Source organism: Enterobacter cloacae complex sp. HYC074_NIDB (assembly GCF_056673345.1).
On sequence record NZ_CP114214.1, the window covers coordinates 919,222 to 1,034,564 of the forward strand.

The following is a 115,343-nucleotide window of genomic DNA, read 5'->3' on the forward strand; positions in this document are numbered from 1 at the left end:
CTGCTGACGGCGTGATCATCACTAAAATCGACGGCAACTACGGCATCATTCTGGAAGTTAACTGCCAGACTGACTTCGTTGCTAAAGATGCTGGTTTCCAGGCATTTGCTAACAAAGTTCTGGACGCAGCGGTTGCAGGCAAAATCACTGACGTTGAAGTTCTGAAAGCACAGTTCGAAGAAGAGCGTGTTGCGCTGGTTGCTAAAATCGGTGAGAACATCAACATCCGTCGCGTTGCTTCCCTGGAAGGTGACGTTCTGGGCTCTTACCAGCACGGCGCGCGTATCGGTGTTCTGGTTGCGGCTAAAGGCGCTGACGAAGAGCTGGTTAAACAGCTGGCAATGCACATCGCTGCAAGCAAACCAGAATTCGTTAAGCCAGAAGACGTGTCTGCTGAAGTGGTAGAGAAAGAGTACCAGGTTCAGCTGGACATCGCGATGCAGTCTGGTAAGCCAAAAGAAATCGCAGAGAAAATGGTTGAAGGCCGCATGAAGAAATTCACCGGCGAAGTTTCTCTGACTGGCCAGCCTTTCGTAATGGATCCAAGCAAGTCTGTTGCTCAGCTGCTGAAAGAGCACAACGCTGATGTAACTGGCTTCATCCGCTTCGAAGTGGGCGAAGGCATCGAGAAAGTTGAGACTGACTTCGCAGCAGAAGTTGCTGCAATGTCCAAGCAGTCTTAATGATTGAAAAGGAGCCGCCTGAGGGCGGCTTCTTTTTGTCACCCGTCTCACGAAATCAGACAGGCTCCAGTATCGCTGTGCTGATTTGCGACATATCATGTCGCCAGAATTAACCCCATCTTAATCGTTGACAGTCTCAGGAAAGAAACATGGCTACCAATGCAAAACCCGTGTACAAACGCATTCTGCTTAAGCTGAGTGGCGAAGCGCTGCAAGGATCGGAAGGCTTCGGTATTGACGCAAGCATCCTTGATCGCATGGCACAGGAAATCAAAGAACTGGTCGAACTGGGTATTCAGGTTGGCGTGGTCATTGGCGGTGGCAACCTTTTCCGTGGTGCTGGTCTGGCGAAAGCGGGGATGAACCGCGTAGTGGGCGACCACATGGGTATGCTGGCAACCGTGATGAATGGCCTGGCGATGCGTGATGCGCTTCATCGCGCCTATGTGAACGCTCGCCTGATGTCCGCTATTCCTTTGAATGGCGTATGCGATAACTACAGCTGGGCAGAGGCCATCAGCCTGCTGCGCAACAACCGCGTGGTGATCCTCTCCGCCGGTACGGGTAACCCGTTCTTTACCACCGATTCCGCAGCCTGCCTGCGCGGTATCGAAATCGAAGCCGATGTGGTGCTGAAAGCGACCAAAGTAGATGGCGTGTTTACTGCCGACCCGGCAAAAGATCCTTCAGCGACCATGTACGATCAGCTGAGCTACAGCGAAGTGCTGGAAAAAGAGCTAAAAGTGATGGATCTTGCCGCCTTTACGCTGGCTCGTGACCACAAACTGCCGATCCGTGTCTTCAATATGAACAAGCCTGGCGCGCTGCGTCGCGTTGTTATGGGCGAAAAAGAAGGCACTTTGATCACGGAATAATTTCCGTCGGCGATAAATACAGGTAAGATTCCGCTTTATTTCGACGTGGTATCTTACCCGGGCGCGCCTTTGGCGTTGTCATGAATTAAACGCGACTATACTTAGCACACCTGTAGCGCTGTGCTGGCGGATAGTCTGCCTGAGACAAGTTTTCAAGGATCCGTAACGTGATTAACGACATCAGAAAAGATGCTGAAGTACGCATGGACAAATGCGTAGAAGCGTTCAAAAACCAAATCAGCAAAATCCGTACTGGCCGAGCTTCCCCAAGCCTGCTGGATGGCATCATCGTAGAATACTACGGTACGCCTACGCCACTGCGTCAGCTGGCGAGCGTGACGGTAGAAGATACCCGTACCCTGAAAATCAACGTGTTCGATCGCTCAATGAGCCCGGCCGTTGAAAAAGCGATCATGGCATCTGACCTGGGTCTGAACCCAAGCTCAGCGGGCGCGGATATTCGCGTACCACTGCCTCCGCTGACGGAAGAGCGTCGTAAAGACCTGATCAAAGTGGTTCGCGGTGAAGCTGAGCAGGGTCGCGTTTCCGTACGTAACGTGCGTCGCGATGCGAACGATAAAGTGAAAGCCCTGCTGAAAGAAAAAGAGATCAGCGAAGACGACGATCGTCGTTCTCAGGACGACATTCAGAAAATGACCGACGCGGCGATCAAGAAAATTGATGCGGCGCTGGCAGAAAAAGAAGCGGAACTGATGCAGTTCTGATTTTCGCTGTACACTGATAAACGCCGTTCAGAAGGACATTGAGTCTTGCTGGCGGCGTTTTGCTTTTATCTGGTCTAACTTTTGGGCATCTCATGAAGCATCTCACTCTCCTCGGCTCGACCGGCTCTATCGGTTGCAGCACTCTCGACGTTGTACGTCATAATCCTGACAGCTACACCGTAGCCGCGCTTGTGGCCGGAAAAAACGTGCAGCGAATGGTCGAACAGTGCCTGGAGTTTACCCCCCGTTTTGCGGTGATGGATGATGAAGAGAGCGCCCGCCAGGTAAAAGCGCTGTTGCAGGAGAAGGGCTGCCGTACCGAGGTGCTCAGCGGGCAACAGGCGGCGTGCGATATGGCCGCGCTTGATGAAGTCGATCAGGTTATGGCGGCAATCGTCGGGGCGGCGGGTCTTCTGCCGACGCTTGCCGCGATCGATGCGGGAAAAGATGTCCTGCTTGCGAACAAAGAGTCGCTGGTCACCTGCGGACGTCTCTTTATGGAGGCGGTAAAACAGCGTGGGGCACGTCTTTTGCCGGTCGATAGCGAGCACAACGCCATTTTTCAGAGTTTACCCCAACCTTTTCAACAAAACCTGGGGTACGCTGACCTGGAGCAGAATGGCGTTGTGTCGATTCTGCTTACCGGGTCTGGTGGCCCGTTCCGTGAAACGCCACTGTCTGAATTGAGCGCAATGACGCCGGATCAGGCATGTCGTCATCCGAACTGGTCAATGGGGCGTAAGATCTCCGTCGATTCGGCCACCATGATGAACAAAGGTCTGGAATACATTGAAGCTCGCTGGCTGTTCAATGCGTCGGCGAAACAGATGGAAGTGCTGATCCACCCGCAGTCGGTGATTCACTCGATGGTGCGCTATCAGGACGGCAGCGTGCTGGCCCAGCTGGGCGAACCGGATATGCGTACGCCAATTGCTCATACAATGGCGTGGCCAAACCGCGTAAAATCGGGCGTTAAGCCTCTCGATTTTTGCAAGCTGAGTTCACTGACGTTTAGCGAGCCTGATTACGACCGTTATCCCTGTCTGAAACTGGCGATGACGGCCTTCGATCAGGGGCAGGCGGCGACAACGGCGCTTAATGCAGCCAATGAAGTGACCGTTGAAGCATTCCTGAATCAGCAGATCCGCTTCACTGATATCGCCGCGTTGAATTTATCCGTGCTGGAGATGATGGATTTGCGTGAGCCGCAGAGCGTGGAAGAGGTGCTGGCCGTGGATGAACAGGCACGCATTGTTGCGCGTAAACAGGTGACACGTCTCGCAAGCTGGTGATAAAGCAAGCACTAGTCGTCGTGCTATTTGTTAGCGTTGGGCTTCAGTGATATAGTCTGCGCCACCTGATCGCAGGTATTTGGCTTTAAGTGGTCAGGTAAGCCGTGGTTTGACACGGCTTTTTTATGTATAGGCTTCAGTATTCCTGTGTACCGTTAAATCCTTTCAGGGACTAAAAACGCGTTATGTTGTCTGCGAATCAACCAATAAGCGAAAACTTGCCAGCACATGGCTGTCGCCATGTTGCAATCATCATGGATGGCAATGGCCGCTGGGCGAAAAGACAAGGGAAGATACGAGCCTTTGGGCATAAAGCTGGGGCGAAATCTGTTCGCCGCGCCGTTTCTTTTGCCGCCAATAACGGCATTGATGCGTTAACGCTCTATGCTTTTAGCAGTGAGAACTGGAATCGACCTGCGCAGGAAGTGACTGCGTTGATGGAACTGTTCGTGTGGGCGCTCGATAGCGAAGTAAAAAGCCTGCACCGCCACAACGTCCGCTTGCGTATTATTGGCGAAACCAGTCGTTTTAACTCACGTTTGCAGGAACGGATTCGCAAAGCAGAAGCGCTGACGGAAAATAATACCGGCCTGACGCTCAATATCGCGGCGAATTACGGCGGACGCTGGGATATTATCCAGGGGGTTCGGCATCTGGCTGAGCAGGTTCAGGAAGGGCTGTTAAGACCCGACCAGATTGATGAAGAGGCGCTGAGTCAGCAAATCTGCATGAATGAACTGGCACCCGTGGATTTGGTTATAAGGACAGGGGGGGAGCATCGCATTAGTAACTTTTTGCTGTGGCAAATTGCCTACGCCGAACTTTACTTTACGGATGTTCTTTGGCCAGATTTTGATGAACAAGACTTTGAAGGTGCGCTGCATGCCTTTGCCAATCGAGAGCGTCGTTTCGGCGGCACCGAGCCTGGTGGCGATAACGCCTGATGGGGGTAGCTTTTGCTGAAGTATCGCCTGATTTCCGCTTTTGTATTAATACCCGTCGTCATCGCAGCGCTGTTTTTACTGCCTCCGGTGGGATTCGCTATTGTTACGCTGGTGGTGTGTATGCTCGCCGCGTGGGAATGGGGGCAGCTTAGCGGCTTTACCTCGCGCACTCAGCGGGTATGGCTGGCGGTACTCTGTGGTTTTTTACTGGCCCTGATGCTGTATACCTTGCCTGAATATCATCACGATGTTCACCAGCCGCTGGTTGCCGGATCCTTATGGATATCGCTGGCCTGGTGGATTGCTGCGCTTGTTTTAGTGCTTTTCTATCCGGGCTCTGCGGCGATCTGGCGTAACTCTAAAGTGTTGCGCCTTATTTTTGGTCTGCTCACGATTGTTCCCTTTTTCTGGGGGATGGTTGCGCTGCGCGCCTGGCACTATGACGAAAACCACTACAGCGGCGCGATATGGCTGCTTTATGTGATGATTCTCGTCTGGGGGGCTGACTCCGGGGCCTATATGTTTGGTAAACTATTCGGCAAACATAAACTGGCGCCAAAGGTTTCTCCGGGCAAAACCTGGCAAGGCTTCATTGGCGGCCTGTTTACGGCAGCGATTATCTCCTGGGGCTATGGCGTCTGGGCGAATCTTGAGGTTGCCCCCTCCACGCTGCTGGTATGTTCGATTTTCGCGGCGCTGGCATCGGTGCTGGGTGATTTAACCGAGAGTATGTTTAAGCGTGAAGCAGGGATTAAGGACAGTGGTCACCTGATTCCAGGACATGGCGGAATACTGGATCGCATTGACAGCCTTACCGCGGCTGTTCCTGTATTTGCTTGCCTGCTTTTACTGGTGTTTGGGACGATATAACGGAAGGTTTTATGCTGAGCATTCTCTGGAATCTGGCGGCGTTCATTGTTGCACTGGGTGTACTGATTACCGTGCATGAATTTGGCCATTTCTGGGTTGCCCGGCGCTGTGGTGTGCGGGTGGAGCGATTCTCGATTGGCTTTGGCAAATCGCTCTGGAAGCGTACCGATAAGCATGGCACCGAGTTTGTCATTGCTCTGATTCCCCTGGGCGGCTATGTCAAAATGCTCGACGAACGCGTTGAGCCTGTCGCCCCGGAACTTCGCCATCGCGCGTTTAACAATAAAACTGTTGGACAACGTGCTGCCATCATCGCTGCCGGCCCGGTAGCCAATTTCATCTTCGCTATCTTCGCCTACTGGCTGGTGTTTATCATCGGCGTGCCTGGCGTGCGCCCGGTCGTGGGCGAAATCACCACGGGTTCTATTGCGGCAACGGCGCAAATTACACCGGGAATGGAACTTAAAGCGATTGATGGTATCGAAACCCCTGATTGGGATGCCGTGAGGTTACAACTGGTTGCCAAAATCGGTGATGAGCAGACAACCGTCAGCGTATCGCCATTTGGTTCCGACCAGCGGCAGGAAAAAGTGCTGGATTTACGCCACTGGCGCTTTGAGCCAGACAAAGAGGACCCTGTCGCCGCACTCGGGATTCGACCGCGCGGCGCGCAGATCGAGCCGGTATTAGCCGAAGTACAGGCCAAATCGGCAGCGAGTAAAGCAGGTTTACAAGCGGGTGACAGGATCGTTAAAGTCGATGGTCAGCCATTAACACAATGGATGACCTTTGTTACTCTGGTGCGCGATAATCCAGGCAAGCCGCTCGCGCTGGAAGTGGAAAGGCAGGGGAGTTCGCTCTCACTGACTCTCACCCCGGATACCAAATCGGGCGGCGGTAAGGCGGAAGGGTTTGCCGGCGTTGTGCCGAAAGTGATCCCACTGCCAGATGAGTACAAGACAATACGCCAGTATGGGCCGTTTAGCGCCATCGTTGAGGCCACGGATAAAACATGGCAGCTGATGAAGCTTACGGTCAACATGTTGGGGAAATTGATAACCGGTGATGTGAAACTGAACAACCTCAGTGGGCCAATTTCGATTGCTCAGGGGGCTGGGATGTCAGCGGAGTTCGGGGTGATTTACTATCTCATGTTCCTTGCGCTGATTAGCGTGAACCTGGGGATAATCAACCTGTTCCCGCTTCCCGTACTAGATGGGGGCCATTTGCTGTTTTTAGCGATTGAAAAGCTAAAAGGCGGACCGGTATCCGAGCGAGTTCAAGACTTTAGTTATCGCATTGGCTCGATTTTGCTGGTGCTGTTAATGGGGCTTGCACTTTTCAATGATTTCTCTCGGTTGTAAGAGAGTTAGTTAGGAAGAACGCATAATAACGATGGCGATGAAAAAGTTGCTCATAGCGTCGCTGCTGTTTAGCAGCGCGACCGTATACGGTGCTGACGGGTTCGTAGTGAAAGATATTCATTTCGAAGGCCTTCAGCGTGTCGCCGTTGGTGCGGCCCTCCTCAGTATGCCTGTGCGCCCCGGCGATACGGTTAATGATGAAGATATCAGTAACACCATCCGTGCTCTGTTTGCCACTGGCAACTTTGAGGACGTCCGTGTCCTGCGCGATGGTGATACGCTGGTGGTTCAGGTAAAAGAACGTCCAACGATTGCCAGCATCACTTTCTCCGGCAACAAGTCGGTGAAAGATGACATGCTCAAGCAGAACCTTGAGGCATCGGGTGTTCGTGTGGGGGAATCTCTGGACCGCACAACCCTTGCAGACATTGAAAAAGGTCTGGAAGATTTCTATTACAGCGTCGGTAAATACAGCGCGAGCGTTAAAGCGGTTGTTACACCGCTGCCACGTAACCGTGTCGACCTGAAACTGGTCTTCCAGGAAGGTGTTTCTGCGAAGATCCAGCAGATCAACATCGTGGGTAACCACGCGTTCAGCACCGACGAACTGATCTCCAACTTCCAGCTGCGTGACGAAGTGCCGTGGTGGAACGTGGTGGGCGATCGTAAATACCAGAAACAGAAACTGGCGGGTGACCTTGAAACCCTGCGCAGCTACTATCTGGATCGCGGTTACGCCCGTTTCAACATCGATTCAACTCAGGTGAGTCTGACTCCGGACAAGAAAGGTATCTACATTACCGTTAACATCACTGAAGGCGATAAGTACACGCTTTCAGGTGTTGAAGTCAGCGGCAACCTGGCAGGACATTCAGCTGAAATTGAATCTCTGACCAAAATTCAGCCGGGCGATCTGTACAGCGGATCTAAAGTCACCAAAATGGAAGACAGCATTAAGAAGCTGCTCGGCCGTTATGGTTATGCGTATCCGCGTGTGCAAACGCAGCCGGAAATTAACGACACGGATAAAACCGTTAAGCTGCACGTTAACGTTGATGCGGGCAACCGTTTCTATGTGCGTAAGATCCGCTTCGAAGGTAACGATACCTCTAAAGACTCCGTTCTGCGCCGTGAAATGCGCCAGATGGAAGGGGCATGGCTGGGAAGCGATCTGGTAGACCAGGGTAAAGAGCGTCTGAACCGTCTGGGCTATTTCGAAACGGTCGATACCGATACTCAGCGTGTACCAGGTCGTCCGGATCAGGTTGATGTTGTTTATAAAGTTAAAGAACGTAATACCGGTAGCTTCAACTTTGGTATTGGTTACGGTACTGAAAGTGGCGTGAGCTTCCAGGTCGGTGTTCAGCAGGATAACTGGCTGGGTACGGGCTACTCTGTCGGTATCAACGGGACGAAAAACGACTACCAGACCTACTCTGAGTTCTCTGTTACCAACCCATACTTCACCGTTGACGGTGTAAGCCTGGGCGGTCGTATCTTCTATAACGACTTTAAAGCGGATGACGCGGACCTCTCCTCGTATACCAACAAGAGTTACGGTCTGGATGGTACGCTCGGCTTCCCGGTTAACGAATACAACACCCTGCGCGCAGGTTTAGGGTACGTGCATAACGACCTGTCCAACATGCAACCGCAGGTGGCGATGTGGCGTTACCTGGACTCCATCGGTCAGTCGGCGAGTACGTCCAGCGATGACAACGGTTTCGCCGCGGATGACTTCACCTTCAACTACGGTTGGACCTACAACCGTCTTGACCGTGGCTACTTCCCGACGGAAGGTTCACGTGTCAACCTGAACGGTAAAGTGACTATCCCGGGCTCGGATAACGAGTTCTACAAGGTCACGCTGGATACGGCGTCCTACTTCCCAATTGATGAAGATCACAAGTGGGTTGTTCTGGGTCGTACCCGTTGGGGTTATGGTGACGGTATTGGAAGCAAAGAACTGCCGTTCTATGAAAACTTCTACGCCGGTGGTTCAAGCACCGTGCGTGGCTTCCAGTCCAATAACATTGGTCCGAAAGCGGTTTATTACGGCGGTAATGACGAAGATAACTGCGCAAGCCGTGATCCTAAGCAAGTATGTAGCTCTGATGACGCAGTAGGTGGTAACGCTATGGCCGTGGCGAGCCTCGAGTTCATCACGCCTACGCCGTTTATCAGCGACAAGTACGCAAACTCTGTCCGCACCTCCTTCTTTATGGATGCAGGTACAGTGTGGGACACCAACTGGGAGAACACCGCCCAGATGCGTGCGGCGGGGGTCCCGGACTACAGCGATCCGAGCAACATTCGCATGTCCGCAGGTATCGCATTACAATGGATGTCACCGCTGGGGCCGTTGGTCTTCTCTTACGCCCAGCCGTTTAAGAAATACGATGGAGACAAAGCGGAGCAGTTCCAGTTTAACATTGGTAAAACCTGGTAATAATCCGCTGCAATGGAATGCGTTGGCAGTGTAGCGCTGACAACCGGCGATCGGTAAAACGATCGCCTTGCCACGCAAAGAACGGTACCCCTCGGGTGCCAATGGGATGGTAAGGAGTTAATTGTGAAAAAGTGGTTATTAGCTGCAGGTCTCGGTTTAGCGATGGCAACTTCTGCTCAGGCAGCGGATAAAATTGCAATCGTCAACATGGGTAATTTGTTCCAGCAGGTTGCACAGAAAACCGGTGTTTCTGCAACGCTGGAAAACGAATTCAAAGGCCGTGCGAGCGAACTGCAACGTATGGAAGGTGATCTTCAGTCCAAGATGCAGCGTCTTCAGCGTGATGGTTCTACCATGAAAGCGAGCGAGCGCAGCAAACTGGAAAAAGACGTCATGTCTCAGCGCCAGACCTTCTCTCAGAAAGCGCAGGCTTTCGAGCAGGATCGTCAGCGTCGTTCTAACGAAGAGCGTGGCAAACTGGTGACGCGTATTCAGTCTGCCGTTAAAGCAGTCGCAGCCGATCAGAGCATCGATCTGGTTGTTGATTCGAACGCCGTTGCATTCAACAGCAGCGATGTTAAAGACATCACCGCTGATGTTCTGAAACAGGTTAAATAAGTAATGCCTTCAATTCGACTGGCTGATTTAGCTCAGCAGTTGGATGCAGAATTACACGGTGATGGCGATATCGTCATCACCGCTGTTGCGTCCATGCAATCTGCTAAAGCAGGCACTATTACCTTCATGGTAAGCCCTAAGTACCGTGAACACCTGGCCCAGTGCCAGGCGTCTGCCGTTGTTCTGACGCAGGACGATCTTCCGTTTGCCACTAGCGCTGCACTGGTAGTGAAAAATCCCTACCTGACCTATGCGCGCATGGCCCAAATTCTTGATACCACGCCGCAGCCGGCACAGAACATTGCAGCCAGTGCTGCGATTGATCCGACGGCTCAGCTGGGTAACAACGTATCAGTCGGCGCAAACGCCGTTATCGAATCCGGCGTCGTGCTGGGTGATAACGTGGTGATTGGCCCAGGCTGCTTTGTTGGAAAAAATACGAAAATTGGCGCAGGGACTCGTCTGTGGGCCAATGTCTCTGTCTACCATGAGGTTGAGATTGGCGAGAATTGTCTCGTACAGTCCAGCACGGTGATTGGTTCTGACGGATTTGGTTACGCTAACGATCGGGGTAACTGGGTTAAGATCCCTCAGCTGGGTCGCGTGATTATCGGCGATCGTGTGGAGATCGGTGCTTGCACCACCATCGACCGCGGTGCGCTTGACGACACCATTATTGGTAACGGTGTTATCATAGACAACCAGTGCCAGATTGCACATAACGTTGTGATTGGCGACAATACCGCAGTTGCGGGTGGTGTTATCATGGCAGGCAGCCTGAAAATTGGCCGTTACTGCATGATTGGCGGTGCCAGCGTGATCAATGGCCATATGGAAATATGCGACAAAGTCACGGTGACGGGGATGGGCATGGTGATGCGTCCAATCACTGAGCCTGGCGTTTATTCCTCCGGTATTCCACTGCAACCGAACAAGGTCTGGCGTAAAACAGCTGCACTGGTGATGAATATTGATGATATGAGCAAGCGACTCAAAGCGATTGAGCGCAAAATCGATCAACAAGACTAAGCGTTCATCCGTTTAACGCTAAATTTCCCGGCCTGTCGGCTTTGTTTATAAACCGGCAGGCCGTGTTATTATTGCTACTTAGTACATTTGACAGGAAGAGTATTTTGACTACTGACACTCATACTCTGCATATTGAAGAGATTTTAGAACTTCTGCCGCACCGCTATCCGTTTTTACTGGTAGACCGTGTGCTGGATTTTGAAGAAGGTCGTTTTCTGCGCGCAGTGAAAAATGTCTCCGTTAACGAGCCGTTCTTCCAGGGGCACTTCCCTGGTAAGCCTATCTTCCCGGGGGTATTGATCCTGGAAGCGATGGCACAGGCTACCGGTATTCTGGCGTTTAAAAGCGTAGGTAAACTGGAACCGGGTGAACTCTATTACTTCGCGGGTATCGATGAAGCGCGCTTCAAGCGTCCGGTCGTGCCTGGTGATCAAATGATCATGGAAGTCACTTTTGAAAAAACGCGTCGCGGCCTGACTCGCTTCAAAGGCGTAGCTATGGTTGACGGCAAAGTTGTTTGCGAAGCGACAATGATGTGTGCGCGTAGCCGGGAGGCCTGATACGTGATTGATAAATCCGCCTTTATTCATCCTACCGCCATTGTGGAAACGGGTGCCATCATTGGTGCCAATGTCCACATCGGCCCGTTTTGTATTGTTGGACCCCATGTCGAAATTGGTGAGGGTACAGTACTGAAATCTCACGTTGTCGTGAATGGTCATACCACCATTGGCTGCAACAATGAGATCTATCAGTTCGCCTCCATCGGCGAAGTTAACCAGGATCTCAAGTATGCTGGCGAACCGACCCGCGTGGAAATCGGCGATCGTAACCGCATTCGCGAAAGCGTCACCATTCATCGTGGTACAACGCAAGGCGGTGGATTGACGAAGGTGGGCAGCGACAACCTGTTTATGGTTAATGCGCACATTGCGCACGACTGTACCGTGGGGAGCCGCTGTATTCTCGCCAACAACGCAACGCTGGCGGGACACGTATCGGTCGATGATTTCGCCATTATTGGCGGCATGACCGCAGTCCATCAGTTCTGCATCATTGGTGCACACGTGATGGTCGGCGGATGCTCCGGTGTGGCGCAGGACGTCCCACCGTTTGTGATTGCGCAGGGCAACCATGCCACGCCGTTTGGCGTGAACATTGAAGGTCTCAAGCGTCGTGGCTTCAGCCGCGAAGCGATTACCGCGATCCGCAACGCGTACAAATTGCTGTACCGTAGCGGTAAAACGCTGGAAGAGGCTAAGCCGGAAATTGCCGAGCTGGCGAATAAGCACCCTGAAGTGAAAACGTTCATGGAATTCTTTGAACGTTCAACCCGTGGTCTGATTCGTTAATGGTCGACAGTCGTCCGCTTACCATCGCCCTGGTCGCCGGAGAAACCTCCGGCGATATTCTTGGTGCAGGTCTTATCCGCGCGCTTAAAGCCCGTGTACCCAATGCCCGCTTTGTGGGCGTGGCTGGGCCGCTAATGCAGGCCGAAGGCTGCGAAGCCTGGTATGAAATGGAAGAGCTGGCTGTGATGGGCATCGTCGAGGTGCTGGGCCGCTTGCGTCGCCTGCTGCATATCCGCGCCGACCTTACCCGCCGCTTTACCGACCTCAAGCCCGATGTATTTGTCGGCATTGATGCGCCTGATTTCAATATTACCCTTGAAGGGAACCTGAAAAAGCAGGGGATCAAAACGATCCATTACGTCAGCCCATCCGTGTGGGCGTGGCGACAGAAACGCGTTTTCAAAATCGGACGGTCCACCAATCTGGTGCTGGCTTTTCTGCCTTTCGAAAAAGCGTTTTACGACAGATTTAATGTCCCGTGCCGTTTTATCGGTCATACCATGGCGGATGCCATGCCACTGGATCCGGATAAAAACGCGGCGCGTGACGAACTGGGCATCCCGCATGATGTGCATTGTCTGGCGCTGCTGCCAGGAAGCCGGGGTGCGGAAGTTGAAATGCTCAGTGCCGATTTCCTGAAAACGGCGCAAATTCTTCGCAAGACTTACCCCGATCTTGAAGTGGTCGTGCCGCTGGTGAATGCCAAACGCCGGGAGCAGTTTGAGCGTATCAAAGCCGACGTCGCCCCGGATCTTCACGTCCGCTTGCTGGACGGAAAAGGGCGGCAAGCCATGTTTGCGAGCGATGCCGCACTGCTGGCTTCCGGCACGGCTGCGCTGGAGTGTATGCTGGCAAAATGCCCAATGGTGGTCGGTTATCGCATGAAGCCGTTTACCTTCTGGCTGGCAAAACGTCTGGTAAAAACAGATTACGTATCTCTGCCAAACCTGCTTGCGGGTCGCGAGCTGGTGAAAGAGCTCTTGCAGGATGAATGCCAGCCGCAGGCGCTGGCAGATGCGCTGCTGCCGCTGCTGGCCAACGGTAAAACCAGCCACCAGATGCACGATACGTTCCGTGAACTGCATCAACTGATCCGCTGTAATGCTGATGAGCAGGCGGCCGATGCGGTGCTGGAGTTAGCACAATGATGGAATTTATTTATCCCCATACCCACCTCGTTGCCGGTGTGGATGAAGTCGGTCGTGGCCCGTTAGTGGGTGCCGTTGTGACCGCGGCGGTGATCCTCGATCCAGCCCGCCCGATCGTTGGCCTGAACGACTCGAAAAAACTGAGCGAAAAGCGTCGTTTAGCGCTGTTCGATGAAATTAAAGAGAAAGCGCTGGCCTGGAGTCTCGGGCGCGCAGAACCGCATGAGATTGACGATCTAAACATTCTGCACGCTACCATGCTGGCGATGCAGCGTGCCGTTGCGGGCCTGAAGATTGTGCCTGAGTATGTACTGATCGACGGTAACCGTTGCCCGGCGTTGCCGATGCCTTCCATGGCTGTTGTTAAAGGCGATAGCCGCGTCGCAGAAATCAGTGCGGCGTCAATCATTGCCAAAGTGACGCGCGATGCTGAAATGGCCGCGCTGGACCTCACTTATCCCGCGTATGGTTTCGCCCAGCACAAGGGATATCCAACGGCTTTCCATCTGGAAAAGCTGGCTGAACATGGCGCAACTGAACATCATCGGCGCAGCTTTGGCCCGGTGAAACGCGCGCTGGGACTGGTGTCCTGAATCAAGACGCAAGCAATTAAGTAACGCGGGATTTGAAGATGGCTGAACCACGTTTCGTACACCTGCGGGTGCATAGCGACTACTCCATGATCGATGGGCTGGCAAAGACCGGGCCGCTGGTAAAAAAGGCGGCCTCGCTTGGCATGCCTGCGCTGGCGATCACCGATTTTACCAACCTGTGTGGCCTGGTGAAGTTCTACGGAACGGCGCATGGCGCAGGATTAAAGCCCATCGTCGGTGCGGATTTTCATGTGCAGAGCGACCTGCTCGGCGATGAGATGACGCAAATTTCCGTGTTAGCCATGAATAACACGGGCTATCAGAACCTCACTCTGCTGATCTCAAAAGCCTACCAGCGCGGCTACGGCGCACTGGGCCCATGGATTGACCGCGACTGGCTGGCAGAGCTGAACGAAGGTTTGCTGCTGATCTCCGGTGGTCGTATGGGGGATGTCGGAAAATGTCTGCTGCGCGGTAACAACGCGCTGGTGGATCAGTGCGTCTCGTTCTACGAAGAGTATTTCCCGGATCGCTATTACCTGGAGCTGATCCGTACCGGGCGTGCGGACGAAGAGAGCTATCTGCATGCGGCCGTCGCCCTGGCGGAAGCGCGTGGCCTGCCTGTAGTGGCCACCAACGATGTGCGCTTCCTTGAGGCGGGCGATTTTGACGCGCATGAAATTCGCGTCGCTATCCACGACGGCTTCACCCTCGACGATCCGAAACGCCCGCGCAACTACTCATCGCAGCAGTACATGCGCAGCGAAGAGGAGATGTGTGAGCTTTTCTCGGACATCCCGGAAGCGCTGGAAAACAGCGTAGAGATTGCCAAGCGCTGTAACGTCACCGTGCGTCTCGGCGAATACTTCCTGCCGCAGTTCCCGACGGGCGACATGACCACCGAAGATTTCCTGGTCATGAAATCGAAAGAGGGTCTGGAAGAGCGTCTGGAATTCCTTTTCCCGGATGAAGCGGTCCGTAAAGAGAAGCGTCCTGAATATGACGAGCGCCTGGATATTGAACTCCAGGTGATCAACCAGATGGGGTTCCCTGGCTACTTCCTGATCGTGATGGAGTTCATCCAGTGGTCGAAGGATAACGGCGTGCCGGTAGGCCCGGGCCGTGGTTCCGGTGCCGGCTCGCTGGTGGCGTACGCACTGAAAATCACCGACCTCGATCCGTTGGAATTCGACCTGCTGTTCGAACGTTTCCTCAACCCGGAACGTGTCTCCATGCCCGACTTTGACGTCGACTTCTGCATGGAAAAACGCGACCAGGTGATTGAGCACGTGGCCGATATGTACGGTCGTGATGCGGTTTCACAGATCATTACCTTCGGGACGATGGCGGCGAAAGCGGTTATCCGCGACGTGGGCCGCGTTCTGGGCCACCCGTACGGTTTTGTCGATCGTATCTCTAAGCTGGTCCCGCCCGATCCGGGCATGACCCTGGCGAAAGCCTTTGAAGCCGAACCTCAGCTGCCGGAAATCTACGAAGCCGACGAAGAGGTGAAAGCGCTGATCGACATGGCGCGCAAGCTGGAAGGCGTCACGCGTAACGCCGGTAAGCATGCGGGGGGCGTGGTTATCGCCCCGACCAAAATCACCGACTTCGCGCCGCTGTACTGCGATGAAGCGGGCCAGCATCCGGTCACCCAGTTCGACAAGAACGACGTGGAATACGCCGGGCTGGTGAAGTTTGACTTCCTCGGCCTGCGTACGCTCACCATCATCAACTGGGCGCTGGAGATGATCAACGCCCGTCGCGAGAAGAACGGCGAACCGCCGCTGGATATCGCGGCTATCCCGCTTGATGACAAGAAAAGTTTCGACATGCTGCAACGCTCGGAGACGACAGCCGTCTTCCAGCTTGAATCCCGCGGCATGAAAGATTTGATTAAGCGTCTGCAACCCGACTGCTTCGAAGATATGATCGCGCTGGTGGCCCTGTTCCGTCCGGGGCCGTTGCAGTCGGGGATGGTGGATAACTTTATCGACCGTAAGCACGGGCGCGAAGAAATTTCCTACCCGGACGTTCAGTGGCAGCATGAAAGCCTGAAACCGGTACTGGAGCCAACCTATGGCATCATCCTGTATCAGGAACAGGTGATGCAGATCGCCCAGGTACTTTCGGGTTATACCCTTGGCGGCGCAGACATGCTGCGTCGTGCGATGGGTAAGAAAAAGCCGGAAGAGATGGCCAAGCAGCGCTCCATCTTTGAAGATGGAGCGAAGAAAAACGGCATCGATGGCGAACTGGCGATGAAAATCTTCGACCTGGTGGAGAAATTCGCCGGGTACGGATTTAACAAATCTCACTCCGCCGCCTATGCTTTGGTTTCGTATCAGACGCTGTGGCTGAAAGCTCACTATCCCGCTGAGTTTATGGCAGCGGTAATGACTGCCGATATGGACAACACCGAGAAGGTGGTTGGCCTGGTGGACGAGTGCTGGCGCATGGGGCTGAAGATCCTGCCGCCGGATATTAACTCGGGCCTGTATCATTTTCACGTTAACGATGACGGGGAAATCGTCTATGGGATCGGCGCGATCAAGGGCGTGGGTGAGGGGCCGATCGAGGCGATCATTGAAGCGCGTAACAACGGCGGCTACTTCCGTGAGCTGTTCGATCTGTGCGCCCGTACCGATACCAAAAAACTGAACCGCCGCGTGCTGGAAAAACTGATCATGTCCGGCGCGTTTGACCGTCTGGGGCCACACCGCGCCGCGCTGATGAACTCGCTCGGCGATGCGCTGAAGGCGGCCGATCAGCATGCGAAAGCGGAAGCCATTGGCCAGGCGGATATGTTCGGCGTGCTGGCGGAAGAGCCAGAGCAGATCGAGCAGTCCTATTCCAACTGCCAGCCGTGGCCAGAACAGGTAGTGCTGGATGGAGAGCGGGAAACGTTAGGTCTGTACCTGACGGGACACCCGATCAACCAGTATCTTAAAGAAATTGAGCGCTATGTCGGCGGCCACAGGCTTAAAGACATGCATCCGACAGAACGTGGTAAAATCACCACGGCTGCGGGGCTCGTGATTGCTGCAAGGGTAATGGTCACCAAGCGCGGCAATCGTATCGGCATCTGTACCCTGGATGACCGTTCCGGGCGTCTGGAGGTGATGTTGTTCACCGACGCGCTGGATAAATACCAGCAATTGCTGGAAAAAGACCGCATACTTATCGTCAGCGGACAGGTCAGCTTTGATGACTTCAGCGGGGGGCTTAAAATGACCGCCCGCGAAGTGATGGACATTGACGAAGCCCGGGAAAAATATGCTCGCGGGCTTGCTATCTCGCTGACGGACAGGCAAATTGATGACCAGCTTTTAAACCGACTCCGTCAGTCTCTGGAACCCCACCGCTCGGGGACCATTCCAGTACATCTCTACTATCAGAGGGCGGATGCACGCGCGCGGTTGCGCTTTGGTGCAACGTGGCGTGTCTCTCCGAGCGATCGTTTACTGAACGATCTCCGTGGCCTCATTGGTTCGGAGCAGGTGGAACTGGAGTTTGACTAATACAGGAATACTATGAGTCTGAATTTCCTTGATTTCGAACAGCCGATTGCAGAGCTGGAAGCGAAAATCGATTCTCTGACAGCCGTGAGCCGTCAGGATGAAAAACTGGATATTAACATCGACGAAGAAGTGCATCGTCTGCGCGAAAAAAGCGTAGAACTGACGCGCAAAATCTTTGCCGATCTCGGCGCATGGCAGATCGCCCAGCTGGCGCGACATCCACAGCGTCCGTACACCCTGGATTATGTCCGCCTGGCGTTTGACGAATTTGACGAACTGGCAGGCGACCGCGCATACGCTGACGATAAAGCTATCGTCGGCGGTATCGCGCGTCTGGATGGACGTCCGGTGATGATCATTGGTCATCAGAAAGGCCGTGAAACCAAAGAGAAAATCCGTCGTAACTTCGGTATGCCAGCTCCAGAAGGCTACCGTAAGGCCCTGCGTCTGATGGAGATGGCTGAGCGTTTCAATATGCCAATCATCACCTTCATCGACACGCCGGGTGCTTACCCGGGGGTTGGCGCCGAAGAGCGTGGTCAGTCTGAAGCCATCGCACGCAACCTGCGTGAGATGTCTCGCCTGAAAGTGCCGGTCATCTGTACCGTTATCGGTGAAGGTGGGTCCGGCGGTGCGCTGGCAATTGGCGTGGGCGATAAAGTGAATATGCTACAGTACAGTACCTATTCCGTTATCTCTCCGGAAGGCTGTGCCTCCATCCTGTGGAAAAGTGCCGATAAAGCGCCGCTGGCTGCTGAAGCGATGGGCATCATTGCCCCACGTCTGAAAGAGCTGAAGCTGATCGACACCGTTATCCCTGAACCGCTGGGTGGCGCGCATCGTAAGCCGGAAGTGATGGCTGCTTCCCTGAAAGCGCAGCTGCTGGCAGACCTGGCGGACCTGGACGTGCTGAGCACAGAAGATCTGCTCAACCGTCGTTATCAGCGTCTGATGACCTACGGTTACGCGTAAGCCTCACAATTATCCTAAAAGCCGCACATTGTTGCGGCTTTTTTTATACCTGCCGTTTACCTTAACTATGCTTATCTGATGTTTTTCAAGGAGGTAAACCATGAACATCATTGCCATCATGGGGCCACACGGCGTCTTTTATAAAGACGAACCCATCAAGGAGCTGGAGCAAGCCCTTAAAGCACGCGGATATCAGCTGATCTGGCCGCAAAACAGCGCCGACCTGCTGAAATTTATCGAACACAATCCGCGCATCTGTGGCGTGATATTCGACTGGGACGAATACGACATGGAGTTGTGCAGCGATATCAATAAGCTCAACGAATATCTTCCGCTGTACGCCTTTATCAACACTCACTCGACCATGGACGTGAGTGCGCACGATATGCGTATGGCGCTGTGGTTCTTCGAATATTCACTCGGCGTTGCAGAGGACATTGCGACCCGCATTCAGCAGTACACCGGTGAATACCTCGATAACATCACACCGCCGTTTACGCGCGCATTGTTCACCTATGTGAAAGAAGGGAAGTACACCTTCTGTACGCCAGGCCATATGGCGGGAACGGCCTATCAAAAAAGCCCGGTGGGATGCCTGTTCTACGATTTCTTCGGCGGTAACACGCTGAAGGCGGACGTGTCGATTTCGGTCACCGAGTTAGGCTCTCTGCTGGATCATACCGGCCCGCATCTGGAAGCTGAAGAGTACATCGCCCGGACCTTTGGCGCCGAGCAAAGCTACATGGTGACCAACGGTACCTCAACCTCGAACAAAATCGTCGGGATGTACGCCGCGCCTGCCGGCAGTACGCTGCTGATTGACCGAAACTGCCATAAATCACTGGCGCATTTGCTGATGATGAGCGACGTGGTGCCGCTCTGGCTGTCGCCTACGCGTAATGCGCTGGGTATTCTCGGCGGCATTCCTCGCCGCGAGTTCGCGCATGAAGCCATTGAAAATAAGATCGCGGCTATCCCCGAGGCAAGCTGGCCTGTGCATGCGGTGATCACCAACTCCACCTATGACGGGCTGCTTTACAACACGAACTGGATCAAGCAGACGCTGGACGTGCCGTCGATTCACTTTGACTCCGCGTGGGTGCCTTACACTAATTTCCACCCGATTTACTCGGGTAAAAGTGGGATGAGCGGCGAGCGGGTGCCGGGCAAGGTGTTCTTCGAAACGCAGTCGACGCACAAAATGCTGGCCGCGTTTTCCCAGGCGTCTCTCATTCACATCAAGGGTGAGTACGACGAGGACACCTTCAACGAAGCTTTCATGATGCACACGACCACGTCGCCAAGCTACCCGCTGGTGGCGTCCATCGAAACGGCGGCGGCGATGCTGCGCGGTAATCCGGGTAAACGCCTGATCAATCGTTCGGTGGAGCGGGCGTTGCATTTCCGAAAAGAGGTTCAGCGACTTAAAGATGAAGCGGACTGCTGGTTCTTTGATATCTGGCAGCCGGAAGAGATTGATGAGGCAGAATGCTGGCCCGTCGCGCCGGGGGAGAGCTGGCACGGTTTTCGGGATGCTGATGCGGACCACATGTTCCTCGATCCGGTTAAGGTGACAATCCTGACGCCGGGCATGGATGAGCAGGGTGTGATGGGTGAGGAAGGGATCCCGGCAGCGCTGGTGGCGAAGTTCCTTGATGAGCGCGGCGTGGTGGTGGAGAAAACCGGCCCCTATAATCTGCTGTTCCTGTTCAGCATCGGGATCGATAAAACCCGCGCGATGGGGCTGCTCAGGGGACTGATGGAGTTTAAGCGCGCATACGATCTGAACCTGCGGGTGAAGAACATGCTGCCGGATCTCTACGCGGAAGATCCTGACTTCTACCGCAATATGCGTATTCAGGATTTGGCCCAGGGGATTCACAGGCTGATCCGCCAGCACGATCTGCCGCGCCTGATGTTGCAGGCATTTGATGTTCTGCCTGAAATGAAGCTGACGCCGCACAGGGCGTGGCAGCGCCAGGTGAAAGGGGAGGTTGAAACCGTTGAGCTGGAGAACCTGGTCGGGCGGGTATCGGCCAACATGATCCTGCCTTATCCGCCGGGCGTGCCGCTGCTGATGCCGGGTGAAATGATCACTGAGGAGAGCCGGGCGGTGCTCGATTTCCTGCTGATGCTCTGTTCGGTGGGGCGCCACTATCCCGGCTTTGAAACGGATATTCATGGCGCGAAACGCGACGATAACGGCGTGTACTGGGTGAGAGTCCTAAAATAAAAGGGGCCGCTTGCCAGGGGCGGGTTGTCGGTTGTAACGTTCAGGGCATCATAAAAAGGAGAAACTATGCTGGGTTTAAAAGCGGTTCATCATATTGCGATCATTGCCACCGATTATGCGAAAAGTAAGGCATTCTACTGCGACGTTCTCGGCTTTACGCTGTTGAGCGAGGCCTACCGTGAGGAGCGCGACTCCTGGAAAGGCGATCTGGCGTTAAACGGTCAATATGTGATTGAGCTGTTCTCTTTTCCTTTCCCGCCAGCGCGTCCTTCACGCCCGGAAGCCTGCGGCCTGCGCCACCTGGCCTTCAGCGTCGATGACCTGGACAGCGCGGTAAAACATCTGGAAGCCCACGGCGTGGCCTGCGAAGCGATTCGTGTCGATCCCTTTACCGATAAACGTTTCACTTTTTTCAACGATCCGGACGGCCTGCCGCTGGAGCTTTATCAGCAGTAATCGCCGTCATGTGTGATAATGCCCGTTCAGTTCGGGCATTTTTTATGTGTAATTTCCTATGACCTTACCCGCTATCGCGCACGCCGTTTCACCCTACCGCCAGCTGCTGGTGGGGTTCAGCGGTGGCCTGGATTCCACCGTTTTGCTGCACCGCCTTAAGCTCTGGCGCGACCGTGAGCCTGACGTCCAGCTGCGGGCGATGCATATCCATCACGGCTTAAGCCCCCATGCCGACGACTGGGTGGCGCACTGCGAAGCGGTGTGCTCAGGGTGGGAGATCCCGCTGATCGTTGAACGCTTCACGCTTGAGGATGAGGGGCTGGGTATTGAGGCGCAGGCGCGGAAAGCCCGCTACGCCGCGTTTTCTGGCGCATTACAGCCTGGAGAAGCGTTGGTCACCGCGCAGCATCTGGACGACCAGTGCGAGACGTTTTTACTGGCGCTCAAGCGGGGCAGCGGGCCTGCGGGTTTATCCGCCATGCCTGAGCGCGCTGATTTTGCTGAAACAGAGCTCATCCGCCCGCTACTGGGTGAGACGCGCGCATCACTGGAAGCCTGGGCGCAGCAGCATCATCTGTGCTGGATTGAAGACGACAGCAATCAGGACGACAGTTACGACCGTAACTTCCTGCGCCTGCGCGTCTTACCGCTGCTGAGTGAGCGCTGGGCGCATTTTTCCGAAGCGGCGGCCAGAAGCGCCATGCTGTGTGCTGAACAGGAAAGCTTGCTGGATGAGTTGCTGAGCGGGGAGCTGAATACACTGATTACCGCTGACGGTGCCCTGAACGTTGCGCCGTTGAAGGTGATGAGCCCCGTGCGTCGGGCTGCTCTGATTCGCCGCTGGCTGGCTTACCACCGTGCGGTTATGCCGTCCCGGGCGATGCTCAACCGTATCTGGGAGGAAGTTGCACAGGCGAGGGAAGATGCCGCACCGTGTATACACCTGAATGGTTATGACGTCAGGCGTTATAAAGGGCAACTCTGGTGGGTAAAATCTGTGCCGTCGCTGGCTGACGTTGTGCTCGACTGGCCGTCGCCGGAAAAAGCATTAACGCTACCGATGAATGCCGGTGTCGTTGCGTTAAGTCATTCGGGCAATGTGCGTCTACCTGAGCCGGACGAGAACGTTACCATACGCTTCAGGGCCAGCGGCATGCTGCATATCGTCGGTCGTAACGGCGGGCGTAAGCTGAAGAAAATCTGGCAGGAACAGAACGTTCCGCCCTGGCGACGTGATACCACGCCGCTTCTGTTTTACGGCGACACGCTCATCGCGGCGGCAGGGGTGTTCATCACTGAAGAGGGGTGGGCTGAAGCGGGTGTTAATTTTGAATGGAAAGCGTAACGGGCAGCCTGGCTGCCCGTTGGTTATCAGGATTCGCTCACCACGACGGTGCCGATTTCCGGATGGCTGAAACTGGCAATTTTGTCGAGGCGTAGCTCACGCGTTGCACCTGCATCTTCCACAACCAGGTATTCCACATTTTTACGGGAAACCAGATCGCTGGCCTTTGCCTTTAGCACTTCGCCATCTTTTAGCTCCAGCGTCAGTATTAAATGATGCTGGCAGGCGAGTTCGAGGTTGTCATAGTCATCACAATTGATGGGTTGATAAGTATCATTCATCGACATAATCGCTCACCAGTAAATTCGCCGCAGCATACGCTGCTTTTTCCCTGACCGATTCAGAAAGGTTCTCATCAGAGGCCACTTCATTTAGCACGTTCAATACACAGCCCAACGCATCCGGAATGTACCCCAGATCTCCGCTGGCGATCTCAGCATACCGTCTGCGAATCAACTCACAATAATTATTCACATCACCTCCTGCCAGCGTACTGACTTACTGTGAGATATCATTAAGCCTACGAAGTTAAACTCGGTTTAGCAAGGTGACTATACCATACTCATTTAAGCAATATCAGCGCCTTGATAAGAGTGAGCCACCACCTCGTAACAGCCTTTTGCCGCGGTTTTCGCTACAATGTACGCCTGATTCGAAAGGAGTTCTCTCATGGCGCTGAAAGCGACTATTTATAAAGCTGTGGTCAATGTGGCGGATCTTGACCGTAACCAGTTTCTGGATGCGTCATTGACGCTGGCGCGTCACCCTTCTGAAACCCAGGAGCGCATGATGCTGCGCCTGCTGGCGTGGATTAAGTATGCCGACGAGCGTCTGCAATTTACCCGTGGTTTAAGCGCGGAGGATGAACCGGAAGCCTGGCTGCGCAACGATCATCTGGGTATCGATTTATGGATTGAGCTTGGCCTGCCGGATGAACGCCGGATCAAAAAGGCCTGCACCCAGTCTGCTGAAGTGGCGTTGTTTGCCTACAACCAGCGCGCGGCGGAGATCTGGTGGCAACAAAATAAAAATAAATGTGCGCAGTTCAAAAATCTTACCGTCTGGTATCTGGATGATGAACAGCTGGCGCAGCTGAGTGCGTTCGCCAGCCGTACGATGGCGCTACAGGCAACAATTCAGGACGGTGCCATCTGGCTTTCCGATTCTCAGAATAATCTGGAAATTCATCTCACGGCCTGGCAGCCCGCATCATGATTGTATTGTCCCGAAATGTCAGCATCCCTGATAACGAGCTGGAGATCACCGCTATCCGGGCCCAGGGCGCAGGGGGGCAGCACGTTAACAAGGCCTCAACGGCTATCCATTTGCGCTTTGACATTCGGGCCTCCAGCCTGCCAGAGTATTATAAAGAAAGCCTGCTTGCCGCCAGCCATCACCTGATCACCAGCGAGGGTGTGATAGTGATTAAAGCGCAGGAGTTTCGCAGCCAGGAGCTTAACCGGGAAGCGGCAATTGCCCGGCTGGTCGCGGTCATCAAAGAGCTGACGGCTGTACAAAAAAGTCGCCGGGCAACACGTCCAACGCGGGCATCGAAAGAACGTCGGTTGTCATCGAAGGCGCAGAAATCCACCGTAAAATCACTGCGTGGCAAAGTCCGTCACCCATAATGTGACGAAAGGGATACCCTTTTCATAAGGAAAGTATTGTGAAAAAAGCATTATTATCAGCGCTGGCCGTGACAAGCCTGTTTGCGCTTTTTGGCTGTAATAACCGTTCGGAAACGCAGGTACTACAGCCAACGCAAAATGAAGAATTAAAGCCGATGCAGCAAAGCTGGCGCGGCGTATTACCGTGTGCAGATTGCGAGGGCATCGAAACCTCTCTGTTCCTGCAAAAAGATGGCACCTGGGTCATGAACCAGCGTTACCAGGGGGCGAAAGAACCGTCTTCTTTTGCATCTTACGGAACATGGGCGCGTACGGCTGAGAAGCTGGTATTGACGGATACCACGGGCGATAAAACCTTCTTCCGCGCCAAAGGCGAGGGGATGGAGATGCTCGATCGCGAAGGCAATCCGATTGAATCCCAGTTCAACTACACGTTGGCCCCGGTGAAAGCGACCCTGCCAGCCACCCCAATGGCGATGCGAGGAATGTATTTCTACATGGCGGATGCGGCGATCTTCACTGACTGTGCAACCGGGAAGAAAGTCAGCGTGGCGAACAATGCCCAGCTGGAGCGAGACTATGCCGTTGCGCGCGGCAACGACAGTAAGCCAGTGTTGCTGACGGTTGAAGGGCATTTTACGCTGGAGCCAAACCCGGATAGCGGCGAGCTGGTAAAAACGCTGGTGGCAGATAAAGACGCGAAGTTTGCTGCGGGGAAAGACTGCGAAAGCAAATAAGATATAGCCATTAAAAAACCCCGCACTGGCGGGGTTTTTTGTTTCTTAACCTTTGATGGCTTTCACCAGGTAATCAAGAATATCTCCCGTCTTGATCATCTGTTTTTCGCCGTTGCGACGGTATTTGTATTCAATCTCGTCGCTGTCGAGGTTACGGTCGCCAATGACGATGGTATGTGGAATACCGATCAGTTCCATGTCAGCAAACATCACGCCAGGACGCTCTTTACGGTCATCCATCAGCACGTCGATACCTTTCGCGCTCAGCTCAGCGTAGAGTTTCTCAGCCAGCTCCTGCACGCGGTAAGACTTGTGCATGTTCATTGGCAGGATCGCTACCTGGAACGGCGCGATGTTATCCGGCCAGACGATTCCGCGTTCGTCATAGTTCTGCTCGATAGCGGCAGCAACAACGCGCGTTACGCCAATGCCGTAGCAGCCCATGGTCAGAACCTGGTTACGACCATCTTCGCCCTGAACGGCAGCGTTCATTGCGCGTGAGTACTTATCGCCCAGCTGGAAGATGTGGCCTACTTCGATACCGCGTTTGATCATCAGGGTACCCTTGCCGTCCGGGCTTGGATCGCCTGCGACCACGTTACGGATGTCAGCCACTTCCGGCGTCGCCACGTCCCGATCCCAGTTGATGCCGAAGTAGTGTTTACCGTCGATGTTTGCGCCCGCAGCGAAGTCGCTCATCGCCGCAACGGTGCGGTCAATGACCACCGGAACAGGCATGTTCACCGGGCCCAGAGAACCAGGACCTGCATTCACCACGGCGCGGATCTCCGCTTCCGTTGCGAAGGTCAGCGGGCTGGCAACCTGCGGCAGCTTCTCGGCTTTCACTTCGTTCAGCTCGTGATCGCCTCGTACCAGCAGGGCAACCAGTGGATAAGCGCTACCTTCAGCCGATTTCACCAGCAGGGTTTTCACGGTTTTTTCGATCGGCAGAGTAAACTGCTCAACCAGCTCGGCGATGGTTTTCGCGTTTGGCGTATCAACCAGCGTCATCTCTTGCGTTGCCGCGCCGCGTGGTTCTTTTGGTGCCAGCGCTTCTGCAAATTCGATGTTCGCGGCGTAATCAGAGGAGTCAGAGAAGATCACATCGTCTTCGCCGCTCTGCGCCAGAACCTGGAATTCATGGGAGGCGCTACCGCCGATTGAACCGGTATCAGCCTGTACAGCACGGAAATCCAGCCCCATGCGGGAGAAGATTTTACTGTAGGCCGCGTACATTTTGTCGTAGGTCTCTTGCAGCGATTCCTGAGAAGTATGGAAAGAGTAAGCATCTTTCATCAGGAACTCGCGAGAACGCATGACGCCAAAGCGTGGACGCACTTCGTCACGGAACTTGGTCTGGATCTGGAAGAAGTTCAGCGGCAGCTGTTTGTAAGAGCTCAGCTCGTTACGGATCAGATCGGTGATCACTTCTTCATGCGTTGGGCCGAGGACGAATGGACGATCGCCACGATCGGCAATACGCAGCAGTTCAGGACCGTACTGCTCCCAGCGACCGCTCTCCTGCCACAGTTCAGAGGGCTGAACGACCGGCATTAACACCTCGATAGCACCGGCGTTGTTCATCTCTTCACGCACGATGTTTTCGACTTTTTTCAGGACGCGCACGCCGGTCGGCAGCCAGGTGTATAACCCGGAGGCCAGCTTGCGGATCATCCCGGCGCGCAGCATCAGCTGGTGGCTGATCACCTCGGCGTCGGCAGGTGTCTCCTTCAGAGTGGAGAGCAGATATTGGCTAGTACGCATGTTGTTACGGTTCCATTTCGACGATTGGAACAGGCTGAAACACCAGCCTGACACAAAAAAAGTGGTTTAGTTTACCAGTGTGGCAAAGATGCCAAAAGAGAGGAGAACAAAATTACCTGGGTTCCAGGGCAAACACTTCAAAACCCGCCGCAGTCACGCGCCAGCGCACGTTAAAGTCCAGCAGCCAGACGGCGTACGTTTTCCCGGCTTCCTCTTCTTTACGGTAGGCGGGACGGGGGTCCTGCGCCAGCACTTCAACGATAAAGTCACGCAGACGTGGATAACGCTTTTCCAGCTCGCTGATTTGCGTCGTTATTTCAGACGTGAAGTGAACCGGCATATCTGCCTGCGGTGCGTCCTGAGCATAGCTTGCCCGAGCATCCGGCAGCGCTTCGGCGAAGGGCAGGTAAGGCTTAATATCTATGACCGGTGTGCCATCAACCAGGTCAAGGCTACCTAACTCCAGGATCACCTGATCTTTCTGACAACGTATGCCTTTCAGCTCGACCAGCGACATTCCGATGGGGTTGGGACGAAAGGTTGAGCGGGTGGCAAAGACACCCATTCTGGCATTTCCGCCCAGACGAGGAGGACGCACAGTGGGACGCCAGCCGCCTTCCATGGTCTGGTGAAACACAAAGACCACCCATAAATGGCTGAACGCCTCAAGCCCGCGCACTGCATCGGCCTGGTTATACGGCGCGACAAGATGAAGCTCGCCGCCGCCGTGAATGACCAGACCCGGCTGACGCGGCACGGCGAACTTTTCTTTATAAGGGGAGCGGATAACGCCTATCTGCTCGAAGTGAAATGAACTCATTTCGCCGTAATGTTAAGCGCAGAACCGATACATACCGCCTGACGATAGCAACCTGGTGTGCCGCTGGTGACTTCACAGCTGTGCAGCAACACCGCGTTGGCTTTCATTTTCGACGCGTTGATTTGCATACGCTTGCGGGCTGTCGGAATATTGGGTGGAGAGTCCTGATTCGTTGCCTGGCAGGATTCGCCGCTCACTTCGCCCAGTTCACGGAATGGCTTACCGACCAGCTCGTCGGCTTTGGTAATAATACGTACCGGCGCAGCGCGAGGCGCTTTCGGTTTTGCTGGCTCCGCTTTTGGCGGGGTTGCAGTGCTTTGAACAGGTTCAACAGGAGATCTGCTTAGCATAGAACAGCCGCTCAGCATCAGTGCTAAAAGACAGATCGGTAAAGCACGCATAATAATTCCTCAGTGGATAATCAAAACGTCAGATATTGAAGCAGTTGACCGCACAAATGACAAGACGGGCAAATGCCCGTCTTGATGATATTACACTGCCGGGAGATTACCAGCCTTTAACCGCGCCGCCGTTAAACACCTTATTGGCTTCCTGGTACACTTCTTCAGACTGATATGCCTGTATGAATTTCTTCACATTCTCCGCGTCTTTGTTGTCTTCGCGAGTCACGATCAGGTTGACGTACGGGGAATCTTTATCTTCAACGAAGATGCCATCTTTCGCTGGGGTCAGGCCGATCTGGCTGGCGTAAGTGGTGTTGATCACGGCCAGGGCGATCTGCGCATCGTCCAGAGAACGTGGCAGCTGTGGTGCTTCCAGCTCAACAATTTTCAGATTTTTCGGGTTTTCGGTTACGTCCAGAACGGTCGGTAACAGGCCAACGCCTTCTTTCAGTTTAATCAGGCCCACTTTCTGTAGCAGAAGCAGGGAACGGCCAAGGTTGGTTGGGTCGTTAGGGACGGCAACCTGTGAACCCGGCTGGAGTTCATCCAGAGATTTAATTTTCTTGGAGTAGCCGGCAATCGGGTAAACGAAGGTGTTACCGACAGCAACCAGTTTGTAGCCGCGATCTTTGATCTGCTGATCCAGGTACGGTTTATGCTGGAAGGCGTTAGCGTCAATGTCGCCTTTGCTCAGCGCTTCGTTCGGCAGAACGTAATCGTTGAAGGTCACCAGTTCAACGTCCAGGCCATATTTCTCTTTAGCGATTTTCTGCGCGGCCTCAGCAACCTGCTGTTCTGCACCGACGATAACGCCTACTTTGATGTGGTTTGGATCTTTTTCGTCCTGACCGCAACCCACCAGTGCCAGCGAGCCAATCAGTGCGCCTACTGCTGCGAAGGTCTTAAATTTAAACGCCATGTTATATCCTTAACTCGTCGAGTTTGTGTTGTTTGTAACGTTATTTATGCGTAACAGCCCGGACGATACGATCGCCAGAGAATTGAATTAAGTAAACCAGCACAACCAGCAATACCAGAACGGTATTCATTACGGTAGCGTTATAGCCAATATAGCCGTACTGATATCCAATCTGGCCTAAACCGCCAGCACCTACGGCGCCGCCCATTGCGGAATAACCGACCAGGGTGATAAGCGTGATGGTTGCTGCGTTCACCAGCCCAGGCAGCGCCTCTGGCAGCAGTACTTTGCGAACGATCTGCATTGGTGTTGCACCCATCGCGCGGGAAGCTTCAATCAGGCCTGTTGGGATTTCCAGCAGGGCGTTTTCCACCATACGGGCGATAAACGGTGCCGCGCCTACTGTCAGCGGGACAATTGCCGCCTGCAAACCAATCGACGTCCCGACGATCACGCGAGTAAACGGAATCATCCACACCAGCAGAATAATGAACGGAATAGACCGGAAAATGTTCACCAGCGCAGAGAGCGTGCGATACAGCTTCGCGTTTTCAATAATTTGACCCGGGCGCGTGACGTACAGCAACACGCCGACCGGCAGCCCAATCACAAAACCAAAGAAGCCCGATACGAAGGTCATTGCCAGCGTTTCCCAAACGCCGCGAACCAGTAGCCACATCATCGGCTCAGACATAACCCAGTACCTCTACTTTTACGTGATGTTCTTGCAGCCAGGCAATTGCCGCCTGGGTTTCTTCCTGTGTGCCGTGCATTTCCGTCAGCATAATGCCGAACTTCACGCCACCGGCGTAGTCCATCTGCGCGCTAATAATGTTGTTATTCACGTTAAAGCGACGCGCGGTTTCGGACAGCAGCGGTGCGTCAACGGACTGGCCCGTGAACTCCATGCGCAGCATCGGGACGCTGTCAGGCGTTGCGTCTGTTTTTAAACGTTCCAGATAATCTTCCGGAATATCAAGATGCAGTGTGGACTGAATGAACTGCTGAGCCAGCGGCGTTTTCGGGTGCGAGAAGACTTCGCTCACCGTGTCCTGCTCAATCAGCTCACCGTTGCTGATGACTGCTACACAGTCGCAGATACGTTTCACTACATCCATTTCATGCGTAATAAGGAGGATAGTCAGGCCCAGACGACGGTTAATGTCTTTTAACAGTTCCAGAATAGAGCGCGTGGTAGCCGGATCTAATGCGCTGGTGGCTTCATCGCACAGCAGCACTTTTGGGTTGCTTGCCAGCGCGCGAGCGATTGCTACTCGCTGTTTTTGCCCGCCGGACAGATTTGCCGGGTAGCTGTCATGTTTATCACCCAGACCAACCAGATCGAGCAGTTCGGTGACGCGACGCGTAATTTCTTCTTTTGGTGTGTTATCAAGCTCCAGGGGTAACGCAACGTTACCGAAAACGGTGCGTGAGGCCAGCAGGTTAAAGTGCTGGAAAATCATGCCAATCTGGCGACGCGCTTTGGTGAGTTCTTTTTCTGAGAGAGCGGTAAGCTCCTGGCCGCCAACTTCTACGCTGCCCTGGGTTGGGCGCTCAAGCAGGTTAACACAACGGATCAGCGTACTTTTACCTGCACCCGATGCGCCAATGACGCCATAAATCTGACCAGCAGGCACATGCAGGCTGACGTTGTTCAGCGCCTGAATGGTTCGGTTCCCCTGCTGGAACACTTTGGTGATATTGGAAAGTTTAATCATTAGATTATTTTTATCGTAAGTAAGTTAGCCGTGGCATTTTCTTCTGCCAGATACGGGGAATGACCGTAAACAAAATGGATGTTAAGGCATCCAGACGTCTAAATCAATCCACCTCTTTGCGATGAGCACTTTATTGCGCTGCGATTCATGAGATACTAGCCGAACAAGCCTTTTTCAGGAGCAAACCGGTGGCAAAATCTGTACCCGCAATTTTTCTCGATCGTGACGGCACTATTAATGTGGATCACGGTTACGTCCATGAGATTGATGAGTTCGAATTTATCGAGGGCGTAATAGATGCCATGCGCCAGTTGAAAGAGATGGGCTATGCGCTGGTGGTGGTAACTAACCAGTCCGGTATCGCCCGGGGTAAATTTACCGAAGCGCAGTTCGAGACGCTGACGGAATGGATGGACTGGTCTCTGGCCGATCGCGGCGTCGATCTTGATGGCATCTATTATTGTCCGCATCACCCGCAGGGAAGTGTAGAGGCGTATCGTCAGACCTGCGATTGCCGTAAGCCACACCCGGGCATGTTTATCTCTGCACAGGAATTCCTGCACATTGATATGGCCGCATCTTATATGGTGGGCGATAAACTGGAAGATATGCAGGCAGCAACGGCGGCAGGTGTAGGTACCAAAGTATTAGTGCGTACCGGTAAACCGGTCACCCCAGAAGCAGAAAATGCAGCCGACTGGGTGATAACTAGTCTGGCAGAACTGCCAAAAGAGATTAAAAAGCACCAAAAATAGGCGTTTTGGCGAAAAGGTGAGCGGTTGAAATAAAAATGCATTTTTCCGCTTGTCATTCCTCGGCGGCTCCCTATAATGCGCCTCCATCGACACGGCGGATGTGAATCACTTCACAGATAACCCGGTCGGTTGAAGAGAAAAAATCCTGAAAATCAGGGTTGACTCTGAAAGAGGAAAGCGTAATATACGCCACCTCGCGACAGAGCGCTGAAGCGCGTCGCAACTGCTCTTTAACAATTTATCAGACAATCTGTGTGGGCACTCAAAGTGACATGGATTCTTAACGTCCTCGGACGAAAAATGAATACCAAGTCTCTGAGTGAACACGTAATTCATTACGAAGTTTAATTCAAGAGCATCAAACTTAAATTGAAGAGTTTGATCATGGCTCAGATTGAACGCTGGCGGCAGGCCTAACACATGCAAGTCGAACGGTAACAGGAAGCAGCTTGCTGCTTCGCTGACGAGTGGCGGACGGGTGAGTAATGTCTGGGAAACTGCCTGATGGAGGGGGATAACTACTGGAAACGGTAGCTAATACCGCATAACGTCGCAAGACCAAAGAGGGGGACCTTCGGGCCTCTTGCCATCGGATGTGCCCAGATGGGATTAGCTAGTAGGTGGGGTAACGGCTCACCTAGGCGACGATCCCTAGCTGGTCTGAGAGGATGACCAGCCACACTGGAACTGAGACACGGTCCAGACTCCTACGGGAGGCAGCAGTGGGGAATATTGCACAATGGGCGCAAGCCTGATGCAGCCATGCCGCGTGTATGAAGAAGGCCTTCGGGTTGTAAAGTACTTTCAGCGGGGAGGAAGGTGTTGAGGTTAATAACCTCAGCAATTGACGTTACCCGCAGAAGAAGCACCGGCTAACTCCGTGCCAGCAGCCGCGGTAATACGGAGGGTGCAAGCGTTAATCGGAATTACTGGGCGTAAAGCGCACGCAGGCGGTCTGTCAAGTCGGATGTGAAATCCCCGGGCTCAACCTGGGAACTGCATTCGAAACTGGCAGGCTAGAGTCTTGTAGAGGGGGGTAGAATTCCAGGTGTAGCGGTGAAATGCGTAGAGATCTGGAGGAATACCGGTGGCGAAGGCGGCCCCCTGGACAAAGACTGACGCTCAGGTGCGAAAGCGTGGGGAGCAAACAGGATTAGATACCCTGGTAGTCCACGCCGTAAACGATGTCGACTTGGAGGTTGTGCCCTTGAGGCGTGGCTTCCGGAGCTAACGCGTTAAGTCGACCGCCTGGGGAGTACGGCCGCAAGGTTAAAACTCAAATGAATTGACGGGGGCCCGCACAAGCGGTGGAGCATGTGGTTTAATTCGATGCAACGCGAAGAACCTTACCTACTCTTGACATCCAGAGAACTTAGCAGAGATGCTTTGGTGCCTTCGGGAACTCTGAGACAGGTGCTGCATGGCTGTCGTCAGCTCGTGTTGTGAAATGTTGGGTTAAGTCCCGCAACGAGCGCAACCCTTATCCTTTGTTGCCAGCGGTCCGGCCGGGAACTCAAAGGAGACTGCCAGTGATAAACTGGAGGAAGGTGGGGATGACGTCAAGTCATCATGGCCCTTACGAGTAGGGCTACACACGTGCTACAATGGCGCATACAAAGAGAAGCGACCTCGCGAGAGCAAGCGGACCTCATAAAGTGCGTCGTAGTCCGGATTGGAGTCTGCAACTCGACTCCATGAAGTCGGAATCGCTAGTAATCGTGGATCAGAATGCCACGGTGAATACGTTCCCGGGCCTTGTACACACCGCCCGTCACACCATGGGAGTGGGTTGCAAAAGAAGTAGGTAGCTTAACCTTCGGGAGGGCGCTTACCACTTTGTGATTCATGACTGGGGTGAAGTCGTAACAAGGTAACCGTAGGGGAACCTGCGGTTGGATCACCTCCTTACCTTAAAGAACCTGCCTTTGTAGTGTCCACACAGATTGTCTGATGAAAAACAGCAGTAAAAAACCTCTACAGGCTTGTAGCTCAGGTGGTTAGAGCGCACCCCTGATAAGGGTGAGGTCGGTGGTTCAAGTCCACTCAGGCCTACCAAATTTTTGCTGATGCTGCGTTGCGGCGACACTCACATACCTGAGTATGCTTCGTGTCACCACGCCTTGCTTCAACAAAAATTACCGGTACAGAGGTGACTACGATGGGGCTATAGCTCAGCTGGGAGAGCGCCTGCCTTGCACGCAGGAGGTCTGCGGTTCGATCCCGCATAGCTCCACCATCTTTTACTGCGAATACAAGAAAACTTCAGAGTGAACCTGAAAAGGTGCACTGCGAAGTTTTGCTCTTTAAAAATCTGGATCAAGCTGAAAATTGAAACGACACACAGCTCATGTGTGTTCGAGTCTCTCAAATTTTCGCAATCAGAAGTGAAACATCTTCGGGTTGTGAGGTTAAGCGACTAAGCGTACACGGTGGATGCCCTGGCAGTCAGAGGCGATGAAGGACGTGCTAATCTGCGAAAAGCGCCGGCGAGGTGATATGAACCTTTGACCCGGCGATGTCCGAATGGGGAAACCCAGTGTGTTCCGACACACTATCGTTAACTGAATACATAGGTTAACGAGGCGAACCGGGGGAACTGAAACATCTAAGTACCCCGAGGAAAAGAAATCAACCGAGATTCCCCCAGTAGCGGCGAGCGAACGGGGAGCAGCCCGGAGTCTGAATCAGCTTGTGTGTTAGTGGAACGGTCTGGAAAGTCCGACGGTACAGGGTGATAGTCCCGTACACGAAAACACACTTGCTGTGAACTCGAAGAGTAGGGCGGGACACGTGGTATCCTGTCTGAATATGGGGGGACCATCCTCCAAGGCTAAATACTCCTGACTGACCGATAGTGAACCAGTACCGTGAGGGAAAGGCGAAAAGAACCCCGGCGAGGGGAGTGAAAAAGAACCTGAAACCGTGTACGTACAAGCAGTGGGAGCACCTTCGGGTGTGACTGCGTACCTTTTGTATAATGGGTCAGCGACTTATATTCTGTAGCAAGGTTAACCGTATAGGGGAGCCGAAGGGAAACCGAGTCTTAACTGGGCGTTAAGTTGCAGGGTATAGACCCGAAACCCGGTGATCTAGCCATGGGCAGGTTGAAGGTTGGGTAACACTAACTGGAGGACCGAACCGACTAATGTTGAAAAATTAGCGGATGACCTGTGGCTGGGGGTGAAAGGCCAATCAAACCGGGAGATAGCTGGTTCTCCCCGAAAGCTATTTAGGTAGCGCCTCGTGAACTCATCTTCGGGGGTAGAGCACTGTTTCGGCTAGGGGGCCATCCCGGCTTACCAACCCGATGCAAACTACGAATACCGAAGAATGTTATCACGGGAGACACACGGCGGGTGCTAACGTCCGTCGTGAAGAGGGAAACAACCCAGACCGCCAGCTAAGGTCCCAAAGTCATGGTTAAGTGGGAAACGATGTGGGAAGGCACAGACAGCCAGGATGTTGGCTTAGAAGCAGCCATCATTTAAAGAAAGCGTAATAGCTCACTGGTCGAGTCGGCCTGCGCGGAAGATGTAACGGGGCTAAACCATGCACCGAAGCTGCGGCAGCGACACTATGTGTTGTTGGGTAGGGGAGCGTTCTGTAAGCCGTTGAAGGTGTGCTGTGAGGCATGCTGGAGGTATCAGAAGTGCGAATGCTGACATAAGTAACGATAAAGCGGGTGAAAAGCCCGCTCGCCGGAAGACCAAGGGTTCCTGTCCAACGTTAATCGGGGCAGGGTGAGTCGACCCCTAAGGCGAGGCCGAAAGGCGTAGTCGATGGGAAACAGGTTAATATTCCTGTACTTGGTGTTACTGCGAAGGGGGGACGGAGAAGGCTATGTCAGCCGGGCGACGGTTGTCCCGGTTTAAGCATGTAGGCGGAGGTTCCAGGTAAATCCGGTACCTTATTAACGCTGAGGTGTGATGACGAGGCACTACGGTGCTGAAGTGATAAATGCCCTGCTTCCAGGAAAAGCCTCTAAGCATCAGGTAACACGAAATCGTACCCCAAACCGACACAGGTGGTCAGGTAGAGAATACCAAGGCGCTTGAGAGAACTCGGGTGAAGGAACTAGGCAAAATGGTGCCGTAACTTCGGGAGAAGGCACGCTGATAGGTAGGTGAAGCCCCTGCGGGCGGAGCTGAAATCAGTCGAAGATACCAGCTGGCTGCAACTGTTTATTAAAAACACAGCACTGTGCAAACACGAAAGTGGACGTATACGGTGTGACGCCTGCCCGGTGCCGGAAGGTTAATTGATGGGGTTAGCGGCAACGCGAAGCTCTTGATCGAAGCCCCGGTAAACGGCGGCCGTAACTATAACGGTCCTAAGGTAGCGAAATTCCTTGTCGGGTAAGTTCCGACCTGCACGAATGGCGTAATGATGGCCAGGCTGTCTCCACCCGAGACTCAGTGAAATTGAACTCGCTGTGAAGATGCAGTGTACCCGCGGCAAGACGGAAAGACCCCGTGAACCTTTACTATAGCTTGACACTGAACACTGGTCCTTGATGTGTAGGATAGGTGGGAGGCTTTGAAGCGTGGACGCCAGTCTGCGTGGAGCCATCCTTGAAATACCACCCTTTAATGGCTGGTGTTCTAACGTAGACCCGTGATCCGGGTTGCGGACAGTGTCTGGTGGGTAGTTTGACTGGGGCGGTCTCCTCCCAAAGAGTAACGGAGGAGCACGAAGGTTGGCTAATCCTGGTCGGACATCAGGAGGTTAGTGCAATGGCATAAGCCAGCTTGACTGCGAGCGTGACGGCGCGAGCAGGTGCGAAAGCAGGTCATAGTGATCCGGTGGTTCTGAATGGAAGGGCCATCGCTCAACGGATAAAAGGTACTCCGGGGATAACAGGCTGATACCGCCCAAGAGTTCATATCGACGGCGGTGTTTGGCACCTCGATGTCGGCTCATCACATCCTGGGGCTGAAGTAGGTCCCAAGGGTATGGCTGTTCGCCATTTAAAGTGGTACGCGAGCTGGGTTTAGAACGTCGTGAGACAGTTCGGTCCCTATCTGCCGTGGGCGCTGGAGAATTGAGGGGGGCTGCTCCTAGTACGAGAGGACCGGAGTGGACGCATCACTGGTGTTCGGGTTGTCATGCCAATGGCACTGCCCGGTAGCTAAATGCGGAAGAGATAAGTGCTGAAAGCATCTAAGCACGAAACTTGCCCCGAGATGAGTTCTCCCTGAGACTTTAAGTCTCCTGAAGGAACGTTGAAGACGACGACGTTGATAGGTCGGGTGTGTAAGCGCAGCGATGCGTTGAGCTAACCGATACTAATGAACCGTGAGGCTTAACCTTACAACGCCGAAGGTGTTTTGGCGAAGAGACAGAATTTTCAGCTTAGATTCAGAGTCCGAAGGATTTTGCGCTGAGACAAGGCGGCAAACGAAGGAAAGGAAGGAGCATACTGAGGTATGTGACTGACTTTACGAGAGCAGCCAACGCAGTATCAGTGCGAAAGACACAGGACAGAGCACAAGAATTTGCCTGGCGGCTGTAGCGCGGTGGTCCCACCTGACCCCATGCCGAACTCAGAAGTGAAACGCCGTAGCGCCGATGGTAGTGTGGGGTCTCCCCATGTGAGAGTAGGGAACTGCCAGGCATCAAATTAAGTAGTAAGCCGGTGCATTAACCCGGTGGTTACAGAAGTATTCGGTGGAGCGGTAGTTCAGTCGGTTAGAATACCTGCCTGTCACGCAGGGGGTCGCGGGTTCGAGTCCCGTCCGTTCCGCCACTTATTAAAAGCCCTGAGCTAACGCTCAGGGCTTTTTTCTTATCTGTCGTTTGATTGTTGCGAAATTAGCAAAAATCCTCTGCGTTTTACGATCTTTTTCGTCATAACAACTACAGCGATAATCTTCCTCAGTTTACGAACATAACGATTGAGGAATCATATGACTATCCCTGCACTGGGTCTGGGCACTTTTCGCCTGAAAGACGATGTTGTTATTGCATCTGTTAAAACCGCACTCGAGTTGGGCTATCGTGCTATTGATACGGCGCAGATTTATGATAACGAAGCTGCCGTAGGCCAGGCCATCGAAGAGAGTGGCGTACCGCGCGACGAACTTTTCGTCACCACTAAAATCTGGATTGAGAATCTCAGCAAAGACAAGCTGATCCCAAGCCTGAAGGAAAGTCTGAAAAAGCTGCGTACTGACTATGTTGATCTGACGCTGATCCACTGGCCATCTCCTGATGATGCCGTCTCTGTGGAAGAGTTTATGCAGGCGCTGCTGGAAGCAAAAGAGCAAGGCTTAACGCGTGAAATTGGCATCTCTAACTTCACCATCCCGTTGATGGAAAGGGCCATCGCCGCAGTGGGTAAAGAGAATATTGCTACTAACCAGATTGAACTCTCTCCTTACCTGCAAAACCGCAAAGTCGTGGACTGGGCGAAACAGCATAGTATTCACATCACCTCGTACATGACGCTGGCATATGGTAAGGCGCTGAAAGATGAAGTGATTGCGCGCATCGCTGAGAAACACAATGCGACAGCCGCACAGGTGATCCTGGCATGGGCGATGGGTGAGGGCTATGCCGTGATCCCGTCTTCAACCAAACGTGAAAACCTGGCAAGTAACCTGTTAGCGCGGGATCTCCAGCTTGATGATGAAGATAAAAACGCGATCGCTGCACTGGAATGCAACGATCGTCTTGTCAGCCCGGAAGGGTTAGCACCAGACTGGGATTAATAAAAACCCTCCCTCTGTACCTTTAAACCCTCACACAGCTCCTCCGGGAGCTGTTTTTATATGTTCGCTAAGGAAGTCGATAAAAGCGCGTATGCGCGTACTTACCGCTCTGTCACTGTAATACACTGCGCTAAAAGGCATCTCTACAGGTAAGCGTTTGTCAGCCATCAGTTCTACAAGCTGACCCGCAGCTATTTCCTTATCAATCATATAGTCTGATAAACAGGCGATCCCATTTCCTTCAAGACAAAGCTGTTTCAGCGTTTCTCCGCTATTAGACGAAAGTCCGCAGGTGATCTCATGAAGTTGTCCGTCATGACAGGCTACGGGCCAGGTGTTCAGCGAGACAGGTTCCGTAAAGCCCAGGCACAGGTGCTGCTTCAGCTCCTCAACGGTCTCCGGTTTGCCATGCTCTGCAATATATTGCGGTGACGCGATCATTTTGCGATAGCTGGTGAACAGAGGGCGAGCGCGTAAGCTTGAATCCGTCAGGGTTCCGGCGCGGATCGCCACATCCACTTTACGCTCAATAAGATTGATAAACGTTTCCGAGGAGACCAGAGACAGGGTCATCTCCGGGTAGCGCTCACGAAAGGGCTTAATCAGCGGCATCAAAAAATGAAGCACGACCGGCGTAGCCGCATCGATGCGCAGCAATCCGCGCGGGGTGCTGCGCGATTCCATTATTTCCGTTTCTGCCGCCGCCATCTCCTGCAAAACGGACTGCACGCGTCGAAAATAACGTTCACCTTCTTCCGTCAGGCTGAGCTGCCGCGTTGTCCTATTAAGCAGACTCACCCCGAGCTTCATCTCCAGCTTTTTCACCGAGCGGCTAATGGCGGAGTTCGCCTGCCCGAGCTGTTCGGCCGCACGGCTGAAGCTGCCGCTTTCAACAACGGCAACAAAGATAGTCAGTTCTTCCGATGTGGCTTTCATTATTGCATAATCCGCAAAATTCTATTGAGATTCTAACCATTTTTGTTATTTAAACACTGGCGCATACTGCCTGTCATCTTAATCCTGAAGAGACGGAGTATTTATGCCACTGGCGCTTCTTGCCCTGACGATCAGTGCCTTCGCAATTGGCACGACCGAATTTGTTATTGTAGGACTTGTTCCCACCATTGCTGAACAACTCGCCATTTCGCTGCCTTCTGCCGGGCTGCTGGTATCTATTTACGCTTTAGGCGTCGCTGTTGGGGCGCCTGTGCTGACCGCATTGACTGGGCGCTTTGCGCGTAAAAAACTGTTAGTTGCCCTGATGGTGCTCTTCACCGCCGGCAATATTCTGGCGTGGCAGGCTCCGGACTACACCACGCTGGTCATTGCCCGTTTGCTGACTGGCCTCGCGCACGGTGTCTTCTTCTCCATCGGTTCCACGATTGCAACCAGCCTGGTGCCAAAAGAGAAAGCGGCGTCAGCCATTGCGATTATGTTTGGCGGCTTAACCGTTGCGCTGGTCACCGGCGTGCCGTTAGGAACGTTTATTGGGCAACATTTTGGCTGGCGAGAAACCTTCCTCGCGGTATCGCTGTTGGGCGTGATTGCTATGGTAGCCAGCCTGCTGCTGGTACCCTCCAGTATTCCGGGGCGCGCGAGCGCCAGCCTGAGCGATCAGGTTAAGGTTCTCACACACCCGCGCCTGCTGCTGATCTATGCCGTTACGGCTCTGGGTTATGGAGGTGTGTTCACTGCGTTCACCTTCCTTGCACCGATGATGCAGGAGCTGGCTGGTTTTTCTCCGGGCGCAGTGAGCTGGATTTTACTGGGCTACGGTATCTCCGTCGCAATCGGCAATATCTGGGGCGGCAAACTTGCGGATAAGCATGGTGCGGTACCGGCGCTGAAATTCATTTTCGCCGCGCTGGTTGTCCTGCTGATGATTTTCCAGTTCACCGCGTCGATACAATACGCCGCGCTGGTAACCGTGTTGGTTATGGGAATATTCGCGTTTGGTAACGTACCGGGATTGCAGGTCTATGTTGTACAGAAAGCCGAACGCTATACGCCCAATGCGGTGGATGTCGCATCCGGCCTGAATATCGCCGCATTCAATATCGGCATCGCACTCGGATCGGTTATCGGCGGGCAGACGGTTGAACACGTTGGATTAACCCAAACGCCATGGATTGGTGCGGTAATTGTGCTTGTCGCTTTCCTCCTTATTGGTCTGAGTGGACGGCTTGATAAACCCGCTCGTGTCGCGCTTGGGTAAGTATCAGTAAGTGCTTGCTTACAAAACTGGAAAGCGGTTTCTCAGTAATTGCGTTGAAAGTGTGACCTAAAATCCCTATAACATTAGAACCAGTCCGTTTTCCGGGCTGGTTCATGTTACAGAGGCCGTTTCCAAAAGTGCGAAAAAATACCTATGCCATGCGTTATGTTGCCGGAATGCCCGCGGAGAGGATCTTGCCTCCGGGGTCGTTTGCGAGCCTGGGTCAGGCATTACCAGCGGGTACGCCATTAAGCAGTGACGAAAAAATTCGCGTACTGGTGTGGAACATCTTTAAACAACAGCGTGCGGAGTGGTTATCCGTACTTCAAAATTTTGGTAAAGATGCGCATCTGGTTCTGTTACAGGAGGCGCAAACCACGCCTGAGCTGGTCAGGTTTGCAACGACAAACTATCTTGCAGCCGATCAGGTGCCTGCCTTTGTTCTGCCACAGCATCCTTCTGGGGTGATGACCCTTTCAGCCGCACATCCGGTCTATTGCTGCCCGCTGCGTGAACGTGAGCCGATCCTGCGTCTGGCAAAATCGGCGCTGGTCACAGTCTATCCGTTGCCCGACACCCGTCTGCTGATGGTGGTAAACATTCATGCGGTGAACTTCAGCCTCGGTGTTGATGTGTACAGTAAGCAGTTACTTCCCATTGGCGATCAGATTGCTCATCACAGTGGGCCGATCATTATGGCAGGGGACTTCAATGCCTGGAGCCGTCCGCGTATGAACGCGTTGTACCGCTTCGCGCGTGAAATGTCGCTGCGTGAAGTTCGTTTTAACGATGACCAGCGCAAGAAAGCGTTTGGTCGTCCTCTCGATTTTGTCTTCTATCGGGGTTTAAGCGTGCACGACGCCTCCGTTCTGGTGACGCGCGCCTCCGATCATAATCCTCTACTAGTTGAATTCAGTCCCGGCAAACCTGATAAATAATGGTGCGTCAGGTCTGCCGTGGGGCAGGCCTGTGCGGGTGCTGCCCTTTATTTTTTAACCCATAAAAGGACAGCAACATGACAACAACACACTCCCATCATGACAACGTCGAAAAACAGTTTGGTTCGCAGGCAAGTGCCTACCTGAGCAGCGCCGTGCACGCCTCTGGCCGCGACCTGGTGCGTCTCGGCGAGCGGCTCGCCGCGTTTCCTGACGCGCACGTGCTGGACTTAGGCTGCGGGGCAGGGCATGCCAGTTTTACCGCCGCAGAGCAGGTTGCTCAGGTGACGGCGTATGACTTATCGAGCCAGATGCTCGATGTGGTCGCTGAAGCGGCGAAAGCGAAAGGACTGAATAACGTCACGACGCGCCAGGGCTACGCTGAATCATTACCCTTTGAGGATGCATCGTTTGAGGTTGTGATTAGCCGTTACTCTGCACACCACTGGCATGATGTGGGGCAGGCATTACGGGAAGTGAAACGCGTACTCAAACCGGGCGGAATCTTCATCATCATGGACGTGATGTCTCCCGGACATCCGGTACGAAATATCTGGCTCCAGACGGTTGAAGCGCTGCGTGATACCTCGCACGTGCAAAACTACTCCAGTGGAGAGTGGCTTACGTTTATCACCGAAGCCGGCTTGATTTCACGCTCATTGATAACCGACCGTTTGCCGCTGGAATTTGCGTCATGGATTGCGCGGATGCGCACCCCCGAGGCATTAACTCAGGCGATCCGATTGTACCAGGAGAGCGCCTCTGCTGATGTGAAGGCGTACTTTGAGCTGCATGACGATGGTTCGTTTACTAGCGACACCATTATGGCTGAAGCGCAAAAAGCAGGATAAACAAAAAAGGCACCGAGGGGAATCGGTGCCTTTTTAACAAGCGAACGTACTATCAGGAATCTGGCGTAGCGCTGTTTTTCACAAACAACGTCAGCTGGTCGCCAGGTTGCAGGTTGTCAGTATCGTTGTTCCAGCGCATCACATCTTTGATGTTTACGCCGTGACGCTTAGCAATACTGGACAGCGAGTCGCCTTTACGTACGCGATAGGTAATGCTATCGCTGTTTTTAGCGAGACGCTGTGCGCTGCTACCTGCACCTACGTTCAGCGTTTGACCCACTTTCAGACCAGATCCGCGCAGATTATTCCACTGCTGGAGATCTTTCGCATTCACGCCAAGACGTGATGCAATACCTGAAAGCGTATCACCTGAACGCACCTTATAGCTGCGGCTGCTTACAGGCGACGTATCAGCGATCAGCGTGGACTGAACGGCTGCGATTTCACCCGAAGCTAAAGACTCTCGTAACTGTTCCGCATGTTTCTGCGGAACCATCACATAGCGTGGGCCGCTAGCACCCAGCGTGGAGCCTTTAACACCTGCATTAAAGGTTTTAAGCTTACTTACCGACATACCCGTCATATCGGCAACCTGTTGAATATCAACCGGGCTGCTGAGGCGGACACGCGCCAGTGCACGACTTTCGTCTGGTGTTGGCAGTTGTACACCGTAACGTTTGCTGTTCTTGAGAATGTCACTCAGTGCCAGCATTTTCGGTACGTAAATCTTTGTTTCCTGTGGCAGTGAGAGCGACCAGAAGTCTGTGGATTTTCCACGCGCTTTATTCGCTTTCATTGCCTTCAGTACACGACCTTCACCACTGTTATACGCCGCGACAGTCAATAACCAGTCGCCGTCAAACATCTTGTTCAGACGTTGCATCATGTCGAGAGCGGCTGTCGTTGAAGCGACAACATCACGACGCGCATCGTAGTTGCGGGTCTGCTTTAAACCATAATTTCGCCCTGTGCTCGGAATGATCTGCCAGATGCCTGCTGCATTGGCGCCAGACGTCGCGTGCGGGTCAAAAGCGCTCTCCACTATGGGTAGTAGTACCAGTTCCATAGGCATGTTACGTTTCTTAACTTGCCCGGCTATCCAGTACATATACGGCTCTGCCCGTAATGTTACATCGTGGAGATAGCTCTTATTTCTCAAATACTTCTGTTTCTGTTCGCGAATCCGGCTGTTTTCCGGAATTCCCATCTTTAGCTCGTCGCCAATAGAGGCCCACAAGTCTTGTTCCTGCGCGAAGGATGTCCCATCGTCCAACCATCGCGCCTGACTCGTAAACTTCCCTGCTTCCCCTTGACCAGCCGCAGAAAGGCTCTGTGCGTGCTGTTGTACGTTGCTGCCGTTTTGTGACTGGCAACCTACAAGCAGGACAGAGGCGAGTAATATCGCTTTTGCCTTCATGTGTGTGTCAATAGTTGCTTAAAAGACGAGCGATGATAACGGCGAAATTTTGAAAAGGCAACCCGCAATTATCTGAAGTTATCTTTCTTTGACCTTAACCATGCAAATCGCGCTTCAGGTTGTAACAAATTTGTTTCTTGATTAATTTTATTAATTAAATCAACATCATCAGTTCTTAAAAATAAATTAATTTGTCGTTCATTTTTCAGAATTACGGGGAGTGTTTTTTGGTTTTTTGCACGTAACTCCTTCACTTTCAGGTAATAATCCTGAATCGCCCGATCCTCAGGCAGCACGCTTGCAGCAAACTTCATATTCCCTAATGTATACTCATGTGCGCAACAAATTACGGTGTCGGCTGGAAGCGCATTAATTTTTTGTAAAGATTGATACATCTGTTCTGGCGTGCCTTCAAACAGCCTTCCACAGCCGCCAGAAAACAGCGTGTCGCCACAAAAAAGATAAGGTTTGCTGTAGAAACAGAGATGACCGGAAGTGTGACCTGGCGTAGCAAATACGGAAAACTCCCACCCGAGGATGAGGATACTTTCGCCTTCTTCGACAACTTGCGTCGTACCCTTATCCTGTGTCTCTGCCGGTCCGTAGACGGGAAGATGAGGATAGCGCGCAAGGAGATCGGGAACACCGCCGACATGATCGTGATGGTGATGGGTAAGTAGGATCGCTTCAGGCTGCCAGCCGTTTTCTTTTATCGCGTGCAGGATCGGTGCGGATTCGCCTGGATCAACAATGATGCATCTGCGATCGTCGTCGACTAAAACCCAGATGTAATTGTCCTGAAAGGCGGAAATACTGATAAGATTCATGCATTACCTCTTATAGCGTGGCGGGTGTTTTGATGAAACCGGCAAGGATACCTCAGACTGTCGCACCACCGGAACGTTGGGCAGAGTTGCCCTGGGGTGAATATTATCGCGAGGCCTTAGAACTTCAGCTTAAACCCTGGCTCGCGAAAATGTATGGTTTTCACCTGCTTAAGATTGGCAATCTGAGCGCAGAAATCAATACCGAAAGCTGCGCTATCTCGCATCAGGTTAGCGTATCGCTTAATGGCTCCCCGGTTCAGGTGAAAGCGGATCCGCTGCATTTGCCGTTTGCGGAAAAATCCATTGATGCCTGTCTGCTCGCCCATACGCTGCCCTGGTGCAGCGATCCCCATCGTCTGCTGCGGGAAGCCGACCGCGTTTTGATTGATGACGGCTGGCTGATCCTGAGCGGTTTTAATCCGCTGAGTCTGATGGGGCTACGTAAACTGACGCCCGTTCTGCGCCGCACGCCGCCCTATAACAGCAGGATGTTTACCATGATGCGCCAGCTGGACTGGCTTTCACTGTTAAATTTCGAAGTGCTGAGCTATGGGGGTTTTCAGGTCATCCCCTGGACGCGTAAAGGCGGGGTTTTATTAAGCACCCATTTACCCGCGCTGGGCTGCATGCAATTTATTGTCGCGCGTAAGAGGACGATCCCCCTTACGCTCAACCCAATGAAGCAAAGCAAATCAAAAACGCGGATCCGCCAGACCGTGGGGGCCACGCGGCAGTACAAAAAACCGTGATCAGGATTCAGGTTGATAACCTGCATCCTCATGGGTTGGGTTGGATGCCGCCGCGCGAGCCAGCTCGTCACAGCGTTCGTTTTCAGGATGACCGGCGTGCCCCTTTACCCACTCCCATTTGATTTCGTGCTGACCGAGGGCGGCATCAAGACGCTTCCAGAGATCGACATTCTTGACCGGTTTTTTCTCTGCCGTTTTCCAGCCGCGTTTTTTCCAGTTGTGGATCCATTGGGTAATGCCCTGGCGGACATACTGGCTGTCGGTACTCAGCACCACGTCGCAATGTTCTTTTAACGCTTCCAGCGCCACGATGGCCGCCATCAACTCCATGCGGTTGTTGGTGGTCAGGAAATAGCCTTCACTAAAGGTTTTTTCATGCTGGCGATAGCGCATAATGGCACCATAGCCGCCGGGCCCTGGGTTACCGAGACAAGATCCATCGGTGAAAATTTCTACCTGTTTACGCATCTCTGGTAGACTTCCTGTATTTGAAACGTTCAGTAAAACGATAAGTCTGACATAAATGACCGCTATGAGCACTGCAATTACTCGCCAGATTGTTCTCGATACCGAAACCACCGGTATGAACCAGATTGGCGCCCACTACGAAGGGCATAAAATCATTGAGATTGGTGCCGTTGAAGTGGTGAACCGTCGCCTTACGGGCAACAACTTCCACGTTTACCTCAAACCCGATCGGCTGGTGGACCCGGAAGCGTTCGGCGTTCACGGAATTGCCGACGAGTTTTTGCTGGATAAGCCCACCTTTGCCGACGTCGCAGATGAATTTCTCGACTACATCAGAGGTGCGGAACTTGTCATTCATAACGCGTCGTTCGATATCGGCTTTATGGACTATGAGTTCAGCAAGCTCAACCGTGATATTCCGAAGACGAATACGTTCTGTAAAGTCACGGATAGCCTGGCGCTGGCAAGGAAGATGTTCCCCGGCAAGCGTAACAGCCTTGATGCCCTGTGCTCTCGCTATGAGATAGACAACACCAAGCGAACGCTGCACGGCGCGTTGCTCGATGCCCAGATCCTGGCCGATGTCTACCTGACCATGACCGGCGGGCAAACGTCGATGAAATTCAGTATGGAAAATGAATCCCAGCAGACGCGGGATGAAGGGGGAATTCAGCGCATTGTGCGTCAGGCGAATCGCCTGCGGGTTGTTTTAGCCAGTGATGAAGAACTGATGAACCATGAATCTCGTCTCGATTTAGTGCAGAAGAAGGGCGGAAGCTGTTTGTGGCGCACGTGAAAATGTGCCGAAACGTTTGTTAAATCACCGTTTGGGTGAATTTTGCAGCAAACGATTCAAAACCTGAGAAAAAGCGTTGACGAGTTCAGAGGCAAACCGTAATATTCGCCTCGTTCCCCAAACGGGAACAGTGGAGCGGTAGTTCAGTCGGTTAGAATACCTGCCTGTCACGCAGGGGGTCGCGGGTTCGAGTCCCGTCCGTTCCGCCACTATTCAGGCCCACGTTATTTATAACGTGGGCCTTTTTCATTTCTGCTTTTCCCTGATGTTACGCAAGGCGATAAGCCAGGGTAACATCGCGGGTTGCGTTTATCCGATCGTTAACTGATCTGCATCCTGCCAGGCCGGAAACTTCTCCCGATACTCCTTTAACGCCGTTAACGAGATCTCAGCGTCAATTCGTGTTGCCTGATGCGGCTCGGCGGTGGCAATAATCTCACCCTGCGGACTGATCACCCGGCTGTCACCGCGATAGTGATGCCCGTTGCCGTCCGTTCCTACGCGGTTACAGCCAACGACATAAGCCTGATTTTCAATCGCGCGCGCGGTCAGTAAAGCCTGCCAGTGCAGGGAGCGTGGCGCAGGCCAGTTGGCAACATACAGCGCCAGGTCGTAATCGTTGCGGTTGCGGGACCAGACGGGGAAGCGCAGGTCATAACAGACCAGCGGCAAAATACGCCAGCCGCGCCATTCAAACACCACGCGTTCGTTTCCGGCTACATAATGTTGATGCTCATCCGCCATGCGGAACAGGTGGCGCTTATCGTAGAAATGCACCTTTCCCTCTGGCTCGACCAGCAGGAAGCGGTTAACCGGCCCGCGTTCGGTCTGGAGGGCGACGCTACCGGCAATCAGCGCGTTTGTCTCCTGCGCTTTGGCGTGCATCCAGGCCACAACCTCGTCCTGCGGCATCGACTGTTTTGCAGCCTCCATCGCAAAACCCGTGGTGAACATCTCCGGCAGGACAATCACATCGCGACCGCTAATCTCTTCGAGCTGGCGATCGAAATGGCGAAGGTTGGCTGGACCGTCCATCCAAACTAAAGGCTGCTGCAAAACAGAAATCTTCAAACCAGGCACGATACCGACTCCTTAAAAGATCGCTTTTTGACACTGTAGCACGTCATTACGAGAAAATGTGGCATTAAAAAACCCCGCACGGAGCGGGGTTGATGGACGCTGAACGTCTTATGCGGCTTCAGGTTTGCGGTGCTTCTCCGGCAGCTTTACCGGCTGTGTCGCCAGCTCTTCCGGTTCGAAATCATCCACGTTAATACTGCGCAGACGGCTCTCTTCGGCTTTCACCAGGAGTGCGGCTTCGCTGTTGTCGATGATGCCGCCCGCCAGGGCCTGTTTTGCCAGCTCGTCCAGGCGGGTGAACGGCAGGTTTTTACCCAGCTGTTTGCAGATCTTCTGGTGAATCGGGTCGGCGGCCATCACGTCCAGCAGCGCCTCTTCCAGCAGGCCGACAGGGTTATGCGGGGTAGGGGCCAGATACTGGCCGCGGCCAATACGGGAGCGGGTTGCGCTCGGAACCTGAAGGATCTTCGCCACTTTATGATCCAGCTTGTCAGACGGCGCCAGGTAATGACGACCGGTCGGGAAGATCGCCACGCGCAGGGCACCTGCCACAAAGCGGTTCGGGAAGTTCGCCAGCAGGTCGTCAATAGCCTGTTCTGCCTGATACAGCGCATCCTGTACACCCCAGTGCACCAGCGGCAGATCCGCTTCCTGACGGCCTTCGTCGTCGTAGCGTTTTAGAACCGCAGAGGCCAGGAAGATCTGGCTCAGCACGTCGCCCAGACGGGCAGAGATGCGCTCGCGACGCTTCAGGCTTCCGCCAAGAACGGCCATCGAGACGTCAGACAGCAGGGCCAGGTTAGCGCTCAGGCGGTTCAGGTGCTGGTAATAACGTTTAGTCGCATCGCTGGTCGGCGTCGCGCTGGTGAGGCCGCGCGTCAGGCCGAGCCAGAAGCTGCGCACTTCATTGCTGCCCACGTGACCGATATGTTTGAACAGCAGCTTGTCAAAGGCATCCACGTCGTTATTCTGCGCGGCGGCCATCTCTTCCAGCACGTACGGATGGCAGCGAATGGCGCCCTGACCGAAGATCATCATGCTGCGGGTCAGGATGTTTGCCCCTTCAACGGTGATGGCAATCGGAGCGCCCTGATAGCTGCGTGCCAGGAAGTTGCCTTCACCGAGCATGATCCCTTTACCGCCTGCGATATCCATTGCATCAATAATTGACTGCTGTGCACGGTGGGTACAGTGGTATTTCACAATTGCCGACAGCACGGCGGGTTTTTCGCCCAGCATAATTCCGTAGGTAATCAGCGAGGCTGCGGCGTCCATCACGTAGGCATTGCCCGCAATACGCGCCAGCGGCTCTTCGATACCTTCCATCTTGCCGATGGAGATTTTGAACTGACGGCGGATATGCGCGTAAGCCCCAATCCCCATCGCCACCGATTTCAGACCGCCGGTTGAGTTCGACGGCAGGGTAATGCCGCGGCCCACAGACAGACATTCTACCAGCATACGCCAGCCCTGACCGGCCATTTTCGGGCCACCGATGATGTAATCAATCGGGACAAAGATATCCTGACCGCGGGTAGGACCGTTCTGGAACGGTACGTTCAGCGGGAAGTGACGGCGACCAATCTCAACACCTGGGGTCGAGGTTGGGATCAGCGCACAGGTAATGCCCAGATCTTCTTCACCGCCCAGCAGTTTTTCCGGGTCAGAGAGTTTGAACGCCAGGCCCAGCACCGTGGCGATAGGCGCGAGGGTGATATAACGTTTGTTCCAGGTCAGGCGCATGCCCAGCACCTGCTGGCCCTGCCACTCGCCCATGCAAACCACGCCGGTATCGGGGATCGCGCCGGCATCAGAGCCCGCCTCCGGGCTGGTCAGCGCGAAGCACGGAATTTCCTGGCCACGCGCCAGACGCGGCAGGTAGTGATCTTTCTGCTCTTCTGTACCGTAATGCTGTAACAGCTCGCCCGGGCCTAAGGAGTTTGGCACGCCAACGGTAATCGCCAGGATCCCGGAGACACCCGCCAGTTTTTGCAGCACGCGAGCCTGAGCGTAAGCGGAGAATTCCAGACCGCCATACTCTTTCTTAATGATCATCGCGAAGAAGCGATGCTCTTTCAGGTATGCCCACAGCTCAGGCGGCAGGTCGGCCATTTCGTGAGTGATGGCAAAGTCGTTTGCCATGCGGCACGCTTCTTCTACCGGACCATCAATAAAGGCCTGTTCTTCGGCGGTCAGACGCGGCTGTGGATAGTTGTGAAGCTTTTTCCAGTCCGGGTTGCCCTGGAACAGATCGCCTTCCCACCAGGTCGTACCGGCGTCAATCGCTTCTTTCTCTGTACGCGACATCGGCGGCATCACTTTACGGAATCCCCTGAACACCGGCACAGAGATCATCGACTTACGCATCGGCGTCAGGTTAAACGGTAGTAAAATGATGGCCAGGGGAACAAGAACCCAGATATTCCACAGGCCAGCGACGCCAAGTGCAGCCGTCCAGGCCAGAAGAATCAGGCTACTCAGGAATAAACTGACACGGTGATAGAACAACACACCGAGCAGTACAACGGTTGCGAGAATGCTCAAAATCATCATAAAGAAAAGCTCCCTTGCTTGTAGGAGGTCTGACCACTTGTGATGATATGGTTGTAGTTGATGTCATTTCCTTTAGCAATGTGTTTACAAAATAATTACAACCTGGTTCACATTGTTCGCGTTTTAGCCGGCACAAAAAATCAAAACGCCGGACGATTCGCATGGCTTTAGCTTCTCGCTTTTACTGCTATCCGGTACACTCCACTGTGTTATTTCATCAATACTGAAGGATTATCCTCATGTACCAGGATCTTATTCGTAACGAACTGAACGAAGCGGCGGAAACGCTGGCGAACTTTCTGAAAGATGATGCCAATATTCACGCTATTCAGCGCGCGGCGGTCCTGCTTGCTGACAGCTTCAAAGCCGGCGGTAAAGTGCTCTCCTGCGGTAACGGCGGTTCCCACTGTGACGCCATGCACTTCGCCGAGGAGCTGACCGGACGCTATCGCGAAAACCGTCCGGGCTACCCGGCGATTGCGATTTCCGACGTGAGCCACATCTCCTGTGTAGGCAACGACTTCGGTTACGACCACATCTTTTCCCGCTACGTTGAAGCCGTAGGCCGTGAAGGCGACGTGCTGCTGGGTATCTCCACGTCCGGTAACTCCGCTAACGTGATCAAAGCGATCGCCGCCGCGCGTGAGAAGGGCATGAAAGTGATCACCCTGACCGGGAAAGATGGCGGTAAGATGGACGGTACAGCGGACATTGAAATCCGCGTTCCACACTTCGGTTATGCCGATCGCGTTCAGGAAATTCACATCAAAGTGATCCACATCCTGATCCAATTGATCGAAAAAGAGATGGTTAAGTAAGACTTCGCTGGGGGGCGCCGGTGCCCCCCGCTGTTGTGGAGGTGATCTATGTGCGAACTGCTCGGGATGAGCGCCAATGTGCCAACCGATATCTGCTTTAGTTTTACCGGGCTGGTTCAGCGCGGTGGAGGAACCGGGCCGCATAAAGACGGCTGGGGCATTACCTTCTACGAAGGCAAAGGATGCCGCACGTTTAAAGATCCACAGCCCAGCTTTAACTCACCCATTGCCAGACTGGTGCAGGACTATCCTATTAAATCCTGTTCGGTGATCGCGCATATTCGCCAGGCCAATCGCGGCGAAGTGGCGCTGGAAAATACCCATCCGTTTACCCGTGAACTGTGGGGCCGTAACTGGACCTACGCGCACAACGGGCAGCTCTCGGGCTATAAATCACTGGAAACCGGCAATTTTCGTCCTGTCGGTGAAACGGACAGCGAAAAAGCATTTTGCTGGCTGCTGCACAAGCTGACCGAGCGCTATCCCCGTACGCCCGGCAACATGACCGCCGTTTTTAAGTACATAGCGTCACTGGCGTCTGAGTTACGCGCGAAGGGCGTCTTTAATATGCTGCTGTCTGACGGGCGCTACGTGATGGCGTTCTGCTCGACAAATCTGTTCTGGATCACCCGACGTGCGCCGTTTGGCGTCGCCACGCTGCTCGATCAGGATGTGGAAATTGATTTTCAGAAGGAGACCACACCGAACGATGTGGTCACTGTCATTGCAACGCAGCCACTGACGGGCAACGAAACCTGGCAAAAGATCATGCCAGGCGAGTGGGCGCTATTTTGTCTCGGGGACCGCGTAATTTGACGCCAGCTGCGGCTGAACCACTTCATGGCTGAGCGGTTTACTCACCACGTAACGGCCATTGACGATGGACACCACCGGCGGCTTATGGGTCTGCTCGAAGTAGTCATAGCCCGGTTTTAGCTGTTTCCAGAAATCTGTGTAAACAGAGTACTTATGGCGTGCCATGTTCGCATCCGTCATACGGAACGGATAGATGCTGACCTGAACATTCGGCTGACCGAAGACCAGTGCGCCCGTGACAAACTGGAAGATTTCATCAATGCCGGAATCCGTCATCGCATAACAGCCGACAGACACGCAGGCGCCGTGGATCATCAGGTATTTCCCTTCGTAACCGTGCGCACGGTCGAAGGCATTGGGGAAACCGATGTTAATCGCTTTATAGAAGCGGCTGTCCGGTTTTAGCTGATTACGCTGAACGTTGTAAAACCCTTCCGGACTTTTGAAGTCACCCTGCCGCTGTTTCGGCCCCAGCCCGCCAGAATAGTTACAGATTTTGTAGCTATCGAGCAGCTGATAAGTCTCGCCCATTTTGACAAACAGATCGAGTGTGCGCTCTTCCTTGAAGATTTGAATATAAACCGGGGATCCCATCAACTGCTGTTTATACTCTTTACTGATCGGCGTCGTTGAACTATTACTGCCAAGCAGCCCGGCAAACGACATGCACGGTATCAGAAGCATCGCAATGAACAATGCGATTTTACGCATACTACTGGTTCCTTGATAAAACAATGACCAACTTGCCAGAACGGCAAAAGACACCCGAAATCAGACTAATCTGGACAGGAGCGCTCACATTAGCACCGATGGAGATTTTCGCAAGAGCCAACCTTTGCGTTTACAAATTAGTTTTACTTTATAACCCATTCACATTGTCCTGACTCCAGGAACTTTGCGCAATAGCTCGCATTTCGGCGCGCCAGACGGCGGATTTGCTGCCCCTGGCAGGGCCGAAAATGGTACACTCCGGCCTCTCTGGATTGTTGTTCATGGATACCTGCTAACCACATGTTTAGAATCAGAAAAGGACTCGATCTGCCAATCTCTGGCGTGCCTGAACAGCACGTTACCACCGGCGCCAGTATTCATCATGTCGCCATTGTAGGTGATGATTACGTGGGCATGCGTCCTGCGATGCTGGTACAGGAAGGCGATCGCGTAATAAAAGGCCAGGCACTCTTCGAGGATAAAAAAAATCCTGGCGTTATGTTTACAGCCCCAGCCAGCGGCACCGTTGTTGCCATCCATCGTGGTGAGCGTCGCGTCCTGCAATCGGTTGTTATTCAAATTGAAGGTGATGAGAAACGCGAATTTGCGCGTTTTGACGCCGCCGATCTCGCCACCCTCAGCCACGACGTGGTGCAGACGCAACTGCTGGAGTCGGGACTGTGGACGGCGCTTCGCACGCGGCCCTATAGCAAAACGCCCGTGCCAGGCACTGTGCCGGCCGCTATCTTCGTTACGGCCATCGACACCAACCCGCTCAGCGCAGATCCGCAGCCTCTTATCCTGGCGGAACGAAAAGCTTTCGATGCCGGCCTCACCGTGTTAACACGCCTGACGCCGGGCAAAGTGCATGTCTGCCAGGCCAGCGGCGGTAAGCTGGGCGGTCATCCGCAAGGGCAGGTGGCCTTTAATGAATTTGCCGGCCCGCATCCGGCGGGACTGGTGGGAACGCATATTCATTTCCTGGAGCCGGTAAGCCTGACGAAACAGGTCTGGCATCTTAATTATCAGGACGTGATCGCTATCGGTAAGCTGTTCACCACGGGTGAGCTGTGCGCAGAACGCATTATTGCCATCGGCGGCCCTCAGGCAACCCAACCGCGTCTGGTTCGCACGCTGCTTGGGGCTGACCTGACGGCGCTGTTGGCTGGCGAAACGAAAGAGGGTGAAAACCGTATTATTTCCGGTTCGGTGCTGAGCGGCAGGCACGCGACAGGCCCGATGGCCTGGCTGGGTCGTTTCCATCTTCAGGTGAGTGTGGTGCTTGAAGGACGCGAGAAAGAGCTGTTCGGCTGGGTACTGCCTGGCGCAGAAAAATACTCGGTAACCCGCACCACGCTCGGCCACTTCCTGCGTCATAAGCTGTTTAACTTCTCCACCAGCACCAACGGCGGTGAGCGCGCCATGGTTCCGATTGGCAACTACGAACGCGTGATGCCGCTGGATATTCTGCCCACCGTGCTGCTGCGGGATCTCCTGGCCGGTGATACCGACGGTGCCCAGGCGCTGGGCTGTCTGGAGCTGGACGAAGAAGATCTGGCGCTGTGTACCTATGTGTGTCCAGGTAAATACGAATATGGACCCGTATTGCGCGAGGTGTTAACCCGCATTGAGCAGGAAGGATAAACATGGGCTTAAAACACCTCTTTGAAAAAATTGAGCCGCACTTTACCGAAGGGAAGCTCAAAAAGTACTACCCGCTGTATGAAGCGACAACGACCATTTTCTACACGCCGGGTCTGGTAACGAAAGGCGCGGCGCACGTTCGCGACGCCATCGACCTCAAGCGAATGATGATTCTGGTCTGGTTTGCGGTCTTCCCGGCCATGTTCTGGGGGATGTATAACGTTGGGTTGCAAACTATTCCGGCGCTGCACCATATGTATGATGCAGAGCAGCTGGCGCAGGTGATTCAGTCTGACTGGCACTATCGTCTGGCACAGTCGCTGGGGGTGAGCTTTGCGGCAGATGCCGGCTGGATCAGCATGATGACGCTGGGCGCTGTCTTCTTCCTCCCCATCTATATGACTGTCTTTATCGTGGGCGGTTTCTGGGAGGTGCTGTTCGCCATTATTCGCAAACATGAGATCAACGAGGGCTTCTTTGTTACCTCTATTCTGTTTGCGCTGATTGTTCCGCCAACGCTGCCGCTCTGGCAGGCGGCGATGGGGATCAGCTTTGGCGTGGTGATTGCCAAGGAGATCTTCGGCGGGACCGGACGCAACTTCCTCAACCCGGCGCTGGCAGGACGCGCGTTCCTGTTCTTTGCTTATCCGGCGCAAATCTCGGGCGACCTGGTGTGGACGGCAGCAGACGGATTCTCCGGCGCGACGCCACTTTCACAGTGGGCGGCTGGCGGCGGCGAAACGCTGGTCAATAATGCAACCGGACAGCCTGTCACCTGGTTTGATGCGTTTATCGGCAATATTCCAGGCTCCATCGGTGAAGTGTCTACCCTGATGATTTTGATCGGCGGGGCTATCATCCTCTTTGGCCGCGTGGCGTCCTGGCGCATTGTCGCTGGCGTCATGCTCGGGATGGTACTCACCGCCACGCTTTTCAACTTCATTGGTTCAGACACAAACCCGATGTTCTCCATGCCGTGGTACTGGCACCTTGTGCTGGGAGGCTTTGCGTTTGGCATGATGTTCATGGCCACCGATCCGGTCTCGGCTTCGTTTACCGACAGAGGTAAATGGTGTTACGGCGCGCTCATTGGGGTGATGTGTGTACTGATTCGCGTGGTCAACCCGGCTTATCCGGAAGGGATGATGTTGGCCATTCTGTTTGCCAATCTGTTTGCGCCGCTGTTCGACTACCTGGTCGTGCGCGCCAACATTAAGCGGAGGAAGGCGCGTGGCTGAGATCAAAAATAACGACAGCATCAGCAAAACGCTGCTGGTGGTGCTGGTACTGTGTCTGGTTTGTTCCATTGTCGTGGCCGGTTCTGCCGTAGGGTTGAAACCGCTACAGCAGGAGCAACGTGCGCTGGATAAACAGCGTAACATCCTGGCCGTTGCCGGGCTGATGCAGGAAGGCATGACGAAGGATGACGTCGCAGCGGTGTTTGCCGAACGTATTACCGCACGGCTGGTGGATTTAAAAACCGGGGAGTTAATGGATAAAGACCCGGCGAAATACAACCAGGCGCTGGCGCTAAAAGATCCGCAAATGAGCACCACGCTTGACGCCTCGCAGGATCCGGCAGGCATTAAGCGCCGCAGCAATGTCGCGGAGATTTACCTCGTCCGTGACGAGCAAAAACGCATTCAGAAAATCGTGTTGCCCATCTATGGCAACGGTTTATGGTCAATGATGTACGCCTTTGTGGCGCTGGATACCGACGGCCGTACGGTTAAAGGCATTACTTATTACGATCAGGGCGAAACGCCGGGGCTGGGGGGCGAAGTTGAGAACCCTAACTGGCGGGCACAGTTTGTTGGTAAAAAAGTGCTCGACGACAACGGCCAGCCTGCGCTGAAGGTGGTAAAAGGGGGCGCGCGTCCCGGCGATGAATTTGCCGTTGATGGCCTTTCCGGCGCCACGCTCACCTCAAACGGTGTGCAGCACAGCTTTGATTTCTGGATGGGTGAACTGGGCTTTGGTCCCTTCCTGAAGAATGTACGTGAAGGAGCGCTGAATAATGGCTGATACGGGTGAACTGAAAGAAGTTAAAAAGGTGCTGATTGGCCCGCTGTTAGCCAATAACCCGATAACGCTTCAGGTGCTGGGGGTGTGCTCGGCGCTGGCGGTCACCACCAAGCTGGAAACGGCGGTGGTCATGACGCTGGCGGTAACGCTGGTGACAGCGTTTTCCAGCATGTTTATCTCAATGATCCGCCACCACATACCCAACAGCGTAAGGATCATCGTGCAGATGGCGATCATCGCCTCGCTGGTGATCGTGGTCGATCAGCTCCTGCGCGCCTTCGCCTATGAAACCTCGAAGCAGCTTTCGGTGTTTGTCGGCCTGATTATCACCAACTGTATCGTGATGGGGCGTGCTGAAGCCTATGCGATGAAAATGCCGCCGCTGGCGAGCTTTATGGACGGTATCGGCAACGGCCTGGGTTACGGCGTAATCCTGTTGACGGTTGGTTTCCTGCGCGAACTTATTGGCAGCGGCAAGCTGTTTGGCATTCCGGTGTTGGATACGGTACAGAACGGCGGCTGGTATCTGCCGAACGGCCTGTTCCTGCTGGCCCCAAGCGCATTTTTCATTATCGGTTTGCTGATCTGGCTGATTCGTACGTTGAAGCCTGAACAGCAGGAAAAGGAGTAACCGACAATGGCTCATTACCTGAGTTTATTTGTGCGCGCGGTGTTTGTTGAAAACATGGCGCTCGCTTTCTTCCTGGGCATGTGTACGTTCCTTGCCGTTTCTAAAAAGGTATCGACGGCATTTGGTCTGGGCGTGGCAGTTACCGTTGTGCTGGGGCTTTCCGTTCCGATTAACAACCTGGTATTCAACTTCGTGCTGCGCGATGGCGCGCTGGTGGAGGGGGTTGATCTTAGCTTCCTGAACTTCATCACCTTTATCGGAGTGATTGCGGCGCTTGTTCAGGTCCTGGAGATGATCCTCGATAAATACTTCCCGTCGCTGTACAACGCGCTGGGGATCTTCCTGCCGCTGATCGCCGTGAACTGCGCCATTTTTGGCGGTGTTTCCTTTATGGTTCAGCGTGATTACAACTTCAGTGAATCGGTTGTGTATGGCTTCGGTTCCGGTATCGGCTGGATGCTGGCGATTGTTACCATGGCGGGGATCCGTGAAAAAATGAAATATGCCAACGTACCTGCGGGGCTTCGTGGCTTAGGGATCACCTTTATCACCACCGGCCTGATGGCGTTGGGCTTTATGTCCTTCTCCGGTGTGCAGCTATAAGGGCTAACAAATGGAAATTATTCTTGGCGTGGTGATGTTCACGCTGATAGTACTGGTGCTGTCAGGGCTGATCCTGGCGGCGCGTGCGAAGCTGGTCAATTCCGGGGATGTGATCATTGATATCAATGACGATCCGCAGAATCAGATCCGTACCCCGGCAGGGGATAAGCTGCTTAACACGCTCTCCGGCAACGGGATTTTTGTCTCGTCTGCCTGTGGCGGCGGTGGCTCCTGTGGCCAGTGCCGTGTGACGGTGAAAGAGGGCGGCGGTGATATTCTGCCAACGGAACTGTCGCATATTACGAAGCGTGAAGCGAAAGAGGGATGCCGTCTGGCGTGCCAGGTCGCTGTGCGCCAGAACATGAAGATTGAGCTGCCGGAGGAGATCTTCGGCGTGAAAAAATGGGAGTGCGAAGTTATCTCTAACGATAACAAAGCCACGTTCATTAAAGAGCTCAAGCTGCGTGTCCCTGAAGGGGAGAGCGTCCCGTTCCGTGCGGGTGGGTATATCCAGATTGAATGTCCGGCACACACCGTCGCGTATGCTGACTTCGACGTGCCCGAAGAGTACCGGGCCGACTGGGATAAATTTAACCTCTTCCGCTTTGTTTCCGAGGTAAAAGAGCCCGCGCTCCGCGCCTATTCCATGGCTAACTACCCGGAAGAGAAGGGCATTATTATGCTCAACGTGCGTATCGCCACGCCGCCACCGAATGTGCCTGATGCCCCCCCTGGCGTCATGTCATCCTATATCTGGTCCCTCAAGCCTGGCGACAAAGTGACGATTTCCGGCCCGTTCGGCGAATTCTTTGCCAAAGATACTGACGCGGAGATGGTCTTTATCGGCGGCGGAGCGGGTATGGCGCCGATGCGTTCGCATATCTTTGACCAGCTCAAACGACTTGGCAGCAAGCGCAAGATCAGCTTCTGGTACGGAGCGCGTTCACTGCGCGAAATGTTCTATGACGATGAGTTTGAACAACTGGCACGTGATAACCCTAACTTTACCTTCCATGTGGCGTTATCCGATCCGCAGCCGGAAGATAATTGGACAGGCTATACGGGCTTCATCCACAACGTGCTGTATGAAAATTACCTCAAACAGCACCCGGCACCGGAAGACTGCGAGTTCTATATGTGTGGTCCACCAATGATGAACGCGGCCGTGATTAAGATGCTAAAAGATCTTGGCGTGGAAGATGAGAACATCATGCTCGATGATTTCGGAGGCTGATTATGCTGACCTTTCTGGCGACCTTTGCGGTGTTTGTGCTGGTGATCTTCGGCATGTCCTTAGGCTGGATCATCAAGCGTAAAAGCATTCAGGGCAGTTGCGGAGGCATCTCTTCCATCGGAATGGAAAAAGTGTGCGATTGTCCGGAACCGTGCGATGCGCGGAAAAAGCGGATGGCTCGCGAGCAGCAACGCATTATTTAGTCTTCCTGGTCGGGTAAGGCAACGCCGCCACCCGACAATTCCCATGCACACTTCTCAACCCTCATTTGTTTACTGTATACTTATCCAGTAACGAGTGAGGGCTTACTATGCGCAAAATAATCCATGTCGATATGGACTGCTTTTTTGCCGCAGTGGAGATGCGTGACAACCCGGCGCTGCGGGATATTCCCATTGCCATTGGCGGCAGCCGGGTACAGCGCGGTGTCATCAGCACCGCCAACTATCCTGCTCGCAAATACGGCGTGCGCAGCGCCATGCCGACAGCGATGGCGCTGAAACTGTGCCCGCATCTCACTCTTTTGCCCGGACGTTTTGATGCCTATAAAGAAGCATCGAGCCACATTCGGGAGATCTTTTCCCGCTACACTTCACTTATCGAACCGTTATCGCTGGATGAAGCCTATCTTGATGTCACCCACAGCGTGCACTGCCACGGCTCCGCCACCCTGATGGCGCAGGAGATCCGCCAGACTATTTTTAACGAGCTGAACCTGACGGCATCGGCGGGTGTCGCGCCGGTCAAATTTCTCGCCAAAATCGCCTCCGATTTAAATAAGCCCAACGGCCAGTACGTTATCACTCCGGAAGAGGTTTCGGCGTTTTTAAAGACGCTGCCGCTCAGCAAAATCCCCGGAGTGGGCAAAGTCTCCGCCGCGAAGCTGGAAAGTATGGGGCTACGCACCTGCGAAGACGTTCAGCGCAGCGATCTGGCGCTGCTGCTTAAGCGTTTTGGCAAGTTTGGCCGCGTACTGTGGGAACGCAGTCAGGGCATTGATGACCGGGATGTGAACAACGAACGGCTGCGTAAATCGGTCGGCGTTGAACGCACGCTGAGCGAAGATATCCATGACTGGACCGAATGTGAAACCATTATTACGGAACAACTCTATCCTGAACTTGAACGACGCTTACTGAAGGTCAAACCGGATCTGCTTATTGCCCGGCAGGGCATCAAACTGAAATTTAACGATTTTCAGCAGACGACGCAGGAACACGTCTGGCCACGCCTCAACAAAGAGGATCTTATCGCGACGGCAAAAAAGGCATGGGAAGAACGGCGGGGCGGGCGAGGGGTGAGGCTGGTGGGGCTGCACGTCACCTTGCTGGATCCGCAGCTGGAGCGTCAGCTGGTGTTGGGGCTGTAGATTACGCTAATTGTAGGCCCGGTAAGCGTAGCGCCACCGGGCAACAGACGACGAATTACTTCGCAGGGATTGCTTTCAGCAGCTCAGTCAGCAGCGTCCAGTAGTGACCGACGCTTTCAATATGAACCTGTTCATCCGGGGAGTGTGGACCCGTGATGGTCGGCCCAATGGAGACCATGTCCATATCCGGATACGGTTTCTTGAACAGACCACACTCCAGACCCGCGTGAATAACCTGAATGTTCGGGGTGCTGTTGAACAGTCGCTGATAAGTTTCACGCACCAGTGCCATGACCGGAGAACTTGCATCCGGCTGCCAGCCCGGGTAGCTGCCTTTTGCAGACGTTTTCGCGCCCGCCAGGGTACCCAGAGATTCCAGCATGCTCACAACGTACTCTTTTCCGCTGTCGATCAGGGAACGGATCAGGCAGATGATCTCTGCGCTGTCGTCACCCATGGTCACCACGCCCACGTTCAGGGAGGTTTCCACCACGCCTTTCGCCACGTCAGAGTTGCGAATAACGCCGTTTGGCGTTGCGTTCAGCAGCTGGACAAACGTGTCACGAGACTGTGCGGTCAGCGCGGCTTTATCCGTCGTAACGGACTCCAGCACCACCGTCAGGTTTTTCTCTTTTGCAGACAGTTCGTTTTTCAGGATCTCCAGATACACGCTTGAGAGTTTTTTCAGTTCGTCCGCTTTCGACGCAGGCACTGCCAAGGTAGCGAAGGCTTCGCGAGGGATCGCGTTACGCAGAGTACCGCCGTTGAAGTCCACCAGACGCAGATCCAGTTCAGCGGCATGGCCCGCCAGGAAACGCGCCAGCAGTTTGTTGGCGTTGCCCAGGCCCAGGTGAATATCACCGCCGGAGTGACCGCCTTTCAGCCCTTTCAGCGTCAGCTTAAAGGTCTCGAATCCGGCAGGGATCGCTTCGCGGGACAGCGGCAGGGTAGAGATAAAATCGATCCCGCCCGCGCAGCCCATGTAGATCTCACCTTCTTCTTCGGAGTCGGTGTTGATCAGAATGTCCGCTTGCAGCCAGTTTGCCTGGAGACCGAACGCGCCATCCATGCCCGCTTCTTCAGTCATGGTCAGCAGCACTTCCAGCGGACCGTGTTCAACGCTGTCGTCAGCCAGCACGGCCAGCGCGGAAGCCATACCAATGCCGTTATCTGCGCCCAGGGTCGTGCCCCGCGCCTTCACCCACTCGCCGTCGATGTACGGCTGAATCGGGTCTTTTGTGAAGTCGTGAACGGTGTCGTTGTTTTTCTGCGGAACCATGTCCAGGTGCGCCTGCAATACCACTGGCTTACGGTTTTCCATACCTGCGGTGGCAGGTTTGCGGATAAGAATATTGCCAACCTGGTCGCGTTCAGCGTGCAGACCTTTTTCCTTTGCCCAGCCCATAATATGTTCGGCAAGCTGTTCTTCGTGATAGGAAGGGTGCGGAATGGAGCAGATTTTGGCAAAAATATCCCACAGCGGCTGTGGAGATAATTGAGACAGTTCAGACACGATAGGTCTCCTTGTCGTTGCGCTGCAAAACAATGTTGCAGGTCACAGGGTTAGCAGGTTAATCGTTACCACAAGTCAGGCTTGCGAGATGCAACTGAGAATACCACTTTCTCCCGTGGCTGGTAGCATTAAGCATGTAAAAACTCAGGCTCATGGCGCGTAACACTGGTTTTTAGTGCGTCAGATCTCTATAATCTCGCGCAACCTGGTTCACCCTCATTTTTTTTAAGCCGTATATAAACAGGCTGGGACACTTCACATGAGCGAAAAATACGTCGTCACCTGGGACATGTTGCAGATTCACGCACGCAAACTGGCTGCGCGTCTGATGCCTTCCGAACAGTGGAAAGGCATTATTGCCGTCAGCCGTGGCGGTCTGGTACCGGGGGCGCTGCTGGCACGTGAGCTGGGTATTCGTCATGTCGATACCGTCTGTATCTCCAGCTACGATCACGACAACCAGCGCGAACTGAAAGTGCTGAAACGCGCGGAAGGCGACGGTGAAGGCTTTATCGTTATCGACGATCTGGTGGATACCGGCGGTACTGCGGTGGCTATCCGCGAAATGTATCCAAAAGCGCACTTCGTCACTATCTTCGCGAAACCAGCGGGTCGCCCACTGGTTGATGATTACGTCATTGATATCCCGCAGGATACCTGGATTGAACAGCCATGGGATATGGGCGTGGTCTTCGTACCGCCTATCTCTGGCCGTTAATTTCAGTACGTAACTTTACACGCCCGGTTATGCCGGGCGTTGTTCTTTTTACCCTGCCACGCGTTACAATGGTCTTCATATGACGTATCCATGGAGGCAACGCAATGACGCAGGCGAATCTCACCGAAACTCTCTTCAAACCCCGTTTCAAGCACCCTGAAACGTCGACGCTGGTGCGTCGGTTTAATCCGGGGACAATGCCTGCCGTTCAGTCAGCGTTAGACGGTAAAAACGTGCCCCACTGGTATCGAATGATTAACCGCCTGATGTGGATCTGGCGCGGCATCGATCCGCGTGAAATCCTCGACGTGCAGGCGCGTATCGTGATGAGCGAGTCCGAGCGTACCGACAGCGATCTCTACGATACGGTAGTGGGCTACCGTGGTGGAAACTGGATCTACGAATGGTCAAAGCAGGCCATGCTCTGGCAGCAAAAAGCGAGCCAGGAAGAAGATGCCACTCTCAGCGGCAAGCACTGGCTGCATGCGGCAAACCTTTACAGCATCGCTGCATATCCGCATCTTAAAGGCGACGAACTGGCAGAGCAGGCGCAGGCGCTGGCAAACCGGGCTTATGAAGAGGCTGCGCAGCGGTTGCCTGGCCGGATGCGTGAAATTGAGTTCGCCATTCCCGGCGGCAGCCCGGTGACCGGATTCCTGCATATGCCGGAGGGGGAAGGGCCGTTCCCGACGGTTCTGATGTGCGGTGGACTGGACTCGTTACAAATTGACTATTACAGCCTGTATGAGCGCTACTTTGCCCCAAACGGAATCGCCATGCTGACGCTTGATATGCCTTCCATTGGTTTTTCATCCAAATGGAAACTTACGCAAGACTCCAGCCTGCTGCACCAGCATGCATTAAAAGCGCTGGAGAATATCCCCTGGGTTGATCACACCCGGGTTGGCGCGTTTGGCTTCCGCTTCGGCGCTAACGTCGCGGTACGGCTTGCCTACCTTGAATCTTCACGCCTGAAGGCCGTCGCCTGTCTTGGTCCGGTGGTGCATGCTCTGTTAAGCGATCCTGCGCGTCAGGGTAGCGTTCCTGAGATGTATCTGGACGTACTGGCGAGCCGACTTGGCATGCATGATGCTTCAGACGAAGCGTTGCGCATTGAACTTAATCGTTATTCATTAAAAACGCAGGGCTTACTCGGCCGCCGCTGCCCAACCCCGATGATGTCCGGTTTCTGGAAGAACGATCCGTTTAGCCCGGAAGAGGAGTCACGCTTAATCACGTCGTCATCTTCTGATGGTAAATTGCTGGAGGTGCCCTTCAGCCCGGTGTACCAGAATTTTGACAAAGCGCTGAAAGAGATCACACGCTGGATCACGCAGAGATTGTGTTAATAGTTTGCTAAATTTCGTTGGTTTGGTAAAACAGTGCTTCACAAAAGGAGATCGCAATGACGTTACCGAGTGGACACCCGAAAAGTAGACTGATTAAGAAGTTCATGGCTCTTGGCCCGTATATTCGAGAAGAGCAGTGTGAAGAGAATCGCTTTTTTTTCGACTGCCTGGCTGTTTGCGTCAACGTGAAGCCTGCACCCGAAAAACGTGAGTTCTGGGGCTGGTGGATGGAAATGGAAGCACAGGAAAACCGTTTTACCTATACCTATCAGTTTGGCCTGTTTAATAAAGACGGGCACTGGCAGGCGACGAGCATCAAAGATCAGGAAGTGATCGATCGCCTGGAGCATACGCTAAAAGAATTTCACGGCAGAGCTCGCGACCTGCTGGCAACATTGGATCTGAAGCTGGAGCCTGCGGACGATTTTTCCAGCGAAGCGGTGAAACTGAGAGCCTGATGATGTCCCAGCGCCGGGTGGCGGCTACGCCTTACTCGGTCTGAAAAATGTACTATCCCGTACGCCCGGTAAGCACAGCGTCACCGGGCACAAAAAAACCGGCTCAGCGCCGGTTTATTTATTACCACAACATCAGAACTGGTAGGTCATGCCCAGCGCAACGATATCATCGCTGCTTACGCCCAGTTTATTATCGTCATCAATCTGGTTGATCTTATAATCAACAAACGCAGACATATTTTTGTTGAAATAATATGTCGCACCTACGTCGATGTATTTCACGATATCTTCATCGCCGATACCTTCGATATCTTTGCCTTTAGACTGCACGTAACCCAGAGATGGACGCAGACCAAAGTCAAACTGATATTGCGCGACTACTTCGAAGTTTTGCGCTTTATTTGCAAAGCCACCGGAAATAGGGGCCATATTGCGGGTTTCGGAATAGATAGTGGCCAGATAAATATCATTGGCATCATATTTCAAACCGGTTGCCCAGCCTTCTGCTTTTTTACCTTCGCCGCGTGCCTGAAGGTTTTGCTCGTTGGTGCGGTCGGAGCTGGCATACGCACCAATCACAGAAAAATCGCTGCCGCCGAAGTCATAGCTCAGGGAGGTACCGAAGCCGTCACCGTTTTGCTTCTTCACGTCGCGGTTTTCATTTTTGCCCTGGTATTGCAGGGTCATATTCAGGCCGTCAACCAGGCCAAAGAAATCGGTATTACGGTATGTGGCCAGACCGGAGGCGCGTTTCGTCATGAAGTTATCGGTCTGAGCCAGGCCGTCACCGCCGAACTCCGGGAACATATCGGTGTATGCGGCGACGTCATACAGCGCGCCCAGGTTACGGCCATAATCCAGTGAGCCGAAGTCTTTCAGTTTCAGCCCGGCAAATGCCAGACGTGTTTTTTGAGAAGAGTCGCTTTCAGCTTTGTTACCCGCGAACTCAGCTTCCCAACGTCCGTAGCCCGTCAGCTGATCGTTAATCTGCGTTTCACCCTTAAAGCCGAAACGAACATAAGTCTGGTCACCATCCTTAGCGTCATCATCACTGATGTAGTGCATTGCTTTTACTTTGCCGTACACGTCCAGTTTATTCCCGTTTTTATTATAAACTTCTGCTGCCTGAACAGATGCGGAAGCAACTACGCCCATTACCACTAATGCCAGAGTGCTCTTTTTCATTTTCAATCCTGATTTTATAAAAACGCGCTAATATTCGCTGAGTAATAAGATTCGGCTTATTACCCCGTGAAAAACAGGAAGGGTTTTATCGTTCGTGGGTGAAAGTTTTATGACAAAGTAAGAATATGTCTAAAAAAGTATGTTTTAATTTTTCGGTAATAAAATTGTCAAAATCTGCCGCTACGCTTCCTGATCCCGCGCAACAAAGTGACGGGTCATGCGCTAAGGCAGTTGGCAACGGGGCTGACACCTGTTAAAACGTCTGACTGACATCATTTTCCCTTATTGTTGAACGGCAGAGAATCATGAGTGACAGCCAGACGCTGGTGGTAAAACTCGGTACCAGTGTGTTAACAGGCGGATCGCGCCGCCTGAATCGTGCCCATATCGTTGAGCTTGTACGTCAGTGCGCTCAGTTGCATGCCGCAGGGCATCGTATTGTAATTGTGACATCCGGGGCGATTGCCGCCGGGCGTGAACACCTGGGCTACCCCGAACTCCCCGCGACGATCGCTTCCAAACAGCTGCTGGCCGCCGTGGGACAAAGCCGACTCATACAGCTCTGGGAACAACTGTTCTCCATCTACGGCATTCACGTCGGGCAGATGCTGCTGACGCGTGCGGATATGGAAGACAGAGAACGTTTCCTGAATGCCCGCGATACGCTGCGCGCGCTGCTGGATAACCATATCGTTCCGGTCATTAACGAAAACGACGCTGTTGCCACCGCTGAAATCAAAGTGGGCGACAACGATAACCTCTCTGCGCTGGCGGCGATCCTGGCAGGGGCCGATAAGCTGCTGCTTCTGACCGATCAGCAGGGGCTGTTTACCGCTGATCCGCGCTCTAATCCACAGGCTGAACTGATCAAAGACGTTCACGGCATTGACGATGCGCTGCGCGCCATCGCGGGTGACAGCGTTTCTGGTCTGGGGACCGGCGGTATGGGCACCAAGCTCCAGGCCGCGGACGTGGCGTGCCGGGCCGGCATCGACACCATCATCGCCGCGGGCAGCCGTCCGGGCGTGATAGGTGATGTGATGGAAGGCATCTCTGTAGGCACTCGCTTCCACGCCCAGGCGTCCCCGCTGGAAAACCGCAAACGCTGGATCTTTGGCGCGCCCCCGGCTGGCGAACTGACCGTGGATGAAGGCGCGACCGCCGCTATTCTGGAAAGAGGAAGCTCGTTACTTCCAAAAGGAATTAAAAGCGTGACAGGCAACTTCTCGCGTGGTGAAGTGATCCGAATCCGTAACCTTGAAGGTCGCGACATCGCTCATGGCGTAAGTCGTTATAACAGCGACGCGCTGCGTCGGATTGCTGGTCACCATTCCCAGCAGATCGACGCCATCCTGGGCTATGAATATGGCCCGGTTGCCGTGCATCGTGACGACATGATTATTCGTTAAGGAGCCAGAACATGCTGGAACAAATGGGCGCAGCCGCGAAAGCCGCCTCGTATAAACTGGCGCTCCTTTCCAGCCGCGAGAAAAACCGCGTGCTGGAAAAAATCGCTGATTATCTGGAATCTCAGTCGCAGGAAATTTTGCTCGCCAACGAGCAGGATCTGCTGGAAGCGCGTCGCAACGGCTTGAGCGAAGCGATGCTCGACCGTCTGGCGCTGACCCCGGCGCGTCTGAAAGGTATTGCCGACGACGTCCGTCAGGTGTGCAACCTCGCCGACCCGGTAGGGCAGGTGATTGACGGTGGGGTGCTCGACAGCGGGTTACGCCTTGAACGTCGTCGCGTGCCGCTTGGCGTCATTGGGGTGATTTACGAAGCGCGTCCAAACGTGACGGTGGATGTCGCCTCCCTGTGCCTGAAGACCGGTAACGCCGCGATCCTGCGTGGCGGGAAAGAGACCTGGCGCACCAACGCCGCGACGGTAAACGTCATCCAGCAGGCGCTGGAGGAGTGTGGTTTACCGGCGGGTGCCGTGCAGGCGATTGAAAGCCCCGACCGTGCTCTGGTTAACGAGATGCTGCGCATGGACAAATACATCGACATGCTCATCCCACGCGGCGGTGCGGGCCTGCACAAGCTGTGCCGCGAGCAATCTACCATTCCGGTGATCACCGGTGGTATTGGCGTATGCCATATCGTGGTGGATGACACCGCGGAGGTAGAACCTGCGCTGAAGATTATCGTCAACGCTAAAACCCAGCGTCCAAGCACCTGTAATACGGTAGAAACGCTGCTGGTGCATCAGGGCATCGCCAGTACCTTCCTGCCAGCGCTGAGCAAGCAGATGGCGGAAAGTGGCGTCACGCTGCATGCGGACGAGAGCGCTTTCGCCCTGCTGAAAGACGGTCCGGCGAAGGTCGTTCCGGTTAATGCGGAGCAGTACGACGATGAGTATTTGTCGCTGGATCTGAACGTGAAGGTAGTTGCGGATCTCGATGACGCTATTGCGCACATTCGTGAACACGGAACCCAGCATTCTGACGCGATCCTGACGCGCACCCTGCGCAATGCCGATCGGTTTGTGAATGAAGTGGATTCGTCTGCGGTTTACGTCAATGCCTCGACGCGCTTTACCGATGGCGGCCAGTTTGGTCTGGGCGCGGAGGTGGCGGTGAGCACACAGAAGCTGCACGCCCGCGGTCCGATGGGGCTGGAAGCGCTGACCACCTACAAGTGGATCGGCTTTGGTGATGATACCATTCGTGCGTAAATAATCGCGGGTGATGCAAAAATAGCCGTTTGATTCAAAAGGGCATTGACGCATCACCCGGTTAGATCTACTCTTTTGCCCCGTGGTTACGCTCGTAACCGGCCTTGCAGGGCCGATATAGCTCAGTTGGTAGAGCAGCGCATTCGTAATGCGAAGGTCGTAGGTTCGACTCCTATTATCGGCACCATCTAAATCAATAAGTTATGTAAAGGCTCCCTCTTTGTTTACATCATGATTTTTTGCGTGTAACTGCATGTGTAAGTAATTTTCGCCAACGTTTATCTACAGTGATGCTCTGCCATTTTTTTCGAGTTAGCTGGTTTTGTTGCATGCTAAACCGTTGTCACCGACAACGAGAAGTGAATGGAAAGTCTGAAAGTGAGGTAAAACCCGAAGAAAATCGGGGTGTGACAACAGATTACGTAGCTGTGTCTCTGGGACAAAAAGCGCAGGATTGAATGTGACCGTATGAATATCACCCAGCGTGAAAACCGATATATGTCCTTCATGTTCACCGGTCAGGTACCAGCAGCCATCGCTGCACACCAGTCGATAGGGGGCCAGACCTGTGCAACGATGACCTTCTGCCAGTAACGTAACCCGACGGTGTTCAGTGATGGCGCGAATCAGTCGCGTAAAAACTTCACTCCGTGCCTGTGTTCTGGCGTTGGTGCTGTGCCAGATAAGGCAGGGAGATTCGTTGGCACTCAATAGTGAGTTGACCAGCTGGTTGTCTATCTCCGGAAAAAGCGCCTCCACACCGGACTGACGGACGAAGGTCTGCACCGTCAGCTCCCTCTGACGGCTGCCGGATAGCAGACGACATTGCCCGTTACGGAACTCCAGGTCGAGATAGGCCAGACGCTCGCGAAAATCCCGACGCAATGTGCGCACTGACACGCCAAATTCGGCGGCCAGTGTCTGTATGGCCAGCGTTTCACCCGCCACAAGACGGCTGATAATCAGCGACAGGCGGACCGCAAGGCGCTCATGGCGGCGCTCAGACTGAGACATGAGAGGCGTTCCCCATCCTGTTAATGGACTGAAAATTAAGTGATTAGTGTAACGAGAGGGCCGGACAGGATACGGACAGCGGAAGCGGTATTTTTTCTGCAGGATGAATGCAATCAGAATGCGGCTTCATAGTCTTTTTGAGGAAAAACTGCCTGGAAATCAATCAGCGAACGGACAGGAGGTGTCCGCATAAAGCCGGAGTTAACATCCGTTTGCCTCAAATCCGGAGAGCATCGCTTCCGCCATCACCCATAGAGCCCGGTTAAGCTTCACATCACCGTCGATACCGCGCACGGCACGGGTATGCGTTCGTCCGCCTTTCGCACTCCGTCCACTGAGCCCGCCCTTAATCAGGTTCTCCTGAATACGCTGGTATGTGGTCCACAGATCATTGCTCTCATCCTGCCAGCGGCGTGGTGTTAAAGATCAACGCGGGATATTGAAATATTCCGCGGCAGCAGCAGGGATTGCCGCAGCGGGATTAATACTTATTTATATTAGCTATCTGTCGATGGGGGCGCATAGTCCTGTGGCCGCAGCGACAAACGGGCTTGAGATCATCAGCCATTATGTGGCGACAGTATTTGGCGCATATGGCCGGAACCTGCTGGCGGTAATTATTACCCTGGCGTGTCTGGTGACATCGATTGGGCTAACCACAGGTACCGCGCGCTATTTTAGCCATGCGACGGGTTTATCCTACGGCATGCTGGTGGCCAGTACCCTTATCGCCTCGGCGGCGATATCCGTGCTGGGATTAAACTCCCTTATTGCGTTCGCGGTGCCGGTCCTCTGTGCCATCTATCCCGCGGCGTTAGTGGTGGTGCTGCTGGGTATTGTCCGCAAGTGGGTTTCAATCTCCGACAACGTATACCGGGTGATTTTCTACAGTGCTTTAGTGCTTGGCGTGTTTAGCCTGTTCGCGAAAAGCTGAAAGGGGATAACGGCGGGAATGTCTGACAGGAACGGCTGAGTAGAGTAAGGAGACAAAAAAGCCCGCAGGGCTCATGCCGTGCGGGCTTCCGTCATCTCCCCAACGCCTGAAGAAGGGCGAGGCGACAAAACTGTTACACCTGCCCAACCGCCTCTCTGGCAAACGCCGCCTTCAGCAGCCCCTCCAGCTTCTCCTGATCCTGGGCAAACAGGCGAATACCTTCTGCGAGCTTGTCCACCGCCATAGGATCCTGATTATGTAGCCAGTTAAACTCCGACTCCGAGAGCGGTGAAGGGGCTTCCTGGGCAATCACCGGCGGCTTCAGCATCGTTGGCAGCTCGCCATCGCGCGTTGCCAGCTCGTCGAGCAGCACCGGGGAAATGGTTAAACGGTCGCAGCCTGCCAGCGCCAGCACTTGTTCCACCTTACGGAAGCTGGCCCCCATAATGACCGTCGGGTAACGATGCTGCTTGTAATAGTCATAGATCCGACGGACAGAGACCACTCCCGGGTCTTGCTGGGGATCGTCGCTGGTCAGTAGGTTGCGGTCGCGATACCAGTCGTAAATACGCCCGACAAACGGGGAAATCAGCCACACGCCCGCTTCGGCGCATGCACGGGCCTGTGCGAAGGAGAAGAGCAGCGTCAGGTTACAGTGGATCCCCTCGAGCTCCAGCTCTTCCGCCGCCTTGATGCCCTGCCAGGTAGAGGCAAGCTTAATCAGCACGCGGGAACGGTCAACACCCTGATGCTCGTACAGGCGAATAAGCTTGCGCGCTTTCGCCACGCACAGCCCCCGGTCGTAGGAGAGACGGGCATCCACCTCGGTGGAGACTTTGCCGGGAACCTGACTTAGCAGTGCCACGCCGATGTTCACTGCCAGATGATCGCTGGCATTGATCAACTGTGTTTCCTGCGAGCCGCCCTGCTGGCGGGCCAGCGAGACGGCTTGCTCGATCAGTGGCTGGTAGATCGGCTGCGCTGCTGCTTTCAAAATCAACGACGGATTGGTGGTGGCATCTTCAGGGTGATGCTCGCGGATAGCGTTCATGTCACCGCTATCCGCCACCACCGTTGTCACTGCTTTAAGTTTCTCTAACAGAGTCATCGCGGCAAACCCTTATCACTGTGCGTTGTGGGTGTGAACCTTGTTTTCGTAGTAGGCGATACGCTCAACTTTTGACGCCGAACGGCCCGCTTCAAATTCTGCATCCAGCCAGCTGTCGACGATGGTTAATGCCAGCTCGCTGCCGATAACGCGGGCACCGAGAGTCATTATCTGCGCGTTGTTGCTCTTGCGGGCGCGGGAGGCGGAGTAGACATCATGACACTGGGCAGCGCGGATCCCCGGCACTTTATTGGCGACGATCGCCATCCCGATCCCGGTGCCGCACAGCAGTATCCCGCGTTCAAATTGCCCCTCGCGAATAGACGAGGCGAGGTTAAAGGCGATGTCCGGGTACATTTGATCGTTGCCGGCAACGTCGTGGCTGAAGTCCACGACCTCGATCCCTTTTTCCTGCAGATAGGTTTTCACCTGATTTTTCAGAGTGGTAGCCGCATCATCGGCTCCGATAGCAACTTTTAACATGGTTTTTCCTCGCAGATGAGTGCATAGCGTTGTGGTGATGAACTAAAGATCACATAATGTTCTTATGTTCATTTATTATTAGCCTGGTGAAGGCGAATAAAAAAGGACCTAGTGGGAAAGATGCATGACTATTGCCGAAATTATGAGAGAGCTCACAGTTTCGTCGGGGCTGCATTTGTTTTGTACCATTGAACTGGTAGTGTTCATTTGATGGCCGTAGAGCGGTCGTAAACAGGCTGGTCATTCGGGGGGAATATGAGTGGAAATGTGATTGTCGGTATTAGCCATAAGGCCTACTTTGGCTATCAGCAAACGCAGCAATGGTGCGAGGCGGTGGCAGCTATGCTCCGACAGCCAGCTCTGGCCCGTGCGCCGGTTGAGCTGTTTACCTTCCCCGCGATGCCCACCCTGCCTGTTGCGCTGTGTGCCTTTGCCGATACCCGCATGGCCACCGGGGCGCAGAACGTCTGCGAAGCGCCTGCCGGTGCCTGGACCGGGGAAACCAGCGCCAGCCTGCTACAGGAGATGGGCTGCCGGTACGTGGAAATCGGTCACGCCGAGCGCCGCCGTCACTTTGGCGAAACGGTCGCGGTGATTAACCGTAAAATTGACATGGCTTTCGCCAACGGGCTGACGCCGGTTATCTGTATTGGCGAAGAGCAGCGGATGAGCGCCAGCGAAGCGGCTGCCTTTGCTCTGGAGCAGGCGCAGGCGTTGCTTGCACACCGCCCGCTACCGCTGGCGTCGCTGATTTTTGCCTGGGAGCCGCAGTGGGCCATCGGCGCGGCGGAGCCCGCTAGCGATAACTTTATTCGCTACGTCTGCCGCACGCTGCGCGATGCGCTGCATCAGCGCTTTGGCCAGCAGTGCCGGGTTATCTACGGCGGTAGCGCCGGGCCGGGTCTGCTCACTCGACTGTGGCCGGACGCCGACGGTATTTTCCTTGGTCGCTTTTCCCATCAGCCGCAGGCGGTAGCCACTATTCTGGATGAAGCGCTCGCGCTGACAGCACGTGTGCGCGGTTAAAAATGTGTTTCTGATATACTGACCGACACTAACCTATAGCTCTGGAGAATCATATCGCATGGATAAACCCACTGTGTCGCAGGAGTACGAGTTACTTACCGAAATCGCGGTTGCTTACTATTGTGATGAAGTGACGCAGGAGGAGATTGCGAATAAGTTTGGTTTTTCCCGCATCAAGGTCGGGCGGCTACTGAAGCGGGCGAAGGAGGAAGGGATCGTTGAAATCAACGTGCGCTACCACCCTATCTTCAGCACCCAACTGGAAAAGCAACTGACCGAACGTTTTCCCGTCAGCCGGGCGCTTATCGCCCTTGACTATGCCGATGAGAGTGAGCAGCGTCGTCAGGTGGCCTCGCTGGTCTCAAGCTATCTCAATAACGTGCTTAAAGATAACGTGACGCTGGCGGTTGGGCAGGGGCGCAACGTGGCGGCAGTGGCCGAAAACTCGGGTGCGATCTCACCGCGTGACTGCCGTTTTATCTGCGGCATTGGCGGTACACATCGACCTGGGGACGTGATTAACGCCGACCATATTAGCCGTTTGCTGGCTCGCAAGTTTGGTGGCAGCAGCGAGTCGTTATACGCACCAGCCTACGTGGAAAACCCGCAGCTGAGAGATCTGCTGCTGCAAAACGGTACCATCAAAGATACCCTCGATCGGGCGCGGAAAGCGGATATTGCGCTGGTGGGTATTGGCGATATGAATGAAGATAGCTACATGGTGAAGCTGGGCTGGTTTACCCCGCAGGAGATCAGTAATGCTGGTCTGCATCAGGGCGTGATTGGCGACATTGCGGGCTATGACTTCTTCAACGCCCGCGGTGAGCATGTGAATACGGTGATGGATAACCGGGTGATTGGCCTGAACATTGATGAGCTACGGCAGATCCCCTGCGTCATTGCGATTGCCTCGGAGAACACCAAGGCGATGGCGATTATGGGCGCACTGCGTACCGGGGCGATTGATATTATCGCCACCAGCGCCCGAAACATTCGTACGGTATTAAGCCTCAGCCAGTAGGGGCCGCGCGGTTTGCTCGTCGGTAATTAATCCGCTGAGCAGGCCGCTTGCCAGCACCGCCTTCGTTGCCGCCACTTTACTCTGACCGCCCACCAGCGCGACGATATTTTCCCGACGACGCGCATCAAGGGTTACCGCCAGGGTTCTCGCCGTCAGGCTGTTGGTGATGCGCTGCCCACGAGCGTCAAAGAAGTGACCCAGCATCTCACCTATCGCCCCTGCGGCGGATATGTCGTTAATCTCCTGCACCGCAATCAGCCCGGCTTCCACCAGTTGCGCCGCCGGTTCGACTGTGCCGATACCCACCAGTTTTACCGTACTGCCCGCTGCCATACTGAAGACTTCACTTACGCCGCGCTGGGAGAGCAGGACTTCGCGGTCTTCCACGGTATTGGCAAAGAAAGGCACCGGCATCATATAGGCCTGCGCCCCGGTTTTTTCGGCAATACGGTGCATGACATCGTGCGGATTCAGCGCGTAGTTGCGTGTCAGACAGCCCAGCAGCGAAACAAAGCGGGCATGGGAGGCGTCAAGGTGCGGAAGCTGATGGATGGCGGCGGAAAGCGTGCGGCCGTGGCCAATGCCGATGGTGATATCCGGATTATTGCTCAACAGGTTGCGCAGGTACTCCGCTCCGGCGAGGCCCAGCGCGCGCAACGGCAGTCCCTCTTCGGCAAGGTCCGGGGTGACGCGGCAAAAATTCAGGCCGAAGCGCGCGCAGAGGCGCGACTCCAGCTCCACGCAGGCAACAATATCGCCATCGATGGTGACTTTTACTGCCCCTTCCGCCACGGCGCGGGCAATCAGGCGGTGGGTTTTCACGGAGGGCAGGCCAAGACGTTTGGCGACGGCGGCCTGGGTCAGGCCGCCTACGTAGTGGAGCCAGGCGGCACGCAGGCCGAGCGACTCCTCGCTGTCGGGAACGAGAGGTTTTTTCATGCGTTAATCTTTTGGCATCTGCAAGCTATGGATTTGCACCACCGCCCGGGCAGCCTCCTGGCCTTTTTTCACGAAGTGATCGGTATAGAAACCAATGTGCTCTGCCGTCGGCTGGAAGTGGTGCGGCGTCAACGAAATGGAGTACATCGGTACCTCAGTGGCAAGTTGGGCCTGCATCAGACCGCTGACCACCGCCTGGGCAACAAAATCATGGCGGTAGATGCCGCCGTCAACCACCAGCGCGGCGCAGACGATGGCATCATAGCGGCCACTTTTTGCCAGACGCTGGGCCAGCAGGGGCATCTCAAACGCACCGGGCACGTCCAAGCTTTGCACATCGCAGCTGACGTGCTGGCTCTCCATTTCCTGCTGAAAACCGACCAGCGCCTGCGACACGATATCGCTGTGCCAGTTGGCTTTAATAAAGGCGACCTTTAATGAAGACATATCTCACTCCTGTGATCTGGCCCGAGCCAGCAACGTTAAATGTTCAGGTCCTGCACGCCGGTGTCGATATGCGGTGCCCAGAAGGCGACGCTCTCAGCGATACCGGCAACGGCCTGGCTGTCGGTCGGCTCGCGCTCTTTAAAGCTCAGCTCCAGACAGATTTCATTGTTCTCTGCACCGCCGCGCGCGAAGGCGCTCAGCAGCGGTTCCGGCTGGATCCGACCGTGGGTATTATACGGTAATGTAAATGGCCGATGTCCGCCTTTGTCCGCCATGCTCTGTTTTATATGAATAATCGGCGAGTAGCGGGGCACCGCTTTGGCCCATGCGTAGGGGTCATAATCCCGCGGATCGGCGGAGGTGACATCGCCATGGTCAATATCTGCCATCATCCACATCGGCAGCGCCATCGGCTCCGCGCTAAGCCGTTTTTGCAGCGCCAGACAGGCGGGAATGGTTTCGCCAAACTCACGCCCGACGCTCATCGGCTCCCAGAACAGATACTTCAGCCCGGCTGACTTCGCGTGCTCGGCCACCTCCGCCCAGCACTCAATGGCGATAGCTATCAGCGCGTCGCGGCGGGCGAGATCCTGATAATCTCGCAGGGTAAAAATGGCGAACTGCGAGCCCACCGAATCACCACCCAGTTCGGCGGTGATATCGGCAAAGGTTTTAAACCAGTCGATATAGTAGCGGCGCACGCTGGCGTCCGGATGACCAAAGTGGTTAAGGCGACCGTACGGGCCGGTCATCCCGGAGGTGACGCGCACCCCGGTCTCCTGCAGCGCTTTTTTCATTCGTCGGGTCATCTGGTTGATGGTCGCTGCCGGCCAGCCCGGATTGATAAACTCATGCGTCAGCTGCACGTCGCGGATGCGAATGCGCTGGGCGATGGTCTGAATCAGCTCCTCAGGTTCGGCAAAGCGATTCACCAGCGGATTGGTATTGAGCGAAAGGGTGAGTGCCATCGTCGTCTCCTTAGCTGGCCTGGGCGCACGGCTGAACGGTGAAGGTGTCGGTGAACCAGTCGCTGAACGCCTGTTGCTGGGCATCGCTCAGGTGCAGGCGATGCTTGGTGCGACGCCAGAGTACGTCTTCCGGCTGCTGGGCCCACTCTTTTTCAACCAGATAGCGCACTTCGACTTCATACAGCAGGCCGCCAAAATGACGACCCAAATCGGCCACCTGCTTCGCGCCCCCCAGCACCTGGGGCAGACGCGCGCCGTACAGCCGGGCGTAGTGTTTGCGCAGCGGCGTGGGCAGCCAGGCATACTGCTCTTTCAGGGTTTGCAGATAGGACTCAAAGTCGGCCCCGGGAATTTCACCACCAGGCAGCGGGGCGCTGCGCGTCCAGTCTGCGCCCATTTGCGGGAAGAACGGTCCGAGTTTTTGTAACGCGTGTTCGGCAAGCTTACGGAAGGTGGTGATTTTACCGCCAAAGACGTGCAGCAGCGGAAGTTGCTGCTGGTCATCCAGCTCAAACACGTAATCCCGCGTGACCGCCGACGGGTTGCCTTTGCCATCGTCAAACAGTGGGCGAACGCCGGAGAAACGGGTAATCACGTCAGCGGCGGTCAGCTTCACTTTGAAGTAGCGGTTAACCGCATCAATCAGATATTGTTGCTCGCGGTTGTCCGCCTCGACGGAGTCGGCATCGCCTTCCCACGGAATATCCGTGGTGCCGATAAGCGCTTTATCGCCTTCGTACGGGTTGATAAAAATCACGCGCTTGTCGTGGTTTTGCATCAGGTAGGCCTGCTGACCCTCCCAGAATTTTGGCACGATCAGGTGTGAGCCTTTTACCAGGCGCACGCTGCGTTTGCTGTGGGAGCGGGTCACATCATTGATGATGTCCAGCACCCACGGGCCGGAGGCATTCACCAGCGCTTTTGCCCGTACCCGGTGCTGTTCGCCGGTCTGCGTATTTTGCAGGGTAATTTCCCAGGCACCGGCTTTACGCTCGGCGGCCACGCAGCGGGTGCGGGTCAGAATGGTGGCGCCGCGCTCGGCGGCGTCCACGGCATTCAGGGTGACCAGGCGCGCATCGTCAACCCAGCAGTCTGAGTACTCAAAGCCTTTATGGAAGCTATCGAGGATCGGCGCGCCTTCCGGATCACGCAGCAGATCCAGCGTACGGGTGCCAGGCAGTTTTTTGCGCCCGCCAAGGTGGTCATAGAGGAACAGCCCCAGGCGAATAAACCACGCCGGGCGATCGCTCGGGTTATGCGGCAGCACGAAGCGCATCGGCCAGATGATATGCGGCGCGGCGTTGAGCAGGATTTCACGCTCAATCAGCGCCTCGCGCACCAGCCGAAACTCGTAATACTCGAGATAGCGTAACCCGCCATGTACCAGCTTCCCGGAACGGGAGGAGGTCCCCTCGGCGAGGTCGTCTTTTTCACACATCATCACCGACAGACCGCGTCCGGTCGCATCGCGAGCGATCCCCGCGCCATTAATGCCGCCGCCGATAATAAACAGATCCACGATTTTTTTGCTCATGACAGACTCCATTAACCCAATTAAAGGCCTGCATCAGGCTGGTGTAAGGTGTGCCACACGGAAGGTAGCTCGCTGCGAAGATGCTGGTAAGTGCCAAAGAGATGCTGGTAGCGCGCGACGAGTTCAGGCGGCGGCGCATCCGGCGTATCCAGTAACGGCTTGACCCAGGTTTCCACACAGCGGGCCATTGACGGATAAGCCCCAATGGCGACGGCCGCCATCATTGCGGCCCCTGCGGCACCGGTCTCCTCGCGGCTGTTGCTGCGTACCGGTACGCCGACGCAGGCAGAGAGGATCTGCCGCAGCTGTGGCGAACGAATGGCTCCGCCGGTGAGGCGAAGCTCGGCGGGCATCGCCCCACCCATCGCCTGATAGCAGTCGCGGGCGGCAAAGCCGATCCCTTCAATAACGGCGCGCACCATGTCGCCAAAGCCATGACGGTAGCTCAGGCCAACAAAGCTGGCGCGGGCTTCGGCGTTGACGAACGGCCCGCGTTCGCCCGCTTCGGAGATATAGGGGTGATAGAGCAGCGCGCCGGGTTTGGCCTCGCTGAGCCAGCGGTCGATGTGCTGCACCAGTCGGGCATGATCGACCTCGCAGCCGAAGCTGTTCAACAGGTCGCTGGCGACATGCAGCAGCCAGTCGAGGTTGAGCGTCGAGGCCATGTTGGTCTGCACCTGGGTGACGTAGCCTGGCCACGGCAGGGGGATGACGTACCCGGTCTGCTCATCGTTCAGCCAGACGCTTTCCGTAGGGACGGCGCGCAGATGCACACCCGTAGAGCCCACCACCGAACAGGCGGTATTGGCCTCGCCGGTGTGGACACCGGCACCCAGCGCGGTCATGACCATGTCGACGTAGCCCAGACTGACCGGGGTGCCGGCTCTCAGCCCGGTCAGTGCGGCCGCTTCAGCGGTGAGGGGATGCGTGGTTTCGACGCCGTCGACGATGTCAGGCAGCAGGTGGCGGCGGTGCTCCAGCCCCAGGGCGGCAATGACGTTGTCGTCATAGCGCCGGGTGCGGAAGTTGCCAAAGGTAAAGCTGGCTTCCGAAGGGTCGGTCGCGCGCACGCCGGTCAGATTCAGGTACAGCCAGTCTTTGCAGTGCAGGGCAACTTCGCTGCCGTTGAGCAATTCCGGGTGATAGCGATCCATGTGCGCCATCTGTGCGCTCTGCTGGCAGGTGTTCAGACCGGTACCCGTCGCTTCAAAGCGCATCCGCGACAGGGGCGAGCGGGAGAGCGATTCGACGGTGCGAGCCGCGCGCGCGTCGAGCCAGATCCAGGCATCAGAGACCGGGCGGTTCCCGGCCCCGACCAGCCAGGTGCCGTCGCCCTGGGCGGTGACGGCAATCGCCACCACACGGGCGGCAAGATTATCGACGCGCTCGGCGAGCTTACGAATAGCGGCAACGGCATCCTGCCAGGTCTGGCTCATTGACTGCAGCGCCGCGCCGTGGCCCTCGCTGCGAGAGTAGCGGTTGCGCGCCGATGCACATCCGAGCTGCTGGCCTTCCAGATCGTACGCCACCGCTTTGACCACGGAAGTGCCTGAGTCCAGACCGAGAATAATATCGCGGTTATCCATGGGTGCCTCCGTTGGCCGGGTGTGGGCCTCGCGTGAGAAGAGTGAATGTGTTCATAACCCCATCACCGAAATGTTAATTGGATGTAAGTGTTTTGATAAATACAGTCATACATCATCTATCACAGAGTTAACATAGTGGCTGTATTATTTTTCTTTAAATGGAATAAATTTCATTCCGGAAAGCGAAGACGATCACGATTTTGTCGCCTGGTTCGCAGGATGGGTGGCGTGAAGGGGGTTTTCTGGCGCGGGGTTGTGGTGTGATTGTTATGGTATAGAAATGTTAGATCCAGATCGCGTTCTACACAAAATCCCAAAGACTAAATTGACATTAGTGCAACAAAGGAACAATTCTCATCACATATAGTTATCGTATTTATAACATCAAGACGCAATAAAGCGTCGGTGCTAACTGTCTGTGAGGTCAACATTATGTCCGGTGTTTCCGCACTCTCTACCCTACATTCCTGCCGCCGTATGAGGCGTTATCTGCTGTGTGGCCTGGCCGCAGCGGCAGTGGTGGCGGCCATGGCCATTGATACCAAGGTGGTCAAAATCGGTTCCGGGCAGGATGCACAGGAGCAGGGGTTCTCCGCCAGCACCTACGGTGAGAAAACCTTCCCAGGGATTAAAAGCTACGTCGAATCTCATGCGGTGGAGGCTGTTGAGCTTGCCAACGCGCTGAAGGTCAACCAGCTGGAGGCGGTGAAGAAGTACGCCACCGGCACCACGCTGCCGGTATTGCCGGTTCGCTTCTCCGGCACGGTGGGTGAGGGGAAATCGGGCATCTTTGCGCTTCACGTGGAAGGTCTGCCGGAAGGGATGAAGGCGCGGCTGCAGACCGGCCCGGTCCTCACCGGCACCGAGCTGCGCGACGTGACCGGCAAGATCCAGTTCGGTGACTTCACCAACCAGATTGAGTATCAGAACGCGGGTTCGGCGATTAACCAGGCGCTGAAGGCCTCGTTGCTCGACAAGCTCGACCGTACCGCCCTGTCCGGCAAGCTTGTCGAAGGCGTGGGGGTATTCCGCTTACTCACCCCTAATAACTGGCTGGTGACCCCGGTCAGCCTGGAGGTCAAATGAAGCAGCGTGAATTTCATTCAGCGTTGACCCGCGGAGAAATAATCCTGTCGGCGAAAAACGTCAGCAAGGTGTATGGCTCAACCCATGCGCTGAAGGGGGTGAACTTTGATATTCGCCGTGGCGAAGTCACCACGCTGTTTGGTGAAAACGGGGCGGGTAAATCGACCCTGATGAAGATCCTTTCCGGTGTGATCACCCCGAGCAGCGGCGAGATCCTGCTGAATGGCGAGGTGAAGGTGTTCAACTCCGCTACCGATGCCCGCAACCAGGGGATCTCGATAATCCACCAGGAATTGAACCTCGCGCCGAACATGAACGTGCGCGACAACATCTTTATTGGCCGTGAAATCATGACCTCCAGCGGTGTCGATTTTGCCGAAGAGACGCGAGTAACCCGCCACCTGATGAAGTCGCTGGAAGAGGATATCGATCCGCTGACCCCGGTGGAGAACCTGCGCCTCGGGCAGCAGCAGATCGTCGAGATCGCCCGTGCGCTGTCGGTGAATTCGCAGATCCTGATCATGGATGAACCGACCTCTGCGCTGAGTGCGGCAGAGGTAGAGGTGTTGTTCCAGGTGATCCGCGACCTGACCAGCCAGGGGGTAGCTATCGTTTACATCTCCCACCATCTGGAAGAGGCGCTGGAAATTACCGACCGCGCGGTGGTGCTGCGCGACGGCGTGATGACCGCCTACGCCCGCCGCGATGAAATCGACCTCGACTGGATTGTCCGCAACATGGTGGGGGAAAGCTTTGACCTCGGCGCGCCGCCGTCGGGTTACGACTTTGGTGATACCGCGCTGTCGGTGAAATCGCTGACGGTGAAGGGGAAAGCCGGTATCCGGCTGGTGGATAACCTGTCGCTGGACGTCCGCGCCGGGGAGATCGTCTGCATTTACGGTTTGATGGGCGCGGGTCGTACTGAACTAATGGAGTGTGTGGCGGGTCGGCTGCGCCAGTCGTCCGGGGAGATTCATATTGAAGAGAGCGACGTCTCGGGTTTGAGCATTGCTGAGCGTATTGCCAGCGGCCTGGCGCTGGTGCCGGAAGACCGTCAGCGGGACGGGCTGGTGCAAACCATGACCGTAGGTGAAAACCTGACCCTCGCCAGCATCGGGCGCTTCGTGCGCGGGCTGACGCTTTCCACCCGCAAGGAAAAGGCGCTGATTACCGAGAGCATTCGTAACGTGACGGTGAAAACCGCGGGCGGCGAGGCGGCCATCGGTTCGCTCTCCGGCGGCAATCAGCAAAAGGTGGTGATCGGCAAAATGCTTGCGACGCATCCGAAGGTGATTTTGCTGGATGAGCCGAGCCGCGGCATTGATATCGGCGCTAAGGCTGAAGTATTCCGCCTGCTGGCAGAGAACGCCCGGCAGGGGCTGGCGGTGATCTACTCCACCTCGGAAGTGGGGGAGTGCCTGAGCATCGCGCACCGTATTGTGGTGATGAGCAAAGGCCGCATTTCGGCGGTGTTTGACTCTTCTGTATCCAAAGAACGCATCATGGCGGCCTCCGGCGAGTCCCTGGTGGCATAACGATGAAAATGGGAGCGAAAACCATGACTGACAGAACTCAGCAGCTGGCCGTGCCAGCCCGGGCCGTAAAAAGTCGTACTGGCACCACTAAGAGCATGAGCCTGGCGCGTATTCTGCTTGAGGGGCGTGCGTTCTTTGCCCTGCTGGTGATTATCGCGGTGTTCTCACTGATGTCGCCGAACTACTTCAGCGGCGCGAACTTCCTGACGATGGCCTCGCACGTGGCGATCTTTGGCCTACCGGCTATTGGTATGCTGCTGGTTATCCTTAACGGCGGCATCGATCTTTCCGTGGGTTCAACCCTCGGGCTTGCCGGGGTGTGCGCCGGCTACATGATGCAGGGCATCAATCTGGAAGCGCTGGGCGTGGTGCTCTATCTGCCGGTCTGGGCGGTGGCGATTCTGACGCTGGCGGTGGGTGCGCTGGTGGGGCTGGTCAACGGCGTGCTGATTGCCTGGTGCCGGGTTCCTGCCTTTGTGGCCACGCTTGGCTCGCTGTATGTCGCGCGCGGTATCGCGCTGCTGATGACCAACGGCCTGACCTACAACAAGCTTTCCGGCAGCGACGCCCTGGGCAATACCGGTTTTGACTGGCTGGGCTTCAACCGCATTTTCAATGTCCCGGTCGGGGTGCTGATTCTGGGCGTTACCGCGCTGATTTGCGGCTATCTGTTGAGCCGCACCGCCTTTGGCCGCTGGCTGTATGCCTCCGGCGGGAATGAGCGGGCGGCTGAGCTCTCCGGCGTGCCGGTGAAGCGCGTCAAAATCAGCGTCTATGTGCTCTCCGGGATCTGTGCGGCGATGGCGGGACTGGTGCTCTCATCCCAGCTGACCTCCGCGGGCCCCACGGCGGGCACCACCTACGAACTGACGGCGATTGCCGCAGTGGTGATTGGCGGCGCGGCGCTGACCGGTGGGCGCGGCAACGTGCGCGGTACGTTGCTGGGCGCGTTCGTTATCGGTTTTCTCTCTGATGGCCTGGTGATCATTGGCGTTTCTGCTTACTGGCAGACCGTCTTTACCGGGGCGGTCATCGTGCTTGCCGTACTGCTTAACACTCTGCAGTACGGACGGAGTCGACGTTAATCTATTCCCTGTTTGGGCGGAAGCCAGGTCGTCTCCGTTCCAACGTTAATCCGTAACCTGTACCCCTAAAATAACGGAGCAACAACCTATGTACCTTAACAGCAAGCGTTTTATCCTGGCCGCTGCCACGGTGGCACTTACCGCTATCGCCACACCAACCTGGGCTGACGGGCTGATGACCATCATCGTCAACGATCCCTCTAACCCCTACTGGTTGACGGAAGGCCAGGTGGCGCAGAAAACGGCTGAGAAACTCGGCTATACGGCGAAGGTGAGTGCGCATAAGGGCGACACCAATACCGAAAGCCAGCTGATTGATACCGCGATCACCAATAAATCGAAGGCCATTATTCTCGACCCGGCGAACGCCGACGGTTCGGTTGGCTCGGTGAAAAAGGCCATCGCGGCGAATATCCCGGTGTTTATTATCAACGCCGAGCTGAACCAGAGCGGCCTGGCGAAGGCGCAGCTGGTTTCCAACAACGCCCAGGGCGCGGCGCTTGGCGCACAGCAATGGGTGCAGCAGGTGGGTGATGCGGGCGACTACGTTGAGCTGAAGGGGCCACCGTCTGATAATAACGCCGCCACCCGCGCCAACGGTTTTGAGACGGTGCTGAGCCAGTACCCGGATCTGAAAAAGACAGGTAGTGAAGTGGCTAACTGGGACCGTACCCAGGGCTATAACAAGATGCAGTCTCTGTTGCAGGCTAACCCGAATGTGAAAGGGGTGATCAGCGGTAACGATGAGATGGCGCTGGGTGCGATTGCGGCGCTGAAAGAGGCGGGTAAGCTGAAACAGGTGACCGTTGGCGGCTTCGACGGCTCCCCGGATGCGGTGGATGCAGTGAAAGAGGGGACGCTGGCCTATACCGTGATGCAGCCGGTGGCGACCTTTGCCGCTAAAGCGGTTGAGCAGGCGGACACCTTCCTTAAGACCGGCAAAACCGGCGCGTCGTCAGAGAAACAGCTGTTTGACTGCGTGTTAATCACCAAAGAAAACGCGGCGAAAATTACCTCTCCATTTATGCTTGCAGACTAAGTTCGCAAGAGAGTAGCCCGGGCGAGGCGTTTACGCCGACCCCGGGATTAAACACCGTGTTGCTAAACTATGGCTAACACGGTGTAATTAACAAAGATCGGAACTCATTCCTCTCTTTAATGGACGGATTATGGCGCAAACACCGCAGGACCCCTCTCTGAATCTGTTTATGGCGGATACCCTTCCCAGCGACAGTCGTCAGGCTCGTCAACTGGCGCGCCGTCAGCTGATTGTTGAAGCGGTAATGGCGGAAGGTGCAATCCGTATTGAGGACATTACCGAGCGTTTTGATATCAGCCTGATGACTGCCCACCGGGATATTGACGAGTTGGTGGAGCGCGGGCTATTGCATAAATCTCGCGGCGTGGTCTCGGCGACGGCCACGAGCCTTGTGGAATCCAGTGACATTTACCGCGCCACCCGTCAGCTTGAAGAGAAGCAGGCGATTGCCGAAGTGGCGGCAGGTTACCTAGAGCCGGGGCAGGCCATCTTCCTGGATGATTCCACCACTGTCTTTCAGATAGCGCGCTTTCTGCCCGCCAGAGCGCCGCTGACGGTAATCACCAATTCACTCACGTTGATGAACGAGCTACGCAATATTCGCGATATTACCCTGCTCGGCCTGGGTGGCCAGTACTACAACTGGTGCAACGCGTTTATGGGCCACTCCACGCGTCAGGAAATCGCCGGACTGCGCGCCGACGTCTTTTTTGTCAGTATGTCGGCGGTGATGGATGGGATCGTTTTCCACCAGTCGGCGGAGACCATAGAGACCAAGCGGGCGATGTTTGATTCGGCGAAGCAGCGCATCCTGATGATGGATCACACTAAATTTGAGCGCCGGGCGCTCTACCATTTTGCCCACCTGAACGAGTTTGATGCGGTGATTGTTGACCGGGGAATTCCGGTACCGACGCTGCGTCAAATTATGGATATGGGGGGGAATGTGGTGGTGGCGGATATGAAGGGAAAAGCGGGGGAGCGCTGAGGTTTTACGCCAGTCCTAAACGAGCCGGATTGAGGGGGGGGCCTCAGCCTCCCAGGTCAAATTGAAGGTACAAAAAAGCCCGCAGGGCTTGCGCCGTGCGGGCTTTCAGGACTTCGTATCAGGCTCTGGTGACCATCAACAAAGGATTTTGGGCTGGCGGAGTCTGAATTGGTTGTTTAACTTGTTGTTTAATAGCTGATAACCTTCAATTCAATTTTCATTTTGGTCCCATTGTTGGTCCTAAAAGAAAATGTCAGGTTTTTTGCAGGGGAGGGAAGGTTACAGCAGGAGCTTTTTCGTCTGTGAGATTAGCATTTTGCTTTCCTTTAGTCTGCTCTGTATTTAATCGTTTATTTCACGTTAGTTTTTAGCAAGTCGGTAGAGCGCCTTGCTCGCAGAATATCTACTACGGAAATATACGGAGTCTGTTCCTGCCAGCTAAATCCCTTCCTGTCGATACGAACCAGCTCGTATTTTTCTACCAGAAAATTCACGGCATCGGCTAGGGTGATACCGGCATCGATGTGTTCCTTAATCACAGCCTCATTGCAGAATGGCGTGTCGTTTATTGTCAGACCATAGTGCTGTTCCAGCAGACGTGTCAGTAACATTTGCCAGACAGCCACGGGTGACAGGCAGGGCTTCACCGCCCGCTGAGTTGTTGCAGGTAAAGTTTTCATGTTTGCTCTCGTGTAGGTAATTAACGCTGAGTGGGGTAAATGGCGATGTATACGTAGCCGCAACTGCCAAGGGTGTCGGCTTCGCAGGTTAAATCGTTGTGGTACAGGGTAACGCAGTGGGCATGGTGGGGGCTGAGTTCACCGGTGGTCAGCATCGATTCCATCTGGCGGATAAAGTGCGGGAATGTTTCATCCAGCTTCCGGCATTCGATGTCACTGAACTTGCCGGTGATGCTGGCCCGGTCAGCCAGATAATGCAGTCGGTTGCCTTCCTGCACCAGACGGGCTCCCAGGCGCAGTGTAATCTCCCGCTGCAGGCCCCTGGTAGGGTTGCTCATTACAGTTCTCCACTATTGTCAGTTCAGGGTGATGCTCATCAGGCAGGTATAGGGCCCATTGCGGTCTTGGCGGCGTTCGGCGTATACCGCGAGGACTCCGGCGATATCCGGAACGTCCCTGCCGGTGTAATGACAGACGCTACCGTGCCACTGGTATTTGCCGGTGCAGTAGCGAAAGATTCGGGACTCAGGATGCTGGCGGTATATCGTCATTGCCCTGCGTTTACTGATAATTTTCATGTAATACCTCAAAGCAGACCGTGTTCTGCGAACGAATAGATTTGCCTGCCACCGACAATCAGATGGTCAGGGACACGGATATCCACCAGCTGAAGCACCTGAACCAGTCGCTGCGTGAGGGTTTTGTCGGCCTGGCTAGGTGTCGTCTCGCCGGAAGGATGGTTATGCGCGAGTATCACCGCCGCCGCGTTGAAGTGCAGATCACGTTTGACCACCTCCCGGGGATGCACCTCGGTGCGGTTAATCGTGCCGGTGAAGAGCGTTTCATGGGCAATCAACTGATTCTGGTTGTCCAGATACAACACCCGGAACTCTTCCCGCTCAAGCGCGGCCATATGCAGTCGCAGCCATTCACGTACGGCGTGGGTAGAGGTGAAGGCTACGCCGGGCTCATGCAGGTGGCGGTCCAGAGCCCTGAGCGCCCGCTGAATGAGACGCCGGTCCTGTGGCGTCATCTCGCCGGGTAAAAAGGAAAGCTGTTTCATCTGTTGCTCCTTCGGTCAGTCGATAATACGCAGAATGGCGTGAGCCTCTGGATGTTGCATGGCATACTCCCGCAGGCGGTAATAGTGTGCGGTCATCGCGTCACATTCTGTACGGCAGGCATGGTGGCTATACGCAATCAGGCAGACAGCAATACCTGCTGCTTCTGCACTCATTTGGGCATCGTTACCGTTCAGGCAGTTAAACAGACGCCATGTCTCATCGTTGTCAGGCTCGGGGGACATAAATGCGCCGCCATTGCTGAGGGTGTAGAACGACCAGATACCACCGCTGTAGCCCTCACAGAAGCGGTCCATCCAGGCGAAGATATGCGGCTCCAGGAGTAGCCACTGCGGGATAGCGCCAAAGTACTGTGGCCAGAAATCGATACGCTGTTCATCGGGGACCGGCGTGACGGTCAGTTCAAATTCGGGTTGGTTAGCGGGTGCGAGGTCGTGCTGCGTCTGTGTTGTCATGGGTATGTCTCCGTCAATAAAAACGCCAGCGGCGATGGCTGGCGTATGGGGATATAAAGTGTGTTCGGGGAGGTGAATGCGGGTAAATGCTTCGCGATCAGCGGGTGGCCGTGTCTGTACGGATGCCTGAGGTGCGGATATAGCGGTTAAGACCTTCACCGGCATCCGGCTCAAAGTTCCATGCCCGCCAGACCATCCGGCCTTCAGTATCACGAACCACCAGACGGAAGTGACTGCCCTGGTCGTCTTCGAGTGTGATATTGCTGTACGTGGTAGTGACCGCTTGCGCTTGTCTCCGGGTGAAAGGCCCCGGTGGCAGCAACACGGATTGGGTCATTTTCGGGCTCCTGATAAAAGAAAACCCCGGCAGCCTGCTAGCTGTCGGGGTGGATTTGCTGGGGAAGATACTACTATCAGTCGTTGCTGCAGTCTCCGAGAGTGGACAGAACTTTCTCAGCGTTCTTCCGGTCCGCAGTGAAGGTCCCTGCTTTGTGGTCATTGACGTAGACGTCGAACTGCCCGGCCTCAGAGATATTGCTGATGAAGTCAAACCAGGCGTTATCGCCGTTACGCCAGCCTAGGCTGGACGGAATAATGTACTGCTGGTGATCCATCACTACGGTGATAGTAGTGTCGTCATCGTGCGAACTGACCATCTTGTCATCGGCAAGGGTAAGAAAGACTGAATGCTGATAAAAACCATTCTGGTCCGGGTTCCCTGTGCAGTTGATGGTAAACGTCTTCCCGCTGGCTTCGGTCACACTGTATTCCGTATTGCCCTGACCGTAACCCTGCTGCCAGAACCCCGGGATAGCAGAGGCATTAAAGCTCGCGAGCAGTACACCCACCAGCACAAACCGACTTAGTGAACGTATTGTCATTTCTGTTTCCTTTATCGTTGTTTTTATTCCTGATTGTCAGGGTTCGAGGGTATCAGTAGCTGCCCCATCAGTTTGCCGTCATGGGCGTACTCAAAGTATTTTTCTTTGGTATACGGGTCCGTCACCTCCTGGTATTCCAGTTTGATGTTATCGGCAATACACAGCGCATTCATCAGTGGCTGGACGGTTTTTTCCTGCATATCCACGAGGTAGTAGTAACTGCCATCCTCGCAGCCATCGGGCGACTGGCGGGTACGTAAAACCTGCAAGGTGGGACCGGATAAGTAGTCAACCTGTGACCATTCTTCGCTGACATCATCCTGGTGGCTGACCACATCACTGAAACGCGGTGGGGTGAGGTCCTTAAATTTACTGATGGCCTTCAGGTCATCACTTCTGTCATCGCATGCGATGAGAAACATAGTGGTGGCAACCAGCGCCAGCAGAGGCAGTGTTTTACGTTTCATTATTTTTTTCCTGAAATCAGACGAACCACTTTGGCAAAGACATAAATGCCCACGAAAATACCCACCGGCACGCCGACGAACGGTGTTAGCGCGACACTGGCAGCACCGGCTGCGCCACCTCCCGTCAGCAGTGCGGCAACAGTGGCAAGGGTCAGGGCCGCGAGACTGTCGGACACCCCGGTTTTGTTCAGAATGATGACGATGACAACAATGGCGATAATGGCAATAACGGGCATAGGGCTCCTCCCTGTTGCCGGGTTGATAACAACGCTTGCGCTATTCTGGTGAGCTGTTGGCCGGAACAAACGTAAGCAGTGACTGCTGGATAAAGCGAAAATGGGGTAAGGACTGAATAAAGCCCGGGTCTTCAACAAGACGACACAGACTGTCGTTACGCCGGAAAGTCTCCTGCAGGGGCTGAACCAGATGGATTTCATCCAGGGAGAATACGGCGATATGTCCGTCGTGCTCTGCCACCAGATACCAGGCCTGCTGGTGGATAAGTAACCGGCAGGGAGCCAGCCGCTCACAGCGCTGCCCCTCGGCAATCAGAGTCACCCGCCTGCGCCCGGTAATGGCCTGAATCAGTCGCCAGAAAGACAATGCGCCTGATGGCGAAGGAGCCGGACTGGCGGGTGCGATTACGCAGGGAGACTCATCGCACATCAGCAGTGCGTTTACCAGACGACGGTCAAAGCCAGGGAAAAGACCGGCCATCCCGCTGCGGTGGGCAAAGATAAGCACGTCGGGCACCATCTGCGTCTCACTGCCCGCAGTGCGTAAGCGGCAATATCCGGACTGATACTCCAGGTCCAGATACATCAGCCGCTCACGAAAATCACGCCGCAGCGTGCGTACCGACACACCAAACTCAGCGGCAAGCTTACGCACACTCAGCGTTTCCCCTGCCACCAGACGGCTGATTATCAGTGACAGCCTGACAGCCAGCCGGTCATGGCGGCGTTCTGCCTGTGTCATGAGACGTTCTCCGTGAAAGTTAACTGACTGAAAATGATGTGATTACTTTAAAGAGGGGGTCGGACAGGGTATGGACACCACAGAAACTATTTTTCATTTCTGCAAAAGCCAGAGGCAGCGGGGGTTACAGGCCTTCCCTCGGTGAGTGAGGACCGTCAGCACGGTGCGATGCGGACAGGTGGTGTCCGATATTAACAAAGCAGCAACATTAAACGGTCACTGCAGTTGCGTGAGCAGGGCTTCCGCCATCACCCACAGTGCCCGGTTAAGTTTCACGTCCCCGTCGATACCGCGAACGGCACGGGTATGTGACCGTCCTCCTTTGGCATTACGGCCACTGAGCCCGCCCTTAATCAGGTTCTCCTGAATACGCTGGTACGTGGTCCACAGGTCATTGCTCTCATCCTGCCAGCGGCGAGGGGAGAGGATCTGCGATTCAGTCACCGGCTGGTGGTCTTCACCAAAGCGGTATGTGAGGGCGGCTTTTGCCAGTGCCTGCTGTGCCGGGGGTGGCAACAGCAACGACTGCATGGCATCCCGTTTCTCCTCCACCCGGTCAAAAATCCCCAGCACCTCATACGCGCCTTCAATCACCTGACTCACCACGTCCCCCTTGTGTGGCACCCGCACCTCGCCAAACGACTCACCGCAGACGAGCCCGTTCTGACAAACCGCACGAAATAGTCCCGGCAACATCTGATACGAACTGGTTCCATCGTGAGAGTTGAGTAGAATAATTTCCGGCACCTGTTTACCGGTGATCTGCCCTTCCCGCCGCAGACGCAGCATATGCTTTGTATGTTCACGACGACCCGGGTCACGCACGCGGGTCTGACAGGCAAAGAATGGCTGGAAGCCTTCTCGCTGTAGGCTGTCGAGCAGGGAGATGGTGGGTATATAGGTATAACGCTCACTACGGGACTCGTGTTTGTCCTCACTGAATACACTGGGCACTACGCGAAACAGCTCTTCACGGGTTAACGGACGGTCGCGACGGATAAGGTTTGCTGCGCCAAAGCGCGAAGCCAGACGGGTCATAAGCAGACTCCTCATAACGGGAAAACAAATAAAAGGGATCCCCGTCGTATCGGCGACAGGGGCAGGGAAGTAACAGGGATGGGTTAAATACTCAGAAGAAGAAATCCCAGACGGCGCGGGCCACTGACACCACCGTGGTGCGCACGGCCTGAATGACGGCCCGCACCGGGGCGGGTATCAGGGGAAAGGCACTGATGCTATCGAGTACGGCCCCGACGGTTTCACCAAAATCGCTACGAGCCTGTTCCCGGACTACCGTCGTGCGAAAGGAAGGATGGAGTTGCGACACCACCGGGCTGGTGGCCTCACGTGGCAGGCACTTAATCATCCGCTCGGCCATCACCTTAAGCCCCCATTGTAGACGGACCGACACAGCACACACCGGATGGACGGGCTGGAACAGCTCATGCAGCAGGCAGATTTTGCGGCTGATATTCTGCTTCTGCGCCGTGGACAACTGTCCCCCACCGCTGGTAGGTTCGGCCTTATCCGACTGGCTGATAACAAACAGCACCTTATGCCGGTATACCTCTCCAATCACCTGATGATAAAAATGTTCATCCACCGTCAGCGCCCGGTCATCGGCCTTAATCAGCCACAGTACCAGGTCGAGGCGAGGAAGCTGTTCACGGTACAGCGCAGCATACTCGGTATCGCGAGCGCCACTTTCGCCCACGCCGGGCAGATCCATCAGCGTTATATAGCGGTCGCCGACTTGCAGGCGAAAGCGCAGTGGCTCACGTGTACAGGCCGCCACATCGCTGACCGGTGATATATCTCCGGCAAACAGGGCATTGCACAGACTGCTCTTCCCAACACCGGTTTTACCCATAATGCCGATCACTGGTTCGTAGTTAGTTAACTGGTTAATTTGCTGCAGAAGCCGCTCTGATACCCATTGCGGCAGATCAGCAAGCGATTGCTGAAACGACTTCAAACCTTCAGAATTATTCATCACTACTCCTCTGAAAAATAATAAAAAACGGTAGAATCGTGAGATTCCGCCGTTAATTGCGTATGTTCAGAGTGATGATATATATCTGAAGATTTTTTCAATCCTCTGCGCTTGAGGCAGCTGCGCGACTGCTGGCTCAGGCAATGAATGAGTTATAATAGCAGCATTTACTAACAGGGATTTATTGAGAGTATGAGCCGCCGTGATACACCTTAAAATCTCAACCCAGCAAAGTTTCGGAGCCGCGAGCAAAAGTGAGAGCCTTCACAAAATAATGCTTAGTAATAAAGTTACTTTGAATTCAGAGCCCCGATTAATGTGAACATGATCAACGAATTTTACCCAGATTGAGTTCATTCAGTAGCCAGGTTTTGAACACATCAAGCGCAGAATGCATGTGCTGGTGCTGGGGGAAAACCAAATAATGACCGTTGTAATGTATTTCGCTGGTACTGTTTACAAGTGGGCATACCAGTTTACCGCTAGCGATTTCACGTTCAGCCAGTAGTTTTGATTCAAGCACAACTCCCAAGCCGTCAACTGCGGCAGCAATCGCCAGAAAGCTACGGTCAAATCGAAGGCCATAATTATTGGGTGGCGTCATCTTATTCGCCTCAAACCATCCTTTCCACTGGTACAACTGCACATCGCACTGAATCAATGTGAAGTGGTTTACTGAATTTGGCCACCTGAACAGAGGTGATATGCTCATCTCAGAACAATACAGGTGTCCCAATGAAAAAAGAAATTTCAGCGCAGAGTTTAAACGCGAATCCGCTCAACTGGTCCTTGATCAGAACTACACCGTTGCAGCTGCGGCCAGTGCTATGGACGTGGGGCTTTCTACCATGACGCGATGGGTAAAGCAGTTACGGGATGAACGACAGGGTAAAATACCTAAAGCCTCCCCTATAACCCCGGAACAGATTGAAATACGTGAGCTAAAGAAAAAGCTACAACGCATTGAAATGGAAAACGACATATTAAAAAAGGCTACCGCGCTTTTGATGTCAGACTCCCTGAACAGTTCTCGTTAATCGAAAAACTCAGAGCGCAGTATCCTGTGGTCACACTCTGCCAGGTGTTCGGGGTTCATCGCAGCAGCTACAAATACTGGGTGAAAAGCCCCGAAAAGCCAGACGGCAAGCGGGCTATATTACGTAGCCAGGTTCTGGAGCTGCATAACATTAGCCATGGCTCTGCTGGCGCGAGGAGTATCGCCATTATGGCAACCCTGAGAGGTTTCAGAATGGGACGCTGGCTTGCCGGCAGACTCATGAAAGAACTGGGACTGGTTAGTTGTCAGCAACCCACCCACCGGTATAAACGTGGTGGCCATGAACACATTGCTATCCCAAACCACCTTGAGCAACAGTTCGCAGTGACAGAGCCTAATCAGGTGTGGTGCGGCGATGTGACGTATATCTGGACAGGCAGGCGCTGGGCTTACCTCGCCATTGTTCTCGATTTGTTCGCCAGGAAACCGGTAGGCTGGGCAATGTCATTCTCACCGGACAGCAAGCTAACCATCAAAGCGCTGGAAATGGCGTGGGAAACCCGAGGTAAACCAGCGGGAGTGATGTTCCCCAGTGACCAGGGTAGCCACTACACAAGCAGGCAGATCCGGCAGTTATTGTGGCGTTACCGGATCAGGCAAAGTATGAGCCGACGCGGAAACTGCTGGGATAACAGCCCGATGGAACGCTTCTTCAGAAGTCTGAAAAACGAGTGGGTGCCAGTGACAGGCTATATAAACTTTAGCGAAGCAGCTCATGCGATCACAGACTATATCGTCGGGTATTACAGGTCGGTAAGGCCGCATGACTATAACGGTGGGTTACCCCCAAACGAATCGGAAAACCGATACTGGAAAAACTCTAAAGCCGTGGCCAGTTTTGGTTGACCACTTCAAACAACTCAACCCATCTATGCTGCACTTTCTGGCTGAATGCTTAACCCTGTCTGTTGATCGGCGGCATAACCCTAAAGGCTATACCGCCAGCGTTATGTTATCGCGCCATTAACGCAAACACTCCCCAGCCAAAGTACTCCCGCGTGTACGTCACATGACGTTCAGGCGCTATCGTCAGCTCCGCCCGAACCTCCTGCGCGAAGTCATCGTCTGGGTTTTCCTCCAGCCAGCGCCGCATGGTCATCCATTTTGCGGCTTCGTACCTGTCCCAGCCTTCCTGGTCAGCCAGCACCATTTCAACCAGGTCATAGCCCTGTTGATCTAAAGACGCAACCAGACCGGGCAGAGTGAGAAAGTCTGTAATCGACGAGACGCCGCAGGCCTGGGCTGTCTCCTCCGTCGCGGGTACCTGACGCCAGTACGGTTCGCCGATGAGCATTATTCCCCCGGGCTTGAGGCTTTTTGCCAGCAGATCCATTGTCCCGGCTACGCCCCCCGCAATCCAGGTTGCGCCAACGCAGGCCGCCACGTCACATTTTTCATTCGCGACGTAGCCGGCCGCGTCGTTATGAATGAAATGGACGCGTTCGCTGACGCCAAGTTCCTCTGCGCGCAGTGTGGCCTGCGCGGTGAAGAGCGGGCTCATGTCGATGCCGGTACCGGTAATACCGTAATCACGTGCCCAGGTACAAAGCATCTCTCCCGAGCCGCTGCCGAGATCGAGAATGCGTGTGCCTGGCTTCATGCGTAACACGCGGCCCAGCGTCGCGTACTTCTCTGGCGTAAAGGGGTTATGAATGCGGTGTTCGCTTTCGCTAACAGTAAAAATACGTGGGATATCCATCATCCTCTCCTTAACGATTATCAGGCTGAGCGCGAACGTTGTTCAGCCCGGTGGTGTTAATGCGGTAGGGCTGACCGTTAACGGATTTGATCAGCTTTTTGGTTTTGAGCTTTTTGAAAACGGCGAGCGTGCAGTCAGCCAGCAGTATTCCTTCGCGGCTATAGCATTCAACGGCGGTGACGCGGCCGGAGGTATCGCGGACGTGCACAATACGGCCACCTTTGGCGAGAACGTGTAAGGTACGTTGTTCCTGACGGGATAGGTTCATACTGGAAAACCTGTTTAATCATCATGGGCAAAACGTGCAAACACACAGCGGTGTCCGCATACGGTTTCAGCGCATTGATAATCAGTCCGGCCTGGAATGGTCGGGAAGCTGATTATCGGATGATTACATTCTCCAGCATCAAAGCCTCGGATTGAGTTGATAGATATTTACGGGGTGAATGATAACACCTGTTTATTGTCAGTGAATACCCAAGGGTGAAAAATGTGATCCCGGTTGGTATCGGGCTGAGGAGAGGGACTCATTCCTGGCCGCTCTTGATTTTACTGTCGACCTGAGGCTGTGGTTTGCTGAAAAGATATCCCTGCACAAGCTCGCAACCCAGAGCCTGAAGCCGCTCAAGCTGCTCTTCGGTCTCAACGCCCTCAGCTATGACGCCCATATTAAGGCTTTTAGCCATACCGGTAATCAGCTTCACAATATTAAGCGCATCTTCCTGCGTAGATATCGGATTGACAAAAGATTTATCGATCTTGATTTTATCAAAATTCAGTTCGCTGAGTCTGGAGAGCGACGAATAGCCCGTGCCAAAATCATCAATGGAGATTCTTACGCCCAGTGCGCGGAGTTTTTTCAGAATCGCAATGGGGTTATTTCTGTCACTGAAGAGGGATGACTCCGTGACCTCTAACTCAAGACGGTTAGCCGGGAGCCCGGTTTCAGCCAGAACGGACTGCACCGTATTAATAAATGATTTGCTGCCCAATTGAACAGGCGAGACGTTGACGGAGATCCTGGCCGGAACAGTCCAGGAGACCGCTTCCCTACAGGCCAGTTTAAGTACGGTTTTACCTATCTCGTTGATCATGCCTGTTTTTTCAGCGGCGAAAATAAAGCTATCTGGGGAGAGCACTCCCTTTACAGGATGCATCCAGCGAATCAGCGCTTCATAGCCGTAAATTTCCTTGCTGACGGAATTCACAATAGGCTGGTAATAAACAACAAATTCATCATTCTCTATTGCTCTTGCCATATCATTTTCAAGGGTTCTGCTTTCCTGCAACTTCTGTAGCATTCGCTGGCGGAATACTTTGATTTGCTGAGAACCTTCTTTCTTGGCTTCATAGAGCGCCAGATCGGCAAATTTATAAAGGTAATCTGAACGTCGTTCGTTATCCGATAAAACAATACCCACGCAGGTGGCTATTTTGATGAGTTGATTATTGATTGTATAGGGCTTGCTGATGCTATCACTGATTTCTCGCGCGCGTGAGACGGCTGCGGTTTCGGTTAAGCCACTGGAGAGAAACGCAAATTCGTCGCCGCCCAAACGATAAAATGTCTCTGAAAAGCGGCCCAAAGCATTAAGGCGCGTGGATACCTCACGTAACAGTAAATCCCCGGTATCATGACCGTAGGTATCATTCACCTCTTTGAATCGGTCTAAATCGAATAACATCACCGTGACCGAAATATGTTTTTTCTCAGCCTGTAAATTAAGTTTATTGAGATCATCCCAAAAGAAAAGACGGTTTTTCATGCCGGTAAGGGAGTCATGATAAACATCGTATTCCAGTTTTGTATTCTGGATTTGCAGGGTTTCTTTGGATAGCTGAAGTTCTTCAGCCAGCGTTTTCACCTGCATATGGGCTTTCAGGATATTTTTATTTTGATAGATAATCAAAAAGCCCAGTATGAAGCTTAAAATAACCAGCAACAGCGAAAGTGCCGAATAAATATAATACAGAACCTGTATTTTAAGGTTGGTTTCATTGATTGTATTAACATCTTTTGTTAAATCCGTGGATGAAAGCTGGCTTAGCGGGGCATCCAGTGAATGCATATTTTTCAGATAGAGCTTTAACTCTGAACGGCTCATTTTCTCAAGATGACCATCCAGATAGTTCAGTATATTTTCCAGGCGTAAGGCGAGCGCCTGATGCGCTTTTTCGCTGTTTATATAACGACCCAGGCCGCCCTCTTTCAATAAATCATTCTGGATCAGCATGATTTCCAGGCGCATGCGAACCTGGTCTACCGTAACGTCATCAGTCTCGGTTGCGTACAGTCCAATCCATGATTCAAATCGGTAATATTCAGATACCAGTTGGGCTACAGACCAGGACTCAGTGTAGTGAGTCAATTTTTGCAACTCTTGCTGACGATCGTAAACAAGAAATGCTATATATCCCGTAGTGATAAAAAGAGAAAAAATGATACCAACCAGTATCCTGTTCATTATGTTCTCCTGAACTACTATTCAATCTTCATTTTGCTGACCTGCCATGCCGATCGCGAGTAATAAATCTGATTATTAAGTTCAGGAAGACTGTCATAAGGGTAGACGATGAATGACGGACCTTTATCGCGGATGCGCATATATTCGCCATTGACCTTTAAAGCCATGATGGCGTTGTATTTCTGGAAGTCGCTGAGAGGGATGACGGTAGTGTAATCATTGAGTGCAATCACATTCAGGACAGAACCCTTTGCACCCACATACTCCATGAGTTTGCGCATCGGGATACCCTCAAACTTCGTGCGGCCATTATACCAGGGAGAGGTCGTCTGGAAACTCACCATGCCCAGTTTTTCAAGGCTGGCAATATCAAAAACGGCATTTCCATTTTCGTTCGTATTTTCTATATTACCGCTAATGGTTAAGATGGGTTTGCCCACAGGCTTTGGCAGTTCGCCAGCCCAGCTTAAACTTTGTACCAAAAAGCAGCACAGCATTAGGATTATTCGCATATTGGCCTCCTCTTTTTAACAGAAGTATAAGAATTATAAGTTATTTATCCTATAAGTTTGTCTATTTTGTTGAACGCCACGCCTTTTTGCAAACGCTACTTGATTAAAATCATAAAAATCAAAATGATAGCTGTATTTTGCCCCATGATTGCAGACCGCTGGCTGAAGCTTACGTTTTTTAAAACATAAAAACTTAGTGTAATAAACCACCCGAGTTTAAAAAATGATCGCTTTGATTTATTGATATATTTACGCACCCCCATTTTTTATCAATGGTGGCATCGTTAAGATGAATTTATTTGTACAAAGAATGATAACGCACCCTCAATGTGAGGGAATAAGAGAGTGCGCGTACCTCTGACGTCGTTGGCACTGAGTTTCGCTTAACCCGCCTCCAGCATACTGAAACTGACGATCCGCGAGCGCCCCAGCTCTTTCGCCCGGTAGAGCGCCACGTCTGCCGCGCGCAGCAGGTCGTCGCTTTGGGCGTGCTGCGGGTAACTGGCGATCCCGATCGACACATCTACCGGGCCAATCTCAGCAAGCCCATAACGTAGCGACAGCGTATGGACGCCGTTATAAATCTCCGTTGCGCAGGCGTGAGCCGCGTCCTCATCCGCACCCGTAAGTAGCACCAGAAACTCTTCGCCACCAAAGCGGAAGGCCAGGCCGGCATCGTGCACGGCACGCTGAACAATTGTCGCCACGCTCTTAATCACATGATCGCCAGCCTCATGGCCGAAGCGATCGTTAATGCTTTTAAAGTGATCGATGTCGATCATCATGCAGCTCACCGGTTCATCATTGCGCATCGCCTGAGCTATCTGAGTGCGCAGGGTATCTTCAAGGTGGTGGCGGTTACGCAAGCCGGTGAGCGGGTCGAATAGCGCTTTTTCCAGCAGGGCATCGCGCAGACGCTGGTTGGCCAGCGCCAGACCCAGGGCTTCCGCCATTAATTCGAGATAGGCGCGGGACGGTGCCGTTTCAGGCGTGATGTTCTGAAACGACAGCAAACCAATGGCTTCCCCCTGCGCAATGAGCGGCACGCAGAGTGAACTGTCTTTTTGTGATTCAGGCAGATGCTGGCAACCGATATCCGGCTCGCCGTTGACCGGTGGGTGGCTCTGACCACGGCGTATGGCCCAGCATTGATCGGGGTGGAAAGCATTTTTTTCTCCCTGGGGAGATAACCATTCCGCTGCACAGCGCATCTCCCACGGGTTTCGATCCAGAATATACAGACGCCCGGCGACACCCGGCGCAATGTTGGGAGCAAACAGCTCTGCCACCTCAATCACGTCGCTAACGTTCTCGCAGCCCTGCAAGCGCTGGGTCATTCGCGCGAGCAGCTCGCGGATGGCCCAGTCTGCGTCGCGTTCTTTTTCAAGCCGCTGCCTTGCCAGCCCGTTCTCGCGGAAAATGCGAATGGCCTGCGCCATATCGCCTATCTCATCGACCTGGTTGAAATTTGGCGTTTCGACGGCGTAATCCTGTGAGGCCAGCCGGTGAACCACATCACTGAGGCGCACCACCGGGCGCAGCACGCGGTGCTTGAGAATAAAACCCATCACGAATAAGAAGAGCAGGGCGGTCAGGCCGACCATCATTTCAGAGGCGGTACGCAGGGTTTTTGACGTGTTGGTCGCTGCCTGGACATCGGCGATAATGCGCTTATCCAGAAGCACACGAAAATGGTCAATCTTGCTTTGGGCGCGTTCCATTTCAAGTTCGTAGATTTTGCCGAAGAGTAACGCAATGGCCTGTTGTTCCTCACCCCTGGCGACGCTGGCAATTGCTGCCTGCTGTTCATCCTGTAGGTCATCGACAATCTTCAGCCCTTCGTACAGCAGCGCCAGCTCTTCGCCCGTTGCGCCCGTATCTTTTAACTGGCCCAGCTTGCGCTCGATATTCTTCAGTTCGCCTTCTTTCGCCTGGTACGTTTTCAGCACATCGGGCTCTTTTTTGATGGCGTAAAGGCGCGCTAAGTCGGAGAGCATCCAGGTTTCTGCTTCAATCTCTTCCGTAAGCTGGTCAAAAATTTGTCGTTGCTTAACAGCCTGACGTTCTACGTTGTCGGCATGGGAAGCCATCAGCATGACGATACCGGAAGCAATGGTCAGGCACACCGTGACACCATAGGCCCAGTTTGTGATCGTGGCGATTCGCACCTGTTGGATCCTTCTACGACAAATGTGGAAGAGCGTTCATTAAAGATTATAGAAAACCCCTGATTTATCGCGAAAAAAAAGGCGGCACCGGGCCGCCTGTCAAAACGCGTTTAGTTAGAGATCCGGAGGATTTTTTCCTTCTTCGATAAAATCTGCGTCCAGCTCCTCGGCGTTGCCTGCGTGGTCGCGGCCGGAGAAGAGGTTCCAGCAGGCGATAAACAGGGCGGCAATCAGCGGCCCAATCACAAAGCCGTTAATGCCATACAGCTCCATACCGCCGAGCGTGGTGATCAGTATCAGGTAGTCCGGCATTTTGGTGTCTTTGCCCACCAGCAGCGGACGTAAAAGGTTGTCCACCAGCCCGACGATAATGACAAAGAAGCCCACAATGAACAGACCCTGCCACAGCTGGTGAGTGGCAAACAGGAAGATGGCGGCGGGAACCCAGACGATAGCCGAGCCGACGGCGGGCACCAGGGAGAGGAACGCCATCAGCGCTCCCCACAGTACGCTACCGTCAATACCGACGATGGCAAAGGCGATACCGCCAAGCGTACCTTGAACCACCGCCACGACCGCCGTACCTTTTACCGTAGCTCGCGAGACGCCGACAAACTTCGCGAACAGGTGCTGTTTGACGAAGTCAGACAGCGGCAGCGAGTCGAGGATCTGGCGCACCAGATAGGGCCCGTCTTTGAGCAGGAAAAACAGCAGGTACAGCATAATGCCGAAGCTAATAGCAAAGCCGAACGTCCCTTTACCAATCAGGAACGCGCTACCCGCCAGATACTGTCCGCCCTGTAACGCGACATCGGAAAGCTTTTTCTGGATCTGCGCGGCGTTGGTCAGGTTGTGATCCGCCAGGAAGCCGCTGGCCCAGTCCGGCAGGCGGTTGAAGATACCGGCGATGACTTCCGGGAACTGCGTGTTGTTCTGTTGCAGCTTGGTGTAAACCATGTTCAGTTCCACCGCGAGCGAGGAAAGGATCACCATCAACGGAATAAACACGATCAGGCAGATAATGCCGAGTGTGAGGAGGGAAGCCAGCCCGTTGCGATCGCCCAGCGCGGTACGCAGCTTGTTTTTCACCGGGTTGAAAATGATGGTCAGGATCGCGGCCCACAGAATCGCCGAGAAATAGGGTGACAGCACGTCAAAGAAAGCCCAGGTTACAAGGGCCAGGATGAGAATAAAGAAACCTTTGGTCAGTCCGTTAAATCGCATAGTGAGTCCTGGTGAAGAAGAAACTGTGTCGACTATAGAACTGATTTAAGGATTTACCAATAATTGCGCCGAAGTCGTGCCGGGTGGCTTTTTGTTAACAATCGCGGTATAACACCCTTCTTTGGATGTTTAGATGTCCATACGTTTAGAAGGTAATATGCAAACAGAACAACAAAACGGGCAGCTTAAGCGCACCATGAAAACCCGCCACCTGATTATGCTCTCGCTGGGTGGCGTTATCGGCACAGGGTTATTCTTCAATACCGGATACATCATTTCGACAACTGGCGCGGCGGGCACGCTGCTGGCGTATCTTATCGGTGCGCTGGTGGTCTGGCTGGTTATGCAGTGTCTGGGCGAGCTCTCCGTGGCGATGCCGGAAACCGGGGCGTTTCACGTCTACGCCGCTCGTTATCTCGGCCCGGCGACAGGGTATACCGTGGCGTGGCTGTACTGGCTTACGTGGACAGTGGCGCTCGGATCGAGCTTTACCGCAGCCGGGTTCTGTATGCAGTACTGGTTTCCGCAGGTTCCCGTCTGGACGTGGTGCGTCGTCTTTTGCGTGGTGATTTTTGCTCTTAACGTGATTTCCACGCGTTTCTTCGCCGAAGGGGAATTCTGGTTCTCGCTGGTGAAAGTCATCACCATCATCGCCTTCATTATTCTCGGCGGAGCGGCGATCTTCGGTTTTATCCCGATGCAGGATGGTTCACCGGCGCCGGGCTTGAGCAACATTACTGCCGAAGGCTGGTTCCCGCACGGCGGTCTGCCGATCCTGATGACCATGGTGGCGGTCAACTTTGCCTTCTCAGGTACAGAGCTTATCGGCATCGCGGCAGGGGAAACGGAAAACCCACACAAGGTTATTCCGGTTGCTATTCGCACCACCATCGCCCGGCTCATCATCTTCTTTATTGGCACCGTGTTTGTGCTGGCGGCGCTGATCCCCATGCAGCAGGCTGGCGTGGAGAAAAGTCCGTTTGTGCTGGTGTTTGAAAAGGTCGGCATTCCGTATGCGGCGGATATCTTTAACTTCGTGATCCTGACGGCGATCCTCTCGGCGGCGAACTCGGGCCTGTACGCCTCTGGCCGTATGCTGTGGTCTCTGTCTAACGAGAAAACGCTGCCGCGCTGCTTTGCCCGCGTCAACAAAAACGGCGTGCCGCTGACGGCGCTCTCCGTTTCCATGCTGGGCGGCGTGCTGGCGCTGTTCTCAAGCGTGGTCGCGCCGGATACGGTGTTTGTGGCGCTGTCAGCCATTTCCGGTTTTGCGGTGGTGGCAGTGTGGATCAGCATCTGCGCGTCGCACTTTGTGTTTCGTCGCCGTCACGTGCAGTCCGGGCAACCGCTTTCGGCGTTGCAGTATCGCGCGCCATGGTATCCGCTGGTGCCCGTGCTTGGATTTATCCTCTGCCTGGTGGCCTGCGTCGGCCTGTGGTTTGACCCCAGCCAGCGTATTGCCCTTTATTGCGGGCTTCCGTTTGTCGCCCTGTGTTATGGTGCGTACTATCTGACCCGAAACCTGACCACGCAGGAGCCTGAACATGTCGCAGAATAATCCGCTTACCGCCCTCCTTGAAAACCAGCCGTTTGTCGTGCTGGATGGGGCAATGGCAACGGAGCTGGAAGCGCGCGGTTGTAACCTTGCCGACAGCCTCTGGTCGGCTAAAGTGCTGATGGAAAACCCGGAGCTGATCCGTGACGTACACCTCGACTACTACCGCGCGGGAGCACAGGTGGCGATCACCGCCAGCTATCAGGCGACACCCGCGGGCTTTGCCGCTCGCGGGCTGGACGAGTCGCAATCCCGGGCGTTGATTGGCAAAAGCGTAGAGCTGGCACGCAAAGCGCGGGAAGCGTACCTGGCTGAGAACGCAAATGCAGGCACGCTGCTGGTGGCGGGATCTGTGGGCCCTTACGGCGCGTATCTGGCCGATGGTTCCGAGTATCGCGGCGATTACGTGCGTAGCGCTGAAGAATTCACCGCCTTCCACCGCCCGCGTGTAGAGGCGCTATTGGATGCGGGCGCGGATTTGCTGGCCTGTGAAACGCTGCCTTCGTTCACTGAGATTAAGGCGCTGGCGGCGTTGCTGACGGCGTATCCCCGCGCCCGGGCATGGTTCTCATTTACCCTGCGTGACAGCGAGCACCTGAGTGACGGAACGCCGCTGCGGGATGTCGTTTCTGCGCTGGAAAACTACCCGCAGGTTGTCGCGCTGGGGATCAACTGTATCGCGCTGGAAAACACCACCTCGGCGCTGACGCATCTGCACAGCCAGACATCGCTGCCGCTGGTGGTCTATCCGAATTCCGGCGAGCATTATGATGCGGTGAGCAAAACCTGGCATCACCACGGTGAAGCGTGCGAGACGCTGGCGGGGTATTTACCGCAGTGGCTGGCGGCTGGCGCTAAATTAATCGGGGGATGTTGCCGGACCACGCCGAAAGATATTGCTGCGCTGACGGTTCAGCGCTGAGGTCTTTGCCGGGTGGCGGCTGCGCCTTACCCGGCGAAACAACCGCACAAAATTCACTATCCTTTCCCGCTTTTTTTCTAAAAACGAATCGTCATTAGCGATTCTTTTTTATTCCTTTATCAAAATTCTCGCGCCGGAAATACTGCTCTCATAACAACAAGGGAGCAGACATTATGGCAATTTCATCGCGGATCACACTTCTCGGCGCACTGGCGCTGTGGGCATTTCAGGCGCAGGCGGTGGACGTCACCGTCGCGTATCAGACTTCCGCTGAGCCGGCGAAAGTCGCGCAGGCGGATAACACCTTCGCCAAAGCGAGCGGGGCGAACGTCGACTGGCGCAAGTTCGACAGCGGCGCGGCGATTGTGCGGGCGTTAGCCTCGGGCGACGTGCAGATTGGCAACCTGGGCTCCAGCCCGCTGGCGGTGGCCGCCAGCCAGCAGGTGCCGATTGAAGTTTTCCTGCTGGCGTCGCAGCTCGGAAATTCCGAAGCGCTGGTGGTGAAGAAAAGCATCACGAAACCCGAAGATTTGATCGGCAAACGCATCGCAGTGCCGTTTATCTCCACCACGCATTACAGCCTGCTGGCAGCGCTGAAACACTGGGGCATTAAGCCCGGCCAGGTGCAGATCATCAACCTGCAACCTCCGGCGATTATTGCCGCCTGGCAGCGTGGCGACATCGACGGAGCATACGTCTGGGCGCCCGCCGTCAACGAACTGGAAAAAGAGGGCACCGTGCTGACCGACTCCGAAAAAGTGGGGCAGTGGGGCGCGCCAACCCTTGATGTCTGGGTGGTACGTAAGGACTTTGCCGAGAAACACCCTGAAGTGGTGAAAGCCTTCGCCAAAAGCGCCATCGACGCACAGCAGCCATACATCAGCAACCCGGATGAATGGCTGAAACAGCCCACCAACCTGGAGAAACTCTCACGTCTGAGCGGCGTGCCGGAAGCTGACGTGCCGGGGCTGGTAAAAGGCAACACCTATCTGACGCCTGCTCAGCAGGTCCAGCAGTTGAACGGGCCGGTAAGCAAAGCGATTGTTGACACTGCGAGGTTCCTGAAAGAGCAGGGCAAAGTGCCTGCGGTGGCGGCGGATTACAGCCAGTTCGTGACCGATCGCTTTGTGAAATAAGGGGGCTGCAATGCTGAACATTACAAACCTGTCTGCCGATTACGGCGGCAAACCCGCCCTGGAAGCGATCAACCTGACGCTGGACAGCGGTGAACTGCTGGTGGTGCTGGGACCGTCCGGCTGCGGGAAAACGACGCTGCTGAACCTGATCGCCGGGTTTGTACCGTATCAGCACGGCTCGATCCAACTGGAAGGGAAACGGGTCAGGGGGCCGGGCGCAGAGCGCGGCGTGGTTTTCCAGAACGAAGGGTTACTCCCGTGGCGAAACGTTCAGGAAAACGTTGCGTTTGGTCTGCAACTGGCCGGTGTAGCGCGTGAACAGCGCCTGAATACGGCGCGCGATATGCTGAAAAAGGTCGGGCTGGAGGGGGCTGAAAAACGCTTTATCTGGCAGCTTTCAGGCGGGCAGCGTCAGCGCGTCGGGATCGCCCGTGCGCTGGCGGCTAACCCACAGTTGCTGTTGCTGGACGAACCTTTCGGGGCGCTGGATGCCTTCACCCGCGAGCAGATGCAAACCCTGCTGCTGCGCCTGTGGCACGAAACCGGCAAGCAGGTGCTGTTAATCACCCACGATATCGAAGAGGCCGTGTTTATGGCGACGGAGCTGGTGCTGCTCTCACCGGGGCCGGGACGCGTGCTGGAGCGCCTGCCGCTTGAGTTTGCCCGGCGCTATGTGGCGGGAGAACCGGTACGCAGCATCAAATCCGATCCGCTGTTTATTGAACAGCGTGAATACGTCTTAAGCCGCGTGTTTGAGCAACGGGAGGCGTTCTCATGAGCATTGTTTTCAGTGAAAAAACGCGGCGGACGCGCCTTGCCTTACGCTGGCCGTTCTCTCACCAGATCACTTTAAGCGTCAGCACGCTGGTGGTGTTGCTGGCGGTATGGTGGGCGGTTGCCGCGCAGCAGTGGGTAAGCCCGCTGTTTCTGCCCCCGCCAGGCCAGGTTCTGGAAAAACTGATTACTATCGCCGGGCCGCAGGGCTTTATGGATGCCACGCTCTGGCAGCATTTAGGCGCCAGTCTGACGCGTATTCTGGTGGCGCTGCTGGCGGCGGTCATTATTGGCGTTCCGGTGGGGATCGCGATGGGACTGAGCCCGACGGTACGCGGCATTCTCGACCCGCTGATAGAGCTTTACCGTCCCGTCCCGCCGCTGGCTTACTTGCCCCTGATGGTGATCTGGTTTGGCATCGGCGAGACGTCAAAGATCTTACTGATATACCTGGCGATTTTTGCGCCGGTCGCGATGTCGGCTCTGGCTGGCGTAAAGAGTGCGCAGCAGGTACGCATACGTGCGGCGCAGTCGCTCGGCGCCAGCCGCGCGCAGGTCCTGCTGTTCGTCATTTTACCGGGCGCGCTGCCGGAGATATTGACCGGGCTGCGCATCGGCCTTGGGGTGGGCTGGTCTACGCTGGTGGCGGCAGAGCTGATAGCCGCCACACGCGGCCTTGGGTTTATGGTGCAGTCGGCGGGAGAGTTCCTGGCGACTGATGTGGTACTGGCAGGGATCGCAGTGATCGCCGCGATCGCCTTTGGATTAGAACTGGGACTGCGCGCGCTACAGCGTCGCCTGACGCCCTGGCATGGAGAAATACAATGAGTGAACGTCTGACGATTATCCCGTTGGGGCCGTACATTGGCGCGCAAGTGTCGGGCCTGGACGTAACCCGTCCGCTGAGCGATAACCAGTTTGAGCAGCTGTACCACGCGGTGCTGCGTCATCAGGTGGTGTTCCTGCGTGAACAGGCCATTACCCTGCATCAGCAGCGCGCGCTGGCCCTGCGTTTTGGCGACCTGCATATCCACCCCGTCTATCCGCATGCGGAAGGGGTGGAGGAGATTATCGTCCTCGACACCCACAACGATAACCCGCCGGATAACGATAACTGGCATACCGATGTGACCTTTATCGACACACCGCCAGCCGGGGCGATTCTTGCGGCGAAGCTGTTGCCTGAGACGGGGGGCGATACGCTGTGGGCCAGCGGGATCGCAGCGTTTGAGGCGCTCTCCGCGCCGCTCCAGACCCTACTGAGCGGCCTGCGGGCGGAGCATGACTTCAAAAAATCATTCCAGGAATATAAGTACCGTAAAACGGAAGAGGAGCACCAGCGCTGGCTGGATGCGGTCGAAAAACATCCCCCGCTGCTGCACCCGGTGGTGCGTACGCATCCGGTGACCGGAAAGCAGGCGCTGTTTGTGAATGAAGGGTTTACCACGCGTATCGTGGACGTAGCGGAGAAAGAGAGCGAGGCGCTGCTCAACTTCCTGTTTGCGCATATCACGAAACCCGAGTTTCAGGTGCGCTGGCGCTGGCAGGAGAACGATCTGGCGATCTGGGATAACCGCGTCACGCAGCATTACGCCAATGCGGATTACCTGCCGCAGCGAAGGATTATGCAGCGGGCGACCATCCTGGGGGATAAGCCGTTTTATCGTCCATAACCCTTCCTTTTCGGCTCATGTAGGGCGGGTAAGGCGTAGCCGCCACCCGGCTATTATGCTCCGTTCATGCCGGGTGGCGCTGCGCTTACCCGGCCTTCAAATACGACATTACGACAAATGGGCCTCAATATACCGCTGATAGCGGTTCGCCTTCAGATAACACAAATCCACCAGCACCAGCCCGTCGATACAGTTATTGAACGCCGGATCGCTGCCGAAATCGACAAACTGCACGCCGCCGGGTTCGCATAGCTCGGAATACTGTTTGTAGAGCGGCGGGATGCCGCAACCCAGGTTGCCGAGCAGGGATTTGAGCTTTGTCAGGTCATCCACGTAATCCACCCCGCCAAATTGCGCCAGCACGTCTGGCAGGGATGCGGGATAGGGCTGGCGCGAGGCGGCTAGAGGATGCGTCGCCGGGAACCACAAGCGGTAAAAGGCGACCAGCAGATCCCGCGCGGCAGGCGGTAACCCCCCGGAGATGGAGACCGGGCCAAACAGGTAACGGTAATGAGGATAGCGTGCCAGATAGGCGCCAATACCTGACCACAGATAGTCCAGACCGCGACGCCCCCAGTAGCGCGGCTGTATAAAGCTACGCCCCAGCTCAATGCCGTGCTCCAGTATGTCCTGCATTTTTTCGTCGTAGTGGAACAGGCTGTAGCTGTACAACCCCTCGACGCCGCGCTTTTCCACCTGCATGGCCGTTGGCATAAAGCGGTACGCGCCGACAATCTCCAGGTCATCGTCATCCCACAAAATGAGGTGCAGATAGTCATCATCGTAGCTGTCCGTATCCCGCCGCTTCCCGCTGCCTTCCTCCACGGCACGAAAGGCAATCTCGCGCAGCCGCCCCAGCTCGCGCAGCAGAGGCGCCTCTTCCTGCCCGTTGCGCTGCCAAAGATAGATGGCCTTACCATCGCTCGTTTTTCCCAGACACTCGGCCTGCGCCAGTTCGCGCTTCAGCGTGGCCCTGTCTTCCGGGCGGGCAATGGCGCACTGGGTTTTAAAGACGCCAGGCAATCCCTTGCCAAGACGTATCACGTGCTGACGACACTGCTCGGCCATCTCACGCGATGAAAGGGTAGAACTAAACCGGTCATTCCAGGCAATCTGCTGGCCGATTTTGATCGGCAACTGACTGTGACGGCGGCGAAACATCTGTTGCATCAACAGCAGCATGGATACCGTTGGCGAGACCAGGGTACTGGCATAAAACAGCAGGCTGTTGTGCGCCTGGATATGTACCGGAAGTAGCGGCACCCGTAATTTGCCAGCCAGCTTGATAAAGCCCGGATGCCATTTTTTATCGCGTATGCCTTTGCGCGTTGGGCGGGAAACTTCGCCCGCCGGAAAGAAGATCAGCACACCGGCGTTTTGCAGGTGCTGCTCCATCTGTATCAGCGAAGCTTTTGCGGTTCTGCCGCCCATATTATCCACGGGAATAAACAATGAACTGAGGGGCTCAAGGTGGGACAGCATCCTGTTGGTAACAACCCTGACGTCGCGGCGCACGCGGGAAACGGCGTACAGCAACGCCAGCCCATCCAGCGTGCCAGTGGGGTGGTTCGCTATCACAATGAGTGGGCCGTGTTCGGGGATTTGTTCGAGATCGCGGGCGGAAACGGAGCAGTGAATATCAAGGTGTTCCAGAACCTGATCCACCATATCCAGCCCTTTCAGGTGACGGTGGCTGGCGGCAAACTGCTGAAATTCGTCTTCGTGAAGCAGTCTTTTTAACAGACTTTTTTGCCAGGGTGCGGGCCTCGCCTGAGGCCAAAGGTCATCAAGAACGCTGTCGAGACTAAACATTGAACACTCCTCCTGCCGTCTTGCCCAGACAGTAGAAGGAGGAGATGTCGTTTGTATTGCAGTTTGGTGAAGATTAGCGCAGAGAGCAGGCCGGGTAAGGCGAAGTCGCCACCCGGCGCTAAAGCGGATTAACGCAGAATTTTCTTCTCGGCCAGATCCAGCGCGAAATAGCTGAAGATCAGATCCGCGCCCGCACGTTTGATCGCCCCCAGGCTTTCGAGGATCACTTTCTCTTCGTCGATGGCACCCGCCTGCGCGGCGAATTTGATCATCGCGTACTCACCGCTCACCTGGTATGCGCCCAGCGGCAGTTCGGTGCGTTCGCGAATGTCGCGCAGGATATCCAGGTACGCGCCAGCCGGTTTCACCATCAGGCAGTCAGCGCCCTGGGCTTCATCAAGCAGAGATTCACGAATCGCTTCGCGGCGGTTCAGCGGGTTCATCTGATAGGTTTTACGATCGCCTTTCAGCGCCGTGCCCGCTGCTTCACGGAACGGACCGTAGAAAGAGGAGGCGAATTTGGTGGAGTAGGACATGATGGCGGTGTCGGTGAAGCCCGCGGCATCCAGCGCATGGCGAATCGCCTGTACCTGCCCATCCATTGCCGCAGAAGGCGCAATGAAATCCGCACCCGCGGCGGCGGCAACCACCGCCTGCTTGCCCAGATTCAGCAGGGTCGCATCGTTGTCCACGCCGTGATCGCACAGCACACCACAGTGGCCATGAGAGGTGTATTCGCAGAAGCAGGTATCGGACATGACGATCATCTCCGGCACACTCTCTTTGCAGATGCGCGACATGCGTGCCACGAGGCCGTCTTCTTTCCAGGCATCGCTGCCGGTCGCGTCAGTGTGGTGGGAGATACCGAACGTCATCACCGAGCGGATGCCCGCATTCGCAATGCGTTCGATCTCGCGGGCCAGATGCTTTTCAGGAATGCGCATCACGCCCGGCATCGCGTCGATGGCTTTGTAGTCATCGATCTCTTCTTCAACAAAAATCGGCAACACCAGATCGTTTAAGGTCAGTGTTGTCTCTTCAAACATGGCGCGCAGTGCGGGTGACTTGCGCAGGCGACGGGGACGTGCAATTAAATCGGTCATGGTATGCCTGATGTTTGTGGAACAAAGAGGTATAGTGTACCTGAAAGCAGGGAGCGGTGTTTTACTAAAGTTGTCTTTTAGATTTTCGAAATCGACTAATATACGCTGCATGTATTTAGTCTATATTATAAATCTTATTCTGATGTTCAGCGTGGCGTGTAATATTGGTGAGGCTTCTATATTGGTTTGGGATTATAAATATAAATGATTAATTGCTTTTTATTATATGTGTCGAAGCAACTAAAGTAGTTTGCAATCAGTTGAATTTATAATATTTATTCATAATGATTGATATTGCCGTGGGTTTATAAGCTTATTTGTCTGAATACGGACTTAATGGAATCATTCATTGAACCTTTTCGAAGTGAAACTGCATAATTCCTTCCGCAATTTAATGTTGCTAAATGATTTGATGGACAAACTTGCTTACGTCCCTGAGGAGGGATGACCCAATGCAAACATGGAAAAAGAAACTGGTTGTATCACAACTTGCATTAGCCTGCACACTGGCTATCGCTTCTCAGGCCAATGCGAAAGATATATCCGGCACGACATATAATACTTTTGGATATGACAATACTGCGTCCACGCCCTGGTATTATGGTTATGCTGACTGGAATTATTCAGATGCCACACATGATGGTGACATTTATCCGGTCGTCAATAAATCAACCGTAAACGGAGTTATTTCGACATACTATCTGGATGATGGTGTCAATGGCCGTGCGAACGCGTTGAGTATTTCTAACAGCACCATTAATGGCATGATCACCTCAGAGTGTATGACCACGACGTGTGCAGATGGCGTAGATACTGACGGCACCGCTCATACCCAGTATGATCGTTTTAGCCTGACCGTTGATAACTCCACCATCAACGATACCTACGAGCATTACGCGTATGATGTCGTCAATGGCGAAACCACTGAAACGCATTATCTGGACACCTATGATCTGGGTAACGCCATCACGCTGGACGTTGAATCTGATATCGTTATTCAGAACAATTCCCACGTTGCGGGTATCACGCTGACGCAGGGTTACCAGGATCTGGATAACACGCCATACGACGGTGTTGAAGGCGTTGCTAACAGCAGCAATGTCTTTACCGATACGCTGGTGGTGAAAGACTCTGTGCTGACCTCCGGTGCGTACAGCGATCTGGGTACCAGCGGCTTCTACGGTCAAACGGCGAAGCCGAGCGACTACGGTGAAACCAACGCCACGGCTGCGGATGATGCGGCGCTGATCGTTGTGGCTGGCGCGTCTGATAACGCTATGCAGACCACCGCTACCTTCGATCACTCTACCATTACCGGCGACATCCTTTTCTCCAGCACCTTTGATAACAACTTCTACGAGAATGGCGATCCGGCAACGGATACCACCGATGACGGCATCTATAACCCAACTACCAACGGCTGGGATGATACCGACAAGCTGGATGTCACGCTGACCAACGGCAGTAAATGGGTGGGTGCCGCGCAGTCCAGCGTTGAGGCCATCGGCACGGCGCAGATGTATGGTGAAGGCTACAGCAATGTAGACTGGCATGCACTTTCTCCAAACAGCATCTGGCCTGATTCTACCTTTGATAGCAACGGTCACGTTGCAGGTGAAGAGGTTTATCAGAGCGGCCTGTTCAACGTGGCGCTGGATAACGGTTCCGAGTGGGATACCCGTAAGATCTCCAACATCGACGCGCTGACGGTGAACAACCAGTCTCAGGTCAATGTTGAAAACTCCGGCCTGCTGGCGGATTCCATCACCCTGACCAATGCGTCTAGCCTGAACATCGGCGACAACGGCGCGGTAGCAACCGATAGCCTGTATCTGGATAGCTACAGCCGTGCGGCACTGACTGAAGAGACAGCTGAGCTGTATGCCAACACCATTACCGTGGACAACGGTGCAGAGCTGGCGCTGGGTCTGGGTCAGGTTGATACGCACAATATGGTGCTGACCGATGGCGGTGTACTCAACGTTGCCAGCCGCGATTATGTGCTGAACAGCGACCTGAACAACGCACGGTATATCACCAACGATCGCAATAAAGCGGACTACGACTATGGTGTTGTCGCGCTGAACTCTGACGGTCATCTGGCGGTGAACGGTGACGTTGCCGGTAACTATAAAGTGCGCATCGACGATGCGACCGGCGCAGGCTCCGTAGCTGACTACAAAAACAAAGAGATCATTCGCGTCTATGACAATAACGCGGATACCGCTGCCAGCTTTACTGCGGCAAATAAAGCTGATTTAGGTGCATACACCTATCAGGCGCAGCAGAAGGGCGACACCGTTGTTCTCCAGCAGGAAGAGCTGACTGACTACGCCAACATGGCGCTGAGCATTCCTTCTGCTAATACCAACATCTGGAATCTGCAACAGGATACCGTGGGTACCCGTCTGACCAACAGCCGTCATGGCCTGGCAGATAACGGCGGCGCATGGGTGAGCTATTTCGGCGGCAACTTTGACGCGGATAATGGCACCGTTAGCTACGATCAGGACGTAAGCGGCATTATGGTAGGTCTGGATACTCAGATCGACGGTAATAACGCGAAGTGGATTGTCGGTGGTGCGGCTGGTTTCGCGAAGGGTGATATCAGCGATCGTACGGGTCAGGTCGATCAGGACAGCCAGACTGCGATGATCTACGCGTCGGCGAAGTTCATGAACGATATCTTCCTCGACAGCTCACTGAGTTACACCCGCTTCAACAACGACCTCTCTGCCACCATGAGCAATGGTCAGTATGTTGACGGTAATACCACGACTGACGCCGTTGGTTTCGGGATGAAACTGGGCTATGACTGGAAACCAAACCTGTCTGGCTACGTCACGCCTTACGCGGCGATTTCTGGCCTGTTCCAGTCCGGTGATGACTACCAGTTAAGCAACGACATGCGTATCGATGGTCAGTCTTACGACAGTATGCGTTATGAAGTCGGCGTGGATGCAGGTTATACCTTCAACTACGGCGGCGAGCAGGCATTAACGCCTTACTTCAAACTGGCTTACGTGTATGACGATGCTGACAACAATGCTGATATCAACAACGACAGCATTGATAACAGCGTAGAAGGCTCTGCGGTTCGCGTGGGACTGGGTACTCAGTTCAGCTTCACGAAAAACTTCAGTGCTTACACTGATGCGACTTATCTGGGCGGCGGCGACGTTGACCAGAACTGGGGAGCAAACCTGGGTGTGAAATATACCTGGTAAGAAAAAAACGCGGGGGATTTTGCCCCCGCTTTTTTATGTGCTTTAAAAATAATAAAGAACCGACAGATACAGATGACTTGAGGTATGCATGAACGTTAATGCGAAACCACTTTCTGAATTAAGCCGGCTCATTAAGTGTCTGGAAATCGCCGGTACCCCATTTAAGACCGAACCACAACAATTAATAACTACCGGCAATAATGATGATGAACCATTGACCGTTGTCATACAATCCGGTCTGACTGCCGTCCACCGTAAATCAGACGAATTACTTATGGGTATTGCGCGGGCACCGTATATCCACGGTTTAAGCGCATGGATAAATGACAACTATCTTGAATATTCTCTGATTGCACAAACACCTTGTACCGGATTTTATTTGCCTGCCTCTACTGCATGCGAACTTATTCAAGAAGCGCATGTTTGGCAAGAAGCTTTCTGCTGGCTGTCATGGCTAAACCATTTACTGGGAAAACGTGATATACAGCTGATTGGAAATAATTCCTATAGCCAAATTCGGGCGATGCTGTTGAATATGGCCGAGTGGGATGATGCGCTACGTTCAAAAATTGGTGTTATGAATCATATTCAGCGTAGCACGCGTATTTCTCGTTCGGTCGTTGCGGAGGTTCTGGCGGCGCTGCGTCAGGGGAACTACATCAATATGAGCCGGGGCAAACTGGTCAGTATCAACCGTTTGCCCACGGACTATTGAGATCAGTTAGAGGCCGTAAGCACCTGCGCTTTATTGGCGCTCAGCTCGGCCACCAGATTATTTACGCCATCACTCATATTCACGAAGCGTGTATTTGGCGACCGGGTGACCACCACAAAAGCACCTACGTTTGATTGCGGAATCATCGCCATATAGGTGATGAATCCGCCACCTCCACCGGTTTTTTGAATAATCCCCGGTCGGCCATCTTTTGGCGCCATATACACCCAGCCCATGCCGAGGGCATCGGCTTTACCGGGTACATCCATGCCAATGACGCGACGTAACTGAGCACGCTGGTAGATGAGCGTCTGCATGCGGTCGGCCTGATTGCTGCGCGCGTAAAAATCCGATGAGAGGAACTGTTGCATCCAGCGCATCATGTCGCCAGGCGTAGAGTAAACTCCACCGCTGCCAATGGCGGCCAGCGTGTTATTGCACGGGCTGGCCCCTTTTTCCGCCATCATCAGACGCTTGCACTGGTCCGGGGAGGGGGTGTAAGTGGTATCTTTCATCCCGAGCGGACGCGTGATCTGCTCTTCAAACAGTTGAGGGTAGGGCTTACCCGAGGCCGTCGCTAAAGCGTCGGCCAGCAGATCAAACGCCAGGTTAGAATAGCCGGCCTGCGAGCCCGGGGCCGATTTCAGGGTTGCTGTGCTCAGGTAGTTCCAGCGTTGCTCACGGGTTGGCCAGACAAAGACAGGGCGATGCGCAGCGCCACCGGGCTGTTCTCGCGGCAGGGCGCTGGTATGGGTCGCCAGATTCACCAGTCTGATCGGCGTTCCCTGATATGTCGGAACGCGAGCGCCGGGCGGCGCATATTTGCTGAGCGGATCGTCGAGTTTCACCACGCCCTGATCGAGCAGTTTCACCAGCATTTCGCTGGTCATCAGCTTGGTTATCGACGCGACACGGATAACGGAATCCAGCTGCGGACGAACGTTATTTCCCGGACGTGTTTCACCGAAGCTGCGAAACACCCGCTGGTTACCGTCGATCACGACCAGCGCCATTCCCGTCGCACCGCTGCCGTAATAAATAAGGTTCGCGTAGCGATCGGCAATGTCAGAGGCCAGAACCGGGGCCGTCAGAGGCTGTGCTGCCTGGGCGGTGGACAGGCTCACCGCACACAGCGCGGCGATAGAGAGCAGACAACGTTTCAACGAAAAGCATCCATCAAGTGAATAAGGAAAGTTACGGGTAGTTATACTACTAATCGGCGTCGGGCAATGGCCCGATTTGCATAACGATAGCGAGAAAAACGTAACCGTGGGTAAATTTGAACAATTTACTTGCGGCGTGGCTCCCATTTTGTGACATCGACCGTATGATAGACGCTACGATCGCTGTTGCGAATGAAACGCACCGAAACAATTCCTGAAAACGGGGAAGCGAACTAATAATTCACCCGCAGGTCTCACTTTTTTGCCTGAGCCGGGAGGCTGGCACAGGCAAGGTTTCGTGTGGCGATATGTTGAACACAGCAACAGCCATAACAACAAGAAGGAAGCACAATGTTTAAGTCTTTTTTCCCAAAGCCGGGGCCCTTTTTCCTGTCGGCATTTATTTGGGCACTGCTGGCTGTCATTTTCTGGCAGGCCGGTGGCGGCGCGTGGCTGACCCGTCTTACGGGGGCAACGGGCGATATTCCCATTAGCGCAGCGCGCTTCTGGTCCATGAGCTATCTGCTTTTCTACGCTTATTACGTGCTCTGCGTAGGGCTTTTTGCCATGTTCTGGTTTGTCTATTCTCCTCACCGCTGGCAATACTGGTCGATTCTCGGCACGTCGTTAATCATCTTTGTCACCTGGTTCCTGGTTGAGGTGGGCGTAGCGGTCAACGCCTGGTATGCGCCGTTTTACGATCTGATCCAGACGGCGCTGAGTTCGCCGCATAAAGTGACCATTAACCAGTTCTACCATGAGGTGGGGATCTTCCTCGGCATCGCCCTCATCGCCGTGGTGATCGGCGTGATGAATAACTTTTTCGTCAGCCACTATGTGTTCCGCTGGCGTACCGCGATGAACGAACACTATATGGCGCACTGGCAGCACCTGCGACATATCGAAGGTGCCGCACAGCGTGTGCAGGAAGACACCATGCGTTTTGCCTCTACTCTGGAAGATATGGGCGTGAGCTTTATCAACGCCATCATGACGCTGATCGCCTTCCTGCCGGTGCTGGTGACGCTCTCGTCGCACGTTCCGGAGCTGCCGATTGTCGGCCATCTGCCCTACGGCCTGGTGATTGCCGCGATTGTCTGGTCGCTGATGGGAACGGGGCTGCTGGCGGTGGTAGGGATCAAGTTGCCGGGGCTGGAGTTTAAAAACCAGCGCGTGGAAGCGGCCTACCGTAAAGAGCTGGTGTATGGTGAAGACGATGCCAACCGTGCGTCACCGCCTACCG

Annotated in this window: 108 protein-coding genes, 5 tRNA genes, 3 rRNA genes and 2 pseudogenes (2 of these 118 only partly in view); 70 read left to right on the forward strand and 48 right to left on the reverse strand. The window is 54.4% G+C overall.

Going from position 1 to position 115,343, the window contains the following annotated elements; translation table 11 throughout:
• The 19 genes from tsf to tilS all read left to right on the forward strand — a co-directional run.
• On the forward strand, positions 1 to 683 hold the 3' portion of the coding sequence (tsf, locus tag O1724_RS04385; protein ID WP_003856196.1) for a translation elongation factor Ts. Its footprint begins 169 nt before the window's first position; 683 of the gene's 852 nt are visible here — the last part of the coding sequence; the start codon falls outside the window, past its left edge; the stop codon is at positions 681 to 683.
• A gap of 149 nt (positions 684 to 832) precedes the next feature.
• Complete coding sequence (gene pyrH / locus O1724_RS04390) at positions 833 to 1,558, forward strand: UMP kinase (RefSeq protein WP_003856194.1); 726 nt, start codon at positions 833 to 835, stop codon at positions 1,556 to 1,558.
• Between the two features lie 167 nt (positions 1,559 to 1,725).
• Entirely contained in the window at positions 1,726 to 2,283 is a 558-nt protein-coding gene (gene frr, locus O1724_RS04395) for a ribosome recycling factor (protein WP_003856180.1), read from the forward strand.
• 92 nt (positions 2,284 to 2,375) lie between these two features.
• The gene (ispC, locus tag O1724_RS04400) at positions 2,376 to 3,575 is read left to right on the forward strand and encodes a 1-deoxy-D-xylulose-5-phosphate reductoisomerase (RefSeq protein ID WP_023315432.1); all 1,200 of its coding nucleotides are present in this window, start codon (positions 2,376 to 2,378) and stop codon (positions 3,573 to 3,575) included.
• Between the two features lie 185 nt (positions 3,576 to 3,760).
• Positions 3,761 to 4,519: a (2E,6E)-farnesyl-diphosphate-specific ditrans,polycis-undecaprenyl-diphosphate synthase gene (gene ispU / locus O1724_RS04405; RefSeq protein WP_003856176.1), complete on the forward strand. Its 759-nt coding sequence runs from the start codon at positions 3,761 to 3,763 to the stop codon at positions 4,517 to 4,519.
• 12 nt (positions 4,520 to 4,531) lie between these two features.
• Positions 4,532 to 5,389: a phosphatidate cytidylyltransferase gene (cdsA, locus tag O1724_RS04410; RefSeq protein WP_003856175.1), complete on the forward strand. Its 858-nt coding sequence runs from the start codon at positions 4,532 to 4,534 to the stop codon at positions 5,387 to 5,389.
• An 11-nt stretch (positions 5,390 to 5,400) separates the two neighbouring features.
• Entirely contained in the window at positions 5,401 to 6,753 is a 1,353-nt protein-coding gene (gene rseP / locus O1724_RS04415) for a sigma E protease regulator RseP (RefSeq protein ID WP_003856174.1), read from the forward strand.
• A 31-nt stretch (positions 6,754 to 6,784) separates the two neighbouring features.
• A complete protein-coding gene (gene bamA / locus O1724_RS04420; RefSeq protein WP_003856172.1) occupies positions 6,785 to 9,202 on the forward strand; it encodes an outer membrane protein assembly factor BamA in 2,418 nt (805 codons plus the stop codon).
• 123 nt (positions 9,203 to 9,325) lie between these two features.
• Positions 9,326 to 9,820 carry a molecular chaperone Skp gene (gene skp, locus O1724_RS04425; protein ID WP_003856169.1) on the forward strand — a complete coding sequence of 165 codons (495 nt, stop codon included), beginning with the start codon at positions 9,326 to 9,328 and terminating at the stop codon, positions 9,818 to 9,820.
• A 3-nt stretch (positions 9,821 to 9,823) separates the two neighbouring features.
• Positions 9,824 to 10,849, forward strand: coding sequence for a UDP-3-O-(3-hydroxymyristoyl)glucosamine N-acyltransferase (gene lpxD / locus O1724_RS04430; RefSeq protein WP_003856168.1), 1,026 nt, complete (start codon positions 9,824 to 9,826; stop codon positions 10,847 to 10,849).
• 104 nt (positions 10,850 to 10,953) lie between these two features.
• Entirely contained in the window at positions 10,954 to 11,409 is a 456-nt protein-coding gene (gene fabZ / locus O1724_RS04435; RefSeq protein ID WP_003856165.1) for a 3-hydroxyacyl-ACP dehydratase FabZ, read from the forward strand.
• Positions 11,410 to 11,412: 3 nt separating this feature from the next.
• Positions 11,413 to 12,201, forward strand: coding sequence for an acyl-ACP--UDP-N-acetylglucosamine O-acyltransferase (gene lpxA / locus O1724_RS04440; protein ID WP_003856164.1), 789 nt, complete (start codon positions 11,413 to 11,415; stop codon positions 12,199 to 12,201).
• Positions 12,201 to 13,349: a lipid-A-disaccharide synthase gene (lpxB, locus tag O1724_RS04445; RefSeq protein WP_003856161.1), complete on the forward strand. Its 1,149-nt coding sequence runs from the start codon at positions 12,201 to 12,203 to the stop codon at positions 13,347 to 13,349. The genes lpxA and lpxB overlap by 1 nt, the downstream gene beginning before the upstream one ends.
• Complete coding sequence (rnhB, locus tag O1724_RS04450) at positions 13,346 to 13,942, forward strand: ribonuclease HII (RefSeq protein ID WP_003856158.1); 597 nt, start codon at positions 13,346 to 13,348, stop codon at positions 13,940 to 13,942. The genes lpxB and rnhB overlap by 4 nt, the downstream gene beginning before the upstream one ends.
• A 38-nt stretch (positions 13,943 to 13,980) precedes the next feature.
• The gene (dnaE, locus tag O1724_RS04455; protein WP_003856156.1) at positions 13,981 to 17,463 is read left to right on the forward strand and encodes a DNA polymerase III subunit alpha; all 3,483 of its coding nucleotides are present in this window, start codon (positions 13,981 to 13,983) and stop codon (positions 17,461 to 17,463) included.
• 12 nt (positions 17,464 to 17,475) lie between these two features.
• On the forward strand, positions 17,476 to 18,435 hold the full coding sequence (gene accA, locus O1724_RS04460) for an acetyl-CoA carboxylase carboxyl transferase subunit alpha (protein WP_003856154.1): 960 nt from the start codon (positions 17,476 to 17,478) through the stop codon (positions 18,433 to 18,435).
• A gap of 100 nt (positions 18,436 to 18,535) precedes the next feature.
• Entirely contained in the window at positions 18,536 to 20,668 is a 2,133-nt protein-coding gene (locus O1724_RS04465) for a lysine decarboxylase LdcC (RefSeq protein ID WP_126297411.1), read from the forward strand.
• A 66-nt stretch (positions 20,669 to 20,734) separates the two neighbouring features.
• Positions 20,735 to 21,124, forward strand: a complete 390-nt coding sequence (locus tag O1724_RS04470) for a VOC family protein (protein WP_003856151.1) — start codon at positions 20,735 to 20,737, stop codon at positions 21,122 to 21,124.
• A gap of 58 nt (positions 21,125 to 21,182) precedes the next feature.
• Positions 21,183 to 22,469 carry a tRNA lysidine(34) synthetase TilS gene (gene tilS / locus O1724_RS04475; protein WP_126297410.1) on the forward strand — a complete coding sequence of 429 codons (1,287 nt, stop codon included), beginning with the start codon at positions 21,183 to 21,185 and terminating at the stop codon, positions 22,467 to 22,469.
• A 26-nt stretch (positions 22,470 to 22,495) separates the two neighbouring features.
• Here tilS and rof read toward each other — a convergent pair whose 3' ends face one another.
• Together rof and O1724_RS04485 are read right to left on the reverse strand one after the other, a co-directional pair.
• Positions 22,496 to 22,756: a Rho-binding antiterminator gene (gene rof / locus O1724_RS04480; protein WP_003856148.1), complete on the reverse strand. Its 261-nt coding sequence runs from the start codon at positions 22,754 to 22,756 to the stop codon at positions 22,496 to 22,498.
• On the reverse strand, positions 22,743 to 22,943 hold the full coding sequence (locus O1724_RS04485) for a YaeP family protein (protein ID WP_368745297.1): 201 nt from the start codon (positions 22,941 to 22,943) through the stop codon (positions 22,743 to 22,745). The genes rof and O1724_RS04485 overlap by 14 nt, the downstream gene beginning before the upstream one ends.
• A 195-nt stretch (positions 22,944 to 23,138) precedes the next feature.
• Here O1724_RS04485 and O1724_RS04490 point away from each other — a divergent pair, with 195 nt between their 5' ends.
• From O1724_RS04490 to nlpE, 3 genes are read left to right on the forward strand one after another with little or no spacing between them, the layout of a single operon-like run.
• Complete coding sequence (locus tag O1724_RS04490; RefSeq protein ID WP_003856144.1) at positions 23,139 to 23,684, forward strand: YaeQ family protein; 546 nt, start codon at positions 23,139 to 23,141, stop codon at positions 23,682 to 23,684.
• Positions 23,681 to 24,097 (forward strand): alternative ribosome rescue aminoacyl-tRNA hydrolase ArfB, encoded by a 417-nt coding sequence (gene arfB, locus O1724_RS04495; RefSeq protein ID WP_032608551.1) that lies wholly within the window; start codon positions 23,681 to 23,683, stop codon positions 24,095 to 24,097. The genes O1724_RS04490 and arfB overlap by 4 nt, the downstream gene beginning before the upstream one ends.
• A 38-nt stretch (positions 24,098 to 24,135) precedes the next feature.
• Positions 24,136 to 24,834 carry an envelope stress response activation lipoprotein NlpE gene (nlpE, locus tag O1724_RS04500; protein WP_017383734.1) on the forward strand — a complete coding sequence of 233 codons (699 nt, stop codon included), beginning with the start codon at positions 24,136 to 24,138 and terminating at the stop codon, positions 24,832 to 24,834.
• A gap of 45 nt (positions 24,835 to 24,879) precedes the next feature.
• Here the strand turns inward: nlpE and proS are convergent, their stop codons facing one another.
• The 6 genes from proS to metN form a co-directional block, all read right to left on the reverse strand.
• Positions 24,880 to 26,598, reverse strand: coding sequence for a proline--tRNA ligase (proS, locus tag O1724_RS04505; protein WP_003856138.1), 1,719 nt, complete (start codon positions 26,596 to 26,598; stop codon positions 24,880 to 24,882).
• Positions 26,599 to 26,710: 112 nt separating this feature from the next.
• Positions 26,711 to 27,418, reverse strand: coding sequence for a tRNA (N6-threonylcarbamoyladenosine(37)-N6)-methyltransferase TrmO (tsaA, locus tag O1724_RS04510; RefSeq protein ID WP_112017945.1), 708 nt, complete (start codon positions 27,416 to 27,418; stop codon positions 26,711 to 26,713).
• Complete coding sequence (gene rcsF / locus O1724_RS04515; protein WP_003856133.1) at positions 27,415 to 27,819, reverse strand: Rcs stress response system protein RcsF; 405 nt, start codon at positions 27,817 to 27,819, stop codon at positions 27,415 to 27,417. Before rcsF ends, tsaA begins: the two co-directional genes overlap by 4 nt.
• A 106-nt stretch (positions 27,820 to 27,925) precedes the next feature.
• Positions 27,926 to 28,741, reverse strand: a complete 816-nt coding sequence (gene metQ / locus O1724_RS04520; protein ID WP_003856132.1) for a methionine ABC transporter substrate-binding lipoprotein MetQ — start codon at positions 28,739 to 28,741, stop codon at positions 27,926 to 27,928.
• A gap of 40 nt (positions 28,742 to 28,781) precedes the next feature.
• Entirely contained in the window at positions 28,782 to 29,435 is a 654-nt protein-coding gene (locus O1724_RS04525; protein ID WP_003856130.1) for a methionine ABC transporter permease MetI, read from the reverse strand.
• The gene (gene metN, locus O1724_RS04530) at positions 29,428 to 30,459 is read right to left on the reverse strand and encodes a methionine ABC transporter ATP-binding protein MetN (protein WP_032608553.1); all 1,032 of its coding nucleotides are present in this window, start codon (positions 30,457 to 30,459) and stop codon (positions 29,428 to 29,430) included. Before metN ends, O1724_RS04525 begins: the two co-directional genes overlap by 8 nt.
• A gap of 188 nt (positions 30,460 to 30,647) precedes the next feature.
• On the opposite strand from metN, the gene gmhB reads away from it, so the two are divergent.
• From gmhB to dkgB, 8 genes are all read left to right on the forward strand, one after another.
• Positions 30,648 to 31,214: a D-glycero-beta-D-manno-heptose 1,7-bisphosphate 7-phosphatase gene (gene gmhB / locus O1724_RS04535; RefSeq protein ID WP_003856122.1), complete on the forward strand. Its 567-nt coding sequence runs from the start codon at positions 30,648 to 30,650 to the stop codon at positions 31,212 to 31,214.
• A gap of 366 nt (positions 31,215 to 31,580) precedes the next feature.
• Positions 31,581 to 33,122: ribosomal RNA gene (locus O1724_RS04540) — 16S ribosomal RNA — on the forward strand.
• 70 nt (positions 33,123 to 33,192) lie between these two features.
• Positions 33,193 to 33,269 (forward strand) — tRNA-Ile (locus tag O1724_RS04545).
• Between the two features lie 105 nt (positions 33,270 to 33,374).
• Positions 33,375 to 33,450, forward strand: a tRNA-Ala gene (locus tag O1724_RS04550).
• Between the two features lie 170 nt (positions 33,451 to 33,620).
• Positions 33,621 to 36,524: ribosomal RNA gene (locus tag O1724_RS04555) — 23S ribosomal RNA — on the forward strand.
• 188 nt (positions 36,525 to 36,712) lie between these two features.
• Positions 36,713 to 36,828, forward strand: a 5S ribosomal RNA gene (gene rrf, locus O1724_RS04560).
• Together the 16S, 23S and 5S rRNA genes with 3 tRNA genes alongside form the textbook arrangement of a ribosomal RNA operon.
• A 55-nt stretch (positions 36,829 to 36,883) precedes the next feature.
• Positions 36,884 to 36,960: transfer RNA gene (locus O1724_RS04565), tRNA-Asp, on the forward strand.
• Positions 36,961 to 37,120: 160 nt separating this feature from the next.
• Positions 37,121 to 37,924, forward strand: coding sequence for a 2,5-didehydrogluconate reductase DkgB (dkgB, locus tag O1724_RS04570; RefSeq protein WP_023315437.1), 804 nt, complete (start codon positions 37,121 to 37,123; stop codon positions 37,922 to 37,924).
• 30 nt (positions 37,925 to 37,954) lie between these two features.
• Here dkgB and yafC read toward each other — a convergent pair whose 3' ends face one another.
• Positions 37,955 to 38,860 (reverse strand): DNA-binding transcriptional regulator YafC, encoded by a 906-nt coding sequence (gene yafC, locus O1724_RS04575; protein WP_032657297.1) that lies wholly within the window; start codon positions 38,858 to 38,860, stop codon positions 37,955 to 37,957.
• Between the two features lie 103 nt (positions 38,861 to 38,963).
• Between yafC and O1724_RS04580 the strand changes: the two genes are divergently transcribed.
• The 3 genes from O1724_RS04580 (at position 38,964) to O1724_RS04590 (ending at position 41,928) form a co-directional block, all read left to right on the forward strand.
• Positions 38,964 to 40,139, forward strand: coding sequence for an MFS transporter (locus O1724_RS04580; protein WP_045337376.1), 1,176 nt, complete (start codon positions 38,964 to 38,966; stop codon positions 40,137 to 40,139).
• Positions 40,140 to 40,276: 137 nt separating this feature from the next.
• The gene (locus O1724_RS04585; protein ID WP_003863247.1) at positions 40,277 to 41,077 is read left to right on the forward strand and encodes an endonuclease/exonuclease/phosphatase family protein; all 801 of its coding nucleotides are present in this window, start codon (positions 40,277 to 40,279) and stop codon (positions 41,075 to 41,077) included.
• A 77-nt stretch (positions 41,078 to 41,154) separates the two neighbouring features.
• Positions 41,155 to 41,928 carry a class I SAM-dependent methyltransferase gene (locus O1724_RS04590; protein ID WP_003863245.1) on the forward strand — a complete coding sequence of 258 codons (774 nt, stop codon included), beginning with the start codon at positions 41,155 to 41,157 and terminating at the stop codon, positions 41,926 to 41,928.
• A 52-nt stretch (positions 41,929 to 41,980) separates the two neighbouring features.
• On the opposite strand, the gene mltD is transcribed toward O1724_RS04590, so the two are convergent.
• Together mltD and gloB are read right to left on the reverse strand one after the other, a co-directional pair.
• Entirely contained in the window at positions 41,981 to 43,345 is a 1,365-nt protein-coding gene (gene mltD, locus O1724_RS04595) for a murein transglycosylase D (RefSeq protein ID WP_022650424.1), read from the reverse strand.
• Between the two features lie 68 nt (positions 43,346 to 43,413).
• On the reverse strand, positions 43,414 to 44,172 hold the full coding sequence (gloB, locus tag O1724_RS04600) for a hydroxyacylglutathione hydrolase (protein ID WP_022650425.1): 759 nt from the start codon (positions 44,170 to 44,172) through the stop codon (positions 43,414 to 43,416).
• Positions 44,173 to 44,204: 32 nt separating this feature from the next.
• Between gloB and O1724_RS04605 the strand changes: the two genes are divergently transcribed.
• Positions 44,205 to 44,921, forward strand: coding sequence for a class I SAM-dependent methyltransferase (locus O1724_RS04605; protein ID WP_017383714.1), 717 nt, complete (start codon positions 44,205 to 44,207; stop codon positions 44,919 to 44,921).
• Here O1724_RS04605 and rnhA read toward each other — a convergent pair whose 3' ends face one another.
• The gene (rnhA, locus tag O1724_RS04610; protein WP_160840538.1) at positions 44,922 to 45,500 is read right to left on the reverse strand and encodes a ribonuclease HI; all 579 of its coding nucleotides are present in this window, start codon (positions 45,498 to 45,500) and stop codon (positions 44,922 to 44,924) included.
• On the opposite strand from rnhA, the gene dnaQ reads away from it, so the two are divergent.
• Together dnaQ and O1724_RS04620 are read left to right on the forward strand one after the other, a co-directional pair.
• Positions 45,454 to 46,185 carry a DNA polymerase III subunit epsilon gene (gene dnaQ / locus O1724_RS04615; protein WP_003863237.1) on the forward strand — a complete coding sequence of 244 codons (732 nt, stop codon included), beginning with the start codon at positions 45,454 to 45,456 and terminating at the stop codon, positions 46,183 to 46,185. The two genes, rnhA and dnaQ, sit on opposite strands and share 47 nt — an antisense overlap.
• 132 nt (positions 46,186 to 46,317) lie before the next feature.
• A tRNA-Asp gene (locus tag O1724_RS04620) sits at positions 46,318 to 46,394 on the forward strand.
• 100 nt (positions 46,395 to 46,494) lie between these two features.
• Here the strand turns inward: O1724_RS04620 and O1724_RS04625 are convergent.
• Together O1724_RS04625 and fadE are read right to left on the reverse strand one after the other, a co-directional pair.
• Positions 46,495 to 47,265 (reverse strand): amidohydrolase, encoded by a 771-nt coding sequence (locus tag O1724_RS04625; protein ID WP_063944993.1) that lies wholly within the window; start codon positions 47,263 to 47,265, stop codon positions 46,495 to 46,497.
• Positions 47,266 to 47,373: 108 nt separating this feature from the next.
• The gene (gene fadE / locus O1724_RS04630; protein WP_063855849.1) at positions 47,374 to 49,818 is read right to left on the reverse strand and encodes an acyl-CoA dehydrogenase FadE; all 2,445 of its coding nucleotides are present in this window, start codon (positions 49,816 to 49,818) and stop codon (positions 47,374 to 47,376) included.
• Between the two features lie 239 nt (positions 49,819 to 50,057).
• Between fadE and lpcA the strand changes: the two genes are divergently transcribed.
• Together lpcA and O1724_RS04640 are read left to right on the forward strand one after the other, a co-directional pair.
• Positions 50,058 to 50,636 carry a D-sedoheptulose 7-phosphate isomerase gene (lpcA, locus tag O1724_RS04635; protein WP_003863232.1) on the forward strand — a complete coding sequence of 193 codons (579 nt, stop codon included), beginning with the start codon at positions 50,058 to 50,060 and terminating at the stop codon, positions 50,634 to 50,636.
• Between the two features lie 48 nt (positions 50,637 to 50,684).
• Positions 50,685 to 51,452, forward strand: coding sequence for a class II glutamine amidotransferase (locus O1724_RS04640; RefSeq protein ID WP_003863229.1), 768 nt, complete (start codon positions 50,685 to 50,687; stop codon positions 51,450 to 51,452).
• Here O1724_RS04640 and dpaA read toward each other — a convergent pair.
• Positions 51,423 to 52,163 (reverse strand): peptidoglycan meso-diaminopimelic acid protein amidase, encoded by a 741-nt coding sequence (gene dpaA / locus O1724_RS04645; RefSeq protein ID WP_023315473.1) that lies wholly within the window; start codon positions 52,161 to 52,163, stop codon positions 51,423 to 51,425. The two genes, O1724_RS04640 and dpaA, sit on opposite strands and share 30 nt — an antisense overlap.
• 300 nt (positions 52,164 to 52,463) lie before the next feature.
• On the opposite strand from dpaA, the gene O1724_RS04650 reads away from it, so the two are divergent.
• From O1724_RS04650 to dinB, 8 genes are all read left to right on the forward strand, one after another.
• Positions 52,464 to 53,807: a Na(+)-translocating NADH-quinone reductase subunit A gene (locus O1724_RS04650; RefSeq protein WP_032608602.1), complete on the forward strand. Its 1,344-nt coding sequence runs from the start codon at positions 52,464 to 52,466 to the stop codon at positions 53,805 to 53,807.
• A gap of 2 nt (positions 53,808 to 53,809) precedes the next feature.
• Positions 53,810 to 55,045: an NADH:ubiquinone reductase (Na(+)-transporting) subunit B gene (locus O1724_RS04655; protein WP_022647143.1), complete on the forward strand. Its 1,236-nt coding sequence runs from the start codon at positions 53,810 to 53,812 to the stop codon at positions 55,043 to 55,045.
• Positions 55,038 to 55,832 carry a Na(+)-translocating NADH-quinone reductase subunit C gene (locus O1724_RS04660; protein WP_003863221.1) on the forward strand — a complete coding sequence of 265 codons (795 nt, stop codon included), beginning with the start codon at positions 55,038 to 55,040 and terminating at the stop codon, positions 55,830 to 55,832. Before O1724_RS04655 ends, O1724_RS04660 begins: the two co-directional genes overlap by 8 nt.
• Positions 55,825 to 56,463 (forward strand): NADH:ubiquinone reductase (Na(+)-transporting) subunit D, encoded by a 639-nt coding sequence (locus O1724_RS04665; RefSeq protein ID WP_003863219.1) that lies wholly within the window; start codon positions 55,825 to 55,827, stop codon positions 56,461 to 56,463. The genes O1724_RS04660 and O1724_RS04665 overlap by 8 nt, the downstream gene beginning before the upstream one ends.
• A gap of 6 nt (positions 56,464 to 56,469) precedes the next feature.
• Complete coding sequence (nqrE, locus tag O1724_RS04670) at positions 56,470 to 57,066, forward strand: NADH:ubiquinone reductase (Na(+)-transporting) subunit E (protein ID WP_045337366.1); 597 nt, start codon at positions 56,470 to 56,472, stop codon at positions 57,064 to 57,066.
• 10 nt (positions 57,067 to 57,076) lie between these two features.
• Entirely contained in the window at positions 57,077 to 58,300 is a 1,224-nt protein-coding gene (gene nqrF, locus O1724_RS04675) for an NADH:ubiquinone reductase (Na(+)-transporting) subunit F (RefSeq protein WP_023315477.1), read from the forward strand.
• Positions 58,301 to 58,302: 2 nt separating this feature from the next.
• Positions 58,303 to 58,503 (forward strand): (Na+)-NQR maturation NqrM, encoded by a 201-nt coding sequence (gene nqrM, locus O1724_RS04680; protein WP_003863212.1) that lies wholly within the window; start codon positions 58,303 to 58,305, stop codon positions 58,501 to 58,503.
• A 107-nt stretch (positions 58,504 to 58,610) separates the two neighbouring features.
• Positions 58,611 to 59,669, forward strand: a complete 1,059-nt coding sequence (gene dinB, locus O1724_RS04685) for a DNA polymerase IV (protein ID WP_003863209.1) — start codon at positions 58,611 to 58,613, stop codon at positions 59,667 to 59,669.
• Between the two features lie 55 nt (positions 59,670 to 59,724).
• Here dinB and pepD read toward each other — a convergent pair whose 3' ends face one another.
• A complete protein-coding gene (gene pepD, locus O1724_RS04690) occupies positions 59,725 to 61,182 on the reverse strand; it encodes a cytosol nonspecific dipeptidase (protein WP_003863206.1) in 1,458 nt (485 codons plus the stop codon).
• 259 nt (positions 61,183 to 61,441) lie between these two features.
• On the opposite strand from pepD, the gene gpt reads away from it, so the two are divergent.
• The 3 genes from gpt to crl all read left to right on the forward strand — a co-directional run bounded on the left by gpt (position 61,442) and on the right by crl (position 63,707).
• Positions 61,442 to 61,900, forward strand: coding sequence for a xanthine phosphoribosyltransferase (gene gpt, locus O1724_RS04695; RefSeq protein WP_003863205.1), 459 nt, complete (start codon positions 61,442 to 61,444; stop codon positions 61,898 to 61,900).
• A gap of 104 nt (positions 61,901 to 62,004) precedes the next feature.
• Positions 62,005 to 63,249, forward strand: a complete 1,245-nt coding sequence (gene frsA / locus O1724_RS04700; protein ID WP_023295967.1) for an esterase FrsA — start codon at positions 62,005 to 62,007, stop codon at positions 63,247 to 63,249.
• A 56-nt stretch (positions 63,250 to 63,305) separates the two neighbouring features.
• Positions 63,306 to 63,707, forward strand: coding sequence for a sigma factor-binding protein Crl (crl, locus tag O1724_RS04705; protein ID WP_003863201.1), 402 nt, complete (start codon positions 63,306 to 63,308; stop codon positions 63,705 to 63,707).
• Positions 63,708 to 63,839: 132 nt separating this feature from the next.
• On the opposite strand, the gene phoE is transcribed toward crl, so the two are convergent.
• Positions 63,840 to 64,892, reverse strand: a complete 1,053-nt coding sequence (phoE, locus tag O1724_RS04710; protein WP_003863199.1) for a phosphoporin PhoE — start codon at positions 64,890 to 64,892, stop codon at positions 63,840 to 63,842.
• 305 nt (positions 64,893 to 65,197) lie between these two features.
• Here phoE and proB point away from each other — a divergent pair, with 305 nt between their 5' ends.
• From proB to O1724_RS04725, 3 genes are all read left to right on the forward strand, one after another.
• Positions 65,198 to 66,301, forward strand: a complete 1,104-nt coding sequence (gene proB, locus O1724_RS04715; RefSeq protein WP_015571369.1) for a glutamate 5-kinase — start codon at positions 65,198 to 65,200, stop codon at positions 66,299 to 66,301.
• 11 nt (positions 66,302 to 66,312) lie between these two features.
• Positions 66,313 to 67,566, forward strand: a complete 1,254-nt coding sequence (gene proA / locus O1724_RS04720) for a glutamate-5-semialdehyde dehydrogenase (RefSeq protein ID WP_023324201.1) — start codon at positions 66,313 to 66,315, stop codon at positions 67,564 to 67,566.
• Positions 67,567 to 67,677: 111 nt separating this feature from the next.
• Positions 67,678 to 67,753: transfer RNA gene (locus tag O1724_RS04725), tRNA-Thr, on the forward strand.
• Positions 67,754 to 67,878: 125 nt separating this feature from the next.
• Here the strand turns inward: O1724_RS04725 and O1724_RS04730 are convergent.
• Together O1724_RS04730 and O1724_RS04735 are read right to left on the reverse strand one after the other, a co-directional pair.
• The gene (locus O1724_RS04730) at positions 67,879 to 68,580 is read right to left on the reverse strand and encodes a WYL domain-containing protein (protein ID WP_006809993.1); all 702 of its coding nucleotides are present in this window, start codon (positions 68,578 to 68,580) and stop codon (positions 67,879 to 67,881) included.
• A gap of 201 nt (positions 68,581 to 68,781) precedes the next feature.
• A pseudogene (locus O1724_RS04735) lies at positions 68,782 to 69,003 on the reverse strand (DUF932 domain-containing protein); the annotation flags it as partial.
• Between the two features lie 16 nt (positions 69,004 to 69,019).
• On the opposite strand from O1724_RS04735, the gene O1724_RS04740 reads away from it, so the two are divergent.
• Positions 69,020 to 69,514 (forward strand): branched-chain amino acid transport system II carrier protein, encoded by a 495-nt coding sequence (locus O1724_RS04740; RefSeq protein WP_006809992.1) that lies wholly within the window; start codon positions 69,020 to 69,022, stop codon positions 69,512 to 69,514.
• Between the two features lie 133 nt (positions 69,515 to 69,647).
• Here O1724_RS04740 and tal read toward each other — a convergent pair whose 3' ends face one another.
• A complete protein-coding gene (gene tal / locus O1724_RS04745; protein ID WP_001581440.1) occupies positions 69,648 to 70,622 on the reverse strand; it encodes a transaldolase in 975 nt (324 codons plus the stop codon).
• A gap of 15 nt (positions 70,623 to 70,637) precedes the next feature.
• Complete coding sequence (gene rpiB / locus O1724_RS04750; protein ID WP_001581441.1) at positions 70,638 to 71,105, reverse strand: ribose 5-phosphate isomerase B; 468 nt, start codon at positions 71,103 to 71,105, stop codon at positions 70,638 to 70,640.
• 255 nt (positions 71,106 to 71,360) lie between these two features.
• Between rpiB and O1724_RS04755 the strand changes: the two genes are divergently transcribed.
• Positions 71,361 to 72,131 (forward strand): triose-phosphate isomerase family protein, encoded by a 771-nt coding sequence (locus tag O1724_RS04755; RefSeq protein WP_001581442.1) that lies wholly within the window; start codon positions 71,361 to 71,363, stop codon positions 72,129 to 72,131.
• Positions 72,132 to 72,189: 58 nt separating this feature from the next.
• Entirely contained in the window at positions 72,190 to 73,152 is a 963-nt protein-coding gene (locus tag O1724_RS04760; protein WP_001581443.1) for a sugar-binding transcriptional regulator, read from the forward strand.
• On the opposite strand, the gene O1724_RS04765 is transcribed toward O1724_RS04760, so the two are convergent.
• From O1724_RS04765 to O1724_RS04785, 5 genes are read right to left on the reverse strand one after another with little or no spacing between them, the layout of a single operon-like run.
• Complete coding sequence (locus O1724_RS04765; protein ID WP_001581444.1) at positions 73,135 to 74,091, reverse strand: sugar-binding transcriptional regulator; 957 nt, start codon at positions 74,089 to 74,091, stop codon at positions 73,135 to 73,137. The genes O1724_RS04760 and O1724_RS04765 overlap by 18 nt on opposite strands.
• A 3-nt stretch (positions 74,092 to 74,094) precedes the next feature.
• A complete protein-coding gene (locus O1724_RS04770; RefSeq protein ID WP_001581446.1) occupies positions 74,095 to 74,538 on the reverse strand; it encodes a 6,7-dimethyl-8-ribityllumazine synthase in 444 nt (147 codons plus the stop codon).
• 35 nt (positions 74,539 to 74,573) lie between these two features.
• The gene (locus O1724_RS04775) at positions 74,574 to 75,506 is read right to left on the reverse strand and encodes a sugar phosphate isomerase/epimerase family protein (RefSeq protein WP_001581447.1); all 933 of its coding nucleotides are present in this window, start codon (positions 75,504 to 75,506) and stop codon (positions 74,574 to 74,576) included.
• 10 nt (positions 75,507 to 75,516) lie between these two features.
• Positions 75,517 to 77,040 (reverse strand): glycerol-3-phosphate dehydrogenase, encoded by a 1,524-nt coding sequence (locus O1724_RS04780; RefSeq protein WP_001581448.1) that lies wholly within the window; start codon positions 77,038 to 77,040, stop codon positions 75,517 to 75,519.
• A gap of 20 nt (positions 77,041 to 77,060) precedes the next feature.
• Positions 77,061 to 78,626 carry an FGGY family carbohydrate kinase gene (locus O1724_RS04785; protein WP_479983920.1) on the reverse strand — a complete coding sequence of 522 codons (1,566 nt, stop codon included), beginning with the start codon at positions 78,624 to 78,626 and terminating at the stop codon, positions 77,061 to 77,063.
• Between the two features lie 432 nt (positions 78,627 to 79,058).
• Here O1724_RS04785 and O1724_RS04790 point away from each other — a divergent pair, with 432 nt between their 5' ends.
• From O1724_RS04790 to O1724_RS04810, 5 genes are all read left to right on the forward strand, one after another.
• Positions 79,059 to 79,712: a DUF2291 family protein gene (locus O1724_RS04790; protein ID WP_023315482.1), complete on the forward strand. Its 654-nt coding sequence runs from the start codon at positions 79,059 to 79,061 to the stop codon at positions 79,710 to 79,712.
• Entirely contained in the window at positions 79,709 to 81,247 is a 1,539-nt protein-coding gene (locus O1724_RS04795) for a sugar ABC transporter ATP-binding protein (protein ID WP_001581451.1), read from the forward strand. Before O1724_RS04790 ends, O1724_RS04795 begins: the two co-directional genes overlap by 4 nt.
• 23 nt (positions 81,248 to 81,270) lie before the next feature.
• Positions 81,271 to 82,332: an ABC transporter permease gene (locus O1724_RS04800; RefSeq protein WP_001581452.1), complete on the forward strand. Its 1,062-nt coding sequence runs from the start codon at positions 81,271 to 81,273 to the stop codon at positions 82,330 to 82,332.
• 88 nt (positions 82,333 to 82,420) lie between these two features.
• Positions 82,421 to 83,371, forward strand: a complete 951-nt coding sequence (locus tag O1724_RS04805; protein WP_001581454.1) for a D-ribose ABC transporter substrate-binding protein — start codon at positions 82,421 to 82,423, stop codon at positions 83,369 to 83,371.
• Positions 83,372 to 83,501: 130 nt separating this feature from the next.
• Positions 83,502 to 84,359 carry a DeoR/GlpR family DNA-binding transcription regulator gene (locus O1724_RS04810; RefSeq protein ID WP_001581455.1) on the forward strand — a complete coding sequence of 286 codons (858 nt, stop codon included), beginning with the start codon at positions 83,502 to 83,504 and terminating at the stop codon, positions 84,357 to 84,359.
• Positions 84,360 to 84,709: 350 nt separating this feature from the next.
• On the opposite strand, the gene O1724_RS04815 is transcribed toward O1724_RS04810, so the two are convergent.
• The 13 genes and pseudogenes from O1724_RS04815 to O1724_RS04875 form a co-directional block, all read right to left on the reverse strand.
• Complete coding sequence (locus tag O1724_RS04815) at positions 84,710 to 85,039, reverse strand: toxin (protein ID WP_001581456.1); 330 nt, start codon at positions 85,037 to 85,039, stop codon at positions 84,710 to 84,712.
• A 20-nt stretch (positions 85,040 to 85,059) separates the two neighbouring features.
• On the reverse strand, positions 85,060 to 85,377 hold the full coding sequence (gene yafW / locus O1724_RS04820) for a type IV toxin-antitoxin system antitoxin YafW (RefSeq protein WP_000070396.1): 318 nt from the start codon (positions 85,375 to 85,377) through the stop codon (positions 85,060 to 85,062).
• 18 nt (positions 85,378 to 85,395) lie between these two features.
• Positions 85,396 to 85,617 carry a DUF987 domain-containing protein gene (locus O1724_RS04825; protein WP_000691994.1) on the reverse strand — a complete coding sequence of 74 codons (222 nt, stop codon included), beginning with the start codon at positions 85,615 to 85,617 and terminating at the stop codon, positions 85,396 to 85,398.
• Between the two features lie 8 nt (positions 85,618 to 85,625).
• Positions 85,626 to 86,102, reverse strand: a complete 477-nt coding sequence (locus O1724_RS04830; protein ID WP_126297390.1) for a JAB domain-containing protein — start codon at positions 86,100 to 86,102, stop codon at positions 85,626 to 85,628.
• A 15-nt stretch (positions 86,103 to 86,117) separates the two neighbouring features.
• A complete protein-coding gene (locus O1724_RS04835) occupies positions 86,118 to 86,576 on the reverse strand; it encodes an antirestriction protein (protein WP_000211838.1) in 459 nt (152 codons plus the stop codon).
• 97 nt (positions 86,577 to 86,673) lie between these two features.
• A complete protein-coding gene (locus O1724_RS04840) occupies positions 86,674 to 86,913 on the reverse strand; it encodes a DUF905 domain-containing protein (protein WP_000194654.1) in 240 nt (79 codons plus the stop codon).
• Between the two features lie 76 nt (positions 86,914 to 86,989).
• Positions 86,990 to 87,457, reverse strand: a complete 468-nt coding sequence (gene ykfB / locus O1724_RS04845; protein WP_001581459.1) for a protein YkfB — start codon at positions 87,455 to 87,457, stop codon at positions 86,990 to 86,992.
• Positions 87,458 to 87,480: 23 nt separating this feature from the next.
• Entirely contained in the window at positions 87,481 to 87,924 is a 444-nt protein-coding gene (locus O1724_RS04850) for a YfjS/YafY family lipoprotein (RefSeq protein WP_071850045.1), read from the reverse strand.
• Positions 87,924 to 88,160, reverse strand: coding sequence for a protein YpjK (ypjK, locus tag O1724_RS04855; protein ID WP_001144031.1), 237 nt, complete (start codon positions 88,158 to 88,160; stop codon positions 87,924 to 87,926). Before ypjK ends, O1724_RS04850 begins: the two co-directional genes overlap by 1 nt.
• Positions 88,161 to 88,200: 40 nt before the next feature.
• On the reverse strand, positions 88,201 to 88,902 hold the full coding sequence (locus O1724_RS04860; protein WP_006812588.1) for a DeoR family transcriptional regulator: 702 nt from the start codon (positions 88,900 to 88,902) through the stop codon (positions 88,201 to 88,203).
• Positions 88,903 to 89,118: 216 nt separating this feature from the next.
• Positions 89,119 to 89,940, reverse strand: coding sequence for a DUF932 domain-containing protein (locus tag O1724_RS04865; protein ID WP_000197389.1), 822 nt, complete (start codon positions 89,938 to 89,940; stop codon positions 89,119 to 89,121).
• Positions 89,941 to 90,031: 91 nt separating this feature from the next.
• Positions 90,032 to 90,895, reverse strand: coding sequence for a GTPase family protein (locus O1724_RS04870; protein ID WP_001065553.1), 864 nt, complete (start codon positions 90,893 to 90,895; stop codon positions 90,032 to 90,034).
• Between the two features lie 328 nt (positions 90,896 to 91,223).
• A pseudogene (locus O1724_RS04875) lies at positions 91,224 to 91,562 on the reverse strand (LysR substrate-binding domain-containing protein); the annotation flags it as partial.
• A 37-nt stretch (positions 91,563 to 91,599) separates the two neighbouring features.
• Between O1724_RS04875 and O1724_RS04880 the strand changes: the two are divergent.
• A protein-coding gene (locus O1724_RS04880; protein ID WP_126297085.1) for an IS3 family transposase occupies positions 91,600 to 92,798 on the forward strand; the annotation gives its coding sequence in 2 pieces (ribosomal slippage) (positions 91,600 to 91,879 and positions 91,879 to 92,798; 1,200 coding nt in all).
• Between the two features lie 106 nt (positions 92,799 to 92,904).
• Here O1724_RS04880 and O1724_RS04885 read toward each other — a convergent pair.
• The 6 genes from O1724_RS04885 to O1724_RS04910 all read right to left on the reverse strand — a co-directional run bounded on the left by O1724_RS04885 (position 92,905) and on the right by O1724_RS04910 (position 100,020).
• Positions 92,905 to 93,651, reverse strand: coding sequence for an SAM-dependent methyltransferase (locus tag O1724_RS04885; protein WP_045350623.1), 747 nt, complete (start codon positions 93,649 to 93,651; stop codon positions 92,905 to 92,907).
• Between the two features lie 10 nt (positions 93,652 to 93,661).
• Positions 93,662 to 93,919 carry a YjhX family toxin gene (locus tag O1724_RS04890; RefSeq protein ID WP_023324207.1) on the reverse strand — a complete coding sequence of 86 codons (258 nt, stop codon included), beginning with the start codon at positions 93,917 to 93,919 and terminating at the stop codon, positions 93,662 to 93,664.
• A 259-nt stretch (positions 93,920 to 94,178) separates the two neighbouring features.
• Positions 94,179 to 96,116: a putative bifunctional diguanylate cyclase/phosphodiesterase gene (locus O1724_RS04895; protein ID WP_479983921.1), complete on the reverse strand. Its 1,938-nt coding sequence runs from the start codon at positions 96,114 to 96,116 to the stop codon at positions 94,179 to 94,181.
• Between the two features lie 17 nt (positions 96,117 to 96,133).
• The gene (locus O1724_RS04900; protein WP_126297084.1) at positions 96,134 to 96,628 is read right to left on the reverse strand and encodes a putative pterin-binding protein; all 495 of its coding nucleotides are present in this window, start codon (positions 96,626 to 96,628) and stop codon (positions 96,134 to 96,136) included.
• 383 nt (positions 96,629 to 97,011) lie between these two features.
• On the reverse strand, positions 97,012 to 98,796 hold the full coding sequence (locus tag O1724_RS04905) for a diguanylate cyclase (protein WP_059371191.1): 1,785 nt from the start codon (positions 98,794 to 98,796) through the stop codon (positions 97,012 to 97,014).
• A 114-nt stretch (positions 98,797 to 98,910) separates the two neighbouring features.
• Positions 98,911 to 100,020 (reverse strand): AI-2E family transporter, encoded by a 1,110-nt coding sequence (locus O1724_RS04910; RefSeq protein ID WP_003863175.1) that lies wholly within the window; start codon positions 100,018 to 100,020, stop codon positions 98,911 to 98,913.
• A gap of 157 nt (positions 100,021 to 100,177) precedes the next feature.
• Here O1724_RS04910 and mmuP point away from each other — a divergent pair, with 157 nt between their 5' ends.
• The 6 genes from mmuP (at position 100,178) to tauD (ending at position 106,080) form a co-directional block, all read left to right on the forward strand.
• Positions 100,178 to 101,578 (forward strand): S-methylmethionine permease, encoded by a 1,401-nt coding sequence (gene mmuP, locus O1724_RS04915; RefSeq protein WP_017383140.1) that lies wholly within the window; start codon positions 100,178 to 100,180, stop codon positions 101,576 to 101,578.
• On the forward strand, positions 101,565 to 102,497 hold the full coding sequence (gene mmuM, locus O1724_RS04920) for a homocysteine S-methyltransferase (protein ID WP_045337343.1): 933 nt from the start codon (positions 101,565 to 101,567) through the stop codon (positions 102,495 to 102,497). The genes mmuP and mmuM overlap by 14 nt, the downstream gene beginning before the upstream one ends.
• Positions 102,498 to 102,670: 173 nt before the next feature.
• Positions 102,671 to 103,633 carry a taurine ABC transporter substrate-binding protein gene (gene tauA, locus O1724_RS04925; protein ID WP_126297083.1) on the forward strand — a complete coding sequence of 321 codons (963 nt, stop codon included), beginning with the start codon at positions 102,671 to 102,673 and terminating at the stop codon, positions 103,631 to 103,633.
• Between the two features lie 10 nt (positions 103,634 to 103,643).
• Positions 103,644 to 104,411, forward strand: coding sequence for a taurine ABC transporter ATP-binding subunit (gene tauB, locus O1724_RS04930; RefSeq protein WP_059371133.1), 768 nt, complete (start codon positions 103,644 to 103,646; stop codon positions 104,409 to 104,411).
• Positions 104,408 to 105,235, forward strand: coding sequence for a taurine ABC transporter permease TauC (gene tauC / locus O1724_RS04935; RefSeq protein WP_126297082.1), 828 nt, complete (start codon positions 104,408 to 104,410; stop codon positions 105,233 to 105,235). The genes tauB and tauC overlap by 4 nt, the downstream gene beginning before the upstream one ends.
• Positions 105,232 to 106,080 (forward strand): taurine dioxygenase, encoded by an 849-nt coding sequence (gene tauD, locus O1724_RS04940; protein ID WP_126297081.1) that lies wholly within the window; start codon positions 105,232 to 105,234, stop codon positions 106,078 to 106,080. Before tauC ends, tauD begins: the two co-directional genes overlap by 4 nt.
• A 108-nt stretch (positions 106,081 to 106,188) precedes the next feature.
• Here tauD and olsF read toward each other — a convergent pair whose 3' ends face one another.
• Together olsF and hemB are read right to left on the reverse strand one after the other, a co-directional pair.
• Positions 106,189 to 107,892: a bifunctional ornithine lipid synthase OlsF gene (olsF, locus tag O1724_RS04945; protein ID WP_048241321.1), complete on the reverse strand. Its 1,704-nt coding sequence runs from the start codon at positions 107,890 to 107,892 to the stop codon at positions 106,189 to 106,191.
• 128 nt (positions 107,893 to 108,020) lie between these two features.
• On the reverse strand, positions 108,021 to 108,995 hold the full coding sequence (gene hemB, locus O1724_RS04950) for a porphobilinogen synthase (protein WP_003859169.1): 975 nt from the start codon (positions 108,993 to 108,995) through the stop codon (positions 108,021 to 108,023).
• A 452-nt stretch (positions 108,996 to 109,447) separates the two neighbouring features.
• Here hemB and O1724_RS04955 point away from each other — a divergent pair, with 452 nt between their 5' ends.
• Positions 109,448 to 112,222, forward strand: coding sequence for an autotransporter outer membrane beta-barrel domain-containing protein (locus tag O1724_RS04955; protein ID WP_126297080.1), 2,775 nt, complete (start codon positions 109,448 to 109,450; stop codon positions 112,220 to 112,222).
• Positions 112,223 to 112,310: 88 nt separating this feature from the next.
• Positions 112,311 to 112,937, forward strand: a complete 627-nt coding sequence (locus O1724_RS04960) for a helix-turn-helix domain-containing protein (protein ID WP_003859165.1) — start codon at positions 112,311 to 112,313, stop codon at positions 112,935 to 112,937.
• A 2-nt stretch (positions 112,938 to 112,939) separates the two neighbouring features.
• Here the strand turns inward: O1724_RS04960 and ampH are convergent, their stop codons facing one another.
• Complete coding sequence (gene ampH / locus O1724_RS04965; RefSeq protein ID WP_126297079.1) at positions 112,940 to 114,100, reverse strand: D-alanyl-D-alanine-carboxypeptidase/endopeptidase AmpH; 1,161 nt, start codon at positions 114,098 to 114,100, stop codon at positions 112,940 to 112,942.
• 351 nt (positions 114,101 to 114,451) lie between these two features.
• Between ampH and sbmA the strand changes: the two genes are divergently transcribed.
• On the forward strand, positions 114,452 to 115,343 hold the 5' portion of the coding sequence (sbmA, locus tag O1724_RS04970; RefSeq protein WP_003859162.1) for a peptide antibiotic transporter SbmA. 329 nt of this gene lie beyond the right edge of the window; only the first 892 of its 1,221 coding nucleotides appear in the window; it begins with the start codon at positions 114,452 to 114,454; its stop codon lies off the right edge, out of view.

Coding starts and splice junctions, on each gene's coding strand:
- pyrH (WP_003856194.1), top strand. CDS start 833: ATGGCTACCAATGCAAAACCCGTGTACAAACGCATTCTGCTTAAGCTG.
- ispC (WP_023315432.1), top strand. CDS start 2,376: ATGAAGCATCTCACTCTCCTCGGCTCGACCGGCTCTATCGGTTGCAGC.
- ispU (WP_003856176.1), top strand. CDS start 3,761: ATGTTGTCTGCGAATCAACCAATAAGCGAAAACTTGCCAGCACATGGC.
- rseP (WP_003856174.1), top strand. CDS start 5,401: ATGCTGAGCATTCTCTGGAATCTGGCGGCGTTCATTGTTGCACTGGGT.
- bamA (WP_003856172.1), top strand. CDS start 6,785: ATGGCGATGAAAAAGTTGCTCATAGCGTCGCTGCTGTTTAGCAGCGCG.
- lpxD (WP_003856168.1), top strand. CDS start 9,824: ATGCCTTCAATTCGACTGGCTGATTTAGCTCAGCAGTTGGATGCAGAA.
- lpxB (WP_003856161.1), top strand. CDS start 12,201: ATGGTCGACAGTCGTCCGCTTACCATCGCCCTGGTCGCCGGAGAAACC.
- rnhB (WP_003856158.1), top strand. CDS start 13,346: ATGATGGAATTTATTTATCCCCATACCCACCTCGTTGCCGGTGTGGAT.
- dnaE (WP_003856156.1), top strand. CDS start 13,981: ATGGCTGAACCACGTTTCGTACACCTGCGGGTGCATAGCGACTACTCC.
- accA (WP_003856154.1), top strand. CDS start 17,476: ATGAGTCTGAATTTCCTTGATTTCGAACAGCCGATTGCAGAGCTGGAA.
- O1724_RS04465 (WP_126297411.1), top strand. CDS start 18,536: ATGAACATCATTGCCATCATGGGGCCACACGGCGTCTTTTATAAAGAC.
- O1724_RS04470 (WP_003856151.1), top strand. CDS start 20,735: ATGCTGGGTTTAAAAGCGGTTCATCATATTGCGATCATTGCCACCGAT.
- tilS (WP_126297410.1), top strand. CDS start 21,183: ATGACCTTACCCGCTATCGCGCACGCCGTTTCACCCTACCGCCAGCTG.
- rof (WP_003856148.1), bottom strand. CDS start 22,756: ATGTCGATGAATGATACTTATCAACCCATCAATTGTGATGACTATGAC.
- O1724_RS04490 (WP_003856144.1), top strand. CDS start 23,139: ATGGCGCTGAAAGCGACTATTTATAAAGCTGTGGTCAATGTGGCGGAT.
- arfB (WP_032608551.1), top strand. CDS start 23,681: ATGATTGTATTGTCCCGAAATGTCAGCATCCCTGATAACGAGCTGGAG.
- proS (WP_003856138.1), bottom strand. CDS start 26,598: ATGCGTACTAGCCAATATCTGCTCTCCACTCTGAAGGAGACACCTGCC.
- tsaA (WP_112017945.1), bottom strand. CDS start 27,418: ATGAGTTCATTTCACTTCGAGCAGATAGGCGTTATCCGCTCCCCTTAT.
- rcsF (WP_003856133.1), bottom strand. CDS start 27,819: ATGCGTGCTTTACCGATCTGTCTTTTAGCACTGATGCTGAGCGGCTGT.
- metQ (WP_003856132.1), bottom strand. CDS start 28,741: ATGGCGTTTAAATTTAAGACCTTCGCAGCAGTAGGCGCACTGATTGGC.
- O1724_RS04525 (WP_003856130.1), bottom strand. CDS start 29,435: ATGTCTGAGCCGATGATGTGGCTACTGGTTCGCGGCGTTTGGGAAACG.
- metN (WP_032608553.1), bottom strand. CDS start 30,459: ATGATTAAACTTTCCAATATCACCAAAGTGTTCCAGCAGGGGAACCGA.
- dkgB (WP_023315437.1), top strand. CDS start 37,121: ATGACTATCCCTGCACTGGGTCTGGGCACTTTTCGCCTGAAAGACGAT.
- yafC (WP_032657297.1), bottom strand. CDS start 38,860: ATGAAAGCCACATCGGAAGAACTGACTATCTTTGTTGCCGTTGTTGAA.
- O1724_RS04580 (WP_045337376.1), top strand. CDS start 38,964: ATGCCACTGGCGCTTCTTGCCCTGACGATCAGTGCCTTCGCAATTGGC.
- O1724_RS04590 (WP_003863245.1), top strand. CDS start 41,155: ATGACAACAACACACTCCCATCATGACAACGTCGAAAAACAGTTTGGT.
- mltD (WP_022650424.1), bottom strand. CDS start 43,345: ATGAAGGCAAAAGCGATATTACTCGCCTCTGTCCTGCTTGTAGGTTGC.
- gloB (WP_022650425.1), bottom strand. CDS start 44,172: ATGAATCTTATCAGTATTTCCGCCTTTCAGGACAATTACATCTGGGTT.
- O1724_RS04605 (WP_017383714.1), top strand. CDS start 44,205: ATGAAACCGGCAAGGATACCTCAGACTGTCGCACCACCGGAACGTTGG.
- dnaQ (WP_003863237.1), top strand. CDS start 45,454: ATGAGCACTGCAATTACTCGCCAGATTGTTCTCGATACCGAAACCACC.
- fadE (WP_063855849.1), bottom strand. CDS start 49,818: ATGATGATTTTGAGCATTCTCGCAACCGTTGTACTGCTCGGTGTGTTG.
- lpcA (WP_003863232.1), top strand. CDS start 50,058: ATGTACCAGGATCTTATTCGTAACGAACTGAACGAAGCGGCGGAAACG.
- O1724_RS04640 (WP_003863229.1), top strand. CDS start 50,685: ATGTGCGAACTGCTCGGGATGAGCGCCAATGTGCCAACCGATATCTGC.
- dpaA (WP_023315473.1), bottom strand. CDS start 52,163: ATGCGTAAAATCGCATTGTTCATTGCGATGCTTCTGATACCGTGCATG.
- O1724_RS04650 (WP_032608602.1), top strand. CDS start 52,464: ATGTTTAGAATCAGAAAAGGACTCGATCTGCCAATCTCTGGCGTGCCT.
- O1724_RS04655 (WP_022647143.1), top strand. CDS start 53,810: ATGGGCTTAAAACACCTCTTTGAAAAAATTGAGCCGCACTTTACCGAA.
- O1724_RS04665 (WP_003863219.1), top strand. CDS start 55,825: ATGGCTGATACGGGTGAACTGAAAGAAGTTAAAAAGGTGCTGATTGGC.
- nqrE (WP_045337366.1), top strand. CDS start 56,470: ATGGCTCATTACCTGAGTTTATTTGTGCGCGCGGTGTTTGTTGAAAAC.
- nqrF (WP_023315477.1), top strand. CDS start 57,077: ATGGAAATTATTCTTGGCGTGGTGATGTTCACGCTGATAGTACTGGTG.
- nqrM (WP_003863212.1), top strand. CDS start 58,303: ATGCTGACCTTTCTGGCGACCTTTGCGGTGTTTGTGCTGGTGATCTTC.
- dinB (WP_003863209.1), top strand. CDS start 58,611: ATGCGCAAAATAATCCATGTCGATATGGACTGCTTTTTTGCCGCAGTG.
- gpt (WP_003863205.1), top strand. CDS start 61,442: ATGAGCGAAAAATACGTCGTCACCTGGGACATGTTGCAGATTCACGCA.
- frsA (WP_023295967.1), top strand. CDS start 62,005: ATGACGCAGGCGAATCTCACCGAAACTCTCTTCAAACCCCGTTTCAAG.
- crl (WP_003863201.1), top strand. CDS start 63,306: ATGACGTTACCGAGTGGACACCCGAAAAGTAGACTGATTAAGAAGTTC.
- phoE (WP_003863199.1), bottom strand. CDS start 64,892: ATGAAAAAGAGCACTCTGGCATTAGTGGTAATGGGCGTAGTTGCTTCC.
- proB (WP_015571369.1), top strand. CDS start 65,198: ATGAGTGACAGCCAGACGCTGGTGGTAAAACTCGGTACCAGTGTGTTA.
- proA (WP_023324201.1), top strand. CDS start 66,313: ATGCTGGAACAAATGGGCGCAGCCGCGAAAGCCGCCTCGTATAAACTG.
- O1724_RS04730 (WP_006809993.1), bottom strand. CDS start 68,580: ATGTCTCAGTCTGAGCGCCGCCATGAGCGCCTTGCGGTCCGCCTGTCG.
- tal (WP_001581440.1), bottom strand. CDS start 70,622: ATGACTCTGTTAGAGAAACTTAAAGCAGTGACAACGGTGGTGGCGGAT.
- rpiB (WP_001581441.1), bottom strand. CDS start 71,105: ATGTTAAAAGTTGCTATCGGAGCCGATGATGCGGCTACCACTCTGAAA.
- O1724_RS04755 (WP_001581442.1), top strand. CDS start 71,361: ATGAGTGGAAATGTGATTGTCGGTATTAGCCATAAGGCCTACTTTGGC.
- O1724_RS04760 (WP_001581443.1), top strand. CDS start 72,190: ATGGATAAACCCACTGTGTCGCAGGAGTACGAGTTACTTACCGAAATC.
- O1724_RS04765 (WP_001581444.1), bottom strand. CDS start 74,091: ATGAAAAAACCTCTCGTTCCCGACAGCGAGGAGTCGCTCGGCCTGCGT.
- O1724_RS04770 (WP_001581446.1), bottom strand. CDS start 74,538: ATGTCTTCATTAAAGGTCGCCTTTATTAAAGCCAACTGGCACAGCGAT.
- O1724_RS04775 (WP_001581447.1), bottom strand. CDS start 75,506: ATGGCACTCACCCTTTCGCTCAATACCAATCCGCTGGTGAATCGCTTT.
- O1724_RS04780 (WP_001581448.1), bottom strand. CDS start 77,040: ATGAGCAAAAAAATCGTGGATCTGTTTATTATCGGCGGCGGCATTAAT.
- O1724_RS04785 (WP_479983920.1), bottom strand. CDS start 78,626: ATGGATAACCGCGATATTATTCTCGGTCTGGACTCAGGCACTTCCGTG.
- O1724_RS04790 (WP_023315482.1), top strand. CDS start 79,059: ATGTCCGGTGTTTCCGCACTCTCTACCCTACATTCCTGCCGCCGTATG.
- O1724_RS04795 (WP_001581451.1), top strand. CDS start 79,709: ATGAAGCAGCGTGAATTTCATTCAGCGTTGACCCGCGGAGAAATAATC.
- O1724_RS04800 (WP_001581452.1), top strand. CDS start 81,271: ATGACTGACAGAACTCAGCAGCTGGCCGTGCCAGCCCGGGCCGTAAAA.
- O1724_RS04805 (WP_001581454.1), top strand. CDS start 82,421: ATGTACCTTAACAGCAAGCGTTTTATCCTGGCCGCTGCCACGGTGGCA.
- O1724_RS04810 (WP_001581455.1), top strand. CDS start 83,502: ATGGCGCAAACACCGCAGGACCCCTCTCTGAATCTGTTTATGGCGGAT.
- O1724_RS04815 (WP_001581456.1), bottom strand. CDS start 85,039: ATGAAAACTTTACCTGCAACAACTCAGCGGGCGGTGAAGCCCTGCCTG.
- yafW (WP_000070396.1), bottom strand. CDS start 85,377: ATGAGCAACCCTACCAGGGGCCTGCAGCGGGAGATTACACTGCGCCTG.
- O1724_RS04825 (WP_000691994.1), bottom strand. CDS start 85,617: ATGAAAATTATCAGTAAACGCAGGGCAATGACGATATACCGCCAGCAT.
- O1724_RS04830 (WP_126297390.1), bottom strand. CDS start 86,102: ATGAAACAGCTTTCCTTTTTACCCGGCGAGATGACGCCACAGGACCGG.
- O1724_RS04835 (WP_000211838.1), bottom strand. CDS start 86,576: ATGACAACACAGACGCAGCACGACCTCGCACCCGCTAACCAACCCGAA.
- O1724_RS04840 (WP_000194654.1), bottom strand. CDS start 86,913: ATGACCCAATCCGTGTTGCTGCCACCGGGGCCTTTCACCCGGAGACAA.
- ykfB (WP_001581459.1), bottom strand. CDS start 87,457: ATGACAATACGTTCACTAAGTCGGTTTGTGCTGGTGGGTGTACTGCTC.
- O1724_RS04850 (WP_071850045.1), bottom strand. CDS start 87,924: ATGAAACGTAAAACACTGCCTCTGCTGGCGCTGGTTGCCACCACTATG.
- ypjK (WP_001144031.1), bottom strand. CDS start 88,160: ATGCCCGTTATTGCCATTATCGCCATTGTTGTCATCGTCATCATTCTG.
- O1724_RS04860 (WP_006812588.1), bottom strand. CDS start 88,902: ATGACACAGGCAGAACGCCGCCATGACCGGCTGGCTGTCAGGCTGTCA.
- O1724_RS04865 (WP_000197389.1), bottom strand. CDS start 89,940: ATGACCCGTCTGGCTTCGCGCTTTGGCGCAGCAAACCTTATCCGTCGC.
- O1724_RS04870 (WP_001065553.1), bottom strand. CDS start 90,895: ATGAATAATTCTGAAGGTTTGAAGTCGTTTCAGCAATCGCTTGCTGAT.
- O1724_RS04885 (WP_045350623.1), bottom strand. CDS start 93,651: ATGGATATCCCACGTATTTTTACTGTTAGCGAAAGCGAACACCGCATT.
- O1724_RS04890 (WP_023324207.1), bottom strand. CDS start 93,919: ATGAACCTATCCCGTCAGGAACAACGTACCTTACACGTTCTCGCCAAA.
- O1724_RS04895 (WP_479983921.1), bottom strand. CDS start 96,116: ATGAACAGGATACTGGTTGGTATCATTTTTTCTCTTTTTATCACTACG.
- O1724_RS04900 (WP_126297084.1), bottom strand. CDS start 96,628: ATGCGAATAATCCTAATGCTGTGCTGCTTTTTGGTACAAAGTTTAAGC.
- O1724_RS04910 (WP_003863175.1), bottom strand. CDS start 100,020: ATGCGATTTAACGGACTGACCAAAGGTTTCTTTATTCTCATCCTGGCC.
- mmuP (WP_017383140.1), top strand. CDS start 100,178: ATGCAAACAGAACAACAAAACGGGCAGCTTAAGCGCACCATGAAAACC.
- mmuM (WP_045337343.1), top strand. CDS start 101,565: ATGTCGCAGAATAATCCGCTTACCGCCCTCCTTGAAAACCAGCCGTTT.
- tauA (WP_126297083.1), top strand. CDS start 102,671: ATGGCAATTTCATCGCGGATCACACTTCTCGGCGCACTGGCGCTGTGG.
- tauB (WP_059371133.1), top strand. CDS start 103,644: ATGCTGAACATTACAAACCTGTCTGCCGATTACGGCGGCAAACCCGCC.
- tauC (WP_126297082.1), top strand. CDS start 104,408: ATGAGCATTGTTTTCAGTGAAAAAACGCGGCGGACGCGCCTTGCCTTA.
- tauD (WP_126297081.1), top strand. CDS start 105,232: ATGAGTGAACGTCTGACGATTATCCCGTTGGGGCCGTACATTGGCGCG.
- olsF (WP_048241321.1), bottom strand. CDS start 107,892: ATGTTTAGTCTCGACAGCGTTCTTGATGACCTTTGGCCTCAGGCGAGG.
- hemB (WP_003859169.1), bottom strand. CDS start 108,995: ATGACCGATTTAATTGCACGTCCCCGTCGCCTGCGCAAGTCACCCGCA.
- O1724_RS04955 (WP_126297080.1), top strand. CDS start 109,448: ATGCAAACATGGAAAAAGAAACTGGTTGTATCACAACTTGCATTAGCC.
- O1724_RS04960 (WP_003859165.1), top strand. CDS start 112,311: ATGAACGTTAATGCGAAACCACTTTCTGAATTAAGCCGGCTCATTAAG.